The following is a 115,343-nucleotide window of genomic DNA, read 5'->3' as shown; positions in this document are numbered from 1 at the left end:
GACCCCGGCCTGCTGCTGAAGGTCATCGAGATCTTCAACTGCACACATACCTGGCTGCCGAACTTCGCGTTCAGTCATATCGTCAAGGCCGTGCCGCCCGAGGCGGAGTTCAACCTGTCCAGCATGCAGGCCTTTATCAGCTGCTCCGAGCCGCCCAAGGCCGTAACGATGCGGGCCTTCGCCGAGCGGTTCGGCCCCAGCGGGGCCGGCATCGAGAAGCTGCAGGCCTGCTACGCCATGGCCGAGACGGTGTTCGCCGTCAGCCAGCATCCGCTGGGCAAGCCCAACCGCGTCGTCGCCTTCGACGCCAAGGCCCTGGGCGAGGGCGCGGTCGTGTCGGTCGCCGCCGCGGCGGCCGGCGCCCAGTCGCTGGTCTCCAACGGTCCCTTGGTCTCGGGCATTAAGGCCGGCGTGCTGCTGGCCGACGGCAAGATCGACGCCAGCGTCAATTCGCCCGCCGTGGGCGAGATCGTCGTCAGTGGCGATTTCGTGTTTGAAGGCTACTACCGCAACCCGATCGGCACCACCGAGGCCTTCACCGGCGAGTGGTACAAGACCGGCGACCTCGGCTTCCTGCTTGGCGGCGAGCTCTATGTCTGCGGCCGGACCAAGGACGTCATTATCGTCCACGGCCGCAACTACTACGCCCACGACATCGAGGAGATCGCCTCGACCCTTTCGGGTGTGATCCCCGGCCGCGCCGTGGCGATTGGGATCGACGATCCGGTCAGCGCTTCGGAGGAAGTGCTACTGCTAGTCGAGTCCTCGCTTGAGGGCGAAAACACCGCCGAGCACAAGGCTCTGCGCCGTGAGCTCAAGCGGGCGATCTTCGAGCGCCTCGAGTTGACGCCCAAGGACGTCGGGTTCGTACAGCCCGGTTGGCTTGTGAAGACCACCAGCGGTAAACTCAGCCGTGTGGAAAACCTGGCGCGGTATCGCGCCCTACAGGCCGCCAATTCCTGAGCCGGAGCCGGATGATGGATCCCAACCAAACCTTCGAGACCGTCCGTAACGTGATCGCGGAAACCTTCAACTTCCCCGTCAAGGATATCGAGCGCGACACCATCGCCGAGGACGTGAGCGGCTGGGACTCGCTGTCGCACACGATCCTGATGATCCGGTTGCAGAACGCCCTGGGCGTGATGATCTCGGAAGAGATCGCCTCCGAGGCGTCGAACGTCGGCGAGCTCGCCGACCGCTTGTCCGCGCTGGGTTGATCCCCGCATTATCCAGTTTTTTAGCGCCCGGGGTTGTATAACATGGTTGCCGGCAGCAACATTTCCGTCGTACCTGGAAAATCGGGCTGGCTCTTCCTGGAGGCGTTCGGCTCCAACACCTATCTCGACGAGGCTGCGGATCTGAAGCGCTGGTCGGCGCAGATGCTGCCGCAGCTGGTCGCCAGCTACGTCGCGCGTCACGAGCGGATGAAAGAGCGTGGCCTGCCGTTTGTGGTGGTCTTCGCGCCTGAAACCTCCGGCATCTACAGCGAGCACCTGCCGGACGGCCGGACCGTCCAGCGGCCGACAGCCTGCGAAATCCTCACCGCCGAGCTGCGGGCGCGGGGCGTGAACGTTGTGTGCCCGTCCGACGCGCTGCGCCAAGCCAAGGGCCCGGTGGACGTCTGCCAGCGACTGGACTCCCACTGGTCGGACTTCGGCGCCTACATCGCGTATCGCGAGATCATGCAGGCGCTGGGGCCGGCCTACGCCCCGGCGACCCTGGCCTGGCAGGACGTCTACTACGGCGCCCAGACCGGCTACGGCGACCTGGGCGTCCATGTAAGCCCCGAGCGCAAGGGGCCGATCCAGACGGTCGATATTCCGGCCTATGGCGTCGTAGCCGACCGCAACACCTTCGACGTGCGCGAAAAGAACCTGCGCCGCTTCGTGTGCTCGCGCGGCGTCGGCAAGGCGCTGATCTTCCGCGACTCGTTCTCCAACGCCCTGAGCCCGTTCTTCGAGCGGACCTTCGCGGAAACCCTGCTGGTGGCGCCGTCGCCCTGCATGATGGACAACGCCATCGACCATTTCGCGCCGGATCTGGTCATCCTCGAGGTGGCCGAGCGGGCCCTGTTCGCACCCGAAAACCCGTTCAACGACTGGTCGGCCCGCACGTTCGCCCAGGAATATCTCGAACTGGCGACCAACGAGGTCGGTGGCCGCCTGCAAGTCCAGTCGGCCAACGCCAACATGGCCGGTCAGGCCGATGAGGCCATCGCCCTAGCCGCCATCGCTATCGGCCTCGAAGGCGACGGCCGCCGGCTGTACAACCTGGCCTGGGCTCTCCACCGCAAGGACCGGCACGACCTGTGTTACGCCCTGACCTCGCAGGTCAGCGCCAAGCTCCAGGACTCTTTTATCTACTACCTGCAGGCGGACTCGGCCTATTTCATCGGCAAGCCGCAGGAGGCCGTGGACATGATTACGGAAGCGCTCCGGCTGCGTCCGACTCAGGCTCTGTTCCTGTACCTGAAGGGTGAGTGGCAGATGCAGATGGGCCAGGTCGCCGAAGCACGCGATGCTCTCGAGGCCTCACTCCGCTACGCCCCCCTTCACGAGCGGACCTGGACCCGACTGAAGGAGGTCTGTCTGGCGTTGGGCGACCAGGCCAAGGCCGCCGCGATCCACCGGGAGGGCGTTCGCCTGTTCCCTAACCTATAGAGGCCCTCGAGGCTGGCGCTCGGCATCCGCGACGAGACGATCCGTGGCGCCAAGGCGGCCGCCGACTTGCGGCAAGATCGAGATTACAATGCGTGCCCTTTTCTTCGTAGAGCCCGCCGTCCAGCGCAACGAGCCCGCACATCTCGCCTCGACCCTGAACTGGGCGGAGATGCTCCGGTCGTCGGCGAGGCGCGTGGGCGGGGACCTAGGCGTCGTCTCCAACCTCGAGATCTGCGCGGCCTGGACCGAGCGGCCCACACCGGAGGGCCCGCGCCAGGCCTTCGCCGTAGACGCCTACGCGCCGCTGCGGCCATTCGGCTACCGGCTCAACGACTACATGCGGTCGCATTACGGCCCGGGCTCCCGCGACAATCCGCTTTATGCGGCCTTGTCCGAGATTCGCGAGCGGTTCGCCCCCGACATCGTCCTGATGACCTACCAGAACTCGATCGCCGAAGCCGCCTTCGAGGGGCTGCCGTTCATCAATCTGAGCCAGGCGCCGCTGCTGCGTTGGGGCCATCCGGATCGCATCTGCTTTGATCCGACCGGCCACCAGGTCAATTCGATCATCGGCGCGCGGGGCGAGGACATCCGTCGGGCGCATCTGTCGGACGCCGACTTCGCCGGCTTGGCGGAGATCGTGGCGGGGATCCGCCGCCACCAGCTCAAGGAAGAGCGGATGGTGGCAGCTCAGGCCGAGCTGAAGGCCATCGGCGGCGGCGCCCCGATCGCCCTGATGGCCGTCCAGCCCGCCAGCGCCGTACCTTGCCGCGACGGTCTGGACGCCTCGGACGTCCAGAGCCTGCTGTGCTCATGGGCGGACCAGCTGCCGCCTGGCTGGATTGGAGTGCCCACCTTCCATTTCGCCCTGCGCTTCGGCCGCGACCTGGAGGAGGCGCTGGCCCGCGGCTGTCCGCGGCTGCGCCTGCTTTCACCGGACCACTCCTGGATCGCCACCGAGGGCCTGATCGCGGCCGCCGACGGCATGGTCACAGTCAACTCCAACTCGGCGATGGCGGCGCTGCTGTTCGAGAAGCCGGTCGCGATGCTGGGCCAGGGGCCCTTGAGCGACTGGTGCGGCGAGCACGTGGCCGACCTGGTGCGCGGGCCCCGCTACTCCGGTCGCGACATCCTGGCGTTGCTGGCTTTCCTGACCAACCGCTATTCCGAACTGGTCGACACGGTCACTGCGGATCCCTCGGTGTTCCTGGGCATCATGCAGGCGATGACCTCGGGCGTAGGCGAGGCCCACTTCCTGGACCTGTCAAGCTGGAGTTTGGCCCGCGCCAAGTCGATGTTCTACGGCCTCAACTAGGCTCAGCCCGGCGTGAGGGCGCGCAACTCCGCCAGCCAGGTGTCGGCCGCCGCGTCCGAAGGCATGCGCCAGTCGCCGCGCGGCGACAGGGCTCCGCCCGACGAGATCTTCGGGCCGTTGGGCATGGCCGAGCGCTTGAACTGGTTGGCGAAGAACCGTTTCAGGAACAGCTCCAGCCAACGCTTGATCTCGGGCAAGTCGTAGGCGCGCTTGGCCGTCTCATGAATGCCGACCGGCCAGGCGCCGGCCGCGACGTCATGCCAGGCGGTCCAGGCCAGGAAGGCGATCTTCGACGGCGCCATGCCGTAGCGGGTCAGGTAGTAGAGGTTGAAGTCCTGCAGGGCGTAAGGTCCCACGAAGCTCTCGGTGGCCTGGACCTCCTCGCCCGGCACCAGTTCCGGCGAGATCTCGGTGGCCAGGATGTCCTCCAGCAGGTCGCTGGTCGCCGCGTCCACGTCGCCCGAAGCCGCCACGAAGCGGATCAGGTGCTGGATCAGGGTCTTGGGCACCCCGGAATTGGGGTTGTAGTGGCTCATCTGGTCGCCGACCCCGTAGGTGCACCAGCCCAGGGCCAGTTCGGACAGGTCGCCGGTGCCGACCACCATGCCCTTGTGGTGGTTGGCCAGGCGGAACAGGTAGTCGGTGCGCAGACCCGCCTGGACGTTCTCGAACGTCACGTCATAGACCGGCTCGCCGTTGGCGAACGGATGGCCGAGGTCCGCCAGCATCTGCCGGGCGGCGGGGCGGATGTCGATCTCGTCGGCGGTGACGCCGATGGCCTTCATCAGCGCCCAGGCGTTGGACTTGGTGCGGTCGGAGGTCGCGAAGCCCGGCAAGGTGTAGGCCCGGATGTCCGAACGCGGCCGGCCCAGCTGGTCCATGGCCTTGGCTGCGACGATCAGGGCGTGGGTCGAGTCCAACCCGCCGGAGATCCCGATCACCAGGCTCTTCGAACCGGTCGCCTCGACCCGGCGCGCCAGGCCCTGGACCTGGATGTTGTAGGCCTCGTAGCAGTTCTCGGCCAGCTTGGCCGGGTCGGACGGGGTGAAGGGGAAGCGCTCGATCGGCCGGACCAGGGCCAGGTCGCCGGCCGGCGGCGCGAAGTCCAGCGGCACGATCCGGAACGGCGCCGGCGGCGGGCTCAGGGTGGTGGAGTCGCCGAAGCTGCCGACCCGCATCCGCTCCTGCCGCAACCGGGCGACATCGACGTCGGCCATGGCCATCGCCGGGCCGGTCGAGAACCTCGGGCTCTGGGCCAGCAGGTTTCCCATCTCGTGGATGTCGACATGGCCGTCCCAGGCCAGGTCCGTCGAGCTTTCACCCGCCCCGGCCGCCGAATAGACATAGGCCGAGATCGTCCGGGCCGACTGGCTGGCGCACAGCAGGCGGCGGGTCTCGGACTTGCCGATGGTGATGTTGCTGGCCGACAGGTTCAGCAGGATCTCGGCCCCGGCCATGGCCTGGGCGGTGCTTGGCGGGGCGGGGGTCCAGACGTCCTCGCAGATCTCGATCCCGACGGTGAAGGCGGTCTCGCCCCCGGAACCGGGGAGGTTTCGCAGCAGCACGTCGGTCCCGAACGGGACGGCCTGGCCGGCCAGGTCCAAGGTGCGGCCGACCACGCCCGCGCCGGGACTGAACCAGCGTCTTTCGTAGAATTCCCGGTAGTTGGGCAGAAAGCTCTTGGGGACCACCGCCCGCACCCGGCCGCCCTGCATTGCGACCGCGGTGTTGTAGAGCCGGCCGGCGTCGCGCAGCGGCGCCCCGACCACGAACAGCGGCGAGAGCGCCTTGCTCTCCTGGGCCAGGACGGCGATCGCCGCCTCGACCGCATCAAGCAGAGCGTCCTGCTGCAGCAGGTCGTCGACCGTGTAGCCGGTCAGGCCCAGCTCGGGCAGCACCAGCACCGCGACGCCGGCGTCGTGCGCCTGGCGCACCAGGGCCAGCACGCTCTGGGCGTTGACGGCGGGATCGGCCAGCTTGACCTTGGGAACGGCGGTGGCGACCCGGACAAAGCCGTGACGATAGGGTGAGAAGAACGACGGAGAACTCAAGAGACCCGGCCTTTCGAGGTTATGCTAAAAATGAGCATAAGTCCGTCTCCACCTATAACGCCTGGGGACCTTGTTGCATAGCGCCCACGCGACGGCGCCGGTAGGCCCGCGCGGCCGGCTCGCGGGTTGACCCCGGGGGATCGTCGTGCGACTCGCGGCTCGCGCAGTCCCGCCAAACAAGAACAACCCGGAACTCCCATGCCCGTTTCGCCCGTCAAGATGGCAGACGCGATCCGCGTCCTTTCCATGGACGCCGTCCACAAGGCCAAGTCGGGCCACCAGGGCATGCCGATGGGCATGGCCGACGTCGCCACGGTTCTGTGGGGCAAGTTCCTGAAGTTCGACGCCGCCAAGCCCGACTGGGCCGACCGCGACCGCTTCGTGCTGTCGGCCGGCCACGGCTCGATGCTGCTCTATGCCCTGCTGCACCTGACCGGCTTCAAGGCCGTGACCATGCAGGAGATCAAGAACTTCCGTCAGTGGGGCTCGCTGACCCCCGGCCACCCCGAGGTGCACCACACCCCGGGCGTCGAGACCACCACCGGTCCGCTCGGCCAGGGCCTGGCCACCGCGGTCGGCATGGCCATGGCCGAGGCGCACCTGGCCGCTCGGTTCGGCAAGGACGTGGTCGACCACCGCACCTGGGTGATCGCCGGCGACGGCTGCCTGATGGAGGGCGTCAGCCACGAGGCGATCAGCCTCGCCGGCCGCCTGAAGCTTTCCAAGCTGACCGTGCTGTTCGACGACAACAACACCACCATCGACGGCGAGGCGACCATCGCCGAGACCGGCGACCAGCTGGCCCGGTTCAAGGCCGCCGGCTGGGCGGTCAAGGCCGTCGACGGCCACGACCACGGCAAGATCGCCGCCGCCCTGCGCTGGGCCACCCGCCAGGACCGCCCGACCCTGATCGCCTGCAAGACCCTGATCTCCAAGGGCGCGGGCCCCAAGGAAGGCGATCCCCACAGCCACGGCTACACCCTGTTCGACGACCAGATCCGCGATGCGCGCCTGGCCATGGGCTGGGACGCCCAGCCGTTCACCGTGCCCGAGGACATCGCCAAGGCCTGGAAGAGCGTCGGCCGCCGCGGCGCCCGCGTCCGCAAGGCCTGGGAAACCGTCGTCGCCGCCTCGCCCTTGGCCGACGATTTCGCCCGCGCCATGAAGGGCCAACTGCCGGCCGACGCCTTCAAGGCGCTGGACGCCCACATCGCCGAAGCCGCCAGGACCAAGCCGGGCAACGCCACGCGTGTCCACTCCGGCGCTGCTCTGGACCAGTTGATCCCGACGGTCATCGACATGGTCGGCGGCTCGGCCGACCTGACCGGCTCGAACAACACCTTCGTCAAGGGCATGAAGCCGTTCGACGCCCCCGACTACGCCGGCCGCTACGTGCACTACGGCGTGCGCGAGTTCGGCATGGCCGCGGCGATGAACGGCATGGCCCTGCACGGCGGCGTCATTCCCTATTCGGGCACCTTCCTGGCCTTCGCCGACTACAGCCGCCCGGCCATCCGTCTGGGGGCCCTGATGGGCGCCAAGGTCATCCACGTGATGACCCACGACTCCATCGGTCTGGGCGAGGACGGCCCCACCCACCAGCCGGTCGAGCACGTGGCCAGCTTGCGCGCCATCCCCAACCTGCTGGTCTTCCGCCCCGCCGACGCGGTCGAGACCGCCGAGTGCTGGAAGCTCGCCCTGCAGCAGGCCGCCACCCCGTCGGTGATGTGCCTGTCGCGCCAGAAGGTCCCGGGCGTGCGTGACACCGCCGCCGAGAACCTGTCGGCCAGGGGCGCTTACGAGCTGCTGGCCGCCGAGGGCGGCGAGGCGGCGGTGACGATCTTCGCCTCGGGTACGGAAGTCTCGGTCGCCGTGGCGGCCCGCGACATCCTGCAGGGCCAGGGAAAACCGGCTCGGGTGGTCTCGACCCCCTGTTGGGAGCTGTTCGACCAGCAGGACGCCGCCTACAAGGCCTCGGTCATCGGAACAGCGCCGGTCCGCATCGCCGTCGAGGCCGCCGTCCGCATGGGCTGGGAGCGCTTCATCGGCGAGAGCGGCAAGTTCGTCGGCATGACGGGCTTCGGCGCTAGCGCGCCTTACGAGCGCCTCTACCAGGAATTCGGGATCACGGCCGACGCCGTTGCAAGCATGGCCTAATGGCGTTGCGGCTTTCGAGATTGGTTGCGTAAAGTCTAACGATTCGGGCAAAGATGCAGAATCGGCCTTCGGAAGAGCGTCTCCAAAATTCAATTTTATCGCAGAGCGGCAGAGCGAACGATATCGATGAAAAACCCTAAGATCCTTCACAGAGTCTACTTCGATGATATGCCGCCCTATAAAGATCCTTTTGGCCGCTATCTGGACACTTGGAAGCGTGAGATGCCTGATTACAAAATCATGTATTGGAACGCGTCAAGCGTTGATCTGGAAGTCAACGAATGGGTTCGTCGTGCCCGAAAGAATAACTCACCCGTCTTTCTGAGTGAGTATTTTCGATGGAAGGCGCTGAGCGAATATGGCGGCATGTACTTGGACGCCGACTGCGAAATCTTGGATGGAAGGAAGCTGCACGCGCTTATTGAGGACGTGTATGCTTCGAAAGACTATGATGCAGCCCTAGGTGTAGAGGATTTCTACAACGGCCACCCGACGGCCCAGACGGTCATTGCTAAGCCGGATGCCGAACTCGTCAAGTTCATGATGCACATGTACGAGGAGACGCTTTCAGGGCCCCTATGGCACTGGCGCGAGGAGCGTGGGCTGATCGGGCCTCAGCTGATTTCCCTCTATTTCCGCGATCGCGGCATGGTCGAAACCAAGGGCATGCTCACCCAGATCTATAAGCCGACCGTCGAATCGCGAGTAAAGATATATCCTCAGGAATACTTCTCGCCGAAGTTCGAAGTTGATGGCACTGAGATCCGCCATACCTCCAATACCTGCGTCTACCACCTGTTCGCCAATCTCAATATGCAATGGGACGACGAAACGCGGATCGCGTTGCGCGAGAACCCTATGTTGTACGCCGAATACATTGACTTCTTGAAGAAAAAAAAGAATACGGCCGAACACGAGCTGGACATCTCGCTGGGCCTTCCCATCAAAACGCCGCCGAAAAAGACTCATAAACCCGGCGCGCTAAAGATCCTGCACCGGATCTATTTCGGCTTCGACGGACAGCCGGACAGCTGCGCGGGGTATCTGGAGACCTGGCGCGAGCAGCTGCCGGAATACGAGATCAAGCAGTGGGACGCCACCAATCTGCCCATGGACATCAACGACTACGTCAGAGAACTCCATGCGGCCAAGGATCATGCGTTCCTTACGGACTTCTTCCGCTGGTGGGTGCTCAAGGAGTATGGCGGCATCTATCTGGACGCCGACGTCGAGATCGTGGACGGTGACCTGTTCGATAAGCTGATCGACGAGCTCGAGGAAGCCGACAGTTTCGACGCTTTCATCGGGATCGATGAAAAGACCGGCGGCTGGTACACCGCCCATTCGATGGCCGCCAAGAAGAACTCGGACATCGCCAATTTCATGTGCTCGGTCTACGAGGGCTTGGGGCCGATCAAATCTTGGCGAAAGAAGGCCTTCTACCTATGGGCCCCGCAGCTGACGGCGCTGTACTTCTTCGAGAACGACCACCATGTCGACGGCATGGGAACCACGCCGCACATCGACAAGCCCATCGTGGCGGGTCGGGTGAAAATCTATCCGCAGGAATACTTCTCGCCGATAGCGCCTGGCGGCAAGCCTGGTGAACTGTTCTCGATCAACGCTTTCAACGAGAATACATCGCTCTGCCATCACTTCGCTTGCTCCTGGCATGACAGCGCGTCGCCCTATTCGACCCACGCCCAAGGGTTCTCGGCCAAGCAGAACAAGCGATTGATCGAGGTGGCGCGGGCCGCTGCCCTGGCGGGGCAGGTCGACGTGGCCGCGGCCGCGGCGCCGACTGACCTGGAGACCCGAGCCCTCCGCACCTTCGCTGCCCGGACGCGAAAATTGCGCCTGGCGCTGGCGTCTCGATCTCCAGCCTTGAAGTGGATGGTCCGGCGCTGATGATCTCGGGCCGAGGACCTTGACGGGGTGTTCGGCCCGCGTGTATCTGCCGGCGGCTTCGACCCTCGGCGCTTTGTGTTTCGGCGCGCGAGGCGAGGACATCGCGCCATCGTCTCGTTTCTGAGGAGTCCGGGTGCCTGCCATCTATCCAGTCATTCTGTGCGGTGGGGCCGGCACGCGGCTTTGGCCGTCATCCAGGCAAGACCGGCCCAAGCAGTTCTTGAAGCTGATCGGCGATCGATCCAGCTTCCAGGACACGATCCTGCGGGTCAGGGATTTGGCCGGCGCCGACGAGATCGTGGTCGTCACCGGGCTGTCCATGGTGGATCTGGTCGAGCGCCAGGCCCGGGAAATCGACGCCAAGCTGACGGTGATCATCGAGCCGGAGGCCCGTGATTCCGCGCCGGCGATCGCTGCCGCGGCGGCCTATGTCCGCGCCGCCGACCCCGAGGGCGTCCTGTTGATGCTGGCGGCCGATCACCACATCGCCGAACCCGAGATGTTCCGGGAGGCGGCGCTGCTGGCGATAGGGGCGGCAAGGGTGGGACGGATCCTGGCCTTCGGCGTTCAGCCCACGAGCCCGGCCACCGGTTTCGGCTACATCAAGCCAGGCGCCCTCCTGCCGAGCGGCGTGATGGCGGTCGATGCCTTTGTCGAGAAGCCTGACCTGCCGACAGCCAGACGCTATGTCGAGGAAGGTTATTTCTGGAACAGCGGCAACTTCGCGTTCACCGCTCAGATTCTCCTTGATGAACTGGCCGCGTTCGAGCCCGAGATTGGCGACGGTGCGATCGAGTCCGTCGCCCGAGGCGTATGGGACGGCACCCGGTTGCTGCTCGACAGCGAGGCCTTTGGCAAGACCACCAAGAAGTCGCTCGACTACGCGGTCATGGAGCGGACCAGCCGCGCCGCCGTGGCGCCGGCCGCCTTCACCTGGTCCGACCTGGGCGCCTGGGACGCGATCTGGGAAGCTTCGATGCGCGACGCGGAGGGCAACGCCGCCAGCGGTGACGTCCACCTGATCAAGACCAGGAACGTGCTCGCCCGCTCGTCCGGCCCGTTCGTCGGAGCCATCGGCGTGGAGGATCTGCTGATCGTCGCCGAGCCTGACGCGGTCCTGGTCTGCCGCCGCGACGACGCCCAGGCGGTCAAAACCCTGGTCGACGTGTTGAAGGCCGGCGGTCGCGACATCGCCCACCGCCACGCCATCGCCTTCAGTGGCGGCGTAGAGCGCCAGCCGGTGATCAGCACGTCGCAGGCGGTGGTCCAGCTCTGGCGCATGGAGGCCGGCGCGGTCGCCGAACTGCCGGCCTGCTCCCTCCAGGTGCTGGAGGGTGAGCTGACGGCTGCCGCCCAAGGCTATGCAGCCGGCGCCCGCGAGGATCTCCGCTCGCCCGCCCTGGTCAAGGCGAACCTCGCCACGTCGCTCCTGGTCACGACCTGGCTTTGATTGTCCGGTCCAGCTCCAGAATCGCGCAGACGATGTGGTAGAACGAGCTGGCGGGCGCGGCCTCGTCGACGAAGGTCCCGTCGGCCCGCAGCTTGTCGCGCCACAGGCCCTTCACCGGCACGTCGAAATACTTCAGCAGGGCCTCGGCGCCGTTGGCGGCCGTGGTCCACCAGCGTGCGTCGCCGGTGACCTGGGCGGCCAGGACGCCAGCCTTGACCTGCTCGGTCTGGGCCCAGAGGCGGGCGATGCCGTCGTGCACGCTCATGTCGTCGAGCAGGGCGAAGATCGCCACGCCGCGCTTGGGATCGACCCCGGGCCCCTCGCCGATCGCGATCATCCGCAGCGCCGCCTTCGTCGCGTCGTCGCGACCGGCCAGCTTGCTCCAACGCAGCAGCAGCCAAGCCCATTCGAACTGGTGGCCCGGCTCGATGACCCGGCCGTCGACGCCCGGCGCGGGGTTCCAGTCGCCGTCGTAGTATTCGCGCAGACCGCCGGTCACGGGATCGATGAACTTGGCCAGGGCCAGTTCGGCGATCTCATCGGCCAAGGCGCGCCATTGGGCGTCGCCGCCGGCCTCGACCCAGGCCAGGCTGGCCTCAAACAGGTGCATGTGCGGGTTGGACAGCAGCGGCAGGGTGCGCGGGACGCTTTCCTCGAAACCGGCCACGGGGTGCTTGAGCGTGGCATAAAGCGCGTCGCGCAGACCCGTCGCCAGCGCGGGCAGGTCGGCGCGTTCGGGCAGGACCGAGCTGGCCATCGCCAGGCCGAACAGGCCGAAGGCCTGGTCGTAGAGGTCGACCTTGTCGTCCAGAGGCGAGCCGTCGCTGGCCACCAGGGTGCGCATGAAGCCATCGGGACGGCGATACTTGCTCAGATAGAAGTCCAGGCCGTGCTCCAGCGCCTGCTTCCATGGGCCGTCCCAGCCCAGCAGGCCGGCCACCGCGTAGGAATAGATCTGCCGGGGCTGCACCCGCGCTCGGCGCGGCGCCTCGACCGGCGTTCCGTCCAGGGCGATCTTCTCGAAGAAGCCGCCGTTGACCTTGTCGGCGCCGATCTCCCACCAGATCGGGAAGGCGTGCTCCAGGGCCCAGGCCTTGAGCTTGTCGCCCAGGCGGACAAGGCGGGTGAAGTCGTCGGTCATCTGCGGTCCTTGGAGCGGCGGTTCTGGCGGTTCGCCGTTCTAGGCTGTCCCGCCGCGGTTCGCCAAGCCCGAGGCGAGCGCCTTGTCGCGCCGCAGGGCCTGGCGTAAGGCGGGGACATGTCCGGAAAAGCACCGCTGAAAGCCGTCTTCTTCGATCGCGACGGGGTGCTGAACCTCGACCACGGCTATGTCTGCGAGCCCGAGCGGCTGGACTGGGTCGAGGGCGCCCGGGAGGCGGTCGCGGCGCTGAACGCCGCCGGCGTGAAGGTGCTGGTGGTCACCAACCAGTCGGGCGTGGCCCGCGGCTATTTCACCGAGGCCCAGGTCGACGCTTTTCATGCCGCCTTGCAGGCGGGCTTGGCTCCCATGGGCGGGCGGATCGACGCCTTCTATGTCGCGCCCCACCACGAGGACGCTGTCGACGACCGCTATCGCCATCCCGACCATCCCGACCGCAAGCCCAATCCGGGCATGATCCTGCGCGGCCTGGCCGACTGGTCGCTGGCGCCCGGGGAGACCGTGCTGGTCGGTGACAAGGCGTCGGACGTCGAGGCGGCCCGCCGGGCCGGCGTCGAAGGCCTGCGGTTCCCGGGCGGCGACCTGCTGGCGTTCCTGCGCCAAAGCCTGGGGGAACGGTTCCCGGCCGCCGGCGCCTGAGGGGCTTTCCCCGCTTGGCGCGCGACCCTGGGCCGGATAAACGAGCCTGAACCCCAAAAGCAAAAGCGCAGGCCCATGCAGATCTTCCTCGACAGCACCGACACCAAGGTCATCGCCGACCTGGCCTCCACCGGCCTGGTGGATGGGGTGACCACCAACCCGACCCTGATCGCCAAGGCGGGCCGTCCGATGCTCGAGGTGATCGCCGAGATCTGCGACCTGGTGCCGGGCCCGATCAGCGCCGAGGTCGCAGCCACCACCCACGAGGCGATGGTCGCCGAGGGCCGGAAGCTGGCCGCGATCGCCCCGAACGTCGTCGTCAAGATCCCGCTGACCCGCGACGGTCTGATCGCCTGCGCGGCCTTCGCCGGCGAGGGCATCTCGACCAACGTCACCCTGTGCTTCTCGCCGACCCAGGCCCTGCTGGCCGCCAAGGCCGGCGCGACCTATGTCTCGCCGTTCATCGGCCGCCTGGACGACTACGGCTTCGACGGCATGGACCTGATTCGCGATATTCGCGCCATCTACGACAACTACGGCTACGAGACCGAGATCCTGGCCGCGTCGGTCCGCAACGTCGCCCACGTCAAGGACGCGGCCATCGTCGGCGCCGACGTGGTCACCATCCCGCCGTCCGTGTTCGGCGACCTCTTCAAGCACCCGCTGACCGACAAAGGCCTGGAACAGTTCCTGAAGGATTGGGCCGGAACCGGGCAATCGATCCTCTAGATCGACTGCCTTCGCCTGATTATCGCGCGGCCCCGGATTTAATCCGGGGCCGTTTTATTGTGCAGCTGCGAACTGGGTTCGCATTTGCGAGTTCATGCGTTAGGGTCCTGTCAACCACGCGGGAGCGCGCCCATGAACGCCGCCGACATCGCCGTCGAGATCTGCATCGCCTCGGCCGAGGAAGCCCTGCGCTTCTCCGGGTTCGTCCGGGACTTCCTGGCCCGCAACGGCTTTCCGTTCGTGATGATCCACGATGCTCCGGACCTTTCCGGCGAGCGCCGAAAGGTGGTGTTCGAAGACGCCGTGGTCGGCCGCAAGTTCGCCCGCGAGTGGCGGATGGACCGGCTCGCCGCCAGCGGCGTCTGAGGTCGCGGGCGTCTGGCGATCAAGCTCGCCTAACGGTGTTGGCGCTTTCGTGAAACGGGCCTAGATAGGGAGATCGTTTCTCTCTGTCGCCGAGTTGCGCCATGAACGACCCCAAATCCAGCCTTCCTCCGGTCGTCGGTTCCGCGCTTGAGCTGATCGGCCGCACGCCGATGATCGAGGTCCACAACCTCGACACCGGTCCGTGCCGCCTGTTTCTGAAGCTGGAGAACCAGAACCCCGGCGGCTCGATCAAGGACCGCGTGGCCCGCGCGATGATCGAGGCGGCCGAGGCCGACGGCAGCCTCAAGCCCGGCGGCACGATTATCGAGGCGACGGCCGGCAATACGGGCTTGGGCCTGGCCCAGGTGGCGACGCTGAAAGGCTACAAGCTGATCCTGGTGGTGCCCGACAAGATGGCGCGGGAGAAGATCCTGCACCTGCGGGCCATGGGCGTGGACGTCCGCCTGACCCGCAGCGACGTCGGCAAGGGCCACCCGGAATACTACCAGGACATGGCTCAGGCCCTGGCCCAGTCGATCCCCGGCGCGCTCTACGCCAACCAGTTCGAAAACCCGGCCAATCCGCTGGCCCATGAGACCACCACCGGCCCGGAGATCTTCGAGCAGATGGGCGGCGACGTCGACGCGGTGGTCGTGGGCGTCGGCTCGGGCGGCACCCTGACCGGCATCGGCCGGTTCATGGCCAGGCGTTCGCCGAAGACGGAAATGGTGCTGGCCGATCCGGTCGGCTCGATCCTGTGCGACTACGTGGCGACCGGAACCTATGGCGAGGCCGGCTCGTGGATCGTCGAGGGCATCGGCGAGGACTTCATCCCGGCCAACGCCCAGATGGACCTCGTCAAGACGGCCTATTCGATCAGCGACCGCGAGAGCGTCGACACCGCCCGCCTGCTGCTGCGCAAGGAGGGCGTGCTGGCCGGCTCGTCCTCGGGAACCCTGCTGGCGGCCGCGCTGCGCTGGTGTCGTGAGCAGACCGAGCCGAAGCGGGTGGTGACCCTGGTCTGCGACACGGGCGCCAAGTACCTGACCAAGATGTTCAACGACATGTGGCTGGCCGCCCACGGCTTCGACCAGCGCGAGCTGCACGGCGACCTGCGCGACCTGATCGCCAAGCGCTACGCCGACGGCGGGGTGGTGGCCATCGGGCCGGACGACACCCTGATGACGGCCTACAACCGCATGCGCAGCAGCGACATCAGCCAACTGCCGGTCGTCGACCACGGAAAGCTGGTCGGCATCCTCGACGAGAGCGACGTCTTGGCCGCGGTCGAGGGCGTTGAGGACGACGATCGGGGCGCCAAATTCAAGACCAAGGTCGGGGCGGCCATGACCAAGGCGGTCAACACCCTGCAGTCCACCCAGGGCGTCGACGCTCTGCCGGAGGTGTTTGATCGCGACGAGGTGGCCCTGGTCTGCGACGGCGACGAGTTCGTGGGGGTGATCACCCGCGTGGACCTGATCAATCACCTGCGGATGGGCGCCTGAGAGGCCCTGCGTCCTTCGAGGCCGCTTCGCGGCACCTCAGGATGAGGACAAAGGTACGCAATCGAGCAAATATCCCTCACCTTGAGGCGCCCTCCGCAGGAGGGCCTCGAAGGACGCACGGGCAAGAGAACCACGCATGACCGACATCCCCGGCAAGAACCGCCTGGCCTTCGCCACCCGCACGATCCATGGCGGCCAGTTTCCCGACCCGACGACCGGGGCGGTGATGGTGCCGATCTACGCGACCTCGACCTATGTCCAGTCCAGCCCGGGCGAGCACAAGGGTTTCGAGTACAGCCGCAGCCACAACCCCACCCGCTTCGCCTTCGAGCGCTGCATCGCCGACCTTGAGAGCGGCACGGCCGGCTTCGCCTTCGCCTCGGGCCTGGCGGCGGCCTCGACGATCCTGGAGATCCTCGACAGCGGCGCGCACGTGATCGCCAGCGACGACCTCTATGGCGGTTCGTTCCGGCTGTTCGACAAGGTGCGCAAGCGCTCGGCGGGCTTGACCTTCAGCTTCGTCGACATGGGTGACCTGGCGGCCATTGAGGCGGCGATCACGCCTCAGACAAAGATGATCTGGGTCGAGACGCCGACCAATCCGATGTTGCGCCTGGCGGATCTGGCGGCCATCGCGGCCCTGGCGAAGAAGCACGGCCTGATCACCGTGGCTGACAACACCTTCGCCAGCCCCTTCGTCCAGCGGCCGCTGGAGCTGGGCTTCGACATCGTCATGCACTCGGCCACCAAGTACCTGAACGGCCATTCCGACGTGGTGGCGGGGGTGGCGGTGGTCGGCGACAACGCCGAGATCGCCGAGACGCTGAAGTTCCTGCAGAACGCCGTCGGGGCGGTGCTCGGCCCGTTCGACAGCTTCCTGGCCCTGCGCGGCGTCAAGACCCTGGCCCTGCGCATGCAGCGGGCCTGCGACAGCGCCCTGGCCATCGCCCAATGGCTGTCGACCCGCAAGGACGTCGCCCGGGTGATCTATCCGGGCCTGTCCAGCCACCCGCAGCACGATTTGGCCCGGCGCCAGATGCAGGGCGGGTTCGGCGGGATCATCTCGGTCGAACTGAAGGGCGACGTCAACACCGCCCGGCGGATGCTGGAGCGTACGCGCCTGTTCACGCTGGCGGAAAGCCTGGGCGGGGTCGAGAGCCTGATCGAGCATCCGGCCATCATGACCCACGCTTCGATTCCGGCCGATCAGCGCGCCGCCTTAGGCATCTCCGACACCCTGATCAGGCTGTCGGTGGGGATCGAGGACTGCGAGGATCTGATCGCCGATCTTTCCGAGGCCCTAGGCGAGGGTGGGGCAGCCTGAACAGATGGTGCTCGGCGTCGCCGGGCATGGCCGGCGAGGGATCCGGCGCCTTCGAGGGGCGCGGTGGCGGCAGGACTCGCGTCGGGTCCTCGGCCCACAGGTGGGCAGCCAGCATCAGGTCGGTCTTGACCGGACCATAGTCCTCCTTGGCGGTCCAGACGCGGATGGCGGCCTGGGCGAAGGCTTCGCTGAGGTCGACCACCTCGATCATCGGCGCCGGCTCCTTGCGCACCCGCGGATCACCCTCGGCCCGCTCGCGCATCTTCTGCAGCACCGTCACCAGGTCGGTCTTCAGCGGCACCTTGAACACCACGTCGGCCCGGCGGCTGCGGTGGGTCGAGTAGTTCAGGATGACGTCGCCAAACACCTTGCTGTTGGGGATCATCACCTTGACGTTGTCGGGGGTGGCGATCTCGGTGAACAGCAGGTCCAGCGCCTTGACCGTGCCGTTGCGGGTCGAGGTCTCGATCACGTCGCCCACCTTGTAGGGCCGGAACAGCAGGATCATCACCCCCGCGGCCACGTTCGATAGCGCGCCCTGCAGGGCCAGGCCGATGGCCAGCGACGCCGCGCCCAAGACGGCGATGATCGAGGTGGCCTGGACCCCCAGCTGCTGCAGCACCGCCACCAGGCCGACGGCGACGACGGCGTAGCGCACCAGGGACGAGACGAAGCTTTCCAGGGTCGGGTCGGGGTTCTTGCGGTGCATGCGGCCCAGCCCGCGCCGCGCCACGCCCGCCAACCAGGCGGCCACCCAGAAGGTGACGACCAGGATCAGGGTGGCGACCACCAGGTTGACCGCCAGCTTGCCCAGCCAGTCGAGGAAGTGGCCGAACATCGTCTCGTCGGCCCTTACATTGGCCAGGGAGGGCAGGGAGGTGTCGGCGGGGATCAGGCTGGGCTTGGTCTGCATGGATCTCTCGATGGCGCCCCCGCCCCAAGCCGTCAACGAAGACCCGTCAACGAACGGGGTGGACCCCCGTTCCCACTAAAGGCGGCGCTTCGTTCTCCGGAAACAGTCGGTTACATCAATTGGCTCGAACCCGAGCCGATCCGCCTCTAAGAGCGCCGCCCATGAGCATGTCTTTCATCGACCTCGCCGCGCAGCAGCGCCGGATCCGCGACAAGATCGACGCCGCGATCGCCGCCGTCCTGGACAGCGGCGCCTATGTCATGGGGCCGCAGGTCCGCGAGTTCGAGGCGAAGCTGGCGGCGTTCGGTCAGGCCAAGCTGGCCCTGTCGTGCGCCAACGGCACCGACGCCATCGCCCTGCCGCTGATGGCCTGGGGCATGGGCCCCGGCGACGCGGTGTTCTGTCCGTCCTTCACCTTCGCCGCCACGCCCGAAGTCGTGCCGTGGGTCGGGGCGACGCCGGTGTTCGTGGACGTGCTGCCCGACACCTTCAACCTCGATCCCGCCAGGCTGGAGGCCGCGATCGCCGGCGTGAAGGCGGACGGCAAGCTGGTCCCCAGGGTGGTGATCGCCGTCGACCTGTTCGGCCAGCCCGCCGACTACCCCACCATCAAGGCCATCTGCGAGCGCGAAGGCCTGAAGCTGATCGCCGACAGCGCCCAGGGCTTCGGCTGCACGCTGGACGGCAAGCACCCGCTGCACTGGGCCGACGTGGCCACCACCAGCTTCTTTCCGGCCAAGCCGCTCGGCTGCTACGGCGACGGCGGGGCGGTGCTGACCAACGACCAGGATCTATGGGACCTGATGGACAGCTTCCGGGTGCACGGCAAGGCCGTGGCCCCCGACCTGGTCGGCCGCACCTTCGACCACGACACCAAGTACCTGAACACCCGCATCGGCATGAACTCGCGGCTGGACACGATCCAGGCGGCGATCCTGATCGAGAAGCTGGCCCTCTTCCAGGAGGAGATCGACCTGCGCCAGGGGGTGGCCGACCGCTACGCCGAGGGCCTGAAGGGCGCGGTGATCGCCACGCCCAAGGTCATCGACGGCGGCGTCTCCGTCTGGGCTCAGTACGTGATCGAGCACCAGAACCGCGACGGTCTGGCGGCGCACCTGAAGACGCAAGGGATCCCGACGGCGGTCTACTATCCGGTGCCGATGCACGTGCAGGCCCCCTATGCCGCCTTCCCGCGGGGAGCCGGCGGCTTGCCGGTGACAGAGGCCAAGGCTGGGACCGTGCTGGCCCTGCCGATGCATCCTTATCTGTCGCAGTCAGACCAGCAACGCATCATCGACGCGATCCGCGCCTTTAACGGCTAAGCTGCGCCCCATTCACGCCTCACCCTGGGGTATGTTGGCGTCGAAAGTAGATTCGAAGGTTCAGATGCACGATCCGGTTACGTCGTTCGTGGTCGCGGTGTTCAGCATGCCTGGCGCCGCCCTGATGATGGCGGCCGCCATCCTGGTCTTCGCCGTCGGGCTGATCTTTCAGTCGGGGCATTTCGAATACGTGCCGCTGATGGACGACCTGCGTCGTCGCGCCGAGCTGCTGGACGACCTGCGCGGGGATCGCCAGAAGGTGTTCGCCGAGTCCTTCGAGGCGATCGACAAGCGCCTGAGCGGTGTGGCGCATCCCGTGATCGAGCTGGGCTGGGCCCACTATCGCGGGCAGCTAACCCCGACCGAGGACGGTCGCCTGGCGGCGTCGATCCACGCTTCCGACGCTTTCGACCTCGCCGATACGCCGGCCCGCACCCTAGAATGGTGGGCCAACATCATGGTCGCGATCGGCCTGGTCATCACCTTCATGGGCATCGTGGCGGCCTTGACCGAGGCGACTTCGGCCATGGGCGGCGGGGGCGCGGCCATGCAGGGCGCGCTGATCAACCTGCTGACCATCGCCGCCACAAAGTTCTGGACCTCGATCGCCGGCGTCCTGGCCTCGATCATCCTTCGTCTTGCCGCGCGCCGCCGGCGCCAGCTCATCGAGGCGCAGGAAGCCCACTTCTTCGCCCTGCTGGACGGCTGCGTCCGCTTCGCGCCGCCGGAAAAGGTGATGCTCGAGCAGCTGACGGTGCTGGGCCGCATCGAAGCCGCCCTGGCCCGCGGCGCCGCTTCGCCTCGGGGCGCCGCCTGATGAGACGCAAGCGCGGCCGTACGGTCGATGTCGAGGAAGGCGAAAGCTATTACGTCTCGATGACCGACATGATGGTGGGGGTGATCTTCATCTTCATCATCATGCTCAGCTATTTCGCGTTCGAATTCCGCTCGACCACCGCCAAGCTGACCACGGCCAGGCATCCGGAGACGGCGGCCCTGTTGCAGACGGCCGCCAATCTCACGCCCAAGACCGCCGACATCGAGATCGACTACAAGGCCCAGGTGCTGTGCGTGCCTGAGGCGACCCTGTCGGAAACCGGCCAGGGCGCGGCCGGCGAACGGCGCTGCTTCGCGTTCTCGCCGCCAACCCAGGCTTCGACCCAGACCGCCACGGCGGTCGATGCGCAAAAGCTGCTCATGCAATCCCTCGACGCCGATTTGCGGGACGCGAAGGTGTCGATCACCGGCGACCCGTCGAGCGGCTCGCTCGCGTTCCGGGCCGACCAGCTGTTCGTCGCCGGCGCGGCCACGCTTTCGCCGGAGGGCCAGCGGATCGCGGGCCAGGTGGCCCAGATCCTGATCCGGCGCCTGCCTTGCCTGGGCTATGGCGTACCGACGGACGCCAGCTGCCAGGACGGCGCGCCGAAGCTGGCCGTGGCCAACGTGGTCAGCCAGACGAACCTCGACGCGTTCAGCGCCGAGGGCCAGCGCGCGGCCAGCCTGGCCTTGCAGCGGGCCGCGGCCTTCCATCAGGCCCTGACCGCCGCCCAGCCCGGCTTGGCGGCCCTGCGCAACGCGCCGCCCGGACAGGCTGGCTCTCAGCCCCTGCTGCGGGTGGCCAGCGTGGGCCAGTCGCAGGAAGGGGCCTCGAAGGTCGGCGACGACCAGACGGTGAGCATCCAGTTCCAGATGGCGCCCTGAGGGCGACTCCATTTGGCGTATGGGCGGCGCTGCCCTATATCGCGGCCAACGCGTCCCGCGCCCGCCGGCGCTTCGGCGTTCCGGCCCGTGAAGAAGAGCGTCATGTCGTCCAGTCCCATCGCCGCCCCCACCCGCGGGGATCCGCGCCCCGCCACCGGCCCCCATCCGGGCATGGGCTTTGGCCAGTTCGTCGCCTTGATCGCGGCGATGATGGCCACCAACGCCCTGGCCATCGACTCGATGCTGCCGGCCATGCCGCAGATCGGCCTGGCCCTGAACGTGGCCAGCGCCAACGAGCGCCAGTGGATCCTGACCGCCTACCTGCTGGGTTTCGGCGTGGCCCAGATCGTCTACGGCCCCCTGGCCGACCGCTACGGTCGCAAACCCGTGCTGCTGGCGGGCCTGTCGCTGTACGTCGTCTTCGCCGCCCTCTGCGCCTTCTCCACCTCGTTCGAGATGCTGCTGGTCGCCCGCGCCCTGTGCGGGGTCGGGGCGGCGGCCACCCGGGTGCTGTCGGTGTCGATCGTCCGCGACTGCTACAGCGGCCGGCAGATGGCGCGGGTGATGTCGCTGTCGTTCATCGTCTTCCTGGGCGTGCCGATCGTCGCGCCCTCCGTCGGCCAGGCCATCCTGCTGGTCGCGCCCTGGCCGTGGGTGTTCGGCGTCCTGTCGATCTTCGGTCTGGCGGTGATCGCCTGGTCGTGGATCAAGCTGCCCGAGACCCTGCATCCGCAGGACCGCGTGCCCCTGGAGGTCACGCCGGTGCTGGCGGCGTTCAGGGAGTGCCTGACCAACCGGGTCGCCGTCGGCTACACCCTGGCCGCCACCCTGGTTCTGGGCGGACTGTTCGGCTTCCTCAACTCGGCCCAGCAGGTGTTCGTCGACGTGCTGGGGGCGGGCAAGTTCTTCCCGCTGATCTTCGCGGGCATCGCCGGCGGCATCGCCGTCTCGTCCCTGCTCAATTCCCGCATCGTCGGACGCCTGGGCATGCGGCTGGTCTCGCATGTCGCGCTGCTCGGCTATATCGGCTTCGCGGTGGTCCACGCCCTGGTCGCCCTGAGCGGCCATGAGACCCTGTGGACCTTCTCGCTGCTTCAGGCGGGGATGATGTTCTGCTTTGGCCTGGTGATGTCGAACTTCGGCTCGATCGCCATGGAGCCGCTGGGCCACCTGGCCGGCACGGCGGCTTCGGTGCAGGGATTCATCACCACCATCGGCGGGGCGCTGTTCGGCTTCTGGATCGGCCAGCTGTTCGACGGCACGACCGTGCCCCTGACCTTGGGTTTCGCCGGCTTCGGCATCGCCGGCCTGCTGGCCGTGCTGATCACCGAGAAGGGCCGGATGTTCCATGCCGGCGCCGGCGTGGCGGCCGCGGAAGGGGCGGGGGTCCACTAACCGCTGTCATTCAGTCCAGCATCCGCTCCAGGGTCTCCAGCTCGTCCGCCTCGCGCGAGGGCTTGTCCCAGCGGATACGGTTGATGCGAGGAAAACGCATGGCCACGCCCGACTTGTGGCGGGTGGAGCGCTGCAGGCCCTCGAACGCCACCTCGAACACTAGGCCGAACTCCAGGTCGGCGCGCACCGAGCGCACCGGGCCGAACCGCTCGACGGTATGGTCGCGCACGAACTTGTCGATCTGTTTCAGCTCTTCGTCGGTAAAGCCGAAATAGGCCTTGCCCACCGGCGTCAGGTGGCGCGTCCCGGTCTCATCCTCGCGCCAAACGCCGAAGGTGTAGTCGGAATAGAAGCTGGACCGCTTGCCGTGGCCGCGCTGGGCGTACATCAGCACGGCGTCGATCAGGCGCGGGTCGCGCTTCCACTTGAACCATGGCCCCTTCGGGCGGCCCGGTTCGTAGACGCTGTCCCAGCGCTTGAGCATCAGGCCCTCGGCGATGGTGGGATCGCCCTCCGGCGGCCGGGCGCGCAGGGCCGCCAGCTCTTCCCAGGTCGCGAACGGCTGGATCGGCGACAGGTCGATGCGCGGGCTGGCCGCCTGGCCCACGAACGCCTCCAGCCGCATTCGCCGTTCCCTGAACGGCAGGCCGCGCAGGTCGGTCTCGCCGTCCAGCAGCAGGTCGTAGGCGCGGATGCCCGCCGGAAAGGCCGACAGCTGCTTGGCGTCGACCGTCTTGCGGTTCAGCCGCTGCTGCAGGTCGCCGAAACTGGCCACGACGCCGTCGCGCATCACCAAGAGCTCGCCGTCGATCGCCCCTTCAAAGGTCAGAGCCTCGACCACGTCGGGGAAGGTCGCGGAGATGTCGTCGCCGGTGCGGGTGTAGAGCCGCTTCTCGCCGCGCTCGCTGACGGCCTGGACGCGGATGCCGTCCCACTTCCACTCGGCGGCGTAGTCGGCCGGGTCCAGCTTGGCGAAATCGACCGCCTCGTCGATCGCCTGGGCCAGCATCACCGGCCGGAACCGTCCCGGCGCGTCGGGCGAGGGCTGTTCCGAGCGGCCCTCCAGCCAGGCGAACAGGTCGCCATAGGGCGGGGTCATGGCATGCCAGACCTCCTCGACCTGGCCGATCTCCACCTGGCCGAAGTCGGCGCAGGCCTGCTTGGCCAGCCGCGCCGAGACGCCCACCCGCAGTCCGCCGGTCATCAGCTTCAGCAAGGCCCAGCGGCCGTCGGCGTCCAGGGCGTCCAGCCAGCCCTCGATCAGCCGCTGCACCTCGGTTCGAGATGCGGTGCGCAGGCTCTCGACCACCTCCGACAGGTCGGGTTCGCGGTTGGCGCCGGGCTTCTGGGGCCAGACCAGGGCGACAGTCTCGGCCAGGTCGCCGACATAGTCGTAGGACCAGGCGAACAGCTGGGCGTCCATCCGGCCCTCGACGGCCTTGCGGATGAAGGCCGGCTTGGCGGCGTTGAAAGACAGCGCCCCGGTCAGGGCCGCCAGCACCCAGCCGCGTTCGGGATCGGGCGTCTCGCCCAGGAAGTCCCGGATCAGGGTCAGCTTGGCGTTGCGCGAGCTGGTCAGGGACAGCCGGTCGAGAAGGTGGGCGAAGGCGCGCATGGTCGTCCTTCAACGCGCGAAATCGCGCCGGGGCCAAGCCTTTTCCCATATGGCCAAGTTTGATTCGCCACGCTAGCCTCGGCTGAGTTGTTTGGGGGAAACACGTCTTGCGTCAGTTCCAAGCCGCCGTCGCGGCCGCCGTCCTCACCGTCGCCGCGCCCGCGTTCGCGGCCGACCAGCCCTCCGCCCCGCCGGCGGTCACGGCCTCCGCGCCGGACCTGTCCTGGCAGGACAGGCTGGAGCGCCACACCGGCGTCGTTGACCTGCCGCAGGCCAAGGCCCGGCTCAACCTCGGGACCGACTACTACTATCTCGACGCGGCGGCCTCGCGCCGCGTGCTGGTCGAAGGTTGGGGCAATCCGCCCGACGCCGCCGACGGCGTGCTGGGCATGATCTTTCCCGCCCGCTTCAAGCCGCTGGACGGACCGTCGTGGGGCGCGGTCATCACCTACCAGGATTCCGGCTACGTCGCCGACAAGGACGCGCGCGACACCGACTACGACAAGCTGCTGGACGACCTGCGCCAGTCCGAGCCCGAGCAGAACGCCGAACGTGAGAAGGCCGGCTATGCCAGCCTGCACCTGGTGGGCTGGGCCGAGCGGCCGACCTATGACGCCGCCCGGCACGCGGTGATCTGGGCGCGCGAGCTGAAGGCCGGCAACGCCTCGGTCGACACCCTGAACTACGACATCCGCCTGCTGGGCCGCAAAGGCGTGCTGAGCCTGAACGTCATCTCCAGCATCAACGACCTGCCCGAGGTGCGCGCCGCCGCCGGCCACATCGCCGACCAGGCCGCCTTCGTGCCGGGTCAGACCTATGCCGACTTCCACAAGGGCCAGGACAAGATGGCCGAGTACGGCGTCGCCGGCCTGATCGCCGCGGGCGTGGGCGCCGCGGCGGCCAAGAAGCTGGGCCTGCTGGCGATCCTGGTCATCTTCCTCAAGAAGGGGGCGGTGGTGCTGGTGGCGGCGTTCGGCGCGGTCGCCGCGTGGTTCCGCAGGACCTTCCTGGGCAAGAAGGACGTCGCGACGCAGGGCTCAAAGCCGCCCAGCGGGCCAGACCTGATCTCCTAGGGAGCGGCGACGGCTCTGGGGCGAGGCTGGGCTTGCGAGTGGTTCGAACATCTGTTTGAATTGCCGTGTCCGGAGCCCGGACCCGGAGGCGCCATGACCCCGCCCGAACCGTTCGTCCCCCATCCCCGCAAGAGTCCGCTGACCACGCCGTGGGAGCCAATCTTCGCCGATATCCGCGAGGACCGCTGGGTGCTGGCCGTGGAGTTGCGCGAGCCGCACGCAAACTCCCGCGGCGGCCCGCACGGCGGTCTGATCGCCGCCCTGGCCGACAACGCCATGGGCCTGTCGTGCGGGGTGGTGCTGGCCCGGCTGGAAATCCCCAGCAAGAGCCTGGTCACGGTCTCGCTGGGGCTCGACTACCTGGCCGCCGCGCAGATCGGCCAATGGCTGGCGTTCGACACCGACTTCATCAAGCCGGGCAAGAGCCTGTGCTACGCCGAGGCCACGGTGCGGGCCGACGACAAGCCGGTGGCGCGAGCCCGAGCGACCTTCAAGGTGGTGTGAGAGGTGGCGGTGACGCCCCTATTCCCCCTCTTCCTCATCATACCCGACAAGCCGCAACGCCCGGGCCGGTATGCCCTGCAGTTCGCACCAGCGCTCCAGGGCCTCCTCGCGGCCGTGGGTGATCCACACTTCGCCGGGACGCAGCTCGTCGAGGGTGGCGGTCAGTTCGTCCCAGTCGGCGTGGTCGGAGATGATCAGCGGCAGTTCCACGCCGCGCTGGCGGGCCCTGGCTCGCACCCGCATCCAGCCGCTGGCGAAACAGTCCACCGGATCCGGGAAGCGCCGCGACCAGCGGTCGGCCAGGGCCGAGGGCGGGGCGACGATGATCGCGCCCTCGAAATCCTTCTTCGCGCCGGTCGTGGCAGGCGCCAGAAGGCCCAGGTCGACGCCGTGGCGGCCATAGAGCCGGTTCAGCCGCTCCATCGCGCCGTGCACGTGGATGGTCCGGTCCCAGCCGGTCTCGCGCAGCAGGCGGATCACCCGCTGGGCCTTGCCCAGGGCGTAGGCGCCGACGATGTGCGAGCGTTCCGGAAACTGCTCGACCGACTTGAGCAGGGCCGCCACCTCGCCCTTGTCGTCAGGATGGCGGAAGACGGGCAGGCCGAAGGTGGCCTCGGTCACGAACACGTCGCAGGGCACGGGCTCGAAGGCCGGGCAGGTGGGATCGCGGCGGCGCTTGTAGTCGCCGGAGACCACGATGGTCATGCCTTTCCAGCGGATCACCGCCTGGGCCGAGCCCAGCACGTGCCCGGCCGGGACCAGCCCGACCTCGACGCCGTTGTGGGTGAAGGTCTCGCCATAGGCCAGCGGCTGGCGACGGCCGGCGAAGTCCTCGCCAGAGCGCTCGGCCATGATCGCCAGGGTCTCGGGCGTGGCGGCGACCACGCCGTGTCCGGCCCTGGCGTGGTCGGCGTGGCCATGGGTGATCACCGCCCGGTCCACGGGGCGGACGGGGTCGATATAGAAGTCTCCGGGCGGGCAATAGAGCCCGTCGGGCTTCGGGCAGATCAGATCCTGCGGCTTCATTGGCTGGATATGGGAACGCGCGCGGCTATAAACCTATCCCCATGACGACAGACAACAGCATGGGCGAACAGCACCGGTTCATCGCCAACGCCATGAACGAAGGCAGCCCGCAGGCGCGCGCCCTGGGCCTGGTGACCCTGGAGATCGGCGACGCGGTCGCCATCCTCAGGGCGCCCTATCGGCCCGAGATCGTCGGCGACCCGGAGACCGGGGTGATCGCCGGCGGGGTGGTGACCACCCTGCTCGACCACGCCAGCGGCCAGGCGGTGCACGCCGCCCTCAGCGAATGGACCTCGATCGCCACCCTGGATCTGCGCATCGACTATATGCGGCCGGCCCAGCCAGGCCGCGACGTGCTGGCCCGCGCCCATTGCTACAAGGTCACCCGCTCGGTCGCCTTCGTGCGGGCCGTGGCCTACGAGGACGACCCCGACGATCCGGTGGCCGCCGCCCAGGCGGCCTTCATGCTGGACTCCAGCGCCGGCAAGAAGCCCGGCGCCAACCTCAAGCCGCCCCGCGGCAAGGCCTCTGGCGAAGGAAACGCCGCATGAGCGACGCCGACACCCGCCTGAGCGCCGTGCTGGGCTCGATCCCCTACGCCAAGTTCATCGGCATGCGCGCCGAGCTGGCCGGCGACGAGATGACCGCCATCCTGCCGTTCTCCGACCACATCATCGGCAATCCGATGCTGCCGGCCATCCATGGCGGCGTGCTGGGCGCCTTCATGGAGATGACCGCCCTGGCCCAGCTGTCGGTGGCCGAGCCGCTGAAGCGCCAGCCGCGCACCATCGACATCTCGATCGAATACCTGCGCTCGGGCCGGCCCCTGACCACCTTCGCCCGCGCCAAGATCAACAAGGTCGGTCGACGGATCGCCAACGTCCATGTCGAGGCCTGGCAGGAGCAGCGCGCCGCCCCCATCGCCGCCCTGCGCGGCCATTTCCTGCTGACCGCCGCCGAGGACTGATCCGGCCGGCGAACGCTGGTCTCAAAGGTGAAAGTTTCCACTGTAACGGTTTCAAACGATAACATTACACCAGTGTAATGCCAATTTGCGCCGTCAACGTTTCTTAAAAACGCTTCATGAAGCAAAGGTAACGGGTGTTCACCATCCCGCGGGCCTATACCCCTGATCACCGGACGCGGACGGCGCGCCGGACCCACAGGGAACCAAGACCATGACCTTCTCGAACAACGCCTTTTCCGGTTTCGCCAGCATCGTCCTGGCCATGCTGCCCCTCGTCGTGATCGCCGGTTCGCTCGTCTCGAGCTTCTAGGTGATCGCCGCGTAGCTCCACCGGGCTTGCGACCCCTCAGGCTCCCAGAGCCGTGCGGGCCGCCCGGTGGAGAAGGGCGTGACGATGCGCCAGACGATCGATGTCGGCGTCGTATCCACCGCCGATCACCCCGGCCACGGGGATCCCCCTCTCCAGACACGAACCCAGGACGAACGCCTCGCGCCGCGCCAGGCCGTCGTCGCTCAAGTTCAGACGCCCCAGCTTGTCGTCCGCATGCGGATCGACCCCGGCGTTGAGGAACACCAGGTCCGGCGCCACCCGGGCCAGCAGATCCGGCAGGATCGCCTCCAGCTTTCCCAGATAGACGTCGTCGCCCGTGCCGTCCGGCAGGTCGACATCCAGATCGCCGGCCGCCTTGCGGGCCGGAAAGTTCTTCCCGGCGTGCATCGAGAAGGTGAAGACGCTGGGATCATTTTCGAAAATTCGCGCGGTGCCGTCGCCCTGGTGGACGTCGAGATCGACGACCAGCACCTGGCCGACCTCGCCCTCCTCCAACAGCCGCCGCGCCGCCACCGCCACGTCGTTGAACACGCAGAAGCCGGCGCCAGTGTCGGCCTGGGCGTGGTGGCTGCCGCCGGCGGTGTTGCAGGCGATCCCGTGGGCCAGCGCCAGGCGCGCCGCCGCCAGCGTGCCGCCCACGGCCGCCTGGGCCCGGCGCGCCACCGACTCGGTGTTGGGCAGGCCCACCCGCCGGGCGACGTCGGCCGGCAGGGTCAGGTCGAGCACGCCGCGCACATAGGCCGCCTCGTGGACCAGCAGCAGGCTGTCCAGGTCGATCGGCTCGGGAAGGACGAAGCCCGCCGGTCCCGCGACGCCCTCGGCCTCCAGCACGGCCGCCAGGCGCGCGAACTTGTCCATCGGAAAGCGGTGCCCCGCCGGCATCTCCGCGCGGAAGGCGGGATGGTGGACGATGGGCGGAACGGAAGCGGCCATGACCCAACGATGGGAAAGGCGCGGCCTTGACGCAAGGTCACGTCTTGCCCCGCCGGTTCCACGCGCCTAACCAACCGCCATGCGCACGCCCGAGAACCTCGCCGAAATCCTGACCCTCGAGCCCATCGAGGTGAACCTGTTCCGGGGCGTCAGCCCCAATGACGGCTTCCCGAGGATCTTCGGCGGCCTGGTCATCGCCCAGGCCCTGACCGCGGCCTACAAGACCGTGCCCGACCGCATCTGCCACTCGCTGCACGCCTATTTCATCCGACCCGGCGACGTGAACGCGCCGGTGCTCTACGAGGTCGAGCGGGCCCGCGACGGCGGCACCTTCACCACGCGCCGGGTGGCGGCCATCCAGCACGGCGAGCAGATCTTCAACCTGGCCTGCTCGTTCCAGACCCCTGAAGAGGGGCTGGAGCATCAGATGGGCATGCCCGACGCGCCCGATCCGGAAAGCCTGCCGACCGAGGCCGAGTACCTACGCTCGCTGGGCGACGAGTTGCATCCGCGCTTCATCAAGATGGCCGAGCATCCCCGGCCGGTGGACCTGCGCTGGGTCGACCCGCAGCATCCGACCCGACCCACGCCAAAGCCCTCGACCAAGCAGGTGTGGATGCGGGCCCGGGCGCCGATCGGCGAGGACGTCCGCCTGCAGCAATGCGCCCTGGCCTACGCCTCGGACATGGCCTTCATGGAAAGCGCCCTGCGTCCGCACGGCCTGATCTGGACGACGCCTGGCCTGCAGGCCGCCAGCCTCGACCACGCCATGTGGTTCCACCACCCGTTCGACTTCAACGACTGGATCCTGTTCTCGCAGGACAGCCCGTCGGCCTCGCAGGGCCGCGGCCTGGTGCGCGGCCAGATGTTCAGCCGCGACGGCAAGCTGGTGGCCTCGGTGGCCCAGGAATGTCTGATGCGGGTGCGGAAGGGCTAGGAGCATCGCGCGGAAAAGCGGGCGCCGGTTTTTCGAAAAAGCGAAGCGAGACCAAAAAGCTAGAGCAAGGGTTGGCTTGCTCTAGGCGGCTGACTCGCCGCCGACGCTGATCGTCGCCACGCCCGCCTGGGTCAGGCCCCGCAACAGCGAGCCCACCTGCATGCCTACCACCAGTTCGCCGGCCAGGGCCATGCGCACCGCCTCGGTGGCCGTGACCCAGAAGCGCTCGATGCGTTCAGCGGGGTCGTCCTTCGGCTCGGCGACCTGGACCACGTCGCGGGCCAGGATCGTGTGGACGCGGTTGGTATGGGTGCCGGTGTTGGGTCGGGAATCGCCCACCCAGGTCATGGCGCCGGCGCAGCCGGTTTCCTCCAGCAGTTCGCGGGCCGCCGCGGCGCAAGGGTCGGTGTCGGCGGGATCCACGCCCCCAGCTGGCAACTCGACCGAAAACCCGCCCATGGCATGTCGGTACTGTCGCACCAGGAGCACGTTGTCTTCGGCGTCCAGGGCCACGACCTCGACCCAGTCCGGATATTCCAGCACGTAGTAGGGCGCGACCGGCACGTCGTTCTCGGTCAGGCAATCGTCGGCGCGCAGGGCGATCCAGCGGTCCTTGTGGATGTAGCGCGACGCCGTCACCCGCCATTTGCCGTCGGTCGTCATGGCCGAGCTCCTAGATCTGGTCGTCGTCCTCGATCGGGCCTTCCGGCTCGCCAACCATCACGGGCGGATCCGCCAGGACCAGACCCTCGGCGAGTCTTATCTCGGGCACGGCCGCGCGCGTGAACGGCAAATACCAGGTCTGGCCGCCCAGGGCCGGGGTGATCTCCAGGAGGTCGTCGGCCCCGAAGTTCTGGACGCTCTTGATCTTGCCGATCAGGTCGTTGGTGGTCACGTGGCGCACGGTCAGGCCGATCAGGTCGGCCAGGTAGAATTCATCCTCGTCCGGCTCGGGCAGGGCCGAGCGCGGGACGTAGAGGCGCAGGCCGCGCAGGGCGTCGGCGGCTTCCTTGGTGTCGATCCCCACGCAACGGGCGACGACGCCGTCCTTGGCCGCGCGGGCGGTGGCCAGGGTCAGGGCGGGCGAGCCGTCCTGGCGCGTCAGCACCTTGAACCGCGTCAGGGTCAGCGGGTCCTCGGTATAGGCCGCGATCCGCACCTCGCCGCGCACGCCGAAAGCGCCGGCGACGCGGCCGACCAGGATCAGGGTCTGCGAGGGAGACTGGGTCATGGGCGTGACTTGGGGAGTGCACAAAAGAAAACGCCGCCGCCGAACGGGTGTCCGGCGGCGGCGCTTCCGAGGGCCTTAGCCTTCGGTGGTTTCTTCCGAAGCCGGGGCTTCTTCAGCGGCGGCCTCGCCGGCGGGAGCCTCTTCGGCGGCGGCTTCGGCCGGAGCTTCCTCGGCGACGACTTCCGGTTCCGGAGCCGGAGCGGCGGCGGCTTCGGCGGCCGCGGCGGCGGCGGCTTCAGCGGCAGCCTTGGCGTCTTCCTTGGCCTGGGCTTCGGCGGCGGCGCGGTCGGCGTCGCGCTGGGTGCGCTCGGCGTCACGTTCCTGGGCCTTCTTGCCCGGCTTGGCCTTCTCGGGGTTGTTGCCGTGGGTCCACTGGACCAGGCCTTGGGCGGCCAGGAAGCGGGCGACACGGTCGGTCGGCTGGGCGCCCTTGGCGAGCCAGGCCTGGATCGACTCGACCTTCAGGGTCACGCGCGCGGCGTCGTCCTTCTTGAGCAGCGGGTTGTAGGTGCCGACCTTCTCGATGAAGCGGCCGTCGCGGGGCGAGTGGCTGTCGGCAACGACGATCGAGTAGTAGGGACGCTTCTTGGCGCCGCCACGGGCGAGACGGATCTTCAGCATTGTCGTAGTCCTTGGTCTAAAGTTCTATTTCTTGAACGGGTTGAAGCCGGGCAGGCCCAGGCCGGAAAGAGGGTTGGGCTTGTCGCCGCCGCCCCCGAGACCCGGCATGCCGGGCAGCCCCGGAAGGCCTTGGCCTCCCGCTGCATTGGGATCGGGCTGGGGGGCCTTCCCCCCGCCCATGGATTTCAGTCGGGACATGTCGCCGCCGCCCATCATCTGGGCCATGCGGGCCATGCCCTTGCCGCCGTCCTTGCTCATGGCCTTGAACATGTCGGCCATCTGGCGGTGCTGCTTGAGCAGGCGGTTGACCTCGGCGACGTCGACCCCGGCCCCGGCCGCGATGCGGCGCTTGCGCGAGGCGGCCAGGATGTCGGGCTTCTTGCGCTCCAGCTTGGTCATCGAGCCGATGATCGCCTGCTGGCGGCGGAAGATGCTGTCGTCGATGCCGCTCTCGGCGATCTGCTTCTTGACCTTCTGGACCCCGGGCAGCAGGCCCATGATGCCCTGCATGCCGCCCATCTTCTGCATCTGGCCCAGCTGAGCCGACAGGTCGTTCAGGTCGAACTGGCCCTTGGCCAGCTTCTTGGCCATGCGCTCGGCTTCGGCCACGTCCAGATCCTGGGCGGCCCTCTCGACCAGGGCGACGACGTCGCCTTGCCCGAGGATCCGGCCGGCCACCCGGCGGGCGTCGAACACGTCCAGGGCGTCGATCTTCTCGCCGGCCCCGAGGAACTTGATCGGCAGGCCGGTGACATGGCGCATCGACAGCGCTGCGCCGCCCCGGCCGTCGCCGTCGGCGCGGGTCAGGATCAGGCCGGTCAGCGGCAGGCGCTCGTGGAAGGCCTTGGCCGTGCGCACGGCGTCCTGGCCGGTCAGGCTGTCGGCGACCAGGATGGTCTCGGACGGCGTGGCGATGCGGGCGATTTCCGCCGCCTCGCTCATCATCGCCTCGTCCAGCGTGGTGCGGCCGGCGGTGTCGAGGATCAGGACGTCGTAGCCGCCCAACTTGGCGGCGGTCAGGGCGCGGCGGGCGATGTCGGCGGCGCTCTGGCCCGCGACGATCGGCAGGCTCTCGACCTCGACCTGCTTGGCCAGCATGGCCAGCTGTTCCATGGCGGCCGGGCGGCGGGTGTCGAGCGAGGCGACCAGCACCTTCTTGCGCTCGATCTTGTTCAGCCGCAGGGCCAGCTTGCCCGTGGTGGTGGTCTTGCCCGAGCCCTGGAGGCCGGCCATCAGGATCACCGACGGCGGGTTCAGGGCCAGGTTCAGGCCGGTGGGGACCTCGCCGCCCAGCATGTCGACCAGGCCGTCATAGACGATCTTGACCACCTGGTCGGCCGGCTTGACCGAGCGGATGACCGCCTCGCCCGAAGCGCTTTCCTTGGCCTTGCTGATGAAGTCCTTGACCACCGGCAGGGCGACGTCGGCTTCCAGCAGGGCGACGCGGACCTCGCGCAGCGCCTCATCGACGTCCTTCTCGGACAGCACGCCGCGACCGCCAAGGCGGTCGAAGACCCCTGAAAGTCGCTCTGTAAGGCCGTCGAACATGCGAAACTCGCGCTAAACCAAGACCCAAACGCGATCAGCCCCCATGGACGATCACGTCGATGGGGGTCCTCACCGGCCTCGTCCAGATGGATCCCGCGCTAGCGGGCTGGGGTCGTGACGGTAGAGGCGCTGCTGATGAAGCGCCGGAAGCGCGCGCTTATGCACGAAAGGGGACGGGGAGTCAAAACGATCAGCCCCGCAACTCCAGCCCGTTGCCTTCCGGATCCGACAGGTAGAGCGAGGTCGCCTCGCCGGTCGAGCCGTAGCGTTCGCCGATGTCGCCGATCGTAACGCCGTGGCTTTCCAGGTGCGCTCGCACCGTGTCGACGTCGAAGTCGACCACTCGCAGACACAGATGGTCCATGTTGTGGCCGTCCGCGCCCGGCGCCGCGCCGCCCGTTTGGCCCAGGTGGCCGGCGACGTCGACCAGGTCGATCAACTGGGCGCCGGCGCGCAGTTGCACCAAGCCGATGGCGTCCTGCCGCCGCTCGACCCCGCAGCCCAGCACCTGGACATAGAACCGCTCCATCAGGGCCGGGTCGCGGGCGCGGATCACCACGTGGTCGATGCCGAGCAGGCGCATGGCGAAGGTCTCCGACGAATGTCCCGCCGAGGTGTTCACGGTCGGCCGGCCCGGCAAGGCCGGCCGACGCGTGTTTGCTTCAGAGCAGCCAGCCGCTGGTCGACAGGCTGCTTCCCGACACCAGCACGGCGAAGTCGGAATTGGCGTCGCCGTCCAGGTCGCCCCAGATGACCGAGGCCTGGCTGAACAGCCCGCCCAGGCCGAACGCGCCCAGGTCGACGCCGCCCAGGGCGCCGACCGCCGAGAAGATGCTGGCATAGCTGCTGACCATGATCTGGCCCAGGCCGCTGGCGGTGAGGTGCGAGACCAGCGAGAAGGCCTGGTCGCCGTCCAGGGCGCTGTTGGCGTCCAGGGCGCTGAAGTCGAACAGGTCGCTGCGACCGTAGTCGCTGACGAAGTCGATCGACCGGCCCCCGGTCCCGAACGAGGCGTTGTCGAAGACGAAGATGTCGCCGCCGCCGCCGCCGACCAGGATATCGAAGTCGGCTCCGCCGTTCAGCCGGTCGGCGCCCGACCCGCCCAGCAGGATGTCCTTGCCGCCGGCCCCGAACAGGCTGTCGGCGCCGCCTTCGCCGCTCAGCAGGTTGAAGGCGTCGTTGCCCTCGATCACGTTGGCCGCACCGTTGCCCGTGCCCAGGGCGGCGTCGCCGATCAGCCGCAGGTTTTCCAGGTGGGTCGAAAGGCTGTAGCTGATCGAGCTCCAGACGGTGTCGATTCCGCCGCCGGCCAGTTCGGTCACCGTGTCGCGCCAGGTGTCGACGACGTAGCGATCGTCGCCGGCCCCGCCGGTCATCCTGTCGACGCCCGTCCCGCCGTCCAGCACGTCATTGCCCAGGCCGCCGAGAAGAATGTCAGCGCCGTCGCGGCCCTCCAGCGTGTCGTTGCCGGCGTTGCCGGTCAGGGTGTTGGCGGCGGCGTTGCCGATCAGCCGGTCCGAGCCGGAGCCGCCGACCCCGTTCTCGATCGTCGCGCCATAGGCGATGCCGACATTGTCGGTCAGACGGCCGACCACCGGATGGGCCGCCAGCGCGGCCATGTTGGAATTATACGTCGCCAGGGCCACGGGGGCGTAGCCGGCCGCCGCCCGGTTGGCGTTGACCTGCTCGAACGATGGGGCGGTGTCGTAGGTCACCCCGCCGATGCTGCTGAGCGAACCGGGGGTCAGGTCGATGATCTGGTCGGTCGCGTAGCCCGAGGCGTCCAGGGTGTCGATCCCGCCGGCGTCCCAAATGGCCATGACCGGGGCCGTGGTCTTGGTGAAGTCGTAGGAATCGCGACCGGCGTTGCTGTTGAAGCCGTAGGTCGTGTCGCCCGTGCGGGTGGTCATGTCGGCGCCGTAGATCGCCTGGATGGCGGCGATGTCGTGCACCAGGGGCGTGGAGGCGTAGACCGTGGTCGACAGGTTGAAGTCGAAGTGCCGCGCGCCAGTCTCGGAGGCGGCGAAGTAGGACATGATGCTGTAGGCCCGGCTGTCCTGGTAGTACTCCGCGTCGGCCGCGTAGGTGATGCTGACGCCGGGAGCGGCGTTGTAGTCGCCAGGGTGCTCCAGCCCCAGGGCGTGGCCGCTTTCGTGGGTCAGGGTGTGGATGCCGTAGAGGCCCTCGTCCAGCTGGAAGTTGCTGGGCTGGTTGGCGCTGATCCAGACGTCGCCGGCGATCAGGTCGGCGTTGTCGGGCGTGTAGTCGTGGGGCAGGTAGGCATAGGCCTGGGTGCCGGGGCGGTTGGTGTAGTTGGCGAAGGTGATGTCGGCCTGTTCGGGCGCGGTCTCCACCAGGGTCGGGGCGATCAGGTCGTCCCAGCTGGCCATGGCCTCGCGGGCGGCGGCCTTCTGGTCCTCGGTGAACGGCGCGAAGCCGAAATATTCGGTGCGACCGTACAGCTGGCCGTCCTGTTCGTAGACATAGGGCTCGGCGAACATGCTTTCGGCGGTGTGGAAGCCGAAGTTCAGCACGCTGACGTCGCCGTCACGCGGGGTGGCATGGGCGGCGTCGCCGGGGGTCCAGGCGGCGTCGCCGCGGTTCAGCTGCGCGATCACCTGCTCGATCGTGAACACCGGCTTGTCGCGGATCGTGCCGCCCTGGCCGTCCACCGAGGCGTTGACCGGCGCGACCGAGACATCCAGCGCGGCGACCGCGTCGGTCGGCCCCTGGAACACCGGATAGCCGGTCTCGTGATCGAGATCCTGGTCCAGGCTTTCGTCGTGAAGGCGCATCGGTTCTTTCCGTGGGCTGGTGTTGACGTCGTTTTTCGTCGGGCGGGCGAGGTCAGGGTGTTGGCCGCGATCGCCACGGCAGGGTCTCGCCGAGCGCGGCGTTCACGGCCGCGTCGAACCGGGGGGTGGGCTTGGCGGGGCCGGTCGGCAGGGCCGTTGCGCGCGGCGCGGCGCCGAACAGCTCGGACGGCGCGGCCGTGGCGCGGAAGACGCGCAGGCTGAAGACCAGCAGCGGGCCGTCGCGGCCTTCGCCCGGCTGGAGGTTGGCGTGGAACAGCAGGACGGCGGTGTCGGCGGCGATCAGGGCCGGATCGCCCGGCGCCAGCAGCACCACGGGGATCGGCGCCTTGTCGGCGGCCAGGGCCCTGACCCGCTCGCAGAGCGCGGCTTGAAGCTGGCGGCGATCCGGCGCGCGGTCGGGGTCGACCAGGCACTGGACGCCCAGCCGCCTGGCGCCGTCCCAGGCCAGGACCGGGGTAGAGGCCGCGGCTGCGTCGCCATTAATCATGACCCCAATCGGGGACAGGGCGCAGGCCCATGCCATGAAGTGTCGAATTGGCGACATGCATTTCCCGCGGCCGATCCGTCCGAGGCGTCTTCGGCCCCGGGACCTTCGCCAGGAAATCTGCGCTATGCAAGCCCAAGATGTATTGTGAAGCTTACATATTTCGCCGTGTGGTCAAGCTTGCCGCGACGCGCCTCAGTCGACGGGCGAGGTGATGGTCGCACCCGAGGCCTTCAGGCGATCCAGGACGCCGTTAGCCGGCAGCAGGAAGGCCAGGTCGACGACGGCGATGGTCACGCCGGGCCGGTTCAGGGCTTCGTTCAAGGCGTCGGCCGACTGCCCGATCTGCTGGGCCAGCAGGGCCGGGCCGCCAGGCGCGCGCATGACGCAGCGCTGGGCGGCGGAGCTGGAGTAACGGGCCCGCACGCTGGCCAGGTCGCCGTTGGCCCAGTCGGTCCCGATGTCGGTCGGATGGGCGCCGTCATATTCCAGCTCGGTCAGGGCGTCGCGCAGGCAGGCCAGGTTGGCCTCGTCCGACAGCTTGCCGGCGCTGGCGAGGATCGGGCCCAGGCGGTACTGGCTCATCGCCTTGACCTTGACGCCCTTGGCCTTGGCCATGCGCTCGATCGTGCTGACCGGCTTGGCTTCGGACAGGCCGGCCGCCTGGCGGAAGTCCGACAGCAGGATGAAGCCGGCCACGGCGGGCTTCCAGTCCTTGTAGGGCACGGCGGTGCGTCCGGCGCGCTCGCGAGCGCTGACGAACCGGGCCTTCAGGTCGGCCGGGAGACGCTCCTCCAGGTTCTTGCTGAACGGGCCGTAGCGCACCCCGCCCCCGCCGGTCAGGAAGAACTTGGTGACCTGCAAGGGCCCTACCGACGCTTCTGGCGGCACCAGGACCAGGCTGGCCTGGTCCATGGCGCGGTTCAGGCGCGGGCTGTCCCACTTCAGTTGGTGCGGCAGGGGCGGAGCCGAGCCGACCACATAGAGCTTGGCGCCGCCCTTCTCGACCAGCCAGAGGGCGGGGCCAGGCGGCCGGGCGACCACCTGCAACTCCTCGACCACGGCGCTGCCGGGGTCCTGAGGGAACAGCTCGACGGTCCGGGGCGGTGGCGGGGGGGTCTGGGCCCACGCCTGCGGGGCCAGGGCGGCCAAGCCGAGGGCCGCGCCGCCGATCAGCGCTGGTATGCGTCGAACCATGGGCGTCCTCGTCTCGTGAAGCGTAGCGGAAGAATAGGTGCTCTAATGCCGTGGCGAAAGCGCGGCGGGCGGCAGGTCGCGCAGGGTCTGGGCCAGCAGCCGGCCCTCGGCGCCGCGGCTGGAGCCCGCCCGCCAGGCGACGACGATCTCGCGGCTGGAATGATCGGAGTCCAGCGGCCGGATGGTGACCGGCGCGTTGTGGGCCAGACCCGCGGCCACGGCCATCGACGGCAGGAACGACACGCCCAGGCCCGAGCCGATCATCTGCACCAGGGTGGGCAGGGACGTGGCCGCGAAGCTTTCCTCGTCACCGAGGCTGGAGCCGCGCGGCGGCTCCAGCCCACAGGCGGCCAGGGCGTGGTCGCGCAGGCAGTGGCCGTCCTCGAGCAGGATCATGTCGTCGCCGCGCAGGGTTTCCGGATCGACCCGGTCGAAGGCCGCCATGCGGTGGTTGGCCGGGGCGGCGGCCAGCAGCTCGTCGTCCTCGACATGGGCCCAGTCCAGGCCGGTCATGTCGTAGGGCAGGGCGATCAGGGCCGCGTCCAGGCCGCCCGACTTCAGGGCGGCGATCAGCCGATGGGTCAGGTCCTCGCGCAGATAGAGCTTCAGCTTGGGGAACTGTTCGCGCAGTGCCGGCAGGGCGCGGGGCAACAGGTAGGGGGCGACGGTGGGGATCACCCCCAGGCGGAACCGGCCGGCCAGGGGCTGGCCCGCCCCGCGGGCCGCCTGCACCAGGTCCTCGGCCTGGGCCAGGATCGCCTCGGCGCGGCGCACGGCCTCCTGGCCGGCGGCGGTCAGGATCACGCCAGACCGGGCGCGGTCGACCACCGGGGCGCCGAGGATCTTTTCCAGCTCCTGGATGCCGGCCGACAGGGTCGGCTGGGTGACGTGGCAGGCCTCGGCCGCCCGACTGAACGAACCATGCTCCGACAGGAGCTTCAGATATTGCAGCTGACGCAGGGTGGGGAGCATGTCCGCAAGATAGGGACGATCTATCGGAAATCAAAAGATAATCGGCGAGATCTTTGCTGCGCCCGCGAACGCGTCGGGCGGTGCCTATAGATTCACCCTATCGTCAAGAATGAAACAATCGATTGGTCCTATGAGCTTCCCTTGCGTAGAAGGGCCTTCGCAATTCCTTGCAGGAGAACTTCATGTCCTTGATCAACACCCAGATCAAACCCTTCACCGCCCAGGCCTACAAGGGCGGCAAGTTCGTCGAGGTCAGCGACGCAGACCTGAAGGGCAAATGGTCCGTCGTGTTCTTCTACCCGGCCGACTTCACCTTCGTCTGCCCGACGGAGCTGGAAGACCTGGCCGACAACTACGCCACGTTCCAGCGCCTGGGCGTCGAGATCTACGCCGTGTCGACCGACACCCACTTCTCGCACAAGGCCTGGCACGACACCTCGCCGGCCATCGGCAAGATCCAGTACACCATGGTCGGCGACCCCTCGGGCCAGATCACCAACAACTTCGGCGTCATGCGCGAAGGCGTCGGCCTGGCCGACCGCGGCACCTTCCTGATCGATCCGGAAGGCGTGATCCAGTTCGTCGAAGTGACCGCCGAAGGCATCGGCCGCAACGCCATCGAGCTGCTGCGCAAGATCAAGGCCGCCCAGTACGTCGCGTCCCACCCGGGCGAAGTCTGCCCGGCCAAGTGGGAAGAGGGTGAAAAGACCCTCGCCCCGTCGCTCGACCTGGTCGGCAAGATCTAAGCCCGCCAACGACTTGCCGCGGCCCCCAAAGGCGCGGCGGGGTTCGCCGCTGGTTCCTCCGTCCCTTGATGGGCTTGGGAACCGGCGGCTTCGCCCCCCATTCCAGACATTCCAAAAAAGATCCGGCGTCGCGTCCCTCCCCGCGCGCCTGAAAGTCGGAGCCCGCCATGTTGGACGATGGTCTGAAGACCCAGCTGAAAGCCTATCTGCAGAACCTGCGCCAGCCGATCGAGCTGATCGCCTCGCTGGGCGAGGGCCAGGGCTCCAAGGACATGCTGGCGCTGCTCGAGGACGTGGCCGGGACCTCCGACAAGGTCAGCCTGAACCTGGCCGGCGACGACGCCCGCAAGCCGTCGTTCGCGATCGCCCGCGCTGACGGAAGCGCGGATGTCCGTTTCGCCGGCCTGCCCCTGGGCCACGAGTTCACCTCGCTGGTGCTGGCCCTGCTCCACGTCGGCGGCCACCCGCCGAAATTCGACGCCGAGGTGCTGGACCAGGTCCGCGCCCTGGAAGGCGAGTTCCGCTTCGAGACCTATTTCTCGCAGAGCTGCCAGAACTGCCCGGACGTGGTCCAGGCGCTCAACACCATGGCGGCCCTGAACCCCGCCATCACCCACGTGGCCATCGACGGCGCGCTCTTCCAGCAAGAAGTTGAAGCGCGCCAGATCATGGCCGTGCCGACCATCCTGCTGAACGGCCAGCCGTTCGGCCAGGGCCGCATGAGCCTGGAACAGATCCTGGCCAAGCTGGACACCGGCGCCGTGGCCCGCGAGGCCGAGAAGCTCAAGACCAAGGACGCCTTCGACGTTCTGGTGGTCGGCGGTGGTCCCGCCGGGGCCGCGGCGGCGATCTACGCCGCCCGCAAGGGCATTCGCACCGGGGTGGCCGCCGAGCGCTTCGGCGGCCAGGTGCTGGACACCATGGCCATCGAGAACTTCATCTCGGTGTCGCACACCGAAGGCCCCAAGCTGGCCTCGGCCCTGGAGCAGCACGTCAAGGACTACGATGTCGACATCATGAACCTGCAGAAGGCGGTCGGCCTGGTCCCGGCCAGGACGCCGGGCGGCCTGATCGAGGTCAAGCTCGAGAACGGCGCCAGCCTGAAGTCGCGCAGCGTGATCCTGGCCACCGGCGCCCGCTGGCGGAACATCAACGTGCCCGGCGAGGCCGAGTACAAGAACAAGGGCGTGGCCTATTGCCCGCACTGCGACGGCCCGCTGTTCAAGGGCAAGCGCGTGGCGGTGATCGGCGGCGGCAACAGCGGCGTCGAGGCGGCCATCGACCTGGCCGGCCTCGTCGCCCACGTGACCCTGATCGAGTTCGACAGCCAGCTGCGCGCCGACGCGGTGCTGCAGCGCAAGCTGGCCAGCCTTCCCAACGTCCGGATCGTCACTTCGGCCCTGACCACGCAGGTGCTGGGCGACGGGACCAGGGTCACCGGCCTGACCTACAAGGATCGCAACCACGACCAGGTTCATACGGTCGACCTGGAAGGCGTGTTCGTGCAGATCGGCCTGGTCCCCAACACCGAGTGGCTGAAGGACACGGGCGTGGCCCTGACGCCGCGCGGCGAGATCGAGGTCGACCACCGTGGCGAGACCTCGCTGCCCGGCGTGTTCGCCGCCGGCGACGCGACGACCACGCCCTACAAGCAGATCATCATCGCCATGGGCGAGGGGTCGAAGGCGGCCCTGTCGGCCTTCGACTACATGATCCGCCTGGAGCCGGCGGTCCCGGCCGAGCAAGAGGCCGCCTGAGGCTTTCGCACGGGGCGAAAACGCCTCCGATCGATCTGCTCGAAGCCGCCGCGACCGCTCGTTTTGCGGTCGCGGCGGCTTTCGCGCGCCGGCTTCGTGCATTTGGCGATGCGTCAATGCGCCTCTCGCCGAACGCGTGATCTTCACCTCGACAGCAATCTTGGGCGCGGGCTATCCTGTTAACGAATGGGCAAATGATTCTGCGCGGCTGAGGGGCCGAATCGGCGCGATGGGCGTCGAGCCGCGGGGTCGTTAAGGGGTGGGCAAGATGAGGCTGCTGTCGAAGGGCGATCGCAACACCAAGAGCGGCGTCAAGCCGGTGATGCTGGCCGCCGAGAACGATCGTCCCGAGGTCGACGGCGGCGTCGACCGTCTGGTCGAGGCCACCCAGGCCATCGGCGTCCGCTACGAGACCATCCACGGCGGGCTGGACAGCATCAGCCGCGTCGTCGAGCACCTGCGGGCCATCGAGCCGCTGCTTTCCGAGATCCGGGGTCCGGTCGCCGAGGAGTTCGAGGCCCGTCGCGCCGAGCACGCCGAGCTGATCGCCCTGCGCGCCGCCCATGACCAGGCCGCCCGCCAGCTGGCCGTCGTCCAGGCCGAGGAGCGCGAGCTCTCGGCCCGTCTGGCGACCACCGACGCGGCCCTGACCGAGTCCGAGGCGCGCCGCCAGTCGCTGGACGTCGCCCTGGAAGACAGCGCGCTGGAAATCGACCGCCTGCGCAACGGCCTGCAGCAGTCCGAGCTCAAGGTCGGCGGCCTGGAGGCCGCGCTGCGCGACGCCACCGCCCGCGCCGAACACCTGGCCCAGGACGTCGAGACCCTGCGGACCCAGACCCAGGATATCGACGCACGTCGCGGCGAGTCCGAAGCCGCCCTGGCCGCCGCCCGGCAGCAGTCGGCCCTGCAGGTCGAGGAGCTGGGCACGGTGAAGAAGCGCCTGGAACAGGCCGGCGCCGACGTCGCCCGCCTGTCGCGCATCGAGACCGAACTGGAAGCCCAGGTCGCCGCCGAGCGCGCCCGCGTGCTGGCCGCCGACAACGCCCTGGCCACGGTCCAGGCCGACAGCGCCCGCACGATCCGCGGCCTGGAAGCCCAGGTCGAAGCCGGCCGCGCCGAGGCGCTGGCCCTGCAGACCCGTCTGGAGACCGCCACCGGCCGCGCCGACAAGCTGGAAGAGATGAACGGCCAGATCTCTGGCCGTCTCAACGAGAGCAGCGCCCAGCAGCAGGCCGTCGAGCGCCGGGCTGGCGACCTCAATGTCGCCCTGGAGCGCGCCTTGGAACGGGTTCGCAATCTTGAGGACGAGGTCGAAGACCTGCGTGGCCGCCATGCCGGCGTCGACACCGCTCGCGCGGCGGCGATCGAGCGCGCCGACCAACTGGCCAAGGCGGTCGGCGCCCACGAGAAGGCGCTCAAGCGGTCCGAGGAACGCGCCGCCCAGCTGCGGACCCGCTTCGAGGCCCTGCAGGCCTCCGAAGACGAGGTCCGCCGCGCCCACGACGACAAGGTCGCCGAGATGCAGGCCGAGATCGAACGGATCCGCTCGGAGGCCGCCCTGGCCGAAGGCGCTCTTGAATCGGCCCGCCGCGACCGCTCGCGCCTGCAAATGGCCTTGCTGGGCGCCACCAGCGACGACATGCAGGCCGCCAGCTAGCCTTCCGGATCGGCTCTGGCCGATCGAGGCGTTGGATCATCCTCGAACCCCGGGCCTCGCGCCCGGGGTTTTAGTTTGGGCGCGCCACACGATCTCTACCTAAGAGATCATATATTGACGTTTCCTCCATAGAGTGATCACCCTTCCGACAGGGCTTGGGCGATCGACGCGGGCGCGACGCCGCGTGACTCCCGGCCGGCAGGGCGGAGGGCGCGATGAAGATCTCGAAACCGGGACGGACGTTCGGCTGGCGGGCGCTGACCGCGGCGCTGGTGTGCCTGGCCGGCGGCGGCGCACTGTTCGCCGCCCAGGCGATCAAGGCCGCCGCGCCGGTCAAGCCGGCCTATCTGGCCGCCTTCCCCAACTTCGCGCCCAGGCTGACGCCGCAGATGCCGGGCGATGTCGATATCGCGTTGAAGACCCAGCTGGAGAAGGCCCAGAAGTTCTCCGAGGTGCAGCGCGAGTTCGACCTCTATTCCTGGCAGATGTTCCTGGCCCTGAACTGGCCCACCAACAGCCAGGGCCAGGCCGCGTCCAAGCTGACCGACACCCGCTTCGGCCAGCCGCACTGGACGCTGTGGCACAATTCCAGCGCGATCTTCCAGACCGACGGCGCGCGGCCCGCCGCCTGCGGCGTGACGCCCAAGGCCCGGACCCTGGTCCTGTTCCGCGGCGACCTGGCCAAGCCGGTCAGCAAGGGGCTGGCGCCGTTCTCGGTCCAGGCCACGGCCAACGCCGATCCGCGCTCGACCCGTTTCCTGGGGGTGCTGTCGGCGGTGGGCGAACTGAACGCGGCCAATCTCGGCGACGACATCGACCAGGCCTTCTCGGGCCCGATGCTCGATCAGAACGGCGAGTTCGTCTATTACGAGATCATGATCGACCCCAACGAGGTCGGCTATCTCTGCGACAGCAGCCTCTACAACATCAACGGCCAGGTCGCCTTCACCAAGGCCGGCGGCAAGGTCGCCATGCCGATCGGCACGCCCGACCAGGACTGGAGCGGGTCGTTCGAGCTGAAGTTCGCCTGGCGGATCCTTAAGCCCGGCAAGGACGACTTCAGCCGCTTCCACACCAGCCCGGCGGTGGTCATGGACCCGGGGCCGGACGGCAAGCCGCTGGAGCGCAAGGTGACGGTCGGCTTGGTCGGCATGCACATCGGCCACAAGACCAAGACCTCGCCGCAGTGGATCTGGTCCACCTTCGAGCAGGTCGACAACCTGGATGTCGATGCGGTCGCTCATCCCAAGCTGAACCCGTCGTTCGTCGACCCCAACTGCCCGATGTGCGCCGTCAACCAGCTGCCGCAAAAGGTCAAGGGCGTCTATCCGCGCATCCCGACCCAGGCCTGGCGCGGCGTTCCGATCCCCGGCGACAAGGTCGCGCTGAACCGCCAGGCCCAGGCGGCGCTGAAGGCCCAGGGCTCGGTCTGGCAGTACTACCAGCTGATCGACACCCAGTGGCCGACCGACCCGACGGCGCCGCCCGCGCCGTGGAACGGCGGCCTGCCAGGCGCCATCGGCAACAAGCCGGGCGGCGCCCCCACGCCGGTGTTCCTGACCAACATCACCATGGAAACCTATTTCCAGAAGGGCAACCAGGTGGCCTGCAACGGCGAGGAGCTGCCCGGCGGCCAGGACTGTCCGGCCTCAGGCCCCGCCCAGCCGCCGGTCTGGAACTCGGCGCTCAACGGCCTGGGCAAGCCGGTGACGCCGGGGATCAACACCCTGACCTTCCAGACCGAAAGCTGCATGGGCTGCCACTCGTCGGCGGGGGTGTGGACGGCCTATGACCCCAAGAGCGGCAAGGGCAAGAAGTCGGGCCAGCTGACGGCCGACTTCTCCTGGCTGCTCAGCCAGAAGGCCAGTTACGAGAAGTAGGCGGCGGCTACGGGGCCTTGCCCGTCTCGACATAGACCTTCAGCCGGTCGAACTGCTCGCCCAGCACCTGGTCGACGACCGGCGCGATCTTGTCCAGCCCGCCGCTCATGTAGCCGCCGACCTCGTAGGTCTGGGTCAGGATGGTCCTGCCGTCCTTCTCCGCCAGAGTCCAGGCGAGGTGTCCGGTCGCGCCGGACATCTGCAGCGGCCCCAGGGCGCCGAACAGCCGCAGGCCTTGGCCGGGCTGGGCGTAGACCACGGTCATGTGCATCACCGAGCCGCCGTTCGGCAGCTTCTCGCAGAAGCAGCCGCCCGCCATCGGGGCCAGGGACAGGTTGGCCGCCGAGCCGGACCAGGTGTGGTCCTTGTTCCACCACTGCGACGGCTGGGAGAGCGCCGCATAGACCTTGTCGGCCGGGGCGTTCAGCACCGCGGTGCGCTTGATCTGGAAGCCGTTGGGCTGGGCGTCGACGACTTCGGCCCTTGCTTCGGGCGCGACGGCGGTCGCGGCGGTCAGGACCAGCGCGAAGGCGGTGATCAGCAGGTGTTTCATGGGTGATCCCTCCCGTTTGGAGGAAGGGTGGTCTTTCTAGGGTCAGCGTCAAGCCAGCGCTTGCCCCCACCTGACCGCTGCGCGGTCTGTCCGCCCCCATAGGGGGCGGAGCCGCATTCCTAGGCTCTTCCCCCTATGGGGGAAGACGGCCGAAGGCCCGTAGGGGGTCAGCGTTCGCCGCCTGGACCTAAGCCGCCTCGAACCGCAGCGGGCCGCCCCAGAAGCTCTCCACCAGGCCGTTCTGCGGGCCGGGCGCGCCGGTGGTCAGGAACTGGCGCGAACCGCCGGTCCCGGGGTCGAGCTCCGGATGGCGTTGCAAGTACAGCTCCAGGGCGTCGGCGGTCGCGGCCGGCTGGTGGATGACCGGCGTGCCGGCCGGCAGGGCGGCGCGGAAGATGTCGGCGATGATCTCGTAATGGGTGCAACCCAGCACGGCCCGGTCCGGATAACGGCCGATGCGGGTCTTCAGCGCCTGCACATAGCCCTCGACCGCCTTGGCCAGGTCCACGGCGCCGGCGTCGGCCTCGATCATCGGCACCAGATCCGGGCAGGCTTGCGAGAACACCGCGATGTCCTGCTTGCGCTTGTCGATCTCGATCTCGTAGACGCGCGAATTGGTGGTGCCCTGGGTGGAGAAAACGCCCAGCACGTCCAGCTGCTCGACCTTGTCGCCGCGCCGTTCCGCCTCGTGCTCCCACGGCAGGCCGGTGGCCGCCTCGATGGTCGGCACGATGATGCCCAGCACGTTGATCGGTCGACCGAGCTGCTTGCGATAGCCGGGCAACCAGGTCTGCTGCAGGCGACGCAGGGCGATGGCCGAGGCGGTGTTGCAGGCCAGGACCACCAGGCTGGCCCCGGCGTCGAACAGGCGCTCGCAGCCCGCCCTGGTCAGGGCGACGACCTCCTCGCCGGGCCGGCCGCCATAGGGGGCGTTGGCCTGGTCGGCGAGATAGACGAAGTCCGCCTGGGGCAGACGGTTCACGAGGGCGCGGTGGACCGTGAGGCCGCCCACGCCGGAGTCGAAGACGCCGATGGACATGGACTGGGCTTACCGCGCTCTTGCCGAACCGTCCACGCGCCGCCCTTGAGATTTTCGCGCAGGCTACGTGCAGGGGCGGCGTTTCGCGCACGAACGCGCCTCTCCCAAGCCAGCCCTCACGGGAATTCTGTCGCAAATTTCACGATTGGCGGGACGAATTCCGCATGAAAGCGCTTACGTCCCGGCCACGCGGCGCTCTAGGGTCCAGGTTCGTTCCCTTGGAGACCGCCGTGAAGCGCCGTTCCTTCCTCGCCGCCGCCAGCGCGGCCGCCCTGACGCCCATGATCACCAAAGCCGCCACGCCCGCCGCCCCTCCGTCCAATCCCCTGTTGGCCCCATGGACGGGTCCGCACGGCGGCCTGCCGCCCCTGGACAAGGTCAAGCCCGAGCTGTTCGCCTCGGCCTTCGAGGCGGCTATGGCGCAGCAGCGGCAGGAGATCTTCGCCCTGACCGCCAAGCGCATGGCGCCGACTTTCGAGGGGGTCATGGCCGCCTTCCAGGATTCGGGGCGGACCCTGAACCGGGTCAGCGCCCTGTTCGGGGTGTTCACCTCGACCATGAACGACGCGGCCATGCAGAAGGTCGAGGCCGAGACCACGCCGAAGCTGGCGGCCTTCAGCGACGAGATCATCCAGAACGAGCGCCTGTTTTCCCGCGTCAAGGCCGTCTACGACGCCCGCGAGACTTCGAACCTGACCCCCGAGCAGAAGCGCCTGTCTTGGGTGGTCTACAACAGCTTCGCCCGCCAGGGCGCGGCGCTGGACGCTGCCAAGAAGGCGCGCCTGGGCCAGATCAACCAGGCCCTGGCCAGCCTCTACACCAGGTTCAGCCAAAACGAGCTGGCCGACGAGGAAGGCTACACCCTGGAGCTGGCCGAGGGCGACCTGGCCGGCCTGCCGGACTCGGTGAAGGCCGGGGCGGCCGCCGCCGCCGCGGAGAAGGGCCTGGCGGGCAAGTGGCTGATCACCAACACCCGCTCGTCGATGGAGCCCTTCCTCGTCTATTCCGACCGCCGCGACCTGCGCGAGAAGGGCTGGCGGCTGTGGGTGTCGCGCGGCGACAACAACGACGCGCACGACAACAAGGCGGTGATCACCGACATCCTCAAGCTGCGGGCCGAGAAGGCCCAACTGCTGGGCTTCGAAACCTACGCCCACTGGATCACCGACGACCAGATGGCCAAGACCCCCCAGGCGGCCATGGACCTGATGATGCAGGTCTGGAAGCCCGCCGTGGCCCGCGTCCACGAGGAGGTGGCCGACATGCAGAAGGTCGCCGACGCGGAAGGCGCGACCTTCAAGATCGCGCCCTGGGACTATCGCCACTACGCCGAGAAGGTGCGCAAGGCGCGCTATGACCTCGACCAGAACGTGGTCAAGCCTTACCTGCAGCTGGAGAAGCTGCGCGAGGCCATCCATTGGGCGGCTGGCGAGCTGTACGGCTTCACCTTCACCCAGATCACCGACGTGCCCGTCTGCCATCCGGACGTCCGCGTCTGGGAGGTGACCAAGGGCGCCCGGCGCGTGGGACTATGGTACTTCGACCCCTACGCCCGGGCCGGCAAGCAGTCGGGCGCCTGGATGAGCGAGTACCGCACCCAGGAGAAGTTCCGGGGCGTGATCACGCCGATCGTCTCCAACAACTGCAACTTCGTGAAGGGCAAGCCCGGCGAGCCGGTGCTGATCTCGTGGGACGACGCCACGACCATGTTCCACGAGTTCGGCCACGCCCTGCACGGCCTGAACTCCGACGTGACCTATCCCGCCCTGGCCGGAACCAACGTGGCCCGCGACTTCGTCGAGTTCCCCAGCCAGCTGAACGAGCACTGGCTGCCGACCAAGCCGGTCCTCAGCCGGTTCGCCGTGCACTACCAGACCGGCCAGCCGATTCCCGACGAACTGGTGGCCAAGATCGAGAAGGCCAAGACCTTCAACCAGGGCTTCTCGACGGTCGAATACCTGGCCTCGGCGATCTACGACATGAAGATCCACCTGGCGGCTAAAGGCCAGGCCATCGACCCGGCCGCGTTCGAACAGGCGACCATGGCCGAGATCGGCATGCCGCCCGAGATCGTCATGCGCCACCGGCCCACCCAGTTCGGGCACATCTTCTCCGGCGAGGGTTATTCGGCCGGCTATTACGACTACATCTGGGCCGACACCCTGACCGCCGACGCCGCCGAGGCCTTCGAGCAGGCGCCGGGGGGCTTCTACGACAAGGCCGTGGCCAAGCGCCTGCACGACGACATCATGAGCGTGGGCAACACCATCGACGCGGGCGAGGCCTTCCGCCGCTTCCGCGGTCGCGACGTGAAGATCGGGGCCCTGATGCGCAATCGCGGCTTCCCGGTCCCGCCGGGGACGTAGGGCGACAGAACGATCGGGGACAGGCGCATGCCGCCTGTCCCCAGACGCGCCACGATCCATTTCAGATATATCTGAAAGCGCTCTTGACGTTCGAGCCATCCGATATATCTGTAAGTTCGATATAACGAAACAGGATCTAAATCGCACATGTTTGGACGTCATCCCCACCACCCCGGCCGCCACGGCGGTCATCACGGTGCGCCCTTCGGCCGCCATCCGTTCGGCTTCCATGGCCACGAAGGTCATCATCGTCGCGGCGGCCGCATGGGCCGGTTCTTTGATCACGGCGACCTGCGCCTGGTCGTGCTGAAGCTGATCGCCGAAAAGCCCAGCCACGGCTACGAACTGATCAAGGCCGTCGAGACCGCCGCCGGCGGCGCCTATACCCCCAGCCCGGGCGTGATCTATCCGACCCTGACCCTGCTGGAGGAACTGGGCTACGTCACCGCGGCCGACGCCGGCGGCGGCAAGAAGCTCTACACGATCACCGACGAGGGCCGGGCCTTTCTCGAGGCCAACAGCCAGCCGGTCCACGGTCTGTTCGCCCGCATGGCCGAGGCCGCCGCCCAGAGCGCCGCCTTCTCGCCGCAGATCATGCGGGCCCGCGAGAACCTCAAGACCGCCCTGCGCCTGAAGCTGACCTCCGGCTCGCTGACCCCCGAGCAGGTCGCCGCGATCGCCAAGATCATGGACGACGCGGCCGCCGCCATCGAAGGAGTCTGACCCTCATGCAGAGCCATGCCCGACTGAACACCGACCGCGGCGCGCGCTACATGATCCAGCTGGCCAAGCACTGGGCTCATCGGTTCGAGGCGACGTACGACGACGTCTCGGCCCTGATCCCGCTGCCGCTGGGGACCTGCAGCATGCTGGCCGACCCTGAAGGCCTGGACGTCACGATCGAAGCCGTCGACCTGGAGGCCCTGGCCCGGCTGGAGGATGTCGTCGCCGAGCACCTGCTGCGCTTCGCCTTCCGCGAACCGGTCAAGCGCCTGGGCTGGACCCGCGCCTGGGAGGCGGGCTGCATCGACCCGCCCGCCTTGCGGATAAACCGCGTCTCGCCCTAGCTTCGAACGCCAGGTGTCCGAGATCACGTCTGGGACAGGCGATCAAGCTTGACTTGTGCATGTCCTGGAACGAGGGTTCCTCTGACTCCAGCTCTGGTAGAGAGCCTTTTCGGGAGGAAGCCATGGGTCATGTGATCCGCGGCGCGCCCAACCAGGCGCGCCAGGGCGGCCGTTCGAACCGCCTAGGCTGGCTTCTGCTGGTTTCCATCGCCAGCCTCGCCCTCTGGTGCGGCGTGATCGCCCTGATCGTTCGCGCTCTAAATTCTTGAATCCAGAGCCTTAACGCAGGCCGCGCAGCACGTCGATCCTGCGCATCGCCTTGCCCGGCAAGGCCGACACGGGCCCCAGCGGCAGGGCCTCGGCCATGCCGCGCAGGCCATAGATCGCCGTGCGGGCCAGTGTCGAGACCGACGGCGCGCCCAGGAAACCGAACATCACGGCCTGCTGGTGGTTCGACAGCTCGCGCTTGAAGCGATAGTCGCCGGCCCCGAGGTCCAGGCGCTTGTAGGGGCCGCCATCCAGGCTCCTGAGGATGTCCTGGAACAGCAGCAGGCCGGGGGAATAGCGCTCGAACTTCGGATCGTGGGCGATCATCCAGCCATGGATCGTGCCGCCGCCCCGCAGGTGGAAATGCACGGCCGCCAGCTCGTCGCCCAGGTGCAGGGTATAGAGGCCGCCGCCGAACGCCGGGTCACGGGTCTCCAGCAGGTCATCCATCAGCCGCATGACCCAGCCGGTGCGGAACAGGTCGGTCTGGCCGGTGGCCGCCAGCTGGGCCCGCTTCCAGGCGATCAACTGTTCGAAATCGGCGCGGGAGTCCGACAAGGCCGTGAACCGGGTCGGGCCCACCTCGCGCTCGACCTTGCGGCGCTTCTTGTCGATGTCCTTCAGCGCGCCGACTCCGGCCGCCTTGCGCTCGGCCTCGTAGGCGGCGTAGCCGTCGGCGACCTCGATCACCCAGGAAACGCACTGGCCCCGGGCGTGGCCCTGGAAGGCCGGGTCCTGGGCCTGCATGTGGCAGAAATCATAGCGCGAGACGCCCAGGGCCTGCAGCATGGCCCGCGGGTCGGCCCGGAACCCGCCGCGGGTCACCAGGGCCTGGTAGTCGCTCATCGGCGCGCCGACCGGCATGGCGGTCGAGCCGCGCTTGCGCACCGCCAGGAAGGCGGCCGGATCGCCGGCCTTGTCGTGCTGGACGACGACCTTGGTGCTGTTGGCGGGGCCGCGCGCCCGCGCCACGGCCTGGGCCCACAGCGGCGACAGGAACGGGCTGTCGAAGCGCGCCTCGCCGGCCTGGGCGGTCGACCAGGCGGAGCGGACCTCCTCGGGCAGTTCCAGGGCGGGGAAGACGTCGATCTTCAAGGCAACCTCGATCCGGCTCGGGCCGAACGTGCGGCCGGATATTCGACGCCACCTTGACGCGGATAGATTGAACGAGGGTTTACGTCTCGAAGATCGACGTTCTTCGAAGCGCGAGCGCCTCAGTCCATCAGCTTCCTCGACAGATAGACATATTCCAGCGCCTGTCGGCGGGCGGTCTCGGCCAGGTTGGCGCTGGCCGCGTGGCCGCCGTCGATGTTCTCGTAATAGAGCACCGGATAGCCCAAGTCCTCCAAGCGCGCGGCGGCCTTGCGGGCGTGGGCGGGGTGGACGCGGTCGTCCTTGGTCGAGGTCTCGATGAACACCTCGGGATATTTCCGGCCGGCCTTGAGGTTGGAATAGGGGTCGTACTTGGCGATCACCGCCCGCTCGGAGGGGACGGCCGGGTCGCCATATTCGCCCACCCACGAGGCCCCGGCCCCGATCTGGCTGTAGCGGATCATGTCGAACAGCGGCACCTGCACGACGATGGCGTTGTAGAGCTCGGGCCGCTGGGTCAGGGCCACGCCCATCAGCAGGCCGCCGTTGCTGCCGCCCATGATGCCCAGCCGGCGCGGCGAGGTGATCTTGCGATCGATCAGGTCTTGGGACACCGCGAAGAAGTCGTCATAGGCCTTCTGGCGGTTGGCCTTCAGGGCCGCGTCGTGCCAGGCGGGACCGAACTCGCCGCCGCCGCGGATGTTGGCGACCACATAGGTCCCGCCGCGCTCCAGCCACAGCTTGCCCATAACCCCCGAATAGGCCGGGGTCATCGACACCTGGAAGCCGCCATAGGCGTAGAGCAGGGTCGGGGCCGTGCCGTCGTACTTCACGCCCCTGGGGCGCACGACGAAGTAGGGGATCTTCACGCCGTCGCTGGAGGTCGCCTCGAACTGCTCGACCACATGGGTCGAGGCGTCGAAGCGGGCCGGCGAGGCCTTGACCTGCTCCAGCTTCAGCGAAGCCGCGTCGGCCAGCCAGTAGGTCGAGGGCGTCAGATAGCCGGTGACGCTGACGAACAGGCGGTCGTCCTTCTGCGAAGTCGAGCCCAGGCCGATCGTCGAATTGGCCGGCAGGGCCAGTTTCTGGTGCGCCCAGCCCTGCGGACCGTGGGCGTAGACCAGGGCCGCGCCGGTGACGTTGTCCAGCAGGCCGACCACCAGCCGGTCGCGGGTGGTGGTGACGCCTTCCACCGACTGCTTGGCGGTCGGGCGCAGGACCAGGGTCGCGGCGGCCTTGGCCGGGTCGGCCTTGAACGCTGCGAGGTCGAAACTGATCAGGTCGCCGGTCTTGAAACCGCGCTCGGACCAGTCCTGCTCCAACGACACGACCATCTGGCCGGCCACATAGGCCTGGATCGAGTGCTTCAGCGGCAGGGGCAGCTTGACCGGGCCGGCGTCGGTCAGCAGGTAGGTCTCGGCCTCGAAGAAGCTGACCCCGCGATTGGCCAGGACGGCGACGACCTTTCCATCGGCGTCGGTCAGGGTGTAGGCCGAGGCCGAGACGTCGTCCGGCGTGCCGCGGAACACCTCCTTGGCGTCCGCCAGGGCCTGGCCGCGCTTCAGCGCCTTGACCACATAGGGATAGCTGGACTTGGTCACCTGGCCCGGCTCCCATTCGCGGGCGACCAGCAGGGTGTCCTTGTCCAGCCAGGCGACGTTCTGCTTGCCCTCCGGCAGGGTGAAGCCGCCGGGCACGAACGCCTTTGTCGTGGTGTCGAACTCGCGGATCGTCACCGCGTCCTTGCCGCCGTTCGACAGGGTCAGCAGGCAGCGGGTCTCTTCGGGCGGCAGGCAGCTGGCGCCCTTGAACACCCAGTTGGCGCTCTCGGCCTTGGACAGGGCGTCGATGTCGAGGATCGTCTCCCACTGGGGCTCGGCCGTGCGGTAGCTGTCCAGCGTGGTCTTGCGCCACAGGCCGCGCACGTGGTCGGCGTCCTGCCAGAAGTTGCGCAGGGATCCGTCGCCGGCGAACGACACGCTCGGCACCCGGTCCTTGGCGTTGAGGATCGCCAGGGCCTGGGCCTGGAGACCGGCGTAGCGGGCGTCGCCCTGCAGGATCGCCAGGCTGCGCGTGTTCTGCGCCTTGGCCCAGGCCAGCGGCCGCTCGCCCTCGATCTCCTCCATCCATTTGTAGGGATCGTCCTTGCCCAGGTCGGCCAGCGGCGTGCGGGCTTCGGTATCGGCGGGTGGAGCGGGGTCGGCGGCTTGGGCGGCGGTCATGAGGCTCGTGGAGGCGAGGAGGGCGAAAAGCAGGCTACGCATCTAGGGATCCGGCGGCTGTCGTGACAGGTGGCCCGCTGCGGGCAAGCGGGGCCTTTGAGCCGACGGTATCGTAAAAGAAGGCTCGCGCCAGATGGCTTGAGCCTCGCGACCGTCCTGATCACGCCCTCAACCCCTTCCGCACCGGAAAACCAAGCTCAAATCGCCGCAGTTGGGCCCAGCCTCTGACTCGGCCGAGGTTTTCCACTATATAGCCCCACCATGAGCCGCACCTTTCTCAAGATGAACGGCCTCGGCAACGACTTCGTCGTGATCGAGACTCTGACCCAGCCCTTCAATCCGACGGCTGAGGACATCCGCGCCATCGCCAAACGGGGTGAGGGCGGGATCGGCTGCGACCAGGTGATCGCCATCGACCCGCCCAGGGCCGAGGGCGCCAGCGCCTACGTGCGCTTCTGGAATTCGGACGGCGAAGAGATCGGTGCTTGCGGCAACGGCACGCGCTGCGTGGCCTGGCTGCTGATGCAGTCGGGCAAGAAGGACGCGGTGGCCTTCGACACAGTGGCCGGACGGCTGTCGGGCGTGATGGCCGGCGACAAGCTGGTCACCGTCGACATGGGCCAGCCGGGCCTGGCCTGGGACCAGATCCCTCTGGCCGAAGAGATGGATACGGGCGGGATTGAGCTGCAGGTCGGCCCGATCGACGCGCCGCTGGTCCACACGCCGGGCTGTGTCTCGATGGGCAATCCGCATGTGGTGTTCTTCGTCGACGCCCCGGTCGATGACGCGTTCGCCACCGGCACGGGAAGTTTGGTCGAGCACCACCCGCTGTTCCCGGAAGGCGTCAATGTCGGCTTCGCCCACGTCGCCGCTCGCGACCATATCCAGCTGAAGGTCTGGGAGCGCGGCGCGGGCCTGACGACGGCCTGCGGCACCGGCGCCTGCGCGGCCCAGGTGGCCGCCGTGCGGCGCGGCCTGACCGATCGCACGGCCAAGGTCGAGTTCGAAAGCGGCGCCTTGACCGTTGAATGGCGCGAGGCCGATGGCCACGTGATCATGACCGGTCCGGTGACCATGGAGTTCGTCGGCAAGCTGCCGGAGCGCGCGGCCGCATGACCGTCCACCCCGCCATCGGACCCGGCAAGACGGCGGTGATCACCGGCGCGGCCGACGGCATCGGCCTGGCCGTCGCCCGGGCCTTCGCCGACCTGGGCATGAACGTGGTCATGGCCGACATTATGGGCCGGGCCCTGAAGAAGGCCGCCGACGCGATCGGCGACAAGGCCCTGGCCGTGCCGACCGATGTCGCCGACCGCGCCGCCGTCCAGGCCCTGCGCGACGCCGCGGTCGAGCGGTTCGGCGCCGTCGACGTGCTGATGAACAACGCTGGGGTCGGCGGCGGGGGCGACGCCTTCTCGGGCGAGGACCCGTGGAAGCGGGTGCTGGACGTCAACCTGTGGGGCGTGATCAACGGCGTCCAATTGATCGGCGAGGAGATGGCGGCCAGCGGCCGTCCCGGCCTGATCATCAACACCGGCTCCAAGCAAGGGATCACCCAGCCGCCGGGCAATACCGCCTACAACGTCAGCAAGTCGGCGGTGAAGGCCCTGACCGAAGGGCTGGCCCATACCTTGCGCGAGATCGTCGACTGCCAGGTCGACGCCCGGCTGCTGATCCCCGGCTTCGTCCATACCGGCATGACCCGGCGCGGGACCGACAAGCCGGCGGGAGCGTGGACGCCCGAGCAGACCGTGCAGTTCATGCTCGACAGCATCGCCCGCGGCGACTTCTACATCCTGTGCCCCGACAACGACGTGCCGCGGTCGCTGGACGAGAAGCGCATGGCCTGGGCCATGGGCGACGTCATCGAAAACCGCCCGGCCCTGTCGCGCTGGCATCCCGACTGGAAGGACGCCTTCGCGGCGTTCGTGGATCAGCCGTGACCGAGGCCGTTCTCTCGTCTCCCCAAGTCGGCGAAGTCTCGACCAAGCGGCCGTCGCGGCGTGGCGTGGTCGGGGCTTTGGTCCTCAACCTGCTGCTCCCGCCGGTGGGCTACGTGTTCGTTGGCCGTGTGCGTCTGGCGCTGGGATTCCTGGCGCTGCTGATCGTCGCGACCTTGGCGGTGCTCGGTTGGACGTTCCACGCGCCGCCGGGCGTCTATCGCTGGGCGGACGATGCGTCCAATGTCGGTCCGATCTGGATCCTGAACGTGGCGGCGGCGCTGCACGCCGGTTGGATCGCCTGGCGGGCCCGGGCGACCGGTGTGGCTGTCAAGCGGCCAAACTTCCTGGTCCACCTGCTGTTCGCCGTGACGCCGCTGCTGGTGGGGCTGGGGCTGCGGCTATTCTTTCCGCTGTCCGCCTACACGATCCCCTCCGCGGCGATGATCCCGACCCTGACCCAGGGCGACATCTTGGGCGTGTATGGGGCGCGGGGGCTGTGCGGTTCGATCAAGCCAGTCGTGGGCGACGTGATCATCCATCGCGCCGGCAAGGTGCGTTACGTCAAGCGGATTGTAGCCCGGGCCGGTCAGATCGTGACCCTGCGCGCCGGCGTGCTGAGCATAGATGGTCGCGTCGTGACCCGCCGTGCCGAAGGGCGCAGCCTGCCGATCGCCGATGGCGGCTATTCGCCCAACGGTCAGGTCTATCGCGAGACCCTCCCAGGTGGGCGCAGCTACGAGACCCTCGACCTGGTCTCGGACGGCGAGTTCGACGATTTCGGACCGTTCACGGTCCCCGCTGGCGCCTGGTTCGTTCTGGGCGACAATCGCGACAACAGCCTCGATTCCCGCGCCCAGGGGCCGGTCGAACAGAAGGATGTCTGCGGCGTCGTGACCAAAATCCTGAAGTCGGCGGACGCCGCTCATGTGGGGGTGAGGCCGTGACGACCTACACCCTCATCTCGCGTCCTCCGAAGCCCGCACCCGCCGTCGGCGAAGAGGGCGGCCCGGCGTCGACGATGTTGGGGCCGGACGGCGTCGACGTCGTCACCTTCGGTTGCCGGCTGAACGCCTACGAGTCCGAGGCCATCCGGGCCCGCGCCAGCGCCGACGGCCTGGCCGACGCGGTGGTGTTCAACACCTGCGCGGTGACCAACGAGGCCGTGCGCCAGGCGCGACAGGCGATCCGCAAGGCGCGGCGCGAGCGGCCCGACGCCCGGCTGATCGTCACCGGCTGCGCCGCCCAGATCGACCCGGCCGCCTTCGCCGCCATGCCGGAAGTGGACCTGGTGCTGGGCAACGCCGAGAAGGCCGCGCCGGGCGCCCTGCTCGACACCTCCACCCGCGTGCGGGTCAATGACATCATGTCGATCAAGGAGACCGCCGGCCACCTGATCGCCGGCCTGAAGGATCGCGCCCGGGCCTATGTCGAGGTCCAGAACGGCTGCGACCACCGCTGCACCTTCTGCATCATCCCCTACGGCCGCGGCAATTCGCGCTCGGCCCCGGCCGGCGAGGTCGTCGAGCAGGTCCGCCGTCTGTCGGCCGAGGGCTATCGCGAGGTGGTGCTGACCGGCGTCGACGTCACCTCCTGGGGCGCCGACCTGCCCGGCCAGCCGACCCTGGGCCAACTGGTCGCCCGGATCCTCAAGCTGGTCCCCGACCTGCCGCGCCTGCGCCTGTCGTCGATCGACGCGGCCGAGATCGACCCGGACCTGTTCAAGCTGCTGGAGACCGAGCCGCGGCTGATGCCCTACCTGCACCTGTCGCTGCAGGCCGGCGACAACCTGGTGCTCAAGCGCATGAAGCGCCGCCACAGCCGCGAGGACGCCCTGAAACTGGTGTCCGAGGTTCGCCGCGTGCGTCCCGACACCGCCTTCGGCGCCGACCTGATCGCCGGCTTCCCCACCGAGAGCGACGAGGCGTTCGAGAACACCCTGAAGCTGGTCGAGGAGGCGGGCCTGGCCTTCCTGCACGTCTTCCCCTACAGCGCTCGCCCCGGTACGCCCGCGGCGCGGATGCCGCCCGTCAAGGGTCCGGTGATCAAGGACCGCGCCCGCCGGCTGCGTGAAGCCGGCCAGGCCGGGCTCGAACAGCACTTGCAGCGCCAGCTGGGCCGGACGCTGTCGGGCCTGGTCGAGCGCGAGGGCGTGGCCCGGGCCGAGGACTTCACCGAAATCGCCTTCGAAGGCCCCGCGCCCCAGGGAGAGATCGCCGCCTTCCGGGTGGTCGGGCACGATGGGACACGCGTGATCGCGGAGCTCACCGCCTGAGCATGCTCGACCGCCTCGTCCTGACCGCCCTTCTTGTCGCGACCCTGTCGTTCGGCGGTTCGGCGCGCGCCCAGGAGACCGCGCCACTTCCGGAGCCGAAGACCGAGGACACCCCGCCCGCCGCCTTTCATCCGGTCGGCCCGATGCAGCCGGTCGAACTCAGCGTCATGACCTATAATGTCGAGGGCCTGCCCTGGCCGGTGCGGTTCGGCAGGGGGTCGAAGTTGAAGGCCATCGGCCGCCAGCTGGCCGACCTGCGCGAGAAGGGGCTGCAGCCCGACGTCGTCCTGTTGCAGGAAGGCTTTCGCGACGAGGTCCGCGACCTGATCCAGCTCAGCGGCTACGCCCATGTCGCCCGCGGCCCCCGCAAGCGGCAGCGCGACGCCAACCCGTTCAGCAAGGACGACCGCCCGCGCTACAAGCGGGTGAAGTACCGCCGCAAGGGCGAGGGCTGGGGCAAGTGGGGCTCCAGCGGCCTGTGGGTGCTGAGCGATCATCCGATCAACTGGGTCAAGTCGCACGCCTATCGCTACTGCGCGGGCCTGGACTGCCTGGCCAACAAGGGCGTGATGCTGGTCAGCCTGGACGTGCCGGGCCTTCCAACGCCGGTCGAGATCGCCGACACCCACCTCAATTCCAAGGGCGCCTCGGGCGTGCCGCGCAACCGCAACCGCATGGCCCACCACCTGCAGACCGAGGAGCTGGGCCACTTCATGGAGAGCGACCGGACGCCCGGCGCGCCGCTGATCGTCGGCGGCGACTTCAACGTCATGCACGCCCCGGACCGCTACGACTATGTGATGCAACGCTACCCGTTCGAGGTGGTCAGCCAGGTGTGCTTCAAGACCCCCGACAGCTGCGACGCCAAGATCTCGGCCGACGGCGACGCCCCCTGGCTGGACACCCAGGACCTGATCGGCTTCAAGCCGGGGGACAAGGTGGCGATCCGGCCGGTCCAGGTCGAGGCCCGGTTCGACGGCTCGGCGACGGGCGGGCCGGTGCTGTCCGACCATGACGCCTATGAGGTCACCTTCCGCCTGACGCCGATCCCGACCCTGTCGGTCCCGCCGCACCAGCCCTGAGGTCTTGCCATGTCCGACCTTCCTCTGACCGGCGGCTGCCAGTGCGGCGCCGTGCGCTTCCGGGTCGAGGGCGAGCCCGGCCGCGCCTCGATTTGCCATTGCCGCATGTGCCAGAAGGCCTTCGCCGGGCCGTTCGGAGCCCTGGTCACCGTCAAGGTCGCCGACCTGGCCTGGACGCGGGGGGCGCCGTCGCGGTTCCAGAGCTCGGACACGGTCCGCCGCGGCTTCTGCGCCGCCTGCGGCACGCCCCTGACCTTCGAATGGAGCGCCGATCAGATCGACCTGGCGGTGTTCGCCTTCGACGACCCCTCGCGGGTAGAGCCGGCGGTGCAGCTGGCCGTCGAGGGGCGTCCGGCCTGGATGGACCACCTGGCCGACATGCCGGTGCGGCCGCCGCTGGGGCCGTCGGGACCGGTGGTCAGCCGGCAGCACCCCGATCATGACACCTGATCCGGTCTAGTTGCCGCCCTCGACCGCCCCGTTCCGGCGCAGCAGGTCGCCGACCCCCGCGCCGTTCAGCTGGCAACGGGCCACCACCCGGTCATAGGACTGCCGTCCGGCCCGGCAGACCAGGTATTGGCCGTAGGTCAGGGCCTTGAGCATGGCCTTCGCCCGCGCCCCGCCGGCGTCGTGCAGTTCGGGGGCCGAGAAGTCGCCGAGCCGCACCTCGACCCAGGTCTGGGGATCGGAGCTTCGGCTGACGCAGAGGCTGTCGCCGTCGCCGATGTAGCGGACAACGCCGCTGAAGGTGGTCGAGGGGCCGGGCAACGGCGCGACGCAGGGGTCGGCCAGGGCGCTGACGGGCAGGGCGAGCAGAAGGCTCGCCAGCAGAATCGGGCGGAACGGCATCATGATCTCCCAGGCTGTGCCGGGAAAACCGTATCATCGCCTTAACCGCTTGAATTTTCTCAAGAATTACTACTATATCGAGACTAATGCCGCTGAACTAACGCGGCGCGCGCGTCAGGGGCGGGCGTCCTCGCCGCCCGCGAAGCCCGGCAGGCTCCAGCCCAGCTTCAGGGCGCAGGCCCGCAGGCCGAAGGCGGCGGCGAAGCCGGCGATCCCGGCGGGCCAGAAGCCGATGTGCAGCAGGGTCAGGCCGGCGAAAACCGCCGCGCCCAGCAGGGCGGCGGTGATGTAGATCTCGCGGCGCAGCAGCAGGTTGGGCTCCCCGGCCAGCACGTCGCGGATCACCCCGCCGAACGCGGTGGTCAGCACGCCCATCATCACCGCCGTGAACGGATGGACGTTCAGGCTGAGCGCCTTGGCCGTGCCGACCACGGCGTAGGCGGCCATGCCCAGGGCGTCCAGCCACAGCAGCGCCCGGAACCGCCAGCCGCGCTTGCCCAGCAGCCAGACCGCGACCGCCGCCGCCAGGCAGACCATGACGTAGCCGGGCCTCTGGACCCAGAACACCGGCGCGCCGATCAGCAGGTCCCGCAGCGTGCCGCCGCCCACCCCGGTGATGGCCGCGAAGAAGCCGAAGGTGATGATGTCGTGCTTGCGGCGGGCGGCCGCCAGCGCCCCGGTCGCCCCGAACACGGCGACGGCGGCGTAATCCAGCCAGAAGAGCGTGGTCGAAAGCGCGTCCATTAGCGTTTCATGCCACGGCCGATGGAGCCTGTCCCTGGCTCCATCCCTATTTATTGGCGCGTGGCGGACGCTGAAACCGCTCACACTTTCAGCCGCCACGCTCTAAAGGAACGCCATGAGCGAAAAGCCCGAGCAGAAAAAAGGCTGGTTCCAGCGCCTGACCTCCGGCCTGGCCCGGTCGTCGCAGCAGATGACCGAGCAGGTCACCGGCGCCTTCACCAAGAAGCCGCTGGACCAGGAGCAGCTGGACCAGCTGGAGGAGATGCTGATCGAGGCCGACCTGGGCCCGCAGATCGCCGCCCGCATCACCGACGCCTTCGGCAAGGCCCGGTTCGGCAAGTCGTCGACCGAGACCGAGGTCAAGGAAGCCCTGGCCGAGCTGGTCGCCGCCGAGCTGGCCGACCGCGAGGGCGTGTTCGACCCGCTGTCGGGGCCCAAGCCCTATGTGGTGCTGTTCATCGGGGTCAACGGCTCGGGCAAGACCACGACCCTGGGCAAGATCGCCTCGGACCTGGCGGGCAAGAACGCCAAGGTGCTGATCGCCGCCGGCGACACCTTCCGCGCCGCCGCCGTCGAGCAGCTGAAGGTCTGGGCCGACCGGGCGGGGGCCGATTTCATGTCCCGGCCGCCCGGCGCCGACGCGGCCGCCCTGGCCTACGAGGCCGTCGAGCGCGCCAAGCTGGAAGGCCACGACGTCGTCCTGATCGACACCGCCGGCCGGCTGCAGAACAAGCAGGGCCTGATGGACGAGCTGCTCAAGGTCATCCGCGTGCTCAAGAAGGTCGACCCCGACGCGCCGCACGAGACCCTGCTGGTGCTGGACGCCACGGTCGGCCGCAACGCCCTGGCCCAGGAGAAGATCTTCGGCAACCAGGTGGGCGTGTCCGGCATCGTGATGACCAAGCTGGACGGCACCGCGCGGGGCGGGGTGCTGGTGCCGGTGGCCCGGGCCTCCGACAGCCCGATCAAGCTGATCGGCGTCGGCGAGGGGGTCGACGACCTGCAGCCGTTCGACGCCCGCGCCTTCTCCCGTTCGCTGGTGGGCCTGGAGGACTAGACCATGACCGACACGCCGCCGCCCGCCTCGCCTGTCGAAGATCCGAAGCCGAAGCCGAAGGGCGCCGCCTGGGTGCGCACGGCCATCGACTATGGCGCGCCGGTCGCCTTCGGGGTCGCCTTCTTCGCCACCGGCCGCAACTTCCAGACCGCGACCTGGGTGCTGGTCGCCGCCTCGGCCCTGGCCCTGATCCTGGGCTATGTGGTCGAGCGCCGGGTCGCTCTGCTGCCGCTGTTCTCCGGCGTCATGGCCCTGATCTTCGGGGCCCTGGGCCTGGTGTTCCACAGCGACGTGTTCGTGAAGGTCAAGGTCACGGTGGTCAACGCCGCCCTGGCCCTGTTCATGATCGGCGGCGTGGTCGCCGGCCGCGCGCCGCTGAAGGCCCTGATGGGCGAGGCCGTGCACCTGCCCGACGCGGCCTGGCGCACCCTGACCCTGCGCTACGGCGGCTATTTCGCCTTCGCCGCCGTCGCCAACGAGCTGGTCCGCCTGACCCAGACCACCGACATGTGGGTGAAGTTCCGCATCGGCCTGTTGCCCCTGGCCCTGCTGTTCTCGCTGAGCCAGGTGCCGTTCATGATGAAGCACATCGCCAAGGGCGACGAGGCCAAGACCCCCGAGCCGCCGGACGCCGGTTTCTAGCCCGTCGGCTCCTCGCCGCAACCGGCAGCCCACGGACCATCTGTCGTCAAAACGACGTGTAAGCGTGGTACTGAAAGCTCCGTCGGCGGAAAAGAGGGACGACGGACCATGGCCAAGACCAAGGGCGACACCAAGGGCGGCGAACACGGCGGGGCCCTGGCCCGCTCGCCCAGCCACCTGCTGCACCGCGTCCTGCAGCTGGCCCTCGACATCTATGCCGAGGAAAGCGGGTCGGGCGGCATCACCCAGCGCCAGTACGCCGTCCTGGCCGCCGTGGCCGAGAACGAGGGCGTCACCCAGACGGGCCTGGTCCGCGCCACCGGCATCGACCGCTCCACCCTGGCCGACATGGTCGCCCGGATGATCACCAAGGGCCACCTGGAGCGCCAGCGCTCCGACCAGGACGCCCGCGCCAACACCGTCAGCCTGACCCCGGCCGGCGCCGCCGTGCTCGAGGACAGCCGCCCCAAGGTGGCGATGGCCGACGCCCGCATCCTGGCGCTGCTCAAGCCCAGCAAGCGCGAGGGCTTCCTGGAGCTGCTGGCCGACATGGCCGTCTCCGACGTCCACGCCGAGCCCGAGGCCAAGGGCAAGAAACCCAAGGCCGCCAAGGCCGAGAAAGCGCACGGCAAGAAAGACAAGAAGCCCAAGAAGGAAAAGGCGGCCAAGAAGGCGGCCTGAGACCCCCTCAGTCGCTTCGCGACAGCTCCCCCCAAGGGGGAGCAGCTAACGCCGCCTAAGATCCTCCCCCTCTGGGGGAGGTGGCCCGGAGGGCCGGAGGGGGCATGCGGCGGCGGCCTCAGGCGGAGACCCGCTGAGGGCTGGGGAGGCGGCGGAGCGTCCGGGGCGCGCCCGGTGTAGAGTTTTGGAGAGTACCGTTTCGACACGTCACGGGCGCTCCGCGCGGCGCGTTTTCCAGAAGCCTTCGGGTCGCGGATTTTTAACCCGCTCCGATGGAGGCCCCCGGCGGGCGGAAGGTCGGCAAACCCTCCGGACCGCGCGGGCGATTTCAGCCCGCGCCTGCTGCGTTTCGCCGTTCGGCCCCGAGGGGGTGTTCCCGCCCGTCCGGTCCGGACCGCCCGAGGCCCCATCCGGGACCCCCACGTTCCGCCGACCGACCCGAAGGGCCCTTCGACGCCGGCCGGCGGACGCTTCCCGCTCGACCGCCCCCGCCGCACGTCGAGGTCGCCGGCCGGACGTCCTCCCCCACGACAGGGCGAGGACGAGTATGGGGCCGGCCTGGAGGGGTGAGGATCAAATCGGGTCGAGAATTTTCAAGGCGTTGATTTTCTTAAGCTTTGCTTGCGACGTGCAAAGCATGGGAAGGGGTTCGCCCCGACCGAAAGCTCGAAAGGCCTAGGTGGGGCGGCGGCGAAGCCCTAAGGAACAGCTCACGCCGAAAGGGCGGCTCGGCCCGCTGGATCCCCCCGGCGCGCGAGCGTCCCGGCAGGAGCCGCCATGGCCAAGGGTCAGAAGAAGTCCAACAAGGAAGTCCGCAAACCGAAGGCCGACAAGAAGACGGCGCCGGCCTCGGTGTCGCCGTTCATCGTCACGCCGGGCAAGAAGTAGGACCATTCCTCCGTCTCAAGGCGAGACGACCGTCGGCTAGGCGGGGCCGACCCAGGCGTCGAGCGCCGCCGCCAGGCCGTCCGCGCGCCCGTCGCCGTCCACCCAGGCGACGTGGCCGTCCGGGCGGATGAGCACGGCGAGGGGCGGCGGAACCTCGCCCAGCACCGGCAGCCGCCAGGGGGCGGCGTAGCGCGCCTCCACAAGCCGGAGGCGATCGGCCCAGGGCCCCAGGTTCGGGCGCGCGGCCAGGCCAAGGTCGAGCAGCACGGGGCGGGCCGCGTGCAGAAGCGCGTAGGTCCGGCCCGGCCCGTCCGCGGTCGCCAGGTCGAGGTCGGGCATCCGGCGGCCGAGCAGGGGATGTCCCGCGCCAAGGTCGTAGCGGATGTCCAGGCCCGACATCATGCCGGCCAGCCAGGCGCGCGGCGCGTCCAACTGCAGGAGCTCGGCCATCACCTCGCGCAGGGCGGCCTTGCGGTCGTCGAGGCGGCCCAGCAGCGCCACCTGGGCCATGGTGTTGCGCAGGACGCGGGTGACGACGGGACGTCGCTCGCGCTCGTAGCTGTCGAGCAGGCGCTCGGGGGCGGTCTTCCGGACGACCTGGCCGAGCTTCCAGCCGAGATTGACCGCGTCCTGGACGCCGAGGTTCAGGCCCTGGCCGCCGGCGGGATAGTGGACGTGCGCCGCGTCCCCGGCCAGCAGCACCCGGCCCGCGCGATAGGCGGACGCCTGCCGGGCGGCGTCGTTGAAGCGGGAGATCCAGGCCGGATCGTGGACGCCGTAGTCCGTGCCGTAGACGGCGACCAGGGCCGACTTCAGGTCCTCCAGGCTGGGGTCGCCCGCCTGCCCCGACTGGGACTCGGTGACCAGGACGCCGACGCCGGAGCCGTCCGGCAGGGGGTTCAGCCCGTGCAGCCCCTGTGCGTCGTGGCGCATGCCCCATTCCGGGGTCTGGGCCAGCTTGGCCTCGGCGATGATGTGGCTGATCGTTGGCCCCGAGCCGGGAAAGGCGATGCCGGCGGCCTTGCGCACCAGGCTGCGCCCGCCGTCGCAGCCGACCAGATAGGCGCCGCGCAGGCGCGCGCCGTCGGACAGGACGACCTCCACGCCCGCCTCGTCCTGGTGGACTTGGGCCGCCGCCCGACCGCGCAGCACCGGCGCGCCCAGGTCCTCGACCCAGTCGGCGAGCAGGCGCTCGGTCGGCTGCTGGGCCAGGGCGAGGCCGTAGTTGTGACGGGTCGGGAAGTCGCTGATGTCCAGCGGCATCCAGGCGAAGCCGGCGACCTGGGCCTTGCGGCCCGCCACGAGGAAGCGGTCGACCACGCCCCGCTGGTCGAGGATCTCCAGCGTGCGCGCGTGCAGGCCCCCGGCGCGACGGCCGAACAGATCCTGGTTCGGGCGCTGTTCGATGACCACGGCGTCCACGCCCGCCAGCGCCAGTTCGGCGGCCAGCATCAGGCCCGTCGGGCCGCCGCCGACGATCAGTACGTCGTGCTGGATCATGTCACCCTCCTGCTGCGATGAGGGCTCCACAAGCTGCGCATATTTCGGCGTGCGGCAATTCTTGAACGCGGTTATTTCGCGCCCATCTCCAGAATGGCGGGAGAGGGATGCGAGCTCGCCGCGACGCTTCCGCGACCGTTCGTCGCCTCCAAAACGCAAACCGCCCGCCTCGCGTCGGCGAGGCGGGCGGTCGTGCGCTAAAATCAGCGGAGGCCTACGCCGGCTGGTGCACGCCGGCTTCGTTCAGCCATTCCAGGATCTTGGCCTTGGGCATGGCCCCGACCTTCATCGAGGCCATCTGGCCGCCGCGGAACAGCATCATGGTCGGGATGCCGCGCACGCCGTAGCGCGACGGGGTGGTGGGGCTGTCCTCGATATTGACCTTGGCCACGGTGACGTGGTCGGCCAGTTCCTCGGAGATCTGCTCCAGGGCCGGGGCGATCTGCTTGCACGGGCCGCACCATTCGGCCCAGAAGTCGACCAGGACCGGCTTGTCGGCCTGCAGGACGTCCTTTTCGAAGGACTCGTCGGTCACCGTCACGGTGCTCATCGCTTGGCTCCATCTGCGCCCGGAGGATCGGGGCGCGCTAGAAAACTGTGGTGGCTGGGGATTCGCTTCCCCGTCTTGCAGCAAGATTTAGGGACCCGCGCCCCCCTCGGCAATGATCTAGAACAGCCGGGCCAGGGCGGCGGCCATCACCTTTTCTGGAACCGCCATGAGTTTGGGACCGTCCGTCCAGACGATGGCGGCCTCGATCGGGCGGTCGGGGAACACCTCGGCCAGCACCGCGGCATAGACCGCCATCTGCGACAGATAGGCCGGATCGGCGTGCTCGATGCGATCGGGCGAGGGGCGGTTGGTCTTGTAGTCGACCACCAGCACGCGGTCGGGCGTGACCACCAGGCGGTCGACCCGGCCGGCGATCTTCAGCTCGGCGGGCAGGCCGCGCGCCCCGCCGGCCACCGAGACCTCGGCCCGCGAGCCGGGGCCGAACACCGCAGCGAACCGTTCGTCTTCCAGCACCCCGAAGGCGGCGGCGGCCATTTCGTCGCGCTGGTCGTCGGTCAGGTCGCGCTCGGCGGCCAGCAGCCGGCCGGCGGCCAGTCTGCGGCCCGCGGGTTCGATGTCCGGGAGAAGCTGCAGCAGCCGGTGGATGATCTCGCCGCGCCGGTAGCGACCCAGGCCCGACACCGCCGCCAGGGGCGAGGGGGCGCTGCCGCGGGCCTCGTCCTCCAGGGTCGAGGGGGCGGCGTAACGGGCGGCGGGCGTCTCGGGCGCGGCCGGGGCCAGGGTCCAGGCCGGCGTCGGGATCAGGGCGGGGACGGCGCGCGGCGCCAGGGCCTCGGCCCGCATCGGGTCGGGTCCGAAGCGCTTGCGGCCGTCATCGCTGATTTCGCGGACGCCGGGGGCGATGTCCTCGTGGGCGAAGGCGGCCTGGGCGGCGGCGTACCAGCCGCCGACATTCTCGTCCTTGGTCCGCGCGTCGATCCGGCCGCACAGCACCAGTCGGTCGCGGGCCCGGGTCAGGGCCACGTAGTAGAGGCGCAGGGCCTCCTCGGCGTCCTTTTTCTCACGCAGCTCCCGCGCCCGCGCCGAGGCCTCGCAGTCATTGGCCTTGCTGGCGCACCACAGGAAGCCGCCCGCCTCGGTGCGCATCAGCGGCGAGCCGCGCGCCCCGCCCTTCATCGTGGTCTCCGGCAGGAAGACGATCGGCGCCTCCAGGCCCTTGGCGCCGTGGGCGGTCATCACCCGCACCTCGTGGCGCGCGCCTTCCATCTCGCGCTTGACCACGATGTCCAGGCTGGCGAAGTCGGCGACCAGGGCCTCCAGGTCGCGCACCCCGCGCTGCTCGGCGGCCAGGATCTGGGCCAGGAACTCGTCCAGGGCCTCGGCGGCCTCCTCGCCCAGGCGGGTCAGCACCTTGGCGCGGTTGGAGCGCGTGGTGTCGTCCACCCGGCCCAGCAGCAGGGCGTAGAACTCGAACGGCTGCCGGCGGCGGCTCTCGGCCAGGGCCCAGCGCAGCAGGTCACGGGCGGCGGACCACCTCGGCTGCTCGGCGGCGCGCGCGTTGACGGCTTGCCACAGTGTGCCTGGCCGACCCTTGGCCAGGGCGTAGAGGTCGTCGTCCGACAGGCCGCAGAACGGGCTCTTGAGCAGGGCCGCCAGGGTCAGGTCGTCGTCGGAAAACAGGCAGAACCGGCCAAGCGCCAGCAGGTCGTCAAAGACGATATGGGCCGACAGGCTGAGGCGATCGGCCCCGGCCACCGGCACGCCGCGCCGCTTCAGGGCCCGCAGCACCTCCTCGAACAGCGCCTTGCGCCGGCGCACCAGCACCAGGACGTCGCCGGGGTGGGCCGGCCGCCACTGCCGGGTCTCCTTGTCGAACACCGCGTCGCCGCGGGCGATCAAGGCCTGAATCTCGGCGGCGATCTTCTCAGCCAGGCGGCGATTGGCGCCCTGCTCGCTCTCGGCGTCCAGCGGCGCGTCCCAAGCCTCGCGCTCCTCGCCGGGCAGCTCGCGCTCCAGCGGCCACAGGTCGACGCAGCCCTTGTGGTCGATCCGGAACGGCTGGTGGCGGACCACGTCCTCGCCGGCCGGGGCCGGCACGCCCGAGCGGGTCTCCGGCGCCGAGAACAGGGCGTCGACGAAACTCAGCACCTCCACGGTCGAGCGGTACGACATGGTCAGGGGCACGGTCTTGCCGACCCGGTCGGCGGCGGTGATCTGGGCGATGTAGCCCTGCGTCTCGGCCAGCAGGCGCTGGGGGTCGGCCCCCTGGAACGAATAGATCGACTGCTTCTCGTCGCCGACCACGAACAGGGTGCGGGCGTCCTCGCCCGGGTGCTGGGCCCGCCAGCGGACCGCGCCCGCGCCGGCGAAGAAGTCGGAGGTCAAGGCCCGCAGGATCGCCCACTGCTCGGGCGCGGTGTCCTGGGCCTCGTCCAGCAGGATGTGGTCGATGCCGCCGTCCAGCTTGTAGAGCACCCAGGCCGCGTCGACCTTTTCGGTCAGCAGGATCTTGGTCTTGTCGATCAGGTCGGCGAAGTCCAAGGCCCCGCGGGCGTCCTTCTCGATCTGGTGCGAGGTGACGTAGAGGGCGGCCAGGCGCAGGGCGTCGGCGCTGTCCTCGGCCACCCGCGCGGCGCGCAGCCATTCGCGGGCCTCGGCCAGGCGCTCCTGTTCCAGCAGCAAGCGGCCGCGCAGGTCTTCGCGGGACTTGAGGCCCGAGGTGTTACCAGGCCATTTCGCGGCGTCGCCCGCGCCTTCCTTGGTGAACAGGGCGGACAGGGCCTGGTCGAGATCGGCGTCCGGGTCGTCGGCCACGGCTCGCAGCTGGCCGGCGCACTTGATGTCGGTCTTGGTGCCGTTCAGCAGCACGTCGGCGACCGAACGCCAGAGGTCGCGGTCGAGTTCGGCGATGGCCTCGGCCGTGACGGCCTCGACGCTGCTGGCCCCGTAATGGAAGCCGCAGACCCGCCAGACGTCCTCGACCGCGGCTTGCAGGCCGCCGACCTGGTCCAGATACGCCCCGATCGCCCCGCGCTGGGCCTCGAACGCGGCGAACATCGCCTCGAAGCTGGCGAAGTCCAGGGCCACCGAGAACCGGGCGTAGGCCTGGGCGAAGGCGTCGTCGTGGTCGGTGACATAGGTCGCCACCTGCCGCAGGGCGCCTTGGGCGATGGCGGCGCTGGCGCTGTCGTCCATCACCTGGAAACCCGGCGAGACCCCGGCCTCCAGCGGGAAACGGCGCAGCAGCTTTTCGCAGAAGGCGTGGATGGTCTGGATCTTCAGGCCGCCCGGGGTCTCCAGCGCCTTGGCGAACAGGCCCCGGGCCTTGGACAGCGCGCGGTGGTCGAAGGCGGCCGGGTCGCGGCCCTCCAGGGCGCCCAGCTGCTCGCGCAGCCGGACGTCGGGGGTGACGCACCACTCGCCCAGCCGCTCGAACAGCCGCCGCTGCATCTCGGCGGCGGCGGCCTTGGTGTAGGTGACGCACAGGATCGCCTCCGGCGCGGCTCCGGCCAGCAGCAGGCGCGCGACCCGGTCGATCAGGGTCTTGGTCTTGCCCGACCCGGCGTTGGCGGTGACGAAGGCCGAGATCGCCGGGTCGGCGGCGATGCGCTGGGGGTCGATCATGGAGGTCCTCCCCCTGTGGGGGAGGTGGCGCGGAGCGCCGGAGGGGGGAGTGGTCCCGCCTCGACCATATCCCCCCACCGATCGCTTCGCGATCGCCTCCCCCACAGGGGGAGGGACTTCTGGGACCGGCCCGTCACTCCGCCCCCTCCCCGTCGTCGCCGCTGGTCGACCATTCGAACACCCGCGCCAGGTGGCCGTAGTCGCCCGCGTGGTCGTGCACGAACTGTGGAGCCACGCGCGACAGATACGGCTGCTTCGGGTTGTCGTAACGCTCGATCAGGTCTCGCAAACCCTGCAAAGCCTTGATCGCCGCCTCCTGGCTGTCGGCCCCGGCGGCGGCTCGGACCTCCTCGACGCCGGCCGGCTTGCGGCCGGTGACCCGCAGATAGGTCAGGTCGCCGGGCTCGCGCCGGCCGACCTCGGGAAAGCCGCCCTCACGCAGGATGGCGGCGGTCAGGGTCAGCTGCGGCGAGAAGCCGGTCTCGACCTGCTTCTTCGACGGCGCGGCGCCGGTCTTGTAGTCGAGGATGTGGGCCAGACCGTCGGCCGTCGGTTCGATGCGGTCGGCCTTGGCTGTGACGGTGAACGGCCGGCCGCCGATGTCGAAGGTCAGTTCGCCGGCGGCCTCGACCACGATCCGCTCGGCTCCGGCCCGGCGGCGGGTCTCCAGCTCGGCGACCCACCGCGCCGCCTCGCGGGCCAGGGCGCGTTCGCGGGCCAGGGCGGCGGCCGGCATGCCGGCCTTCTCCAGCTCGCCCAGATAGAGGCCGGCGAAGATCTCGGCGGCGTTCTCCGGCACGGGGCCGGGATGGGCCAGCGAGAAGGTCTCGAACGCCGCGTGGATCGCCGTGCCGCGCGCCCGGGCCTCGACCGGCTCGTCAGGGCGGTCCAGCGGATAGAGCTTGAGGATGTCGCGGGCCCAGACGGCGTAGGGGTCGCGGGTCAGGGCCTCGACCCGGGTGACGGCCATCTTGCGCGGCCGGTCGGCGACCGGCGGGGTCGGGGCCGGGCGCTTGATCGGCTCGTAAGGGCCGGGCGCGTCGAGGTCGCGAGCCCAGGCCAGCACGTCCGGACGCTCGGTCAGGCGCAGGCCGGCGCCGCGCGCCAGGGTCTTCAGCCGCCACAGCCAGCGGCTCTCGACGGCCGGCGCCCCGCCGCGCCGCTCGCTGTGGACCAGGACCACGTCCGGGGCGCAGGCGGCCTGGGCGAAGTCGTGGGCCGTCAGGCCGATGCGGCGCTCGGGCGGCGGCAGGTTCAGCTTGGCGCGCATCGGCCGCGACAGGAACGGGTCGATCGGCGCGCCGCGCGGCCAGATCCCCTCCTCCAGTCCGGCCAGGATCAGCCGGTCGGCCCGCACCATCCGCGCCTCGATGGCCCCGAAGATCCGCAGGCGCGGATGGGTGGCGCCGCCGGTGCGCAGGGTCTCCTCGTTGACCAGGCGGTCCAGCAGGTCGGCGAAGCCCTGGGCCGAGGCCGGCGGCAGGGCGACGCCGTCGGTGATCAGCGACGACAGCAGGCCCGCCAGGCTTTCGCCCGCCGAGCCGGCCCACAGGTCGGTCGGATCGGCCAGGACCTCCAAGGCCTCGACCAGGGCGCGGGCGGCGGCGGCCGGCTGGCCCGCCTTGGGATCGGCGACATAGGGCGCGGCGACGCGATGGGCCGCGGCGAGCACGCGCTCGACCAGGGCCTTGGCCTCGGGATGCTTGTCGAGCCGCGCCAGCAGTTGGGCGGCGTCGCGGGGGGCCGAGCCGCGCAGGCCGTGGCGCTCCAGGTCGCGGGCGGCCTGGGCGTCGGCCCGCAGCAGCGGATGCTTGGCCACGGCCAGCAGGCGGACGGGGTCCAGCGGATCCACGGCCAGGCCGGCGACATGCTGGGCCAGGATCGCCGCGGCGCTGGCGGCCAGGGGCGCGCCGGCCGAGCTGTCGGGGACCACGCCCCAGCGCATCAGCCGGGCGTTGACCCGCCGGGCCAACTCCTGATCCGGCGTGACCAGGGCGGCGGTCAGGCCGGGAATCTCCAAGGCCTCGCGCAGCAACAGGGCGCAGGCGACGGCGGCCTCCTCCTCGGTGCGGGCGCCGACCAGGGACAGGCCCTTCAGCCCCTCCTCGATCGGGTCCAGGCCCGGCGCCTCGGCCCGCAGCCGGTCGATCTGGGCCAGCCAGTCGGCGGTGGCCTCGGCCGGACGCAGGGCCTCGTTGATCAGGCGTCGACGCCAGCGGCCCCGGCTGTCGGCCTCGGGCCACCAGGGGCGGACGTCGGCCCGCGTCGCTTCGGCCCCGACCAGCAGGCGCTTCATCGCCCCCTGCGGATGCTGCTCGCCCGCCAGGCCCTCGACCTTGTCCCAGGCGTCGTCAGCCAGGCCGTCGTCCAGACCGGGCAGCACCACCGCGCCCTGCGGCAGGCCGGCGATCACTCGCAGCAGGCGGGCGGTGGCCGGCGCGGTGCCGGTCGAGCCGGCGGCGACCAGCACGCCCGGCGGCGGATGGGCCTCCCACTGGTCCGACAGCGCGTTGAGCAGCCGAACCCGCCGGTCGCTGACGTCGATCAGCCCCATCTCGTCCAGTCGCCTCGGCCAGGCGGTCAGCACCGCCTTCAGGAACCGCGCCGAGACCTGCCAGTGCTGGGCCAGGTCCCCCTCGGCCAGGCCGTCCAGCCGGCCGTCGTCGGTGACCACCTCCTCGATCTGGCAGCTGTCGAGGAAGTCGGCCAGGGCCTTGGCCATTTCCAGGGCCTGGCCCGCCTGGGGCTGGAACGACAGCAGGTGGGCGTGGTCGGCCACCAGCCGGGCCAGCTCGAACCGGCGGCGGCGCGAGGAGACGGCGGGCGGCAGGTCCAGGCTCAGGTCGCCGGGCTCGAACGGCGGCTCGCCCTCGTCCAGGTCGCCCAGCGGCCGGATCTGCGGCAGCAGCAGGGCCTTGCCGCCGCCTACCGCCACGAAGGCGTCCGCCAGGGCGCGGGCGCCCCGGCGGGTCGGGGTCAGGACCGTGGCGGCAGGCAGGGCTTCGGGCCCCAACGGCGCCAGGGCCTGCAGCAGCCCGCGCGCCAGGTCCTCGACGAAGGGCCGGTGGGCGGGGATCGAGAACCAGCGCGGTCCCGGATGGTCGAAGGGGCCGGCCATGGCTAGGTCGACCCCGTAGGGCCAGGGCCGGCCAGCCGGGCCTCGGCCGCGTCCCGCGCCTGGGGATCGCCGACATGCATCCAGACGCCGGCCGGGGCGACCCCGTGCACGCGCCGGTCGGCCGCCAGGGCCTTCCAGATCGGGGTCAGCGAGAACGGCCCGTCCGGACCGCCGGCCACCACCTGGGGCTTGCAGATGTGGACGCCGACATAGACCAGCGGCGCGGTCTCGCCAGGATCCTTGAACCGCACGACCCCGTCTTCGGCCAGGAAGACGTCGCCGCTGTCGTGGAAGCCCAGGGAGCCGGCGGTGGAGGCCAGCATCAGGCAGACGTCCATCCGCTCCGGGTCCCAGGCCCTGGCCACCGCCGCGATGGCCGAGGCGTCCTCGATCCAGACGGAGTCGATATTGGCCACCCAGATCGGATCCTCGCCCAGCAGCGGCAGGGCGTGCTTGACGCCGCCGCCGGTCTCCAGGGCCTGGGGTCGCTCGTCGGAGATGACGATGTGCGGCAGGGGATGGGTCGCGGCGCGCCGGACCAGGTGCTGCTCCAGCCGGTCGGCGAAATAGTGGACATTGACCACCGCCGTCTCCACCCCGGCGGCGGCCAGCCGGTCCAGCATGTGGTCGATCAGCGCCTTGCCGCCGACCTCGACCAGCGCCTTGGGCCGGTCGTCGGTCAGGGGCCGCATGCGGGTGCCGAGGCCGGCGGCCAGCACCATGGCGATCTTGGGAGCCTGCTGGGGCGCGCTCATCGGCGGAACTCCGACGGCACATGCTGGTCGAACCACGCCTTCAGCCCCGCCATCGCTGGATCCTGGAGATTGCGCTCCAGATAGCGCCAGGTGCGCGGCATGTAGGCCTCGTACTGCGGCCGGCCCAGCAGGGCCTGGCGTGCGAACACCCGGCCCAGGATCCGGGCGGCGTTGGAGGCGGCCAGGGCCCGGTAGTCGGCGACGAAGGCGGCGCGGTCGACGCTGGGCCGGGCGGCCAGGTAGCGGTCGAGCATGGCCTGCTCGAGCTCTGGCGACACGTCGCGGCGGGCGTCCTGCAGCAGGTGGGTCAGGTCCCAGGCCGGGTGGGCGCGCAGGGCGTCCTGGAAGTCCAGCAGACCCACGCGGGCGACGCCACGGCGGTCGGGCAGCCACAGCAGGTTCTGGGCGTGGAAGTCGCGATGGGTGAACACCGAGGCGCCGGCCTCGCCGCGCACCCAGACCGGGGCCCACAGGGCGTCCCACTCGGCCACGGCCTCGGGGCTGAACGGGGCCAAGCCCGAGAACTTCGGCCACCATTCCAGGAAGGTGTCGGTGGCGATCTTCAGGGCCAGGGCGTCGTAGGTCAGCAGGGGCCAGGCCACGCCGCCCTCCGCTGTCAAGACGTCCGGCGGGGTCTCGGCGTGCAGGGCCGCCTGCACGTCGACGGCGGTCTCGTACAGCGGGACCTCGTCTTGTCCCTCGGCGATCAGGGTGGCGTAGAGGCCGTCGCCCAGGTCCTCCAGCACCGCCAGCCCGGCCCCGACGTCGTGGGCCAAGATGGCCGGGGCCGACAGGCCGCGCCCGCGCAGATAGGCGGCCGTGGCCACGAAGGCTGCGACCGAGCCGGCGGCCAGGCGGGCGGCGGCGTTGTAGCCCAGGGCCACGCGCTCGGCGTCGCTGGCGCCGGGCGGACAGACCATGCTCTCCAAGGCCGGCGGCTGGTCCATGAAGATGAAGCTTTGATCGCCCCCCGAAGACTTGGCGCGATGCAGGCGCTCATAGCTGCGGGTCGAGGCGTCGCCGCCCAGCGGCTCGCGACGGGCGTCGCCGAAGCCGTGGGTCGCCAGGAAGGCCGCCTTGAGGGTTGCGCGATCAGAGCTCAAGCGGGCGTCCTTCGAAGGTTCCGTGGGCCACGATCACGGCGCGGCGCGCCTGGCCGTCGTCGCCCATGGGGGTGATGTCTATAGCGAGTCGGTCGGCCGGCAGGCGGCCTTGCAAGCGCTGGGGCCATTCGATCAGGGCCGCCCCGTCCTCCAGCGCCTCCTCCAGCCCGATCTCATAGGCCTCGTCGGGGTCGGTCAGGCGGTAGAGGTCGAAATGGGCGACCGGGAAGTCGGGGCCGTCATAGAACTGCACCAGGGTGAAGGTCGGGCTGGGGACTTCCTCGTCGGGCGAGGTCAGGGCGCGGACCAGGGCGCGGGCCAGGGTCGACTTGCCCGCCCCCAGGGGACCGGTCAGGCAGACGGCGTCGCCCGGCCGCAGGGCGATGGCCAGCTTCGCGCCCAGGGCCTGGGTGGCCGCCTCGTCGGGCAGGTCGATCTGGATCATCGCAGCACCGCGTCGGGGTTGGCGGGCAGCACCCGCTCGACGAAGTGCTTGAGCGCGCCGGTCGCCATGGCCGCGTCGGGGTCCAGCGCCTTGGCCGCGATCGGCCGGCCGACGATCAGCGAGAAGCGACGCCCGCGCTTGTTGAGCATCTCGTGGAACAGGGTGATGTCGCGCAGCTCCTGGAAACGGCCGTCGAACAGGTGGAACAGGGTCGACCATGGGCCGGTCAGGTGCATCGGCACGATCGGCGCGCCGCTCCAGCGGGCGATCGACACGGCCGAGGTCTGCCAGGGCTTGTCCGTGAGCCGACCCTGAACCTTGGTCGCCAAACGTCCGGCGGGGAAGATCGCCAGGGCCCGCTCGGCCTTGAGCGCCGCGCGGGTGCGCTCCAGCACACCGCGAGTGTGGGCCAGGGTGCGCTTGGCCTGCACCCACTCGACCGGGATCAGCGCCTCGCCCAGGCGGGGACAGACCCGCATGGCGTCGGCGTTGGCGTAGAACAGGATGTCGGGCCGCCGGGCCTTCAGGGCGTCATAGACCGCCACCCCGTCGGCGACGCCCGTCGGATGGTTGCAGACCAGCAAGGCCGAGCCGGCGGCCGGCAGATTGTCCAGGCCCTGGACCGCGACGTCGAGGCTCAGCAGATCGGACACGTGGTCCAGCGCCTCGCGGCCGCCCATGGTGGCGACGGCCTCGGCCAGGGCGCGGGCCTTGTCGTAGCTGAGCAGGGCGTGCAGCGGCCCACGCGCCAGGGGCCAGGCCGGCGAGCCGCACAGCTTCGGCGCCCGTTCGGCGATCAGGGTGTCGATGATGTCGGGGCGCGCCGGTTCGAGGGCCTGCGTCGGGGTCATCCGCCGAGTCTAGAGAAGCCGCCGCGAGGTTCCAAGGCGAAGGCTGGAAATTTGACGCGGAGCTCGTGCTGTCCGACCTTGGTGGTGGGCATTCGGGAGCGCTCCATGAAAAACCTCGGCCGCTGGCTGATCCTCGCCGCCTCGATCGTCGCCGTCGGCGCGGGGATCTGGGCCTATTGGAACTTCGAGCTGCGCTGGCGGCCCAAGACCATCACCAAGAATCAGGCCGAGATCGCGCGCATTCTCGAGAGCTCGGGCTGGGTGTCGCCGGGCCTGTCCGGGTCTCGGCTCTACATGGTCAGCTTCCGCACCTGCCCCGACTGCGTGCGGTTCAAGAAGGAGGAGTATCCGGGCCTGCACAAGGCCGGGGTCGACACCCGGCTGATCGAGATCGCCCGCGCCGAGCGCAACGGCGTGCCGAAATCCACCCCGGTCGAGCGGGCGACCGTGGCCGAGCTGTGGGTCAACCGCGATTGGGCGCTGTCGGAACGCTGGGACGCCACGCCGGTCGAAGCCTGGAAGGCGACGGGTATCGCCCCAGCCGACGGCGACATGGCCCGCACCGCCGTGATCGAGGCCGGCCGCAAGACCGTCGAGGACCTGCGGCCGCTGCTCAAGGCCAACGGGGTGAACTTCGCCTATCCGCTGCTGGTCTGGTGGACCAAGGACGGCAAGATGAAGGCCTGCGCCTGCGAGCGGCGCGAGACGTATCGGTTCGTGCGGAAGGATCTGGGGGTTTAGGAAACCCTTCCCTCCCCCTTGCGGGGAGGGTGGCCCCGAAGGGGTCGGGTGGGGTTTGATGAGTCGATCTTTTAGCGCGGTGGACCCCACCCACCAGCTTCGCTGGTCCCCCCTCCCCGCAAGGGGGAGGGAGGAAGAGTAATTCACACCGGCCGGTTGCTGATCTCGTTCTTGCGGGCCTGGCGGGTCTTGGTTCCGTGCTGGCCGTCCAGCTGGCCGTTGCGGGGCTCGTCGCCGGCGTCGATGTCCAGGTTGTCGTCGGCGTCGTAGAGCGCCGCCGTCTCGCCTTCGGGGGCGAGGTCCGAGGGAATCGTGCGGTCTTCGGGCTGGGCCATGTCGGTCTCCTCTGACGTTGCGGGAGACAGAACGACTTCGGCTCCAGCCACGTTTCATGGCCGGTTTCCGGACGCTCGCGGACCATAGGGGACTTTCCCCGTCGCCCTCGCCGCGCTAACCCCCTCCGCGATGCCCACATCCGTCCGCACCGCCTACCGAGAGCGCCTGGCCCAGGGCGAGATCAAGCCCGACGTCGCCCAGGCCGCCGCGGTCGACGCCCTGTCACGCCTCGAGGCCGACCTCGACAACGCCGGCGAGCCCGGCTTCTCGCTGTTCGGCCGCAAGCCCAAGGGCCAGAAGGGCGTCTATCTGTGGGGGCCGGTGGGGCGCGGCAAGTCCATGCTGATGGACCTGTTCTTCGACAGCGCCCCGGTCGCCCGCAAGCGCAGGGTGCACTTCCATGTGTTCATGGCCGAAGTGCACGAGCACATAAACGTCTGGCGCAAGGGCGACGCGGCCGAGCGCAAGGCCCGGTTCGGCCAGCACAAGGGCGACGATCCGATCGTCCCGACCGCCGACCTGATCGCCGCCGACGCCCGCCTGCTGTGCTTCGACGAACTGCAGGTCACCGACATCGCCGACGCGATGATCCTGGGCCGGCTGTTCGAGGCCCTGTTCGCCCAGGGCGTCACCCTGGTGGCCACCTCCAACCGCCCGCCCGACGACCTCTACAAGGACGGCCTCAACCGCCAGCTCTTCACCCCGTTCATCGAGATGCTGAAGGAGAAGCTGGAGGTCGTGGCCGTGCGCGGGCCGGTGGACTTCCGGCTGGACCGCCTGCGCGCCGCCCGCACCTGGCTGGCGCCCGACGACAAGGCCAACGCCGCCGAGTTCGACCGGCTGTGGGCCGACATGCTGGACGGGGCCGAGGAGACCGGCGTCACGCTGGAAGTCCTGGGGCGCAAGATGCGTTTCCCCCGCGCCGCCGGCGGCCTGCTGCGCGCCTCGTTCGCCAGCCTGTGCCAGCAGGCGCTGGGCCCGCAGGACTATCTGGCGATCGCCGAGCGCTTCCACACCCTGTTCCTCGAGGACGTGCCGCTGCTGACCCCCGAGCGGCGCGACGCGGCCAAGCGGTTCAACACCCTGGTCGACGCGCTCTACGAGGCCGACGCCAAGCTGGTGGCCCTGGCCCATGGCGAGCCCGAGGCGCTGTACCCGGCCGGCGACGGGTCGTTCGAGTTCGAGCGCACAGTGTCGCGCCTGCAGGAGATGCGCTCGGCCGACTATGTGGCGCGGGTGCGGGACTAGGGCATCGGCCAAGCTCGTGACGTATCTGAACCGGAAGGACCGCCGCCGGCGCCGCAATGGGCGGGACCGGCGGCGCGCTGCTAAAAGCGGTAGCTCAGGCCCAGCTTGTAGCTGGCGCCGTAGCGATAATAGCCCTGCGGCAGCATCGGATTGCCGTTGATGCTGTAGGTGTTGGCCTTGTCCAGAAGGTTCTGGCCCTCGAGGGAAATGTCCATCTTGTCGTTGATCTTGTACGACGCATGGGCGGTGACCCAGGTGATCGGATCGGCCTTTTCGTTATAGCCGGCGCCGAGCACGTTGACGGCCGTCGTGAAGCCCGCCGTGCGGTCGCCCGAGAGGCTCAGCGACACCGGACCGTGGTCGTAGAACACTCCCAGCGAATAGACCGACGGCGCAATCCCTTCCAGCGGACGCTCCTCGTCGCCGACATAGCTCTTGGCCCAGTTGCGCGTGTATTGCGCGCGCACGCCAAGGCCGTTGTCCAGGAAGTGCTGCAGACCGACCTCGACGCCCTTGACCGTGGCGTGGTCGCCGTTGATCGGACGGCTGATGTTGAACAGGTGGCCCGGGACGCCGATGTCCTGGCCCGGCTCCCAGCTGCTGGTGATCTGGTCCTTGATGCGCTTGCCGAAGACGGCGACGTTGAACACCGAGTTGGGCCGGAAATAGTACTCCAGCGACACGTCCACCTGCTTGGCTTGGTAGGGCTTCAGCTCGGCGTTGCCGCTGTAGACCTGGGTGAAATCGCCCCACGAGACGCTTTCGGTCGTGCTGGTCGGGGCCAGGGTCGCGACCGACGGGCGGGCCATGGTCTTGGCCGCCCCCAGGCGCAGGCGCAGTTCGTCCGTGAAGCGGTAGTTGAAGTTGAACGACGGCAGAGCGTAGGTGTAGGTGTTGTTCTGCTCGATGGCGGTCGGCGGGGCATAGACCGCCGTGTAGTTGAACGCGCCGTTTTCGATCACTTGCAGGATCTTGGCGTCCCAGGCCTGGGCGTTGGTCTTGGTGCGCACGACGCGAAGGCCGACATTGCCGGTCCAGCGCCGACCCTCGAGATTGGCCTGGACGAAGCCGGCCCAGGTCTCTTCGCCCACGCGATAGCTTTGCAGCGGGTTCCAGGCCGGCGCGGCCTTGGAATAGTCGTACGTGCCGCCGCCCGGGCGCGGCTTGCCGTCATAGGCGGCCAACGCCGCCTGGTAGCTGGGAACGTCGAAGGCCAGGAAGGTGCGGGGGAACTTGGAGTCCACCTTGCTCATGAAGTTGGGCAGGGAGAAGCTGTCGGAAATGACGTCGCCGCCCAGCGCGCCGACGTTGATCGCGTAGTTGCCGGAATAGTAGTCGGCCCCGCCTGTCAGGGCGTTGTTGACCAGGTCGCGCGACTTCTTGCGGTCGGTGTAGTTGACCCCGAACTGCACATTGTCCACCCAGCCGAACTTGGCGTCCCAGGCGCCCTTGAACGACGCGCCGGTGATCTTGTCGTCGATGTTGTCGCCCGCCAGCGAGAAGTAGTGGGTGTTGAAGTCGGCCTCGCTGAACTGGCCCTTGGCCAGGCCGCTGCTCAGCTCGCGGCCGTCGTCGAAGTTGACCGTGACGTTGGGCACGCGCTCGCCGGTCAGTTCGATATGGGCGCTGTTGGGCTGGTTCATGCGCAGGACGACATAGCTGTCCTGGCCGCCTGAGTGCCGCTTGGAGGTCGAGCGATAGACGTCGCCCGTCAGGGTCAGCCGGTCCGAGACCTTCCATTCGGCGTTGGCGCCATAGAGCTGGGTCTCGACCACGCGATAGGAGGTCTGGTTCAGCAGCTCCGGATTGAGGCGCATTTCCGGATCGGGATTGGTCATGTCGAAACTGGTGACGATGCCGTTCTTGATCACCATGTTGGACCAGCGGCCCGGCGCGTAGAGCGGGTAGAACGACTGCTGGTAGCCGACCTGCGGCGAGTCCAGCTTGGTCGTCAGTCCGTCGACGACCAGCTTGAAGCTGTCGGACGGCCGCCATTCGAGCTTGCCGGTGAAGGCGTGGCGCTTCTTCTTTTCCAGGATGGAGCCGACGCGGAACTGGCCCGGACCGATCAGGCCGTATTCCTCGGGGTCCAGCACGCCGTTGTTGTTCGGGTCGATCGCGCCGCCCCAGGCGTTGCCGGACGTCCAGCTTTCGTCGTTCGGATCGGCGTTGCGCGTCCAGCCGCCGTCGTTGCCGGCCACGTCGGTGCGGTCGTCGCGCTTTTCCAGCACCACGCCCAACAGCAGGCCCAGCGTGTCGCCGGCGAAGGTGTTGCTGTAGACCGCCGACAGCTTGCGGCCGTCCAGTTCGGACATCTGGTTGCGATCGCCCTCCAGCCGCACGATGCCTTGCTGGCCCCGCCTGTCGAAGGGGCTGGCCGAGCGCAGGTTGATCAGGCCGCCGATGGCGCCTTCGGTGTTGGCCGCCTCGGCGCCCTTGATCACGTCCGCGCCGCTGATGACGTCGGAGGGCAGCACGTCATAGGCGAAGTCGCGCCCCGCGCCATCGGTGGCCAGGATGCGTCCGTTGAAGGTGGACAGGGTGTATTCCGGGCCAAGGCCGCGGACGCTGACCTTCTGGCCCTCGCCGCCGGCCGTGCGCGAGATCGACACCCCGGTGATGTGGCTGAGCGAGTCGGCGACGTTGTCATCCGGGAACATGCCCAGTTCCAGGGCGCTGATCGAGTCCTGGACCGTGGTGGCGTCGCGCTTGAGCTTGACGGCCTTGGCCACGCTGGCGCGCACGCCGACGACGACGACCTCCTCGACCGTTCCGTCGTCGGAGGCTTGGGCGGGAACCTGGGCGATGGCCGCGCTCGCGGTGAGCAGGGCGACGATGCTGGCGCCGGCCATGACGGCCCCCCGGCGTGATGGACGACGTGACATGGCGAACCCCTTTTCCTCGCTTGACTGGACGCAAATTCCGAAGTTTCGGTTCGCACCCTATTTATAATATAAAAGGTAACAAGCCTTTCGTTGTTCTGTCAAATCGCTACTTAACGAAAGTGCGCATCAAGGGCATGTTCGTCGCCGGAATGGCGAAATTTCCATCACGGCCCCGACTAACTCACTGTATGAAGTCGTATTCGGCGCGGCCCGGATCACGGAGCGAACGCCCTTTCGGTTAGGGGTGACGTCAACATCAGTTGCGGTTGGACACACCGCCCGCCGAAACTGGGTCTGGTGGCCTGGGCGTCCGCCCACTGAGGCGCGCCGCATAGAGGGCCGCGCCGATCGCCGGGTTGAAGCGCGGCGCGACGAGGCGGTAGTCGGGCGAATACAGCGACAGCTGCTGGCGGAAGGGCTGGAGGATGAGCTCGCCGCCCTGAAACACCCCGCCCGAATAGGACAGGTTCACCGGCTCGCCGGGCGGATACCGCAGCCGCTGGCGGATCGCTTCCACGATCGCCGCCAGCTCGCGGCCGGCCTCCGTGAAGATGCGCCGCGCGACCTCGTCGCCTTGCGCCGCCGCGCGGGCGACCAGGCGCGACAGGCCGGCGATGCGATCGCGCTGGGGCGCTGACCGGGCGTAGACATAGGCGCAGACGTCCAGGTCGTCCTTCAGCTCCAGTTCGCGTGTCAGCAGGTCATGCAGCGGTCCGCGCGGCAGGCGGCCGTCGGCCATGCGCGAAAAGGCGTTCAGCCCCTGCACGGCGATCCAGTAGGCCGAGCCCTCGTCGGAAAAGATCTCGCCCCATCCGCCGCCGCGCGCCGTAAGGCCCTGGCGCTCGCCATAGCCGATGGAGCCGGTGCCGGCGACGATGTTGATGCCGTCCTCGCCGCCCAGCGAGCCCGCCCAGCCGCAGATCATGTCGTTGCCGCAGGCGTAGCGGCGATGGCCGAGCACCGCCTTGGGAATCACGTCGAGAAAGGGTTGGACCTGGGAGTCCTCGCCGTGGGCGGGAAGGCCGAAAAAGGCGAAGAGGACCTCGTCGGGCGCGGCGCCGGCCTTGTCGAGCACGGCGTGCACGCCTTCGTGGAGCAAGACGTGCAGGGCCTCGAAACCGACCTGGATATGATAGCTGGACCCGCCTTCGTGGCGGGCCAGCTCGCGGCCGGCGGCGTCGGTCAGGACGAAGGCCGTCTTGGTGCCGCCGCCGTCCACGCCCAGAAAGTAGCCTGCGGGCCGGTTCGCCTGGTCCATCGTCAGCTCAGCTCGTGGATGCGCACGCCCTGGACGACGCGGTTGACCGTGCCCGAGGTGTTGGGCTTGTCCGGCGCCAGCCCCAGGCGCAGGGACTGGAAGAAGGCGAAGATCTGCGGCGCCACGATATAGGGAAACAGCAGCTCGGCGTCGTCGGCCGTCTCCAGTCCTTGCACGCTCAGTTCGTCGCTCCTGGCCAGGCCCACGCCGTCCTGCGCCGTGATGGCGATGACCCGCGCGGCGTCGTCGTCGCGTCGCAGTTCGCCGAGGAGGTCCAGGTCGTAGCTGCGGGTGTAGGCGTTGTTCGAGAAGAAGACGACGACCAGGGTGCGGCCGTTGACGATGGTCTTCGGGCCATGCCGGAAGCCGAGCGGCGAATCGAACATCGTCACCAGGGCGCCGTTGGTCAGCTCCAGAAGCTTGAGCCCCGCCTCCCGCGCCAGGCCCTGGAAGATGTGGCTGCCCAGATAGACGACGCGCTCATAGCCTTCGGCGGCCGCGGCCTGCATGACGCCGGCATAGTCGCCGATCATCCGCTCGGTGGCGCGCGCGATGGCATCGACGCGTCCGTCCAGGACCGTGACGCCGCTGAAGACCGCCAGCGCCGCATAGGTCATGCACGAGAAGCTCGAGGTCATGGCGAAGCTGCGGTCGTGCGTGGCTTCGGGCAGCTGGAGGGTCAGGCCGCGGGACCGCTGCGCATAGCCAGCCAGCGCCCCGTCGGCGTTGCAGGTGACGACCAGGTGACGCACGTCCTTGACCAGGCGGTCGGCCAGCTCGACGGCCGCCAGGCTTTCGGGGCTGTTGCCCGAACGCCCGAACGAGACGAGCACGGTGGGCGTGTCGGCTTCGAAATAGAGCTGCGGCGCGCAGACCAGGTCCGTCGTCGGGATCGCCTCGACCCGGCGGCCCAGGCGCGCCGCCAGGACCGGCGCCAGGCATTGGCCGATGAAGGCCGAGGTGCCCGCGCCGGTCAGGATGACGCGCAGCGTCGGCAAGGCCAGCAGCGGCTGGAGAAAGGTCTCGATCTCGGACCGGCGCGCCATCAGCAGCGCCTGGGTCTCCCGCAGCATGGCCGGCTGCTGGGTGATCTCGCGCGCGGTCCACAGGCCGCCCAACTGGCTTAGGGCGGACTCGGTGAGGCCCAGATAGGTGACGTCAGGCATAGGCGGGCTCCGGCTCGGCGGTGCAGGCGGCGCGATAGGCGTCCAGCGTCGCGCCGATATGGGCGATCACCAGGTTGGCCGGGCTGGGCGTCAGGCCGGCGTTGCGGATCGCCGCGTAGGCGTCCGGCAGGTACTGGCTGATCAGCGCCAGGGGCGGGCGGTTGTCGGTCAGGTTGGCGAACATCACCTCCTGGGCCGCGATGATCTTCGGGTCGGGCCAGTAGTAGCGTATCCGGTCGGACAGACTGTACTGCAGGTCGAACTGCAGGTCCGCGCCGGTGGCGTGATAATATTTCGTCCAGTTGCGCGGGTCGGCCTTCATGCGCTCGACCGCGACCTGGCGGAAGCGCGAGGCGCGGTCCTCGCCGATCCATTCGCGCTCGATGGCGTCCAGGGCCCAGAAGGCCTCGCGCAGCGCGAAGGTGACGCCCGGCCCGACCTTGAGGATCGCGAAATGGTCTTCGACCAGGGCCTTGAGCGCCCTGGGCGTCTGGTAGTCGGTCGAGTGGGCCTCGAAGACGATGTGCGGCTGGTTCTCGATCGCGCGGCTCAGGGCGGCGGCCTTGGCGCGGTCATAGTCGATGACCTTGTGGTGGTCGAACTCGACGCCCGGCTGCACCACGGCGGCGATGACGCGCGGCCAGGCGTGCGAGAGTCCCTCGGCCGCGAAGATGGCGCGGTGGGCCTCGATCGTCCCGAGCGCCGCCTGAGGTGTCGTCACCTCCAATTCGGGCAAGTCCTCGGCCGCGCCGCCGGGCACGGGCACCTCGGTGCCGATGACATAGACGCACGGCTCGCCGCCGACGCGCCGCTGCGTGGCTTCGGCGACGCCGATCAGGCGCGCGGCGCGGCGGGCGACGGTGTCTTCCAACAGGGGTGTCGGATCGTCGGCGCACGACATCGAACAGTCGGCGTGGATCTTGCGGAAACCGGCGGCCACATACTGTTCGATCAGCACCTCCGCCTTGGTCATGGCCTCGTCGGCGCGAAGTCCGGTCCATGGATTGGGCCCCAGGTGGTCGCCGCCCAGGAGGATGCGCTCGCGCGGCAGGCCGACCTTGTCGGCGATGGCGTGGACGAAGTCGCGGAACAGGTCCGGCGTCATGCCGGTATAGCCGCCGTCCTGGTTGACCTGGTTGCAGGTGGCTTCGATCAGCACGACCTCGACGCCGGCCTCCAGCGCGTGGACGAAGGTCGCCTCGATGACCAGGGGATGGGCCGAGCAGACCGAATAGATGCCGCACGCCTGACCGGACTTATGCCGGGCCACCAGATCGAGCATCGCCTTCATGAAGAACCCTTTCGATGAATAGGTCCAACCTAGCGCAACCCAAAACGCAACGCAACGAAAGCAATGAAAACGAAAGATAGATATTTCGCTTCGATTCACCTCGCGCAAAAAAGAGCGGCCGCTGCAGGCAGCGACCGCTTGGAGGAGGGAGGTGAGGCGCGCCCTAGGAGAGGGCCAGCAGCGCCGAGGCTATGACGGCCAGAGCCAGGCCGATCATCTTGAGCTCGCCGGGCACGACCCCGGCGACGAGCAGCGAGATCACCGCCGTCACCAGCGGCCCGCCGGCGTTGGTGAGCGGGGCGACGACGATCGCCTTGCCGTATCGGAAGGCGTAGACCAGGGCCAAGGCGCCGATAGCGTTGAGCACCTGGATGCCCGCCGCCAGCCACGGCCCGTCCCAGCCCCAATTGATCGGCCTGGAAAAGTCGGTCATGGCCAGGGCCGCCGGCGCCACGAGCAGGCCGCTGAGCATCATGTAGAAAAAGATGCTCTCGGCGCTCATGCGCGTATTGGCCAGCTTCATGAAATAGGCCTGCACGCCCCAGCAGAGCATGATGACCAGGGCCAGCGGAAACCAGGTCGAGCCGTGCGCGAACGAAAAGCCCTGCGGCGAGAAGTCGAACAGGGGCAGGGCGGCCAACGCCAGCACCACCCCGAGAGCTCCCAATCGGGTCGTGCGCTCCTTCAGCAGGACGAAGGACATCAGGATGGTGACCAGCGGCGACAGCGAGATGATCGGGAAGATCAGATAGGCCGGCCCCTTTGAGACGGCGTAGAACAGGATCATCTGGCCGCCGGCCCCGGTCAGGCCGATCAGAAGACCGTAGAAGATCGACTTTGGATCGCGGTCCAGCTTCCACTTTTCCCGCTGCATGACGATCACGGCCGGCACGATCATGGTGACGGCCCAGACGCAATAGACCAGCGTTTCGGGAAAGCCGCGCTGGGCCGAAACGCTGGCGAACGCGCCCCACACGCCCCACAGGACGACGGTCAGGAACGCGAAGGACAGCCAGCGCCGGGGCGCGACGGCGGGCTCGGCGCCCACGGCGACGGGAGCGTCGGTCATGCGCGGCCGCCTTTCGCCGGAACGGCCTCGATCAGCAGGAACTTTTCGAACTTCGCCGGGATGCGGGCGGTCTTGGCGGTCACGGACCCCAGGTCCCGGCCGTTGTAGTAGTCGGTCAGGCGGTAGACGCCCTCGCCCAGGCCGCGCAGCTCGACCGGTCCGTCCCATCGCGGGGCGTAGAAGGCATAGTAGAGCTGGCCGTCCTTCTCGATCGCGTGGGCCTCGGGCCTATCGAAGCCGATGTCGTAGAGCTCGCCCCGGTACTGGCCCTTGGGCAGCATCTTGGCGCTGTAGAGGTCGGCCCATTTGCGCCACACCGCTTCGCGTTCGGGCGTCAGGCGGAAATTGGCGTCCTTGCCCCGGCCCTCGTTGGGCCAGGTGAACTTGGTCGAGATCACCGCGCCGATGCCGACGCTGGAGGCGAAGTCGTCGCCGCCGTCGCTCAGTTCGACATGGTCGCCGGCATAGGCCGCGTCACGGCCCATCAGCGCCTTCAGCGACTTGCCCTTCAGGCGCACCTGCCACGACGACAGGGGATCCGAGGCCGGGACCTGGTTGGTGTAGGGCAGGTTATGGAACGCGTAGGACGTGCCGCACGGGCAGAACTCGACGACGGCCTCGGGGTTGGCCTCGCGCGCGGTGTCGTAGACCAGCTTCCAGAAGTCCTGGAGCCTTTCGACCGACTCCTCGGGACGCGCATGGTTGTGAGCCGGGTTGTGGCAGGGAGCCACGCCGTTCATGTGCTGGCCGTCGAGCTTGAGGCCCTCGTAGCCCCACTCGCCGATGATCTTCCGCACCAGCTTCTGGGTGTAGTCCCGCGTCGGCGGGTAGGCCGGGCAAAGATAGAAAGCGTTCCACCAGGTGACGTTCTGCACCGCGCCGTCGGCGTCGAGCAGCAGCATGTCGGTATGGTCGTGCAGCAGGTCCGAGCCTGGGTCGACGGCCAGGGGCGCCAGCCACAGCTTGGGCTTGAGGCCGGCGGCGCGGATCGTTCTGACGAAGGCGACCATGTCCGCCTCGCTGCGGAACTTGCGCGGGTCCAGCGCCCAGTCGCCCTCGTTGGTCTGCCAGCCGTCGTCGAGGACGGCCCACTTGAATCCCAGTTCCTTGACCTTGCCGTAGGTCCCTTCGACCTCGGCGACCGTGAAGTCGCGGTCATAGCCCCAGGCGCACCAGATCGGCTCGTAGGCGCCTTCGGGGGCCTTGGGCGCGGCTAGGCCGCGGTCGGCCATCAGCCGGCGGTAGGCGTCGAGCGTGGCGTAGTAGTCGCGTTGGTGGACGGCGACGAAGGTCTCCAGCGAGACCAGGGTGTCGCCGGACTTCAGCGTCACCGCCCTCGCCTCCTCCAGCGCCACCGATGCGCCGGCCGACGAAGCGATGATCGGCAGCGAGACCAGCTTCGGTGTGCGTTCCACATGCCCCACGGCGAGGCCGGCGTCCGGCCGCCAGACATCGGCGACCGGCGTGCCCGATCCGTAGTCGGAGGCGTTCATGCCCATGAAGTTGGCCTGCTCGAAGCCCTCCTTCACCGGCTGCACCCAGTCGCGCCGGTCGGGGTGGGTCGAGCCCGACCAGGACCAGAAGCCCGCGCCCGACGACTTCAGGGTGTGCGCGCCGATCCGATAGCGTTCGACGTCGAGCGGCCCGCCCCCCGTGCGCCGCCAGCTGACCGTCATCAGCGGAAAGCCGGGATAGCGCGCGTAGAAGGTCAGGCTGACGGTCTTCTCCAGCCCCTCGGCCGAAACACCGCGCACGAGGTGGCGGACGCCCGGGCCGTGGATGTCGCTGACGGGCGCCTGGCGGTGTTCGGCGAACAGGAAGCGGTCGATCACCCGGCCGCCCTTGAGCGTCACCGTTTCGGACGGCGCGAAATCGGTCAGAGGCGCGGCCTGGCCGGCCAGGCTCGAGATCAGGCGGCTGTTCAGGGCGGCGTCGAACTCCAGGGTCAGGACCGAGTCGCCCGCCCGCGCCACCGCCGCCGCGGCCCAGGTCCGGCCCGCGCCGAGCGCGCCCGTGGCCAGCACGGTCCCGCCGAAAAGGGCCAGCAGGCCGCGCCTGTTCACAAGCGGTTTGGTGATCACGCGCAGCCTCTCCGTGCCTACAAAAACGATCTTGCATAGGTCGTTTTTAAAAGGCAAACAAAAAGGGACGAAACCGAAAGAAGAAGTTGCGATTTCGTTGTTTATGATGCGCTTCTAGAGGGGAACGGCCATGAGACTTTGCCGGCGCTTGCTGCTTACCCTGGTCGCGCCCCTGGCGCTGCTGGCCTGCGCGCCGCTTTCGGCCCAGGCCGCCCCGGACGCCGGGACCTACAGCGTCGCGGATTTCGCCCGGGTGCGGAAGTTCGACGCCCACGTCCATGTCAACGTCAAGGACCCGGCCTTCCTCGACCAGGCAGCGGCCGACAATTTCGAGGTCCTGTCGATCAATGTCGACTATCCGGCCTTCCCGTCGATCGCCCTCCAGGCCGACGCGGCCCACCACTTCTCCAAGCTCGATCCGAAGCGCTTCCACTACGCCGCCACCTTCTCGATGAAGGGCTTCGGGACGAACGGCTGGGCGGACCGGACCAACGCCTATCTCGACTCGGAATTCGAACATAGGGCCCTGGCGGTCAAGGTCTGGAAGAATGTCGGCATGGTCGAGCGCGACGCGGCCGGCCACCTGATCTTCATCGACGACAAGGGCTTCGATCCGGTCTTCGATCACCTGGCGGCGAAGGGCGTTCCGCTGATCGCGCACCAGGGCGAGCCGTACAACTGCTGGCTGCCGATCGAGCAGATGACCACCAAGAACGACAGGACCTATTTCAGCGAGCATCCGGAATATCACATGTATCTCCACCCGGAGATGCCGCGCTACGAAACCCTGATGGCCCGGCGCGACGCCATGGTCGCCAACCACCCCAAGCTCGCCTTCGTCGGCGCGCACATGGCCAGCCTGGAATGGAGCACCGACGAGGCGGCCAAGTTCCTGGACGCCCATCCGAACGCAGTGATCGAACTGGCCGCCCGCATGGCCCAGGTCCAGCACCAGTCGGTCCGCGACTACGCGAAAGTGCGGGCCTTCTTCGTCAAGTACCAGGACCGCATCCTCTACGGCACCGACCTGACGCTCAATCCCGGCGACGACGCCCAGGGGTTCAAGAAGATCGCGCACGACTACTGGCTGTCGGACTGGACCTACCTGGCGACCGGCGAAACCCAGCGCGTCGACGATATCGACGCCGACGCTCGCGGCCTGGCCCTTCCCAAGTCGGTGATCGACAAGATCTATTACAGCAACGCCAGGCGCGAGTTCCTCGCCAAGCGCGACCACTGATCGAGAAGGGCTCCATGACCGTCCGTTCCCTGCTGGCTTCCGCCGCGCTCGCCGGCTTCGTGGTCCTCTCCACGCCGGCCTTGGCCCAGGGCGTCCCCGGGACCGACCCCCTGGCGGCGACGGGCCGATGGTCCATTCCCGAGCGGTCCCAGGCGCGCACCCCGCCGATGGGCTGGAACTCGTGGAACGCCTTCCGCACCGAGGTCGACGAGGCCAAGGTCGTGGGCGCGGCCAAGGTGCTGGTCGACAGCGGCCTGGCCAAGCTGGGCTATACCTATGTCAACATCGACGACGGCTGGTGGCTCAAGCGTCGGCAATCGGACGGGCGCCTGGAGATCCGCACGGCGATTTTCCCGTCGGCCAAGGTCAAGGGCGGGGACACCAGCTTCCGGCCCTACACGGACGCCCTGCACAGGATGGGCCTGAAGGCCGGCATCTATACCGACATCGGCCGCAACGCCTGCTCGCAGGCCTATGACCTGCACTCCCCCAACCTGCCCGAGGGCACGACGGCCGAGCGCGAAGTCGGGCTCCAGGGCCATGTCGACCGGGATATCGCGCTCTATTTCGAGGACTGGGGCTTCGACTACATCAAGGTCGACGCCTGCGGCATCAATGTCTACGGCCCGGAGGCTGACATCGTCCGCGAGCATGGCTACAGGGCCGTGCCGCCGTTGATCGACCAGGCGTCGCTCAACCGCACCGACGTGCCGGCCGTGCGGGCCCGCTACGCCGAGGTCGCCCAGGCGCTGAAGGCCCACAATCCCGACGGCGACTATGTCCTGGCGATCTGCAACTGGGGCTCGGCCGACGTCCGATCCTGGGGCAAGGACGTCGGTCACCTGTGGCGCACCAGCGGCGACATCACCCCGACCTGGACGCGCATGCTGCACAATTTCGACAGCGCCTCGACCCGCGCGCTCTACGCCAAGCCCGGCGCCTGGAACGATCCGGACATCCTGTTCATCGGCCATGGCGAGTTCGACCAGAACCACCTGACCGAGGCGCGCTCGCACTTCGCGCTATGGGCCATGATCAATGCGCCGCTGCTGATCAGCTACGACCTGCGCCAGGCGCCGCCAAGCCTGATGGACATCTGGGGCAACGCCGACATCGTGCGGCTCAACCAGGATCCCGGCGGCCACCAGGGCGTGATCGCTTACGCCTCCGACGACGTGCAGATCATCGTCAAGACCCTGACTGGCGGCCGCAAGGCCGTCGCCCTGTTCAACCGGGGCCTGGGAAAGACCGACGTGACCCTGACGGCCGCGCAGCTGAAGTTCGCCGTCGATGCGCCGGTCCAGCTGAAGAACCTGTGGGACAAGACCACCCCGCCGCCATTCACCGGCGAGACCACCTTCACGCTGGAGCCGCGCCAGACCCTGATCTTCGAGGCCACGGGAACGCGGCAGCTGCGCGACGGCGTCTATCTGTCGGAAATTCCGGGCGATGTGAACGTGGCGGTCGACGGCGTGGTCGCGCCCGAGCCCGATCCGGTGGTCCATCGCATGCGCAACGCCTGGGGCGAAACCCGCGGGTCGGGCGAGCGCCCGGTTTATGCCGGCTGGGGCGGCGCCCAGGCCGACGCGACGCCCTACGACCAGGCGCTGAGGATCGGCGGCCAGGGCTTCGACACCGGCATCGGGGTGCTGGCCAACTCGCGCATTGAGGTGCGCAACAGCGAGAACACGCGCTTCGAAGCGAAGGTCGGGGTGGACGATTCCACGCGCAACACCAGGGACAAGGTGCGCTTCGCGGTCTATGGCGACGGCCAGCTGCTGGCCCAGACCCCGCCCATGGGCCTGGGCGAGGCGCCCCGCGTGCTGGCCGCCGACATCAAGGGCGTGCGCCTGGTCGAGATCGTCGCCCGATCTGAGACCCAGGCCAGCGACCTGCCGCTGGTCGTCGCCTGGGGGGATGCGGCCCTGCGTCGCTGAGGGCGTCAGGCCTTGTAGAGGCTGATCCCCAGGCGCTCCGCCGCCTGGTCGATATAGTCCGGCGCGCCGGCGTCGGTGATCAGGCTGTCGAGATCGCCGACATCGATGATCCGATGCAGGCAGACCTTGCCGAACTTGGAGGCGTCGGTGACCGCGATGACCTCGCGCGCCGTCTCGACCATCTTGCGATTCAGCTGCGCCTCGGGTTCGTGATGCGTGGTGATGCCGCGTTCGACGTCGAAGCCGTCCACGCCCAGGAACAGTTTGTCCAGCAGCAGGTCGTCCAGCGCCGCCACGGTCTGCGCGCCGTAGAAGGCCATGTTGCGACGACGCAGCTCGCCGCCCAGCATGACGATCTTGATCTTTCGCTTCTGGTTGAGGACGCCCAGGACATCGAAATCGTTGGTGACGACGGTGATGTCTTCCTCGTCCGGCAGGAACCGCGCGATCTGCAGGGTCGTGGTGCCGGAATCGAGCATGATGGAGTCGCCGGCCTTGACCATGCCGGCGGCCAGCCTGCCGATCCGTTCCTTCTCCTCGGTGTGGCTGACCCGCTTGGTCTCGATCGCCGGCTCGGCGCCGGCGTTGACCACTTCGGAGGAAATGGCGCCGCCATAGGCGCGCGTGGCCACGCCGTGTTCCTCGAGATAATGCAGGTCCTTCCGGATGGTCTGCATCGACACGCCGAACTGTTCGGACAGCGGGGTGACCTGCACGCTGCCGCGGGACCGGAGCATGGCCGTAATTTCGCGGCGGCGTTCAGACGTATCGCGCATGACCTTGACCGAGCCATCAGGCATAAACAGCATCTCCTCGACCGCACGGCGACGGCGGCACGGCTTTCGGTATAGCGCGCACAAGCGCGCCGTGCATGCCCTACCTCGTCAAATGGCAACACAAAACTACCGGTCCTAGCCTCACAACAAGCCGATCACCGAGCTCCATTGTTTCGGTCTTGTCCGAAGCGAAGCTGACTTGGTCTCGGCAGGGGAGATCCGCCATCCCCGCTCGCGATCGGCCGGTGGCGAGGTCGTTCTGACGAGCCCATTCGACTCCTCACGGTAACTGCACTGACCTCCATGAGGAGGCGAGAAAGGGCGTCGCTTCCGCTGCAAGTCGACGGCTCTCGAAATGCTTCGGTTTCGCCGGTCTGCGGCGCTGCGCGCTGGACGGTTCGGATGTCTGCCGAACGTACAACCGAAGGTCAAAATTTGGCCTGACCACTTCCAATAATTAGAACCGAACTTCCAAATGTGGTCGAGAAGAAATTTACATACCAGTGAAGCTATACGAAAAATACCAGTAAAAACAAATACATAATCTAACATCAACGTCGAGTAACACCTTTTTCATTTCCAGAAAGAAATTTATATGTGAAATAAACGTCGCCCGACCGGCGGGGAAAACGCAAAGAGGTCAGGCCAATTAAGGCGCGGTCGACGACGGCCCAGCGCATGGAGGAGGGTATCGTGAGCTTCAGAAATCGTCGGGGCGGCGCCTTCAGGGCCGTGCTTCTGTCGGCTACCGTCATCGGGGGATTGCCGGGCCTCGCCGCAGCGCAGGAGGCGGCGGCCCCCAGTTCGGCTGCCGGTGCAGCCGCCAGCTCGGACACGCTCGACGCGGTCGTCGTGACCGGCTTCAAGCAGAGCTACGCCAACGCCGTTCGCGCCAAGAAGAACGCCATCGAGATCACCGACGGCATCTCGTCGGACGGCTTGGGCCGCTTTCCGGACCTCAACGTCGGCGAGGCCCTGCAGCGGATCCCGGGCGTGCAGATCAACCGCGAGGCCGAGGGCCGCGACGCCACCATCAACCTGCGCGGCATGCCGGGCGAATACGCCCGCACCACGCTGAACGGCCAGTCGTTCGCGGGTCCGGCCCTGCTGCGCGACAACCAGGGCTCGCCGCTGGGCGCGTTCAACTCCGACATCTTCTCGGCCTTCGTGATCGCCAAGTCGCCGATGGCCAACACCACGTCCGGCGGCCTCAGCGGCAATGTCGACCTGCAGATCGCTCCGGCCCTGTCACGCAAGGACGGCGGCTTCGCCAAGCTGTCCTATGAGCACAACACCCTGGGCGACCTGAACGCCCCGGCCGCCACGCTCGGCTACAACAAGCACCTGACCGACGACTTCGCCGTGTTCGGAACGATCGCCTACAAGAAGGAAAACTTCCGCCGCGACACCATCCGCCTCAACAACTACGACTATCTGACCTCGGCGATGACGGGCCTTTCGCCCACGCAGTTCAACGGCGCCTACGGCCAGTATTTCTCGCCGACGGCCTGCGCCCTGAGCGCGACCTCGTACTGCCGCTCGCTGGGCCAGGCCCTTGGTCTGACGCAGAAGCAGGTTGACGACGCCGGCTACGTCACCAGCAACACCGGCTCGACCAGCAAGAACGGCGTCTGGGCCAACAGCGCCATCCGTCAGTACACCCGCATGAACGTGGGCAAGGTCTGGTCGGGTTCGGCGGGCGTGGAGTGGAAGCCGAACGACAACACCAAGATCGGCCTGATCGGCTTCTCGACCGACCGCAACCTGCCCGATACGACCCAGTACTTCATGATCAACTACGTGGCGCCGTCCGCCACGCCCGGCGCGGGCACGGTGATCAGCCCGACGGGCTCGTCGCTGCTGATCAATGACGGCCGCTATCTCTACCAGAGCTATACGTTCAACAACATCAACGCCCTGTCCTCGACGCGCCGCTACTCGCAGCGTCAGAAGTCGGACGGCCTGATCGGCAATATCGACTGGAGCAACGAGGACTGGCGCTTCGCCGGCGCCCTGACCCTATCGTCAGGCTCCAACGCCTCGGTCGAGACCGAGGTCGACGTCAACAACTATACCCGCGCCGGCGGCAACGGCGTCTCCGGCGCGATCACCACCGGCCTCGATGACGTCGGCGACTTCAAATACACGACCTCGCCCACACCGCAGAACAGCATCGGCGGCGGCGCCAACGGCGTGACCTGGACCTGGGGCGGCGTCAACGACCCCACCTCGTTCTACAACAACGGCACGTCCGCCAACTCGACCAACGCCATCTCGATCGAGGGTTCGGAAAGCTTCGCCAAGAATGAGTTGAACAGCGCCGCCTTCGACATTGAGCGCTTCGTCTCGCTAGGCCCGATCAAGAGCATCCAGGCCGGCGTGCGCCTCGAGCGCGAGAAGTACGTCTCCAAGGGCTACCGGGTCTTCGGCTACGGCGCCAAGCTGGCCAACATCACGCCCGCCATGATGATCACCGCGCCGTTCGTGAAGGACTTCATGGGCGGCTCCGCCGACGGCTACAGCCGCAACTGGCAGGTTCTGGACATCCACGCGTTCCTGAGCGCCATCCAGCCCGTCGCGGTCTATCCGGGCGGCGGGCTGTCGCCTACCGGCTTCAATATCCAGTACGCCGACAGCAGCTATTACGACAAGAACTTCACCAACGAGAACGACATCAATCAGTTCTACGTCCAGGCCAAGTACGACACCCAGATCTTCGGCCATGGCGTGCGCGGCAACTTCGGCGGCCGCTATGAAGACACCAAGAACACGATCACGACCCTGGACCGCAAGACGCCGCCCGTCGATTCGATCGGCTCGCCGAACGACTTCGTCACCGACCACTACCAGAACAAGTATCACTACTTCCTGCCGTCGGCGATCTTCGTGGCCGACGTCACCGACGACCTGATCCTGCGCGGCGCTTATTACAAGACCTATGTGCGACCGCACCCGCGCCAGTACTCGCCGGCCACCAAGGTCAACCCGGCCCAGATCCTCAACACCAGCCTGAGCTCGGGCTCGGTCAGCGTCTATGACGTGTCGGTGGCTATCGGGAACAACAAGTTGCGGCCGTACCTAGCCGAGTCGTTCGACTTGTCGCTGGAGTGGTACAACCGTCCCAATGGGCTGATATCGCTGGCCTATTTCCGCAAGAACATCACCAACCGCATCGCCTCGACCTCGGATCCGGCCCTGCTGTGCCCGACCGACGGTTCGACCTGGGGCTTCGGCGCCCTGTCGTGGGACGGGACCTATTGCAACGCCACCAGCCTCGGCGGCGCGAGCAAGCAGGTCCACGTCAACGCCAGCGGCGCCTACAATCTCGACAACAAGACCACCGTCGAAGGCGTCGAGTTCAACATCCAGCAGAACCTCGACTTCCTGCCGGGACCCTTGAAGAACCTCGGGGGCAGCTTCAACTACGCCTACACCACCTCCAAGAGCCCGGCGATCGCCCCGTTCCCCGGCATCTCCAAGCACAATGTCAACGTCATCGGCTATTACGAAACGCCGAAGTACGGCGTGCGCATGGTCTACAACTACCGCTCCGACTACCCGCTGAACGCCAACGGCACCTATACCGGCAGCGCCCGTTCGGTGAAGCCGCGCGGCCAGCTGGACCTGTCGGCCTCCTATAACGTCACCGACAACTTCACCCTGTCGCTGGACGCCTACAACCTCACCAACGCGGTCCGGTTCGAATACGAGAACGACCACCGGGTCTCGCGTTGGGTCGATTACGATGGCCGCACCTACACCCTGACGGCGCGCGCCACGTTCTGATCTTCACTCCTCGTGAAGCCACCTGGCTGGTCCCCCGCTCCCCGGGAGGCCAGCCTTTTTCTTCCGGCGAAATCCGCCACCCAGGGCTGCCAAGCGGACCGCTGAAGAGGCGCGGCGGCTGGGCAACCGGAAGCGAGGCTTCCCCGCCACGCTCGGCTTCAGCGTTTGGCCCACGCCCGGCGCTGGCCGGCGTTCCTCGAAGATCGAGCCTGGCGAACAGGTAAAAGAACCAGGTGGGAGGAGCTCCGGCGGCGCAATCCCAGGTTGGAGTCTGGTCGCGACCCTCCGGACGCGTGCGGCAAAGTCTGAATGTCACAATCGGCAGCTAGGCAGGAGTCGGCCGAAACACCGGTCCCGCGGATTTAGCGCAGGGCCGCTCGTCGGCGATTCAATCTCCAGCCAGCGGATAACGGATGAGCGCCGCCGACCGGGAAAGAACACGATGGTTCCTGCGGACCATCCTGCCGCACGAAGCGGCGCTCAGGGGATGGCTTTCGCGGGCCGCGCCGGCGGGCGTCGATGCCGACGACGTGATCCAGGAGTCCTACACGATCCTGGCCGAACTGGAGACCGTGGACGCCATCCGTCATCCGCGGGCCTATCTGTTCCAGGTCGCGCGCTCGGTGATCATGCGCCACGTCCGTCGGGCGCGCATCGTGCCCATCCACACCGTCGACGACCTGGAACGGCTGGAGCAGCCCGAGAACGCCGCCTCGCCCGAGCAATATGCGATTGACCGGGACGAGTTGCGGCAGCTGGCCCATGCGATCGCGGCCATGCCGCTCAAGACCCGCGAGGCCTTCATCCTGCGCCGTGTCCGGGACATGCCGCAGCGCGAGATCGCCGCGCGCATGCGCATCTCGGAGAATACGGTCGAGACCCACATCTCCCGAGGCATCCTTTTCTTGATGGATTGGTTCGGTCGTGGCGGAAACAGGCGGTCCCAAACCTCTATGACCTTGGAAGCGGAGATCGCCTCGATAGATGGCCGAACGAGAAACCAGTCGAGACATTGACCGGGCGGCGTCCGACTGGACGGCGCGGCTGGATCGTGGGCCGCTGACTCCCGAGGGAGACGACGCCTTCCAGGCCTGGCTGCGCGGCGATCCCCGACGTCGGGGCGCCTTGCTGCGCGCCCGGGCCGTGTCGCTGATGAGCGAGTCCGCCCGGGCGCTGGGGCCTGGCTTCGATCCCATCGCGTTCGAGGCGCCCGGGCGGTCGCGGTCGGCCGGCCTGTCCCGCCGCCAGGCGCTGACCTGGACGGGCGGCGTGGCCGGCGCCGCCGTCGTGGCGGCGCTGGGGGTTGGGGTGTCCGCCGCCGGGGCGGTGATCAGCACCGCGCGGGGCGAGATCCGCCTGGCCCCGCTCAAGGACGGCTCGACGGTCCTCCTGAACACCGAGACCCGAATCCGGGTGCGCTACAGCCGGGGCGAGCGTCGAGTCACCCTGCTCAGAGGCGAGGCCTATTTCGCCGTGGCCCGCGACGAGACGCGGCCGTTCGTCGTCGAGGTGGACGGGCGTCGCCTGAGCACGGCCCAGGCCGGGTTTCGGGTCCGCAAGCTCGATAGGAATCCGATCGACATCCTGGTGAACCAGGGTCAGGTCGACGTTGCGATCCCCTTCGCGAGCAGCGTGGCGCTCAAGTCCAATACGCGGCTGGTCCTGTCCGGTCCGGCCGAGCGGCCGCAGCCGGTCGGTCCGGAGGCGGTCACCCGCGACCTGGCCTGGCGCGACGGCAAGCTGGCGTTCGAGGGCGAGACCCTGGGCCAGGCGGCGGCGGCGTTCGCGCGCTACAGCGACACCCGGATCCAGATCCGCGATCCGGCCCTGGCGCGCGAGCCGGTCACCGGCCTGTTCGCGGCCAACGATCCCGCCGGCTTCAGCCGCGCCATCGCCCGCGTGTTCGAGGCGCGGGTCGAACAGGACGGCGACAAGGTCGTCCTGATCCGCGACGCACCCCGCGGCGCGGGGGCGCCCTGACCGCCGCACCAAGAAGTTTTTGTTACACGATAGCGGAAGCCCCCGGCTGACGGCTCTCAACCGCGAACGTCGCGACCCACGCGGCGATTGGGGGCTGCCTGCCAATGAATTCCCGCTATTCCGTCCTCGCCTGCGGCGCCGCCGTGATCGCGCTGGCGACCGCCGCGCCGGCTCTCGCGCAGGATCGGATCTTCGACATTCCCGCCCAGCCCGCGGTGCGCGCCATTCCGGAACTGGCGCGCCAGGGGCAGGTGCAGATCGTGGCGCCGGCCCGCAACCTCGAGGGCGTCTGGACGCCGGCCGTCAAGGGCCGGATGGATGTCCGCGCGGCGCTCCGCCGCCTGATCGCCGGCACGCCGCTGCGGATCGATTCCGACGACGGCCAGATCATCACCCTGCGCGCCGCTGGCCCCGGGGCGTCGAACGGCGGCCCGGCCCTGGCCCAGAGCGGCGCCGGCGTGGTGCGCGGCCGGGTCCTCAACACCGCCACCGGCGAATATGTGCGCAATGCCGAGATCCGCGTCGAGGGCACGACGATCGCCGCCTTCTCCGAGGACGGCGGCGACTTTCGCCTGACCGGCGTGCCGGCCGGCGAGGTCACGGTCGTGGTCAAATATACCGGCCTGCAGGAGGGCCGGGCGGTTGTCACCGTCGCGCCGGGCCAGGCGGCGACCCTGGACGTGGCGCTGAACCCGCTGTCCTACGCCGCCAAGGACGGCGAGGTGGAGGCGATCACGATCGTCGCCCGGCGCGAGGGCCAGGCCAGCGCCATCATGGAGCGCCGCGCCTCGACCAACGCCAAGACCGTGGTCGCCGCCGACAACTTCGGCGCCCTGACCATGGGCGACGTCGGCGAGTTCATGAAGAACATGCCGGGCATCTCGCTGGACTACACCGAGGTGGACGCCACCGCGGTGCGCATTGGCGGCCTGGACCCGAAATACTCGACCTTCACCACCGACGGCGCGCGGATGGCGACGGCGACGTCCAACAACAACAACGGCCGCCAGAACTCGTTCGAGCAGATGTCCATCACCGGCGTCGACTCGATCGAGCTGAACAACACGCTGCAGGCCAGCATGGACGCCGACTCGCCCGGCGGCGCCATCAACCTGCGCAGCAAATACGCCTTCCAGCGCAACGGCCGCCTGCTGCGCTTTCAGCTGGGCGGCGTCGCCACTTCGGACTCCAGCCTGTCGCGCAAATACCTGCCGGACGACCAGAAGCACGCCTCGATCTTTCCCTCGGCCCAGATCGGTTATGCCGACGTCTTCCTGAACGGCCGCCTGGGGATCGCGTTCAACGCCAGCTATAACGCCAACTTCGTCGAGCAGGACCGCATCCAGACCGACTGGTCCTATCTCACCAGCGGCCGGATCTTGCCTTACCAGGTCATGTGGCGCCCGGGCCCGAAGCTGACCCACCGCAAGGCCGCCAACCTCAGCGTCGACTACAAGATCACCGACAAGCTGGCCCTGTCCCTGCGCAGCACCTATTCGTTCTACGATGTCGAGTACTTCAATCAGTACACCTACCTGATCTTCGGCACCAACGCCGCGACCCAGGCTACGGCGGACTCCACGCCGACCCACATCGTCGTCAATCCGAACGGGACCAACACCCGCCTGCACACCCAGTACTCGCACCGCTACGCCGGCACCCCGTCGTGGCTGTTCGCGCCGAAGCTGGAATATCGCGGTGATACCTGGGAGGCCCTGCTGCGCGGCAGCTATTCCAGCTCGGAGTTCAACTTCCGGGATAATTCCAAGGGATTCTTTCAGCGTACGGACAGTTACCTGACCAAGATCGGCTTCACGCTGGACCGCGCGTCGCAGGACTCCAACGAATGGACCCTGCAGCAGACCGCCGGCCGCTCCTGGAGCGATCCCACCAGCTTCAACCGCGACAACGACATAAACTACAACATCCGCACGGCCGAGTCCGACGCTCAGAACCAGATGTACGGCCTCAATCTTGACCTGAAGAAGAAGCTGGACCTGGGCCCAGTCCAACTCAAGTTCCTGGCCGGCGCGACCTATCGGACAAATGTCTGGAAGACCGACGAGGGCTCGTACCGGCAGTTCGAGTACATCGGTCCGACCCACGATAAGAACCAGATGGCTCCCGAGGCCGTCATTCCGTGGACCCGGAACTACAACTTCCAGATCCAGGGCTTTGACGCCGGCAATCTGAACGCCCAGGACTGGCGCGCCGACAGCAACTATGCCGTCTACGATATCTACAAGCAGCACCCGGACTATTTCTTGCCCGACCTCGCGGGCAACCTGAAGCGCCAGCTCGACAACAACAAGAAGGTCGGCGAGACGGTCAAGGCGGCCTATTTCGAAGTCCAGCCGCGCGTCGGCAAGGCCCAGTTCGATCTCGGCCTACGCTACGAAAACACTAGGACCGACGCCCGGGTCGCCGACGTCCGGACGAGCGACGAAATGAAGGCCGCCGGCTTCGACCCCAAGGCGCCGCCGACCGTCGCCAGCCTCACCTATCAGTACCGCAACGGGACCTACACCACCCGTCACGGCGAGTATGACGACTGGTTCCTCAGCGGCGGGGCCAAGTACGACTTCAGCAAGAAGCTGGTCGGCCAGCTGGCCTTCAGCCAGTCGATCCTGCGTCCCGACTACGGCAACCTCGGCGGCGTGGCCGTCGTGAACGACACGAACCAGACCGTCACCGTGCCGAACCCGCTGCTGAAGCCCGAGCACTCGACCAAGTACTTCGCCGGCCTGCAATACTTCCTGGAACCCTCGGGGATCATCGGCCTGTCCGCCTACCAGCTGGAGGTGAAGGACATGCAGGTGACCGGCTACGAGTACAAGGATCCCACGGATGTCGGCTACAACCCCGACGACTACCCGGGCTACACGTACCGCAGCGCCACGAACGTGCCGGGCGTCAGCATCAACAGAGGCGTGACGCTGGAGTACGACCAGCAGCTGACCTTCCTGCCGGGGGCGCTGCGCGGCCTTGGCCTGCGCGGCTCGATCACCAAGATCGATCCCGATGGCGTGCGCGTGAACACGCCCAAGACGATGGGCAACTGGGGCGTTCGCTACAGCTACGGCAAGTTCGACGTCCAGCTGAGCGGCAATGCGCAGGGGAAATATCGCACCAGCGCCCTTAGCGCCAAGCCCGACAGCCCCACCAACGGCATTCTCTACCACACCGCCCGCGAGCTCTGGAACGTCAGCGCCAGCTACAAGATCAACAGGAACTTCGAGGTGATGCTGGCCGGCCGAAACATCTTCAACGCGCCGGACATCATCTACTCCAACGTCCGCGACCGGGTGCAGCAGTACAGCATCTACGGCTCGATGTGGAACATCGGCGTCAAGGGCTCCTTCTAGGCTCGAACGCCGGGTCCCGCGGCCTCCCCCTGTCGCGGGACCCGGCCGGCCGCGCGCGTCCAGGAGCGCGACGCGCGCGGCCATTCCCCTCCAAATCCATCGTGGAGACCGTCATGGTCCTGAACATCGATCGTCGCGGCGTCGTCCTGGGCGCCGGCCTCGGTCTGGGCGCGCTGCTGCTGCCCGCCGGCCGGGCGCTGACCGCCGAGCTCGTCGGCGCCAAGGGCTTCACGCACGGCGTGGCCAGCGGCGAGCCCGGTCCCGACTCCATGCTGCTGTGGACGCGCTACGCGCCCGCGACCGACGACGGCGCGATCCGGCTGGACGTCGAGGTGGCGCTCGATCCGGCTTTTGCCAAGGTGGTCGCGGGCGGCGTCGTGCGCACCGGCGCCTATCGCGACTGGACCGCCAAGGTCACGGTCGACGGGCTGAAACCCGGAACCGTCCACTGGTACCGGTTCGTGGCGCCGGACGGGAGCAGGTCTCCCGTCGGCCGGACCAAGACCCTGCCTGTCGGCGACGTCGCCCGGTTCGGCCTGGGCGTTTTCTCCTGCTCGAACCTGCCGGTCGGACTGTTCAACGCCTATGGCCACGCCGCCGCCCGGCCCGACCTGGACCTGTGGCTGCACACTGGCGACTACATCTACGAGTACGGCCCCGCCTCGATCCGCCAGGGCGACTGGGCGGTCGGGCGGTCTCTGGAGCCGACCAACGAGATCCTGACCATCGCCGACTATCGCCTGCGCTACGCCTGCTATCGCGCCGACCCTGATCTCCAGCGGCTGCACCAGATGGCGCCGATGGTCGCCTTCTGGGACGACCACGAGTCGGCCAACGACAGCTGGGAGGGCGGGGCGCAGAACCACCAGCCGGGGACCGAGGGCGACTGGAACCTCCGCCGCGCCGCCGCGATGCAGGTCTATCGCGAGTGGATGCCGGTCTCGGACGAACCGTGGAAGGCCTATCCGATCGGGACGCTGGCCACGCTCTACCGCACCGAATCGCGGCTTCTCGGCCGCACCCAGCCGGCCGACATCGGGGCCGCGTTCAAGGCGGACGATCCGGACGCGGCGCTGAAGGCGTTCCGCGACGGCCCCTGGCGCGACCCGTCGGCGACCATGCTGGGCTCGACCCAGGAAAGCTGGCTGGCCCACCAGCTGAAGACCAACGCCCGGACCACGGCCTGGCAGATGGTCGGCATGGGCACGATCCTGGGACGGACGGTTATGCCGCGGGACGCGCTCGACTGGCTACGGCCCGAGGTCAGCGAGCGCAAGGTCAACGGCTACCGCAACAACATCCGCGCCGCCAAGCTGGGTTTGCCGATGTGGATGGACCGCTGGGACGGCTATCCGGCGGCGCGCTCGCGGCTGCTGCGGGCCGCCCAGGCCGCCGACGCCGACCTGGTCATGCTGTCGGGCGACAGCCACAACGCCTGGGCCTATGCGCTCAACGAGGACGGCCGGCCCGCCGGGGTCGAGTTCGCCGGTCACAGCGTCACCTCCAGCGGGGCCGAGGGCGATTTCGGCGCCGATCCCAAGCAGGTCGCCCAGGGGTTCATGGCCGCCAATCCCGAGCTCAAATGGGCCGACACCAGCCAGCGCGGCTACATGATGATCGAAATGACGCCCAACCGCCTGACCGGCGAGTGGCTGTTCCTGCGGACGATCAAGACCCGTGACACCGCGCTTGCCGGTTCGCATCGTCTGCACGTCGAACGCGGGCGGCGGGTGTTCGCCGCCTAGGCTGGCGCGACGACGAGACCTTCCCGGTCCGGAGTCATGCGGTAAGGTGCTCGCCACGAGGGCTCGCGCCCTGCCGCCTTGATGGAGACTGTTCGCATGTGTGACGACGATATCCACCCGGGTCTGGTTCACGATCCTCGCCTGTCGCGCCGGACGTTCGGCCTGGCCGCAGCCGCCCTGGGCGGGCTGGCCGCGACCGCCGCCGGCGTCCAGAGCCCGGTGGTCGAGAAGGACGTCGAGATCAAGACACCCGACGGCGTGGCCGACGCCGCCCTGTTCTACCCCGAGGGCAAGGGCAAGTGGCCGGCGGTGCTGGTTTGGCCGGACGTGATGAGCCTGCGGCCGGTGTTCCGCGACATGGGCCGGCGGCTGGCCGCCGCCGGCTATGTGGTTCTGGTCCCCAACCTCTACTACCGCGCCAAGAAAGCGCCGGTGATCGAGGGGACGTTCAACTTCGCCAACCCCGACGACCGGGCCAAGCTGACCCCGCTGCGCGCGACCGTGACGCCCGAGGGCACGGATCGCGACGCGGTCGCCTATGTCGCCTTCCTCGACGCCCAGTCCCAGACCAACAAGGGCAAGAAGGTCGGCGTCCAGGGCTACTGCATGGGCGGCCCGCTGGCCTTCCGCACGGCGGCCAGCGTCCCCGGCCGCATCGCGGCGGTGGCTACCTTCCATGGCGGCGGCCTGGTCACCGACCAGCCGACCAGCCCGCACCTGCTGATCCCCAAGACCCATGCCGAGTACCTGATCGCCGTCGCCGACAACGACGACAAGCAGGACCCGACCGTGAAGGACAAGCTGAAGGCCGCCTTCTCCGCGGCCGGACGGCCGGCCAAGGTCGAGGTCTATGCCGGCGCGGCCCACGGCTGGACCGTCAAGGGCGGTCAGGTCTATGACGAGCCCGCCGCCGAGAAGGCCTGGGCCGAGCTGCTGGCGCTGTACAAGAAGGCCCTGGCCTGACCAACGGGAAGCGAGCGGCGTGCGCTCGTTCCTAGACAGGCCGCTCTAGATCGCGGCCGCGGCGGACGTGTGAAGGTCCACTTCCGCCACCAGGAAGTCGATCAGCGCCCGCACCCGGCTGGGCAACTGGCCGCCGTGGCCGACATAGACGGCGTGGATCTCCTCGACGTCGCCGGGATTGTAGGTCTCCAGCACCGGGACCAGCCGGCCGGCCGCGATGTCGCCGCCGACATGGAAATGGGCCAGCCGGGCCAGGCCCTGGCCGACCAGCGCCAGCTGCCGCGAGCTCTCGCCGTCGCCCGAGGTGGCGTCGCCGTAGACCGGCAGGGACAGCCGCTCGCCGCCGTCGACGAACGGCCACTTGTCGCAATGACGGGCGAAGTTGAAGCCGATGCAATTGTGGGCGGCCAGGTCGCGCGGCGTCTTTGGGGCGCCGTGGCGGGCCAGGTAGGTCGGCGAGGCGACCACGGCCATCGGGCTTTCACCCAGCTTGCGGGCCATCAGCTGCGAGGCGCGTAAGGGCCCCACGCGGATGGCCAGGTCGGTGCGCGCGTCCATCAGGTCGACGACCGTGTCGCTGAGCACGATGTCGAGGATCACCTTGGGATAGAGCGCCGAGAATCGCGGGACCAGCGGCAGCAGGTGGTGCAGGCCGAACGGCACGTTGGAATTGATCCGCACCCGGCCGCGCGGCGTCTGGCTGGCGGCGACCGCGCTCTCGGCCTCGTCCAGGTCGGCCAGCACCCGCAGCGCCCGTTCGTGGAACAGTTCGCCCTCGGCGGTCAGGGTCAGCTTGCGGGTCGAGCGGTTGATCAGCCGCGCGCCCAGCCGCGCCTCCATCCGGCTGACCAGCTTGCTGACCGCCGAGGGGGTCATCTTCAGGGCCCGGGCGGCGGGGGAAAAACCGCCCAGGGTCACGACCCGGGCGAACACCTCCATCTCGCCGGAACGGTTGACGTCGATTCGGGCCATTTATGACTTGAATTCACAGCTGTGCATCGTTCCGCCAGTCTAATTCACGGTGTGGATCTGCACCACCTCTGCGTTTCCCTGATTGAAACGGAGTTCGCCCGTGCCCCTCGCCCTCTACGCCCTGACCGTCGGCGCCTTCGGGATCGGCGTCACCGAGTTCGTGATCATGGGCCTGCTGCTGCAGGTCTCGGCCGACCTCGGCGTCTCGATCCCGCGGGCCGGCCTGCTGATGACCGGCTACGCCCTGGGCGTGTTCGTCGGCGCGCCGATCCTGACGGTCGCCACCCGCCGCCTGCCGCGCAAGACCACCCTGCTGGTGCTGATGGCCATCTTCACGATCGGCAACGTCGCCGCGGCCCTGGCCCCGACCTATGGTCTGCTGATGGCCGCGCGGATCGTCACCGCGCTGGCCCACGGCACCTTCTTCGGCGTCGGCGCGCTGGTCGCCGTCAGCCTGGTGCCGCCCCAGCGCAAGGCCTCGGCCATCGCCGTGATGTTCACCGGCCTGACCCTGGCCACCCTGCTGGGCGTGCCGTTCGGCTCGTGGCTGGGCCTGGCCTTCGGCTGGCGCTCGACCTTCTGGGCCGTGGGCGCGATCGGCTTGGTCGCCTTCGCGGTGCTGGCCGTCCTGGTTCCGCGCGAAAAGGACGTGGTCGAACCCGCCCCGCTGCGTGAGGAGTTCGCGGTCCTGGCCCGGCCGCAGGTGCAGATGGGCCTGCTGATGACCGTGCTGGGCTTTGGCGGCGTGTTCGCGGTGTTCACCTACATCCAGCCGATCCTGACCGAGCTGGCTGGCTATTCGAAGGCGGCGGTCTCGCCGATCCTGCTGGTGTTCGGCGCCGGCCTGGTCGGCGGTAACCTGGTCGGCGGCCGTTGGGCCGACAAGGCCCTGGCTCCGGCCCTGCTGGGAAGCCTGGCCATCCTGACCCTGGTGCTGGTCGCCTCCGCCTTCGGCTTCCACGACCGGGTCGGGGCGGTGGTCGCCGCCTTCGGCCTGGGCGCGGCGGCCTTCGCCACGGTCGCCCCGCTGCAAATGCGGGTGCTGTCGCAAGCCGGCGGGGCGGGGCAGGGCCTGGCCTCCAGCCTGAACATCGCCGCCTTCAACCTCGGCAACGCCTTCGGCGCCTGGCTGGGCGGGGCGGTGATCGCCCATGGCCCTGGCCTGGCGTCCGTCCCGCTGGTCGCCGCCGCCGTGCCGCTGTCGGCCCTGGCCCTGGCCGCCTTCAGCCTTTCCCTCGAGCGCCGCGCCCCGCGCGTCGCCGCCCTCTGATCAAGGACCCCCCGACCATGGAATACCGCCAACGCTGTCGGCCCTGGCCCTGGCCGCCTTCAGCCTTTCCCTCGAGCGCCGCGCCCCGCGCGTCGCCGCCCTCTGATCAAGGACCCCCCGACCATGGAATACCGCCAACTCGGAAAGTCGGGCCTGCGCGTCCCGGCCCTCAGCTTCGGCGCCGGCACCTTCGGCGGCCAGGGCCCGCTGTTCAGCGCCTGGGGCGACACCGACGCCGCCCAGGCCCGCCGGCTCATCGAGATCTGCCTCGAGGCCGGGGTGACCCTGTTCGACACCGCCGACGTCTATTCGAACGGCGCCTCGGAAGAGATTCTCGGCGCGGCCCTGGAGGGCGTGCGCGACCAGGCGCTGATCTCGACCAAGCTGGGCCTGCCGATGGGCGACGGACCGCTGGATCGCGGGACCTCTCGCCTGCGGCTGGTGCGCGGCGTCGAAGGGGCTCTCAAGCGCCTGCGCACCGACCGCATCGACCTGCTGCAGCTGCACGCCTTCGACGCCTTCACGCCGGTGGAGGAGGTGCTGTCGGCCCTCGACGACCTCGTGCGGGCCGGCAAGGTGCTGTATGTCGGCGTCTCCAACTTCTCGGGCTGGCAGCTGATGAAGTCGCTGGCCGTCGCCGACAAGCACGGCTGGCCGCGCTACGTCGCCAACCAGGCCTACTACTCGCTGGTCGGCCGAGACTACGAGCACGAGCTGATGCCGCTGGGCCTCGACCAGGGCGTCGGGGCGATGGTCTGGAGCCCGCTGGGCTGGGGTAGGCTGACCGGCAAGATCCGCCGCGGCCAGCCCCTGCCCGAGGTCAGCCGCCTGCACGACACCGCCGATATCGGCCCGCCTGTCGACGACGAACGACTCTACGCGGTGATCGACGCCCTGGACGCGGTCGCCGCCGAAACCGGCAAGACCCTGCCGCAGATCGCCATCAACTGGCTGCTGCGCCGGCCCACGGTGTCCAGCGTGATCGTCGGGGCCCGCAACGAGGCGCAGCTACGCCAGAACCTCGGCGCCGTCGGCTGGGCGCTGACGCCCGAGCAGGTGGCGCGTCTCGACGCCGCCAGCGCCGTGACCCCGGCCTATCCGCACTATCCCTATTGGCGCGAAGGCGGCTTCAAGGCGGTCAATCCGCCGCCGGTCTGAGATCCCCGAGTCGCTTGTCCGTGCGCGCATCAGCCCTTGCACGGGCGCGCACGGACAAGCGCCCGTCGCCGTGAAATGCGGCGCCGGCCGCAAGCTGCAGCGGCGCCGCGCGGGCAAACGCGCGGCCGTGTCGTGTTTGATTGACCCGTGGAAAGTCGCCGTCTCGCATAGCCGCAACAACAGGCAAACGAGGGGTCACGCATGCCGGTCAGCCGTCGCAGCTTCATTCACGCCGTTGGCGCGGCCGGCGGCTACAGCGCCGCCTTCACCGCCATGCAGGCTTTGGGCCTGCTGGCGCCGTCCACGGCCTTCGCCGGCGCCCCGCCCGACCTGGCCAAGGGCGGCGGCGGCAAGGGGGCCAAGGTGGTGATCCTGGGGGCGGGCGTGTCGGGCATGGCCGCGGCCTGGGAGCTGGGCAAGGCCGGCTACGACTGCACGATCCTGGAGGCCCGGGCCCGCACCGGCGGCCGGGTCTGGACCGTGCGCCGGGGCGACAAGATCGAGATGACCGACGGCTCGCGCCAGGTCTGCGAGTTCGACGAAGGCCAGTACATGAACGCCGGCGCCGCGCGCCTGCCCAGCCACCACCAGATCGTCCTGGGCTATTGCCGCGAGCTGGGGGTGGAGCTGGAGGTCGAGGTCAACACCAGCCGCAGCGCCCTGCTGCTGAACCCCGAGGCCAACGGCGGCAAGCCGATCAAGATGCGGACGGCGATCAACGACACCCGCGGCCACGTCTCCGAACTGCTGGCCAAGGCGATCAACACCGGCGCCCTCGACGCGGAGCTGACGGCCGACGACAAGCAGCGGATGGTCGCCTTCCTGAAGACCTATGGCGACCTGTCCCCCGACCTTTTCTACAAGGGCTCGCAGCGGGCCGGGCTGAGGATCGAGCCGGGGGCCGGCGACGAGCGCGCCACGCCCTACGACCCGGTCAGTCTGAAGGCCCTGCTCGACGAGGACCTGTGGAACGGCGTGCTGTTCGAGGAGACCATCGACATGCAGGCCACCATGTTCCAGCCCAAGGGCGGCATGGACGCCATCCCCCACGCCTTCGCCAAGGCGCTCGGGCCCAAGATCATCAAGCGCCAGTGCGAGGTCCGCCAGATCCGCAAGACGGGGAAGGGCGTCAGGATCGCCTACCGTGACGTGGTGGCCGGCAAGGACCTGGCGATCGAGGCCGACTACTGCATCTCGACCATCCCGTTGCCCGTGCTGGCCAAGATCGACGCCGACTTCAGCCCGGCCTACAAGGCGGCGATCGCTCGCACGCCCTATCGCGACAGCATCAAGATCGCCTGGCAGGCCCCGCGCTTCTGGGAGGGGCCCAAGTACCAGATCTATGGCGGTCTCTCATTCGTGAAGGGGCCGAGCAACATGGTCTGGTATCCCAGCTACGGCCTGCACACCAAGACCGGCGTGATCCTGGGCGCCTATACCGGCGGGCCGGCGGCTGTTCAGCTGGCCAAGCTGCCGCGCGCCGAGCAGATCGAGCACACCCGCGGGGTCATCGAGGCCATGCACCCCGGCTGCGGCCAGCTGCTGGAAAAGCCGCTGCAGGTGCAGTGGGCCGCCGTGCCCCACACCCTGGGCATCGGGGTGGGCTGGGCCAGCGACGACGAGCCAGACTATCGCCTGCTGGGCCAGCCTGACGGGCCGATCCACTTCGCCGGCGAATATCTCAGCCATGTCGGCGCCTGGCAGGAAGGGGCGATCCGCGCCGCTCACCGCGCCATCGTCATGCTCGATGCCCAGCACCGGAAGGGCCAGCCCGTCACCGCTCAGCGGACCATATGATCCGTGATCGGACGATCAGATTTGGCCGGTCTTCATCAGGGCGGCGCGGGAGGGCAGCAGCTGGGCCGTGAACGGCAGCAGGGCCGCTCCGACCGCCGGGCCGTCGGCCGAGGTGGCGGCCCGCTCGACACGGGCCAGGGCCGGCACGTCGACGATTTCGGCCAGCCGGGCGTTGACCGCCACCACCAGGCGATCGAGCAGGGCGGTGGGCAGCCGGCCGCCGACATAGATGGCTTCCGGATTGACCAGGCAGCTGATCCCCACGAACGGCTGGACCAGCAGTCGGGCCGACAGGTCGATCCACGCCTCGACCCTGGCCTCGCCCTCGGGCGGCAGGTCGATCAGCTGGTCGGGACGCTCGACCAGGATGCCGCCGGCCTCGAGATGGGCGTAGAGCGCCGACAGCGACACCACCTCCTGCAGCGAGCGGGCCTGGGTCTCCGGCGAGCTGACCGGCAGGAAGCCGATCTCGCCGCTGCGCCCCTGGGCGCCGCGGAAATAGTCGCCCTCGATCACCAAGCCGCCGCCCAGGCCCGACGAGACCAGGACATAGAAGAAGCTGGGGCGGCGCAGGCCGTGGCCGAACTGCAGCTCGCCCAAGGCGGCGGCGGCGGCGTCGTTCTCCACGAACACCGGCAGGGGCAGGATGTCGGCCATCAGCTTGCCGATGTCGGCCGTGCTCCAGACGCCGTAGTTCTCAGGCCGATGCGGCAGGTCCACCCGGCCCAGGTCGTCGGGCAGGGCGACGCCTATGCCCGACAGGCGCGGCGGCTCGCCCTTCCAGGCGGCCAGCATCTTGTGGATCTGGGTCTTGCAGAACTTGGCGACGTCGGCGGGCAGGGGAAACTCGATCTCCTTGCTGGCCCGGGCCCGCACCGCGCCCAGCAGGTCCAGCATGACCACGGTGATGTGGTCGCGGTCGATGTTGACGCCGATCGACAGGCAGCCGTTCGGATTGATCGTCAGGTTCATGGCCGGCTGGCCGCGCGCGCCCTGGACCCGTCCGGCCTCCACGATCAGGCCGTCGTCCAGCAGGCGCTTGGTGATGTTGGCCACGGCCGGCGGCGTCAAGCCGGTGATCTGGGCCAGGGTCACGCGGGTGATCGGGCCGTTGACCCGGATGGCCTGCAGGATGACCCGCTGGTTGTGGTCGCCGACCCGCTCGAGATTGGCCCCCGACAGGCTTGCGCCGGCGGTGCGCTTGCGGTTCGACTTTCGCGAGACTTCCAAGGGCGGCATTCGATGACCTTCGACCTGACGTCGTAGTAGCATCGCGGCGGGCCATGGCGATAGCGGCGCCGTTGTCGGCGGAATTATTTAAATTGCTTTCTTTATTCGGGGCTGCTGACTATGAGGCAAACTGCATGTGCGCGCCGCGCGAGCCCTGAAGGGCGGCGAACGGCGGCTGGAGGAAATACGGTTTGATGCAGGTCGGCGTTGATTTTGGCGGCACGAAGATCGAGGCCGCCGCGCTGTCGGCGGACGGCCGGTTCCTGGCTCGCGTGCGGGCCCCCAATCCGGGATCCTACGACGCGGCCATCGTCACGGTCCGCGACCTGATCGCCCAGGCCGAGCAGCAAGCCGGCGGCCGCGGCTCGATCGGCGTGGGCGCGCCGGGCTCGGTGTCGCCGCGCACGGGCGTGATGCGCAACGCCAACTCCACCTGGCTGAACGGCCGGCGGTTCCGCGAGGACCTGGAGGCGGGTCTGGGCCGTCCGGTGCGCCTGGCCAACGACGCCAATTGCCTGGCCCTGTCGGAAGCCGTCGACGGCGCCGCCGCCGGCCTGGCGGCGGTGTTCGCGGTGATCATCGGCACCGGCTGCGGCGGCGGCCTGGCGGTCGACGGCAAGCTGGTCGAGGGCGCCAACGGCGTGGCCGGCGAGTGGGGCCACACGCCCCTGCCATGGCCCAAGCCGGAAGAATCGCCGGGCCCGGCCTGCTGGTGCGGCCGACATGGCTGCCTGGAGACCTGGATCTCGGGCACGGGCTTCCGCCGCGACCATGCCGAACGCACCGGCCAAACCCTGGCCGGCGAGGCGATCATCGCCGCCGCCCGGGCCGGCGACGCCGAGGCCGTGATCAGCTTCGACCGCTATCTCGACCGCCTGGGCCGCGGCCTGGCGGTGATCGCCGACATCGTCGATCCCGACGCCTTCGTGTTCGGCGGCGGGCTGTCGAACGTCGACGAACTGTACGAGCGCCTGCCCGGCTTCATCGAACCCCACGTGTTCTCCGACGGCTGGCGAGCCCGATTGGCCCCCGCCCGCTGGGGCGACTCCTCGGGCGTGCGCGGCGCCGCGCGCCTGTGGACCCCCGCCGAGGCCGCAGCGGCCCATGCCGCCGCCTGACCGCCGCGCCGTCGTCCTGCTGGCCCTGCTGGCCTTCGGGACGGCGGGAACGGCTCGCGCCGCCGACGAGGCCACGGTCGCTGTCACGGGCGGAACGATCCAGGGCGAGGCGCGGGGCGCCGGCGCGGTCTTCCGCGGCGTGCCTTTCGCCGCACCGCCGGTCGGCGACCGCCGCTGGAGGCCGCCCGCGCCGGTTTCGCCCTGGACCGGGACCCGCGAGGCGACCTTCTCGGGCGCGCCCTGCCTGCAACGGGGCTACGGCTGGAACGACAGGGACGCCGCCGACAGTCGCGAGGACTGCCTTTATCTGGACGTCCGCACGCCGGCGCTGAAGCCGGCCAAGCCGCTGCCGGTCATGGTCTGGATCCATGGCGGCGCCAACCGGGCCGGCTCGGCGCGGGGCACGGTGGAGTCGAGCCTGGTCGAGCAGGGCGTGGTGCTGGTGTCGATCCAGTACCGGCTGGGCGCCTTCGGCTTCCTGTCCCATCCCGGCCTGACCGCCGAGGGGCGCGGGGCCTCGGGCAACTACGCCCTGATGGACCAGATCGCCGCCCTGCGCTGGGTGCGGGACAACATCGCCCGGTTCGGCGGCGATCCCGGCAATGTGACGCTGTTCGGCCATTCGGCCGGCGGCCAGGACGTGGGGCTGCTGATGCTGGCCCCCGAGGCGCGGGGCCTGTTCCACAAGGCCATCGAACAGAGCGGCACGGCGGGTTTCGGCCTGCCGCCGCGATCCCTGGCCCAGAACGAGGCGCTGGGCCAGGCCCTGGGTCGGGCGCTGGGCGCCAAGGACCTGGCCGGGCTGCGCGCCGCCCCCGGTCTGGCCGTGCTGGGCGCCGCCGACGCCCTGAAGCCGCCGATCTCCGACGACGGCTTCGTCTGGCTGCAGGCGGTGGTCGACGGGGCGGTGCTCCGCGAGTCACCGGCCAAGACCCTGGCCGCTGGCCGCCAGGCCCGCGTGCCGCTGATCATGGGCAACAGCGCCCGCGAGCTGTCGCTGTACGGCGGCGCAGCCAACACCTCGGCCTGGGTGAAGGCCAATTACCAAGACCCAGGCCAGGCGCTCCGGCTCTACGCGATCGGCGCCCAGGGTGCGGCGTCGGACGAGACCGCCGACCAGATCGCCGCCGACACCGGCTTCCGCTGCCCGGCGACCTGGGTGGCAGCCCGCCACGTCGCGGCCGGTCAGCGGACCTGGCGCTACGAACTGGCCGTCGCCGCCCCTGGCGCGGGACCGGTGCGGCACGGCTCGGAGCTGCCCTTGGTGTTCGACACGCCGCCGGCCGGCGCGACCGGGGCCGCCTGGCCGCCGCTCCAGGCCTACTGGGTCAATTTCGCCCGCACCAGCGATCCGAACGGGCCGGGCCTGGCGCCCTGGCCCGCCCAGACGACGGCGGCCGAGGCGGTCGCCTTCACCCCGTCCGGACCCCAAACCACGAAAGACGATCGCGGCGCGCTTTGCCGCCTGCTGCCCCGACCTTGAAGACACGTTCCTGAAGACAACCAAAGGCCCGAAGAGGCCGACCGAGGAGGAAAGACATGACCACCAAGTTCGCCCGCCGGATGCTGCGCCTGTCGCTGCTGGCGACCTGCGCCGCGCTGGTCGCCCTGCCGGCCGCCGCCCAGACATCGTCAGTCTACGGCCCCTACAACGCCGACCTGCCGCGCGGCGGCGACGGCCTGGCCAAGCCCCTGGCGGGAAGCCCATTGCCCGCCGAAGGGCCGTGGTCGCTGCAGGGCTGGATCGCGCCGGCGGCGGCCTCGACCGGGCGGGTGGTGGTGGCCGGGGTCGGCGACCCGGCCAGCGGCGGCCGCTTCATCGAGCTGGAAGACGGCGCGCCGGCCGTCTGGGCCGGAACGTCCGCGGTCAAGGGCGCGACGGCGCTGAAGCCGGGATACTGGAGCCATGTGGCGGCGATCTCGGACGGGACGACGGTCACGCTCTATGTCGACGGGACCAAGGTCGGGGAGGGGCGGGCCGCGCCGGTCACCGCGGCTTCCACCGTCCAGTTGGGTCCGCGCAAACTGGCGGGGACGGCGCCGTTCGGCGGCAAGGTGGCGGGCTTCACGGCCCAGGGCTCGGCCTTGGCCCCCGCAAAGCTCAAGACCCTGGCTTCGGCCAAGCCCGACCCCGACCTGACCGTGTACGAGCCCGGCAGCCCGACCTGGCCGGTGCAGGTGCGCCAGATGTACGGCCAGGTGTCGCCGCAGGACGCCTGGACGCGGCCCAAGACCAAGGCCCCGTTCTCCAAGCCTGTCGCCGTCGCCCCCTATGCCGGCCCGGCCCTGGTCGCTGCGCCCGCCACGGAAGGCGCCCAGGCCTGGACCGTGAAGCGCTGGTCGCTGGCCGAAGCCCCGAAGGTCGGCGACGCTCCGACAGCGCTGTCTAAACCGGGCTACGACGCCAAGGCCTGGTACGCGGCCACCGTGCCCGGCACGGTGCTGACCACCCTGGTCGATCGCGGCGTCTATCCGGACCCCGACTACGGCCTGAACAACACGGCCATTCCAGAGAGCCTGAACAAGCAGGACTACTGGTACCGCAGCGAGTTCGTCGCCCCGGCCAGCCAGGAAGGCCGCCACCAGCAGCTGGTCTTCAAGGGCATCAACTACGCCGCCGAGGTCTGGCTGAACGGCGAGAAGCTGGGCGACCTGAAGGGCGCCTTCATCCGCGGCCAGTTCGACGTCACCGGCAAGCTCAGGCCGGGCGTGGCCAACGCCATCGCCGTCAGGGTCTCGCCGCCGCCGCATCCAGGCTTGGCCCACGAGGAGTCCCTGACCGCGGGTGTCGGCGAGAACGGCGGCATGCAGGCCCTGGACGGCCCGACCTTCATCGCCAGCGAGGGCTGGGACTGGATCCCCAGCGTCCGCGACCGCAACACCGGCCTGTGGCAGGACGTGGTGCTGCGCTCGACCGGCCCGGTGCGGATCGGCGACAGCCACGTGGTCACCACCCTGCCGAAAGCCGACAACAGCGTCGCCGAGGTCGAGATCGCCGTGCCGGTCGAGAACCTGACGGACGCCCCGGTCCAGGCGACGGTCCGCGCCGCCTTCGACACGGTCGCCGTCGAGAAGGCCGTCACCGTCGCGCCGGGCCAGGGCCAGGTGGTGTTCACCCCCGCCGACTTCCCGCAGCTGTCGATCCGGAACCCCAGGCTCTGGTGGCCCAACGGCTACGGCGCCCAGGCGCTGTACGGCCTGCGCCTGCTGGCCAGCGTCGACGGCAAGGTCTCCGACCAGAAGGACAGCCGCATCGGCCTGCGTCAGATGACCTACGAGATGTCGCTGATGGATTCGCACGGCGAGCTGCGGCGCGTCGAGGTCGACTACGCTAAGGCCCGCCAGCTGGGCCAGGACGTCACCGACGGTAGTCACGAGGGCATCCGCAAGGTGACCGACGGCTGGGCGACCTCGCTGACCAAGGTCGGCGAAACCTCGCCGGCGGTCCGCGACGTGCCCGACACCGGCCTGACGCCCTATCTCGTGATCAAGGTCAACGGCGTGAAGATCGCCGCGCGCGGCGGCAACTGGGGCACGGACGACTGGCGCAAGCGGGTGTCGCGCGAGCGGCTGGAGCCCTATTTCCGCCTGCACAAGGACGCCCACCTCAACATCATTCGCAACTGGGTGGGGCAGAACACCGAGGACGTCTTCTACGACCTGGCCGACGAGTACGGCCTTCTGGTGCTGAACGACTTCTGGGCCTCGACCCAGGACTTCCAGCTGGAGCCGCAGGACGTGCCGCTGTTCCTGAAGAACGCCGCCGATGTGATCAGCCGCTACCGCAACCATCCCTCCATCGCCCTGTGGTTCGGCCGTAACGAGGGCGTGCCGCAGCCGATCCTCAACGAGGGCCTGGAGGCCCTGGTCCACGACCTGGACGGCACGCGCTGGTACACCGGCAGCTCCAACCGCGTGAACCTGCAGAACAGCGGACCCTACAACTACCGTGAACCGGAGACCTATTTCACCGAGCACGCCAAGGGCTTCTCGGTCGAGGTCGGCACGCCGTCGTTCCCGACCCTGGAGGCGTTCGAGGCCGCCGTGCCCGCAGCCGACCGCTGGCCGATCAGCGACGTCTGGGCCTATCACGACTGGCACGCCACCGGGAACGGCGCGACCAAGACCTTCCTGGACGCCATGGCCGCCAAGCTGGGTCCGGCCGTCAGCCTCGAGGACTTCGAGCGCAAGGCCCAGCTGATGAACTACGAGACCCACCGGGCGATCTTCGAGGGCATGAACCAGGAGCTGTGGACCCAATCCTCGGGCCGCCTGCTGTGGATGACCCAGCCGGCCTGGCCCAGCAGCATGTGGCAGATCCTCAGCCACGACTACGACACCCACGCCGCCTATTACGGGACCCAGAAGGCG

94 protein-coding genes (2 of these 94 only partly in view) are annotated in these 115,343 nt (G+C 68.8%); 55 read left to right on the top strand and 39 right to left on the bottom strand.

What is annotated here, in order from left to right:
- The 4 genes from J2X41_RS16230 to J2X41_RS16215 all read left to right on the top strand — a co-directional run.
- Positions 1-963 carry the 3' portion of an AMP-binding protein gene (locus J2X41_RS16230; protein WP_310083062.1) on the top strand. 708 nt of this gene lie to the left of the window's left edge, so the window shows 963 of its 1,671 coding nt (coding positions 709-1,671); its start codon lies off the left edge, out of view; the stop codon is at positions 961-963.
- Positions 964-977: 14 nt separating this feature from the next.
- The gene (locus J2X41_RS16225; RefSeq protein ID WP_310083061.1) at positions 978-1,217 is read left to right on the top strand and encodes an acyl carrier protein; all 240 of its coding nucleotides are present in this window, start codon (positions 978-980) and stop codon (positions 1,215-1,217) included.
- Between the two features lie 42 nt (positions 1,218-1,259).
- Positions 1,260-2,660 carry an alginate O-acetyltransferase AlgX-related protein gene (locus J2X41_RS16220; protein ID WP_310083060.1) on the top strand — a complete coding sequence of 467 codons (1,401 nt, stop codon included), beginning with the start codon at positions 1,260-1,262 and terminating at the stop codon, positions 2,658-2,660.
- An 88-nt stretch (positions 2,661-2,748) separates the two neighbouring features.
- Positions 2,749-3,975, top strand: coding sequence for a hypothetical protein (locus tag J2X41_RS16215; RefSeq protein ID WP_310083059.1), 1,227 nt, complete (start codon positions 2,749-2,751; stop codon positions 3,973-3,975).
- Between the two features lie 2 nt (positions 3,976-3,977).
- On the opposite strand, the gene J2X41_RS16210 is transcribed toward J2X41_RS16215, so the two are convergent.
- A complete protein-coding gene (locus J2X41_RS16210; protein ID WP_310083058.1) occupies positions 3,978-6,026 on the bottom strand; it encodes an NAD(+) synthase in 2,049 nt (682 codons plus the stop codon).
- A gap of 198 nt (positions 6,027-6,224) precedes the next feature.
- Here J2X41_RS16210 and tkt point away from each other — a divergent pair, with 198 nt between their 5' ends.
- The 3 genes from tkt (at position 6,225) to J2X41_RS16195 (ending at position 11,541) form a co-directional block, all read left to right on the top strand.
- The gene (gene tkt / locus J2X41_RS16205; protein WP_310083056.1) at positions 6,225-8,183 is read left to right on the top strand and encodes a transketolase; all 1,959 of its coding nucleotides are present in this window, start codon (positions 6,225-6,227) and stop codon (positions 8,181-8,183) included.
- A 126-nt stretch (positions 8,184-8,309) separates the two neighbouring features.
- Complete coding sequence (locus J2X41_RS16200; protein WP_310083055.1) at positions 8,310-10,091, top strand: glycosyltransferase; 1,782 nt, start codon at positions 8,310-8,312, stop codon at positions 10,089-10,091.
- 133 nt (positions 10,092-10,224) lie between these two features.
- Positions 10,225-11,541 (top strand): mannose-1-phosphate guanylyltransferase, encoded by a 1,317-nt coding sequence (locus tag J2X41_RS16195; protein ID WP_310083054.1) that lies wholly within the window; start codon positions 10,225-10,227, stop codon positions 11,539-11,541.
- Here J2X41_RS16195 and J2X41_RS16190 read toward each other — a convergent pair.
- The gene (locus J2X41_RS16190) at positions 11,525-12,682 is read right to left on the bottom strand and encodes an AGE family epimerase/isomerase (RefSeq protein WP_310083053.1); all 1,158 of its coding nucleotides are present in this window, start codon (positions 12,680-12,682) and stop codon (positions 11,525-11,527) included. The genes J2X41_RS16195 and J2X41_RS16190 overlap by 17 nt on opposite strands.
- 117 nt (positions 12,683-12,799) lie before the next feature.
- On the opposite strand from J2X41_RS16190, the gene J2X41_RS16185 reads away from it, so the two are divergent.
- The 5 genes from J2X41_RS16185 (at position 12,800) to J2X41_RS16165 (ending at position 17,263) form a co-directional block, all read left to right on the top strand.
- Entirely contained in the window at positions 12,800-13,339 is a 540-nt protein-coding gene (locus J2X41_RS16185) for an HAD family hydrolase (protein WP_310083052.1), read from the top strand.
- A 75-nt stretch (positions 13,340-13,414) separates the two neighbouring features.
- The gene (gene fsa / locus J2X41_RS16180) at positions 13,415-14,068 is read left to right on the top strand and encodes a fructose-6-phosphate aldolase (RefSeq protein WP_310083051.1); all 654 of its coding nucleotides are present in this window, start codon (positions 13,415-13,417) and stop codon (positions 14,066-14,068) included.
- A 132-nt stretch (positions 14,069-14,200) separates the two neighbouring features.
- Positions 14,201-14,434, top strand: a complete 234-nt coding sequence (locus J2X41_RS16175) for a hypothetical protein (protein ID WP_310083050.1) — start codon at positions 14,201-14,203, stop codon at positions 14,432-14,434.
- 101 nt (positions 14,435-14,535) lie between these two features.
- Positions 14,536-15,939, top strand: coding sequence for a cystathionine beta-synthase (locus J2X41_RS16170; protein ID WP_310083049.1), 1,404 nt, complete (start codon positions 14,536-14,538; stop codon positions 15,937-15,939).
- Between the two features lie 136 nt (positions 15,940-16,075).
- Positions 16,076-17,263 carry a PLP-dependent aspartate aminotransferase family protein gene (locus tag J2X41_RS16165; protein ID WP_310083048.1) on the top strand — a complete coding sequence of 396 codons (1,188 nt, stop codon included), beginning with the start codon at positions 16,076-16,078 and terminating at the stop codon, positions 17,261-17,263.
- Here J2X41_RS16165 and J2X41_RS16160 read toward each other — a convergent pair.
- Positions 17,181-18,176, bottom strand: a complete 996-nt coding sequence (locus tag J2X41_RS16160; protein ID WP_310083047.1) for a mechanosensitive ion channel family protein — start codon at positions 18,174-18,176, stop codon at positions 17,181-17,183. The two genes, J2X41_RS16165 and J2X41_RS16160, sit on opposite strands and share 83 nt — an antisense overlap.
- A gap of 161 nt (positions 18,177-18,337) precedes the next feature.
- On the opposite strand from J2X41_RS16160, the gene J2X41_RS16155 reads away from it, so the two are divergent.
- The 4 genes from J2X41_RS16155 (at position 18,338) to J2X41_RS16140 (ending at position 22,594) form a co-directional block, all read left to right on the top strand.
- Complete coding sequence (locus J2X41_RS16155) at positions 18,338-19,498, top strand: DegT/DnrJ/EryC1/StrS aminotransferase family protein (protein WP_310083046.1); 1,161 nt, start codon at positions 18,338-18,340, stop codon at positions 19,496-19,498.
- A 64-nt stretch (positions 19,499-19,562) separates the two neighbouring features.
- Complete coding sequence (locus J2X41_RS16150; protein WP_310083045.1) at positions 19,563-20,315, top strand: hypothetical protein; 753 nt, start codon at positions 19,563-19,565, stop codon at positions 20,313-20,315.
- Positions 20,315-21,199, top strand: coding sequence for a hypothetical protein (locus J2X41_RS16145; RefSeq protein ID WP_310083044.1), 885 nt, complete (start codon positions 20,315-20,317; stop codon positions 21,197-21,199). Before J2X41_RS16150 ends, J2X41_RS16145 begins: the two co-directional genes overlap by 1 nt.
- A gap of 171 nt (positions 21,200-21,370) precedes the next feature.
- On the top strand, positions 21,371-22,594 hold the full coding sequence (locus J2X41_RS16140; protein ID WP_310083077.1) for a multidrug effflux MFS transporter: 1,224 nt from the start codon (positions 21,371-21,373) through the stop codon (positions 22,592-22,594).
- 10 nt (positions 22,595-22,604) lie between these two features.
- Here the strand turns inward: J2X41_RS16140 and J2X41_RS16135 are convergent, their stop codons facing one another.
- Positions 22,605-24,209 carry a cisplatin damage response ATP-dependent DNA ligase gene (locus tag J2X41_RS16135; RefSeq protein WP_310083043.1) on the bottom strand — a complete coding sequence of 535 codons (1,605 nt, stop codon included), beginning with the start codon at positions 24,207-24,209 and terminating at the stop codon, positions 22,605-22,607.
- Between the two features lie 107 nt (positions 24,210-24,316).
- Between J2X41_RS16135 and J2X41_RS16130 the strand changes: the two genes are divergently transcribed.
- Both J2X41_RS16130 and J2X41_RS16125 read left to right on the top strand, forming a co-directional pair.
- Positions 24,317-25,282: a DUF2167 domain-containing protein gene (locus tag J2X41_RS16130; RefSeq protein ID WP_310083042.1), complete on the top strand. Its 966-nt coding sequence runs from the start codon at positions 24,317-24,319 to the stop codon at positions 25,280-25,282.
- 93 nt (positions 25,283-25,375) lie between these two features.
- Complete coding sequence (locus J2X41_RS16125; protein ID WP_310083041.1) at positions 25,376-25,786, top strand: PaaI family thioesterase; 411 nt, start codon at positions 25,376-25,378, stop codon at positions 25,784-25,786.
- 18 nt (positions 25,787-25,804) lie between these two features.
- Here the strand turns inward: J2X41_RS16125 and J2X41_RS16120 are convergent, their stop codons facing one another.
- Entirely contained in the window at positions 25,805-26,812 is a 1,008-nt protein-coding gene (locus tag J2X41_RS16120; protein ID WP_310083040.1) for a ligase-associated DNA damage response exonuclease, read from the bottom strand.
- 59 nt (positions 26,813-26,871) lie between these two features.
- Here J2X41_RS16120 and J2X41_RS16115 point away from each other — a divergent pair, with 59 nt between their 5' ends.
- Positions 26,872-27,363 (top strand): PaaI family thioesterase, encoded by a 492-nt coding sequence (locus tag J2X41_RS16115; protein ID WP_310083076.1) that lies wholly within the window; start codon positions 26,872-26,874, stop codon positions 27,361-27,363.
- Positions 27,360-27,779, top strand: a complete 420-nt coding sequence (locus J2X41_RS16110; protein WP_310083039.1) for a PaaI family thioesterase — start codon at positions 27,360-27,362, stop codon at positions 27,777-27,779. The genes J2X41_RS16115 and J2X41_RS16110 overlap by 4 nt, the downstream gene beginning before the upstream one ends.
- Positions 27,780-28,125: 346 nt before the next feature.
- Here the strand turns inward: J2X41_RS16110 and J2X41_RS16100 are convergent, their stop codons facing one another.
- Complete coding sequence (locus J2X41_RS16100; protein ID WP_310083038.1) at positions 28,126-29,043, bottom strand: histone deacetylase; 918 nt, start codon at positions 29,041-29,043, stop codon at positions 28,126-28,128.
- A 79-nt stretch (positions 29,044-29,122) separates the two neighbouring features.
- Here J2X41_RS16100 and J2X41_RS16095 point away from each other — a divergent pair, with 79 nt between their 5' ends.
- A complete protein-coding gene (locus J2X41_RS16095) occupies positions 29,123-29,980 on the top strand; it encodes an acyl-CoA thioesterase II (RefSeq protein ID WP_310083037.1) in 858 nt (285 codons plus the stop codon).
- Between the two features lie 81 nt (positions 29,981-30,061).
- Here J2X41_RS16095 and J2X41_RS16090 read toward each other — a convergent pair whose 3' ends face one another.
- The 9 genes from J2X41_RS16090 to J2X41_RS16050 all read right to left on the bottom strand — a co-directional run bounded on the left by J2X41_RS16090 (position 30,062) and on the right by J2X41_RS16050 (position 38,849).
- Positions 30,062-30,643: an NUDIX hydrolase gene (locus J2X41_RS16090; RefSeq protein ID WP_310083036.1), complete on the bottom strand. Its 582-nt coding sequence runs from the start codon at positions 30,641-30,643 to the stop codon at positions 30,062-30,064.
- A gap of 10 nt (positions 30,644-30,653) precedes the next feature.
- The gene (gene rimM / locus J2X41_RS16085) at positions 30,654-31,211 is read right to left on the bottom strand and encodes a ribosome maturation factor RimM (protein WP_310083035.1); all 558 of its coding nucleotides are present in this window, start codon (positions 31,209-31,211) and stop codon (positions 30,654-30,656) included.
- A gap of 75 nt (positions 31,212-31,286) precedes the next feature.
- Positions 31,287-31,832: a 30S ribosomal protein S16 gene (rpsP, locus tag J2X41_RS16080; RefSeq protein WP_310083033.1), complete on the bottom strand. Its 546-nt coding sequence runs from the start codon at positions 31,830-31,832 to the stop codon at positions 31,287-31,289.
- Between the two features lie 24 nt (positions 31,833-31,856).
- Positions 31,857-33,380 carry a signal recognition particle protein gene (gene ffh / locus J2X41_RS16075; RefSeq protein WP_310083032.1) on the bottom strand — a complete coding sequence of 508 codons (1,524 nt, stop codon included), beginning with the start codon at positions 33,378-33,380 and terminating at the stop codon, positions 31,857-31,859.
- Positions 33,381-33,570: 190 nt separating this feature from the next.
- A complete protein-coding gene (locus J2X41_RS16070) occupies positions 33,571-33,963 on the bottom strand; it encodes a VOC family protein (protein WP_310083031.1) in 393 nt (130 codons plus the stop codon).
- 79 nt (positions 33,964-34,042) lie between these two features.
- Positions 34,043-36,175 carry a M10 family metallopeptidase C-terminal domain-containing protein gene (locus J2X41_RS16065; RefSeq protein ID WP_310083030.1) on the bottom strand — a complete coding sequence of 711 codons (2,133 nt, stop codon included), beginning with the start codon at positions 36,173-36,175 and terminating at the stop codon, positions 34,043-34,045.
- Positions 36,176-36,227: 52 nt separating this feature from the next.
- Positions 36,228-36,683, bottom strand: a complete 456-nt coding sequence (locus J2X41_RS16060) for a hypothetical protein (protein WP_310083029.1) — start codon at positions 36,681-36,683, stop codon at positions 36,228-36,230.
- 192 nt (positions 36,684-36,875) lie between these two features.
- On the bottom strand, positions 36,876-37,877 hold the full coding sequence (locus tag J2X41_RS16055; protein ID WP_310083028.1) for a TraB/GumN family protein: 1,002 nt from the start codon (positions 37,875-37,877) through the stop codon (positions 36,876-36,878).
- 42 nt (positions 37,878-37,919) lie between these two features.
- A complete protein-coding gene (locus J2X41_RS16050; protein ID WP_310083027.1) occupies positions 37,920-38,849 on the bottom strand; it encodes a hydrogen peroxide-inducible genes activator in 930 nt (309 codons plus the stop codon).
- A gap of 182 nt (positions 38,850-39,031) precedes the next feature.
- On the opposite strand from J2X41_RS16050, the gene ahpC reads away from it, so the two are divergent.
- The 4 genes from ahpC (at position 39,032) to J2X41_RS16030 (ending at position 44,889) form a co-directional block, all read left to right on the top strand.
- On the top strand, positions 39,032-39,595 hold the full coding sequence (gene ahpC / locus J2X41_RS16045) for an alkyl hydroperoxide reductase subunit C (protein ID WP_028039395.1): 564 nt from the start codon (positions 39,032-39,034) through the stop codon (positions 39,593-39,595).
- A gap of 167 nt (positions 39,596-39,762) precedes the next feature.
- Positions 39,763-41,352 (top strand): alkyl hydroperoxide reductase subunit F, encoded by a 1,590-nt coding sequence (gene ahpF, locus J2X41_RS16040; RefSeq protein WP_310083026.1) that lies wholly within the window; start codon positions 39,763-39,765, stop codon positions 41,350-41,352.
- A gap of 268 nt (positions 41,353-41,620) precedes the next feature.
- Complete coding sequence (locus J2X41_RS16035) at positions 41,621-43,009, top strand: intermediate filament-like cell shape determinant CreS (protein ID WP_310083025.1); 1,389 nt, start codon at positions 41,621-41,623, stop codon at positions 43,007-43,009.
- Between the two features lie 215 nt (positions 43,010-43,224).
- Positions 43,225-44,889 (top strand): hypothetical protein, encoded by a 1,665-nt coding sequence (locus J2X41_RS16030; RefSeq protein ID WP_310083024.1) that lies wholly within the window; start codon positions 43,225-43,227, stop codon positions 44,887-44,889.
- A 7-nt stretch (positions 44,890-44,896) separates the two neighbouring features.
- Here J2X41_RS16030 and J2X41_RS16025 read toward each other — a convergent pair whose 3' ends face one another.
- Entirely contained in the window at positions 44,897-45,442 is a 546-nt protein-coding gene (locus tag J2X41_RS16025) for an SRPBCC family protein (RefSeq protein ID WP_310083023.1), read from the bottom strand.
- 187 nt (positions 45,443-45,629) lie between these two features.
- Complete coding sequence (locus tag J2X41_RS16020; RefSeq protein ID WP_310083021.1) at positions 45,630-46,481, bottom strand: aspartate/glutamate racemase family protein; 852 nt, start codon at positions 46,479-46,481, stop codon at positions 45,630-45,632.
- Between the two features lie 230 nt (positions 46,482-46,711).
- Between J2X41_RS16020 and J2X41_RS16015 the strand changes: the two genes are divergently transcribed.
- The 4 genes from J2X41_RS16015 to J2X41_RS16000 all read left to right on the top strand — a co-directional run bounded on the left by J2X41_RS16015 (position 46,712) and on the right by J2X41_RS16000 (position 50,183).
- Complete coding sequence (locus tag J2X41_RS16015) at positions 46,712-48,847, top strand: M3 family metallopeptidase (protein WP_310083020.1); 2,136 nt, start codon at positions 46,712-46,714, stop codon at positions 48,845-48,847.
- A 147-nt stretch (positions 48,848-48,994) separates the two neighbouring features.
- Complete coding sequence (locus J2X41_RS16010; protein WP_310083019.1) at positions 48,995-49,570, top strand: PadR family transcriptional regulator; 576 nt, start codon at positions 48,995-48,997, stop codon at positions 49,568-49,570.
- 5 nt (positions 49,571-49,575) lie between these two features.
- Entirely contained in the window at positions 49,576-49,914 is a 339-nt protein-coding gene (locus tag J2X41_RS16005; protein WP_028039403.1) for a DUF2218 domain-containing protein, read from the top strand.
- Positions 49,915-50,036: 122 nt separating this feature from the next.
- A complete protein-coding gene (locus tag J2X41_RS16000) occupies positions 50,037-50,183 on the top strand; it encodes a hypothetical protein (protein WP_310083018.1) in 147 nt (48 codons plus the stop codon).
- 10 nt (positions 50,184-50,193) lie between these two features.
- On the opposite strand, the gene J2X41_RS15995 is transcribed toward J2X41_RS16000, so the two are convergent.
- Positions 50,194-51,276: a GNAT family N-acetyltransferase gene (locus J2X41_RS15995; RefSeq protein WP_310083017.1), complete on the bottom strand. Its 1,083-nt coding sequence runs from the start codon at positions 51,274-51,276 to the stop codon at positions 50,194-50,196.
- A gap of 119 nt (positions 51,277-51,395) precedes the next feature.
- Complete coding sequence (locus J2X41_RS15990) at positions 51,396-53,537, bottom strand: prolyl oligopeptidase family protein (protein WP_310083016.1); 2,142 nt, start codon at positions 53,535-53,537, stop codon at positions 51,396-51,398.
- 219 nt (positions 53,538-53,756) lie between these two features.
- Here J2X41_RS15990 and dapF point away from each other — a divergent pair, with 219 nt between their 5' ends.
- From dapF to J2X41_RS15960, 6 genes are read left to right on the top strand one after another with little or no spacing between them, the layout of a single operon-like run.
- Positions 53,757-54,611, top strand: coding sequence for a diaminopimelate epimerase (gene dapF / locus J2X41_RS15985; RefSeq protein ID WP_310083015.1), 855 nt, complete (start codon positions 53,757-53,759; stop codon positions 54,609-54,611).
- Positions 54,524-55,438: an SDR family NAD(P)-dependent oxidoreductase gene (locus tag J2X41_RS15980; RefSeq protein ID WP_310083014.1), complete on the top strand. Its 915-nt coding sequence runs from the start codon at positions 54,524-54,526 to the stop codon at positions 55,436-55,438. Before dapF ends, J2X41_RS15980 begins: the two co-directional genes overlap by 88 nt.
- A complete protein-coding gene (gene lepB, locus J2X41_RS15975; RefSeq protein WP_310083013.1) occupies positions 55,435-56,382 on the top strand; it encodes a signal peptidase I in 948 nt (315 codons plus the stop codon). Before J2X41_RS15980 ends, lepB begins: the two co-directional genes overlap by 4 nt.
- Entirely contained in the window at positions 56,379-57,710 is a 1,332-nt protein-coding gene (gene mtaB / locus J2X41_RS15970; RefSeq protein WP_310083012.1) for a tRNA (N(6)-L-threonylcarbamoyladenosine(37)-C(2))-methylthiotransferase MtaB, read from the top strand. Before lepB ends, mtaB begins: the two co-directional genes overlap by 4 nt.
- A gap of 2 nt (positions 57,711-57,712) precedes the next feature.
- Entirely contained in the window at positions 57,713-58,792 is a 1,080-nt protein-coding gene (locus J2X41_RS15965; protein WP_310083011.1) for an endonuclease/exonuclease/phosphatase family protein, read from the top strand.
- 9 nt (positions 58,793-58,801) lie between these two features.
- On the top strand, positions 58,802-59,242 hold the full coding sequence (locus J2X41_RS15960; RefSeq protein WP_310083010.1) for a GFA family protein: 441 nt from the start codon (positions 58,802-58,804) through the stop codon (positions 59,240-59,242).
- 6 nt (positions 59,243-59,248) lie between these two features.
- Here the strand turns inward: J2X41_RS15960 and J2X41_RS15955 are convergent, their stop codons facing one another.
- Complete coding sequence (locus tag J2X41_RS15955; protein ID WP_310083009.1) at positions 59,249-59,641, bottom strand: nuclease; 393 nt, start codon at positions 59,639-59,641, stop codon at positions 59,249-59,251.
- 114 nt (positions 59,642-59,755) lie between these two features.
- Complete coding sequence (locus J2X41_RS15950; protein WP_310083008.1) at positions 59,756-60,385, bottom strand: trimeric intracellular cation channel family protein; 630 nt, start codon at positions 60,383-60,385, stop codon at positions 59,756-59,758.
- A 115-nt stretch (positions 60,386-60,500) separates the two neighbouring features.
- On the opposite strand from J2X41_RS15950, the gene ftsY reads away from it, so the two are divergent.
- The 4 genes from ftsY to J2X41_RS15930 all read left to right on the top strand — a co-directional run bounded on the left by ftsY (position 60,501) and on the right by J2X41_RS15930 (position 63,653).
- Complete coding sequence (ftsY, locus tag J2X41_RS15945; protein ID WP_310032495.1) at positions 60,501-61,442, top strand: signal recognition particle-docking protein FtsY; 942 nt, start codon at positions 60,501-60,503, stop codon at positions 61,440-61,442.
- Positions 61,443-61,445: 3 nt separating this feature from the next.
- A complete protein-coding gene (locus J2X41_RS15940; RefSeq protein WP_310083007.1) occupies positions 61,446-62,084 on the top strand; it encodes a septation protein IspZ in 639 nt (212 codons plus the stop codon).
- A gap of 108 nt (positions 62,085-62,192) precedes the next feature.
- Positions 62,193-62,765: a MarR family winged helix-turn-helix transcriptional regulator gene (locus J2X41_RS15935; RefSeq protein ID WP_310083005.1), complete on the top strand. Its 573-nt coding sequence runs from the start codon at positions 62,193-62,195 to the stop codon at positions 62,763-62,765.
- Between the two features lie 777 nt (positions 62,766-63,542).
- A complete protein-coding gene (locus J2X41_RS15930; protein WP_018061233.1) occupies positions 63,543-63,653 on the top strand; it encodes a hypothetical protein in 111 nt (36 codons plus the stop codon).
- 36 nt (positions 63,654-63,689) lie between these two features.
- Here the strand turns inward: J2X41_RS15930 and J2X41_RS15925 are convergent, their stop codons facing one another.
- From J2X41_RS15925 to J2X41_RS15890, 8 genes are all read right to left on the bottom strand, one after another.
- Positions 63,690-65,153, bottom strand: a complete 1,464-nt coding sequence (locus tag J2X41_RS15925) for an FAD-dependent monooxygenase (protein WP_310083004.1) — start codon at positions 65,151-65,153, stop codon at positions 63,690-63,692.
- A gap of 214 nt (positions 65,154-65,367) precedes the next feature.
- Positions 65,368-65,703, bottom strand: coding sequence for a thioredoxin (trxA, locus tag J2X41_RS15920; protein WP_018061274.1), 336 nt, complete (start codon positions 65,701-65,703; stop codon positions 65,368-65,370).
- Positions 65,704-65,820: 117 nt separating this feature from the next.
- Positions 65,821-69,288, bottom strand: a complete 3,468-nt coding sequence (gene addA / locus J2X41_RS15915; protein WP_310083002.1) for a double-strand break repair helicase AddA — start codon at positions 69,286-69,288, stop codon at positions 65,821-65,823.
- 133 nt (positions 69,289-69,421) lie between these two features.
- Entirely contained in the window at positions 69,422-72,406 is a 2,985-nt protein-coding gene (addB, locus tag J2X41_RS15910) for a double-strand break repair protein AddB (protein WP_310083001.1), read from the bottom strand.
- Positions 72,407-72,408: 2 nt separating this feature from the next.
- Positions 72,409-73,161: an N-acetylmuramate alpha-1-phosphate uridylyltransferase MurU gene (murU, locus tag J2X41_RS15905; protein ID WP_310083000.1), complete on the bottom strand. Its 753-nt coding sequence runs from the start codon at positions 73,159-73,161 to the stop codon at positions 72,409-72,411.
- On the bottom strand, positions 73,158-74,264 hold the full coding sequence (gene amgK / locus J2X41_RS15900; RefSeq protein WP_310082999.1) for an N-acetylmuramate/N-acetylglucosamine kinase AmgK: 1,107 nt from the start codon (positions 74,262-74,264) through the stop codon (positions 73,158-73,160). Before amgK ends, murU begins: the two co-directional genes overlap by 4 nt.
- Complete coding sequence (gene tsaE / locus J2X41_RS15895) at positions 74,254-74,709, bottom strand: tRNA (adenosine(37)-N6)-threonylcarbamoyltransferase complex ATPase subunit type 1 TsaE (RefSeq protein WP_310082997.1); 456 nt, start codon at positions 74,707-74,709, stop codon at positions 74,254-74,256. Before tsaE ends, amgK begins: the two co-directional genes overlap by 11 nt.
- Positions 74,706-75,560, bottom strand: a complete 855-nt coding sequence (locus tag J2X41_RS15890; RefSeq protein WP_310082996.1) for a 1-acyl-sn-glycerol-3-phosphate acyltransferase — start codon at positions 75,558-75,560, stop codon at positions 74,706-74,708. Before J2X41_RS15890 ends, tsaE begins: the two co-directional genes overlap by 4 nt.
- 105 nt (positions 75,561-75,665) lie before the next feature.
- Between J2X41_RS15890 and J2X41_RS15885 the strand changes: the two genes are divergently transcribed.
- Positions 75,666-76,301 carry a hypothetical protein gene (locus J2X41_RS15885; protein WP_310082994.1) on the top strand — a complete coding sequence of 212 codons (636 nt, stop codon included), beginning with the start codon at positions 75,666-75,668 and terminating at the stop codon, positions 76,299-76,301.
- Between the two features lie 143 nt (positions 76,302-76,444).
- Here J2X41_RS15885 and J2X41_RS15880 read toward each other — a convergent pair whose 3' ends face one another.
- Complete coding sequence (locus tag J2X41_RS15880) at positions 76,445-76,636, bottom strand: hypothetical protein (RefSeq protein WP_028039426.1); 192 nt, start codon at positions 76,634-76,636, stop codon at positions 76,445-76,447.
- Positions 76,637-76,766: 130 nt separating this feature from the next.
- Between J2X41_RS15880 and zapE the strand changes: the two genes are divergently transcribed.
- Positions 76,767-77,885, top strand: a complete 1,119-nt coding sequence (gene zapE, locus J2X41_RS15875; RefSeq protein WP_310082992.1) for a cell division protein ZapE — start codon at positions 76,767-76,769, stop codon at positions 77,883-77,885.
- 80 nt (positions 77,886-77,965) lie between these two features.
- Here zapE and J2X41_RS15870 read toward each other — a convergent pair whose 3' ends face one another.
- The 6 genes from J2X41_RS15870 to J2X41_RS15845 all read right to left on the bottom strand — a co-directional run bounded on the left by J2X41_RS15870 (position 77,966) and on the right by J2X41_RS15845 (position 87,635).
- Positions 77,966-80,737 (bottom strand): TonB-dependent receptor, encoded by a 2,772-nt coding sequence (locus J2X41_RS15870; protein WP_310082991.1) that lies wholly within the window; start codon positions 80,735-80,737, stop codon positions 77,966-77,968.
- A gap of 289 nt (positions 80,738-81,026) precedes the next feature.
- Positions 81,027-82,028, bottom strand: a complete 1,002-nt coding sequence (locus tag J2X41_RS15865) for a BadF/BadG/BcrA/BcrD ATPase family protein (RefSeq protein ID WP_310082990.1) — start codon at positions 82,026-82,028, stop codon at positions 81,027-81,029.
- A gap of 2 nt (positions 82,029-82,030) precedes the next feature.
- Positions 82,031-83,194, bottom strand: a complete 1,164-nt coding sequence (locus J2X41_RS15860) for an SIS domain-containing protein (RefSeq protein ID WP_310082989.1) — start codon at positions 83,192-83,194, stop codon at positions 82,031-82,033.
- The gene (locus tag J2X41_RS15855) at positions 83,187-84,485 is read right to left on the bottom strand and encodes a D-tagatose-bisphosphate aldolase, class II, non-catalytic subunit (protein ID WP_310082988.1); all 1,299 of its coding nucleotides are present in this window, start codon (positions 84,483-84,485) and stop codon (positions 83,187-83,189) included. The genes J2X41_RS15860 and J2X41_RS15855 overlap by 8 nt, the downstream gene beginning before the upstream one ends.
- Positions 84,486-84,648: 163 nt before the next feature.
- Positions 84,649-85,554, bottom strand: coding sequence for an EamA family transporter (locus tag J2X41_RS15850; protein WP_310082987.1), 906 nt, complete (start codon positions 85,552-85,554; stop codon positions 84,649-84,651).
- Entirely contained in the window at positions 85,551-87,635 is a 2,085-nt protein-coding gene (locus J2X41_RS15845; RefSeq protein WP_310082986.1) for an alpha-galactosidase, read from the bottom strand. Before J2X41_RS15845 ends, J2X41_RS15850 begins: the two co-directional genes overlap by 4 nt.
- A 148-nt stretch (positions 87,636-87,783) precedes the next feature.
- Here J2X41_RS15845 and J2X41_RS15840 point away from each other — a divergent pair, with 148 nt between their 5' ends.
- Positions 87,784-88,875 (top strand): amidohydrolase family protein, encoded by a 1,092-nt coding sequence (locus tag J2X41_RS15840; protein ID WP_310082985.1) that lies wholly within the window; start codon positions 87,784-87,786, stop codon positions 88,873-88,875.
- Positions 88,876-88,889: 14 nt separating this feature from the next.
- On the top strand, positions 88,890-90,812 hold the full coding sequence (locus J2X41_RS15835) for an NPCBM/NEW2 domain-containing protein (protein ID WP_310082984.1): 1,923 nt from the start codon (positions 88,890-88,892) through the stop codon (positions 90,810-90,812).
- A 5-nt stretch (positions 90,813-90,817) separates the two neighbouring features.
- Here J2X41_RS15835 and agaR read toward each other — a convergent pair whose 3' ends face one another.
- Positions 90,818-91,588, bottom strand: coding sequence for a transcriptional repressor AgaR (gene agaR / locus J2X41_RS15830; protein ID WP_310083075.1), 771 nt, complete (start codon positions 91,586-91,588; stop codon positions 90,818-90,820).
- Positions 91,589-92,266: 678 nt separating this feature from the next.
- Here agaR and J2X41_RS15825 point away from each other — a divergent pair.
- The 6 genes from J2X41_RS15825 to J2X41_RS15800 all read left to right on the top strand — a co-directional run bounded on the left by J2X41_RS15825 (position 92,267) and on the right by J2X41_RS15800 (position 103,427).
- Positions 92,267-95,374 carry a TonB-dependent receptor gene (locus J2X41_RS15825; RefSeq protein WP_310082983.1) on the top strand — a complete coding sequence of 1,036 codons (3,108 nt, stop codon included), beginning with the start codon at positions 92,267-92,269 and terminating at the stop codon, positions 95,372-95,374.
- 413 nt (positions 95,375-95,787) lie between these two features.
- Entirely contained in the window at positions 95,788-96,390 is a 603-nt protein-coding gene (locus J2X41_RS15820; protein WP_310082982.1) for a sigma-70 family RNA polymerase sigma factor, read from the top strand.
- Complete coding sequence (locus tag J2X41_RS15815) at positions 96,359-97,354, top strand: FecR domain-containing protein (RefSeq protein WP_310082981.1); 996 nt, start codon at positions 96,359-96,361, stop codon at positions 97,352-97,354. Before J2X41_RS15820 ends, J2X41_RS15815 begins: the two co-directional genes overlap by 32 nt.
- A gap of 104 nt (positions 97,355-97,458) precedes the next feature.
- Positions 97,459-100,719, top strand: a complete 3,261-nt coding sequence (locus tag J2X41_RS15810; protein WP_310082980.1) for a TonB-dependent receptor domain-containing protein — start codon at positions 97,459-97,461, stop codon at positions 100,717-100,719.
- Between the two features lie 113 nt (positions 100,720-100,832).
- Positions 100,833-102,464, top strand: coding sequence for an alkaline phosphatase D family protein (locus J2X41_RS15805; protein ID WP_310082979.1), 1,632 nt, complete (start codon positions 100,833-100,835; stop codon positions 102,462-102,464).
- Positions 102,465-102,560: 96 nt separating this feature from the next.
- Positions 102,561-103,427 (top strand): dienelactone hydrolase family protein, encoded by an 867-nt coding sequence (locus J2X41_RS15800; protein ID WP_310082978.1) that lies wholly within the window; start codon positions 102,561-102,563, stop codon positions 103,425-103,427.
- A 45-nt stretch (positions 103,428-103,472) separates the two neighbouring features.
- Here J2X41_RS15800 and J2X41_RS15795 read toward each other — a convergent pair whose 3' ends face one another.
- On the bottom strand, positions 103,473-104,399 hold the full coding sequence (locus J2X41_RS15795; protein WP_310082977.1) for a LysR family transcriptional regulator: 927 nt from the start codon (positions 104,397-104,399) through the stop codon (positions 103,473-103,475).
- 100 nt (positions 104,400-104,499) lie between these two features.
- Between J2X41_RS15795 and J2X41_RS15790 the strand changes: the two genes are divergently transcribed.
- The 3 genes from J2X41_RS15790 to J2X41_RS15780 all read left to right on the top strand — a co-directional run bounded on the left by J2X41_RS15790 (position 104,500) and on the right by J2X41_RS15780 (position 108,624).
- Positions 104,500-105,669 (top strand): MFS transporter, encoded by a 1,170-nt coding sequence (locus J2X41_RS15790; protein ID WP_310082976.1) that lies wholly within the window; start codon positions 104,500-104,502, stop codon positions 105,667-105,669.
- A gap of 123 nt (positions 105,670-105,792) precedes the next feature.
- Positions 105,793-106,827: an aldo/keto reductase gene (locus J2X41_RS15785; protein ID WP_310082975.1), complete on the top strand. Its 1,035-nt coding sequence runs from the start codon at positions 105,793-105,795 to the stop codon at positions 106,825-106,827.
- A 201-nt stretch (positions 106,828-107,028) separates the two neighbouring features.
- Positions 107,029-108,624 carry a flavin monoamine oxidase family protein gene (locus J2X41_RS15780; protein ID WP_310082974.1) on the top strand — a complete coding sequence of 532 codons (1,596 nt, stop codon included), beginning with the start codon at positions 107,029-107,031 and terminating at the stop codon, positions 108,622-108,624.
- A gap of 15 nt (positions 108,625-108,639) precedes the next feature.
- On the opposite strand, the gene J2X41_RS15775 is transcribed toward J2X41_RS15780, so the two are convergent.
- Positions 108,640-109,863 (bottom strand): ROK family transcriptional regulator, encoded by a 1,224-nt coding sequence (locus J2X41_RS15775; RefSeq protein WP_310082973.1) that lies wholly within the window; start codon positions 109,861-109,863, stop codon positions 108,640-108,642.
- 182 nt (positions 109,864-110,045) lie between these two features.
- Here J2X41_RS15775 and J2X41_RS15770 point away from each other — a divergent pair, with 182 nt between their 5' ends.
- The 3 genes in view from J2X41_RS15770 to J2X41_RS15760 are tightly spaced (at most 56 nt apart) and all read left to right on the top strand, a layout consistent with a single transcriptional unit that may run on beyond the window.
- Positions 110,046-110,972 (top strand): ROK family protein, encoded by a 927-nt coding sequence (locus tag J2X41_RS15770; protein WP_310082972.1) that lies wholly within the window; start codon positions 110,046-110,048, stop codon positions 110,970-110,972.
- Positions 110,959-112,455 carry a carboxylesterase family protein gene (locus tag J2X41_RS15765; RefSeq protein WP_310082970.1) on the top strand — a complete coding sequence of 499 codons (1,497 nt, stop codon included), beginning with the start codon at positions 110,959-110,961 and terminating at the stop codon, positions 112,453-112,455. Before J2X41_RS15770 ends, J2X41_RS15765 begins: the two co-directional genes overlap by 14 nt.
- Before the next feature lie 56 nt (positions 112,456-112,511).
- Positions 112,512-115,343 carry the 5' portion of a glycosyl hydrolase 2 galactose-binding domain-containing protein gene (locus J2X41_RS15760; protein ID WP_310082969.1) on the top strand. The gene runs 612 nt beyond the window's last position, so 2,832 of the gene's 3,444 nt are visible here — the first part of the coding sequence; its start codon is at positions 112,512-112,514; its stop codon lies off the right edge, out of view.

Origin of the sequence: Caulobacter sp. BE254 (genome assembly GCF_031457295.1) — a bacterium.
Classification (GTDB): domain Bacteria; phylum Pseudomonadota; class Alphaproteobacteria; order Caulobacterales; family Caulobacteraceae; genus Caulobacter.
This window is presented reverse-complemented; position numbering and strand designations above follow the sequence as displayed.

Coding starts and splice junctions, on each gene's coding strand:
- J2X41_RS16225 (WP_310083061.1), top strand. CDS start 978: ATGGATCCCAACCAAACCTTCGAGACCGTCCGTAACGTGATCGCGGAA.
- J2X41_RS16220 (WP_310083060.1), top strand. CDS start 1,260: ATGGTTGCCGGCAGCAACATTTCCGTCGTACCTGGAAAATCGGGCTGG.
- J2X41_RS16215 (WP_310083059.1), top strand. CDS start 2,749: ATGCGTGCCCTTTTCTTCGTAGAGCCCGCCGTCCAGCGCAACGAGCCC.
- tkt (WP_310083056.1), top strand. CDS start 6,225: ATGCCCGTTTCGCCCGTCAAGATGGCAGACGCGATCCGCGTCCTTTCC.
- J2X41_RS16200 (WP_310083055.1), top strand. CDS start 8,310: ATGAAAAACCCTAAGATCCTTCACAGAGTCTACTTCGATGATATGCCG.
- J2X41_RS16190 (WP_310083053.1), bottom strand. CDS start 12,682: ATGACCGACGACTTCACCCGCCTTGTCCGCCTGGGCGACAAGCTCAAG.
- J2X41_RS16185 (WP_310083052.1), top strand. CDS start 12,800: ATGTCCGGAAAAGCACCGCTGAAAGCCGTCTTCTTCGATCGCGACGGG.
- fsa (WP_310083051.1), top strand. CDS start 13,415: ATGCAGATCTTCCTCGACAGCACCGACACCAAGGTCATCGCCGACCTG.
- J2X41_RS16175 (WP_310083050.1), top strand. CDS start 14,201: ATGAACGCCGCCGACATCGCCGTCGAGATCTGCATCGCCTCGGCCGAG.
- J2X41_RS16170 (WP_310083049.1), top strand. CDS start 14,536: ATGAACGACCCCAAATCCAGCCTTCCTCCGGTCGTCGGTTCCGCGCTT.
- J2X41_RS16165 (WP_310083048.1), top strand. CDS start 16,076: ATGACCGACATCCCCGGCAAGAACCGCCTGGCCTTCGCCACCCGCACG.
- J2X41_RS16160 (WP_310083047.1), bottom strand. CDS start 18,176: ATGCAGACCAAGCCCAGCCTGATCCCCGCCGACACCTCCCTGCCCTCC.
- J2X41_RS16155 (WP_310083046.1), top strand. CDS start 18,338: ATGAGCATGTCTTTCATCGACCTCGCCGCGCAGCAGCGCCGGATCCGC.
- J2X41_RS16150 (WP_310083045.1), top strand. CDS start 19,563: ATGCACGATCCGGTTACGTCGTTCGTGGTCGCGGTGTTCAGCATGCCT.
- J2X41_RS16145 (WP_310083044.1), top strand. CDS start 20,315: ATGAGACGCAAGCGCGGCCGTACGGTCGATGTCGAGGAAGGCGAAAGC.
- J2X41_RS16140 (WP_310083077.1), top strand. CDS start 21,371: ATGGGCTTTGGCCAGTTCGTCGCCTTGATCGCGGCGATGATGGCCACC.
- J2X41_RS16135 (WP_310083043.1), bottom strand. CDS start 24,209: ATGCGCGCCTTCGCCCACCTTCTCGACCGGCTGTCCCTGACCAGCTCG.
- J2X41_RS16125 (WP_310083041.1), top strand. CDS start 25,376: ATGACCCCGCCCGAACCGTTCGTCCCCCATCCCCGCAAGAGTCCGCTG.
- J2X41_RS16120 (WP_310083040.1), bottom strand. CDS start 26,812: ATGAAGCCGCAGGATCTGATCTGCCCGAAGCCCGACGGGCTCTATTGC.
- J2X41_RS16115 (WP_310083076.1), top strand. CDS start 26,872: ATGGGCGAACAGCACCGGTTCATCGCCAACGCCATGAACGAAGGCAGC.
- J2X41_RS16110 (WP_310083039.1), top strand. CDS start 27,360: ATGAGCGACGCCGACACCCGCCTGAGCGCCGTGCTGGGCTCGATCCCC.
- J2X41_RS16100 (WP_310083038.1), bottom strand. CDS start 29,043: ATGGCCGCTTCCGTTCCGCCCATCGTCCACCATCCCGCCTTCCGCGCG.
- J2X41_RS16095 (WP_310083037.1), top strand. CDS start 29,123: ATGCGCACGCCCGAGAACCTCGCCGAAATCCTGACCCTCGAGCCCATC.
- J2X41_RS16090 (WP_310083036.1), bottom strand. CDS start 30,643: ATGACGACCGACGGCAAATGGCGGGTGACGGCGTCGCGCTACATCCAC.
- rimM (WP_310083035.1), bottom strand. CDS start 31,211: ATGACCCAGTCTCCCTCGCAGACCCTGATCCTGGTCGGCCGCGTCGCC.
- rpsP (WP_310083033.1), bottom strand. CDS start 31,832: ATGCTGAAGATCCGTCTCGCCCGTGGCGGCGCCAAGAAGCGTCCCTAC.
- ffh (WP_310083032.1), bottom strand. CDS start 33,380: ATGTTCGACGGCCTTACAGAGCGACTTTCAGGGGTCTTCGACCGCCTT.
- J2X41_RS16070 (WP_310083031.1), bottom strand. CDS start 33,963: ATGCGCCTGCTCGGCATCGACCACGTGGTGATCCGCGCCCGCGACCCG.
- J2X41_RS16065 (WP_310083030.1), bottom strand. CDS start 36,175: ATGCGCCTTCACGACGAAAGCCTGGACCAGGATCTCGATCACGAGACC.
- J2X41_RS16060 (WP_310083029.1), bottom strand. CDS start 36,683: ATGATTAATGGCGACGCAGCCGCGGCCTCTACCCCGGTCCTGGCCTGG.
- J2X41_RS16055 (WP_310083028.1), bottom strand. CDS start 37,877: ATGGTTCGACGCATACCAGCGCTGATCGGCGGCGCGGCCCTCGGCTTG.
- J2X41_RS16050 (WP_310083027.1), bottom strand. CDS start 38,849: ATGCTCCCCACCCTGCGTCAGCTGCAATATCTGAAGCTCCTGTCGGAG.
- ahpC (WP_028039395.1), top strand. CDS start 39,032: ATGTCCTTGATCAACACCCAGATCAAACCCTTCACCGCCCAGGCCTAC.
- ahpF (WP_310083026.1), top strand. CDS start 39,763: ATGTTGGACGATGGTCTGAAGACCCAGCTGAAAGCCTATCTGCAGAAC.
- J2X41_RS16035 (WP_310083025.1), top strand. CDS start 41,621: ATGAGGCTGCTGTCGAAGGGCGATCGCAACACCAAGAGCGGCGTCAAG.
- J2X41_RS16030 (WP_310083024.1), top strand. CDS start 43,225: ATGAAGATCTCGAAACCGGGACGGACGTTCGGCTGGCGGGCGCTGACC.
- J2X41_RS16025 (WP_310083023.1), bottom strand. CDS start 45,442: ATGAAACACCTGCTGATCACCGCCTTCGCGCTGGTCCTGACCGCCGCG.
- J2X41_RS16020 (WP_310083021.1), bottom strand. CDS start 46,481: ATGTCCATCGGCGTCTTCGACTCCGGCGTGGGCGGCCTCACGGTCCAC.
- J2X41_RS16010 (WP_310083019.1), top strand. CDS start 48,995: ATGTTTGGACGTCATCCCCACCACCCCGGCCGCCACGGCGGTCATCAC.
- J2X41_RS16005 (WP_028039403.1), top strand. CDS start 49,576: ATGCAGAGCCATGCCCGACTGAACACCGACCGCGGCGCGCGCTACATG.
- J2X41_RS16000 (WP_310083018.1), top strand. CDS start 50,037: ATGGGTCATGTGATCCGCGGCGCGCCCAACCAGGCGCGCCAGGGCGGC.
- J2X41_RS15990 (WP_310083016.1), bottom strand. CDS start 53,537: ATGCGTAGCCTGCTTTTCGCCCTCCTCGCCTCCACGAGCCTCATGACC.
- dapF (WP_310083015.1), top strand. CDS start 53,757: ATGAGCCGCACCTTTCTCAAGATGAACGGCCTCGGCAACGACTTCGTC.
- J2X41_RS15980 (WP_310083014.1), top strand. CDS start 54,524: ATGGCGCGAGGCCGATGGCCACGTGATCATGACCGGTCCGGTGACCAT.
- J2X41_RS15965 (WP_310083011.1), top strand. CDS start 57,713: ATGCTCGACCGCCTCGTCCTGACCGCCCTTCTTGTCGCGACCCTGTCG.
- J2X41_RS15960 (WP_310083010.1), top strand. CDS start 58,802: ATGTCCGACCTTCCTCTGACCGGCGGCTGCCAGTGCGGCGCCGTGCGC.
- J2X41_RS15955 (WP_310083009.1), bottom strand. CDS start 59,641: ATGCCGTTCCGCCCGATTCTGCTGGCGAGCCTTCTGCTCGCCCTGCCC.
- J2X41_RS15950 (WP_310083008.1), bottom strand. CDS start 60,385: ATGGACGCGCTTTCGACCACGCTCTTCTGGCTGGATTACGCCGCCGTC.
- ftsY (WP_310032495.1), top strand. CDS start 60,501: ATGAGCGAAAAGCCCGAGCAGAAAAAAGGCTGGTTCCAGCGCCTGACC.
- J2X41_RS15940 (WP_310083007.1), top strand. CDS start 61,446: ATGACCGACACGCCGCCGCCCGCCTCGCCTGTCGAAGATCCGAAGCCG.
- J2X41_RS15935 (WP_310083005.1), top strand. CDS start 62,193: ATGGCCAAGACCAAGGGCGACACCAAGGGCGGCGAACACGGCGGGGCC.
- J2X41_RS15930 (WP_018061233.1), top strand. CDS start 63,543: ATGGCCAAGGGTCAGAAGAAGTCCAACAAGGAAGTCCGCAAACCGAAG.
- J2X41_RS15925 (WP_310083004.1), bottom strand. CDS start 65,153: ATGATCCAGCACGACGTACTGATCGTCGGCGGCGGCCCGACGGGCCTG.
- trxA (WP_018061274.1), bottom strand. CDS start 65,703: ATGAGCACCGTGACGGTGACCGACGAGTCCTTCGAAAAGGACGTCCTG.
- addA (WP_310083002.1), bottom strand. CDS start 69,288: ATGATCGACCCCCAGCGCATCGCCGCCGACCCGGCGATCTCGGCCTTC.
- addB (WP_310083001.1), bottom strand. CDS start 72,406: ATGGCCGGCCCCTTCGACCATCCGGGACCGCGCTGGTTCTCGATCCCC.
- murU (WP_310083000.1), bottom strand. CDS start 73,161: ATGAGCGCGCCCCAGCAGGCTCCCAAGATCGCCATGGTGCTGGCCGCC.
- tsaE (WP_310082997.1), bottom strand. CDS start 74,709: ATGATCCAGATCGACCTGCCCGACGAGGCGGCCACCCAGGCCCTGGGC.
- J2X41_RS15890 (WP_310082996.1), bottom strand. CDS start 75,560: ATGACCCCGACGCAGGCCCTCGAACCGGCGCGCCCCGACATCATCGAC.
- J2X41_RS15885 (WP_310082994.1), top strand. CDS start 75,666: ATGAAAAACCTCGGCCGCTGGCTGATCCTCGCCGCCTCGATCGTCGCC.
- J2X41_RS15880 (WP_028039426.1), bottom strand. CDS start 76,636: ATGGCCCAGCCCGAAGACCGCACGATTCCCTCGGACCTCGCCCCCGAA.
- zapE (WP_310082992.1), top strand. CDS start 76,767: ATGCCCACATCCGTCCGCACCGCCTACCGAGAGCGCCTGGCCCAGGGC.
- J2X41_RS15870 (WP_310082991.1), bottom strand. CDS start 80,737: ATGGCCGGCGCCAGCATCGTCGCCCTGCTCACCGCGAGCGCGGCCATC.
- J2X41_RS15865 (WP_310082990.1), bottom strand. CDS start 82,028: ATGGACCAGGCGAACCGGCCCGCAGGCTACTTTCTGGGCGTGGACGGC.
- J2X41_RS15860 (WP_310082989.1), bottom strand. CDS start 83,194: ATGCCTGACGTCACCTATCTGGGCCTCACCGAGTCCGCCCTAAGCCAG.
- J2X41_RS15855 (WP_310082988.1), bottom strand. CDS start 84,485: ATGAAGGCGATGCTCGATCTGGTGGCCCGGCATAAGTCCGGTCAGGCG.
- J2X41_RS15850 (WP_310082987.1), bottom strand. CDS start 85,554: ATGACCGACGCTCCCGTCGCCGTGGGCGCCGAGCCCGCCGTCGCGCCC.
- J2X41_RS15835 (WP_310082984.1), top strand. CDS start 88,890: ATGACCGTCCGTTCCCTGCTGGCTTCCGCCGCGCTCGCCGGCTTCGTG.
- agaR (WP_310083075.1), bottom strand. CDS start 91,588: ATGCGCGATACGTCTGAACGCCGCCGCGAAATTACGGCCATGCTCCGG.
- J2X41_RS15825 (WP_310082983.1), top strand. CDS start 92,267: ATGGAGGAGGGTATCGTGAGCTTCAGAAATCGTCGGGGCGGCGCCTTC.
- J2X41_RS15820 (WP_310082982.1), top strand. CDS start 95,788: ATGAGCGCCGCCGACCGGGAAAGAACACGATGGTTCCTGCGGACCATC.
- J2X41_RS15815 (WP_310082981.1), top strand. CDS start 96,359: ATGGCCGAACGAGAAACCAGTCGAGACATTGACCGGGCGGCGTCCGAC.
- J2X41_RS15810 (WP_310082980.1), top strand. CDS start 97,459: ATGAATTCCCGCTATTCCGTCCTCGCCTGCGGCGCCGCCGTGATCGCG.
- J2X41_RS15805 (WP_310082979.1), top strand. CDS start 100,833: ATGGTCCTGAACATCGATCGTCGCGGCGTCGTCCTGGGCGCCGGCCTC.
- J2X41_RS15800 (WP_310082978.1), top strand. CDS start 102,561: ATGTGTGACGACGATATCCACCCGGGTCTGGTTCACGATCCTCGCCTG.
- J2X41_RS15795 (WP_310082977.1), bottom strand. CDS start 104,399: ATGGCCCGAATCGACGTCAACCGTTCCGGCGAGATGGAGGTGTTCGCC.
- J2X41_RS15785 (WP_310082975.1), top strand. CDS start 105,793: ATGGAATACCGCCAACTCGGAAAGTCGGGCCTGCGCGTCCCGGCCCTC.
- J2X41_RS15780 (WP_310082974.1), top strand. CDS start 107,029: ATGCCGGTCAGCCGTCGCAGCTTCATTCACGCCGTTGGCGCGGCCGGC.
- J2X41_RS15775 (WP_310082973.1), bottom strand. CDS start 109,863: ATGCCGCCCTTGGAAGTCTCGCGAAAGTCGAACCGCAAGCGCACCGCC.
- J2X41_RS15765 (WP_310082970.1), top strand. CDS start 110,959: ATGCCGCCGCCTGACCGCCGCGCCGTCGTCCTGCTGGCCCTGCTGGCC.